General features: G+C 65.0%; 99 protein-coding genes (2 of these 99 only partly in view). 46 read left to right on the top strand and 53 right to left on the bottom strand.

Going from position 1 to position 113,149, the window contains the following annotated elements:
- From ABX298_RS21750 to ABX298_RS21770, 5 genes are all read right to left on the bottom strand, one after another.
- On the bottom strand, nt 1-150 hold the 5' end (the start) of the coding sequence (locus tag ABX298_RS21750; RefSeq protein WP_015270730.1) for an aldehyde dehydrogenase. It extends 1,332 nt beyond the left edge of the window; the window shows 150 of its 1,482 coding nt (coding positions 1-150); its start codon is at nt 148-150; its stop codon lies off the left edge, out of view.
- Nucleotides 147-980: an alpha/beta fold hydrolase gene (locus tag ABX298_RS21755; protein ID WP_025338790.1), complete on the bottom strand. Its 834-nt coding sequence runs from the start codon at nt 978-980 to the stop codon at nt 147-149. The genes ABX298_RS21750 and ABX298_RS21755 overlap by 4 nt, the downstream gene beginning before the upstream one ends.
- A 68-nt stretch (nt 981-1,048) precedes the next feature.
- Nucleotides 1,049-1,645 (bottom strand): amino acid synthesis family protein, encoded by a 597-nt coding sequence (locus ABX298_RS21760; protein WP_003258678.1) that lies wholly within the window; start codon nt 1,643-1,645, stop codon nt 1,049-1,051.
- A 334-nt stretch (nt 1,646-1,979) separates the two neighbouring features.
- The gene (locus tag ABX298_RS21765) at nt 1,980-3,020 is read right to left on the bottom strand and encodes an LLM class flavin-dependent oxidoreductase (RefSeq protein ID WP_286101731.1); all 1,041 of its coding nucleotides are present in this window, start codon (nt 3,018-3,020) and stop codon (nt 1,980-1,982) included.
- Nucleotides 3,021-3,095: 75 nt separating this feature from the next.
- The gene (locus tag ABX298_RS21770) at nt 3,096-3,581 is read right to left on the bottom strand and encodes a flavin reductase family protein (protein ID WP_003259250.1); all 486 of its coding nucleotides are present in this window, start codon (nt 3,579-3,581) and stop codon (nt 3,096-3,098) included.
- Nucleotides 3,582-3,898: 317 nt separating this feature from the next.
- Between ABX298_RS21770 and ABX298_RS21775 the strand changes: the two genes are divergently transcribed.
- Nucleotides 3,899-5,305: a cytosine permease gene (locus tag ABX298_RS21775; protein WP_025338792.1), complete on the top strand. Its 1,407-nt coding sequence runs from the start codon at nt 3,899-3,901 to the stop codon at nt 5,303-5,305.
- Nucleotides 5,306-5,394: 89 nt separating this feature from the next.
- Here the strand turns inward: ABX298_RS21775 and ABX298_RS21780 are convergent, their stop codons facing one another.
- Both ABX298_RS21780 and ABX298_RS21785 read right to left on the bottom strand, forming a co-directional pair.
- Nucleotides 5,395-6,990 (bottom strand): methyl-accepting chemotaxis protein, encoded by a 1,596-nt coding sequence (locus ABX298_RS21780; protein WP_367393625.1) that lies wholly within the window; start codon nt 6,988-6,990, stop codon nt 5,395-5,397.
- Nucleotides 6,991-7,224: 234 nt separating this feature from the next.
- Nucleotides 7,225-8,427, bottom strand: coding sequence for an NAD(P)/FAD-dependent oxidoreductase (locus ABX298_RS21785; RefSeq protein WP_367393626.1), 1,203 nt, complete (start codon nt 8,425-8,427; stop codon nt 7,225-7,227).
- Between the two features lie 258 nt (nt 8,428-8,685).
- Between ABX298_RS21785 and ABX298_RS21790 the strand changes: the two genes are divergently transcribed.
- The gene (locus tag ABX298_RS21790; protein ID WP_003259245.1) at nt 8,686-9,225 is read left to right on the top strand and encodes an Rrf2 family transcriptional regulator; all 540 of its coding nucleotides are present in this window, start codon (nt 8,686-8,688) and stop codon (nt 9,223-9,225) included.
- A gap of 118 nt (nt 9,226-9,343) precedes the next feature.
- On the opposite strand, the gene ABX298_RS21795 is transcribed toward ABX298_RS21790, so the two are convergent.
- Nucleotides 9,344-10,255, bottom strand: coding sequence for an AraC family transcriptional regulator (locus tag ABX298_RS21795; RefSeq protein ID WP_367393627.1), 912 nt, complete (start codon nt 10,253-10,255; stop codon nt 9,344-9,346).
- A 102-nt stretch (nt 10,256-10,357) separates the two neighbouring features.
- Here ABX298_RS21795 and ABX298_RS21800 point away from each other — a divergent pair, with 102 nt between their 5' ends.
- From ABX298_RS21800 to ABX298_RS21830, 7 genes are all read left to right on the top strand, one after another.
- Nucleotides 10,358-10,918 carry a carboxymuconolactone decarboxylase family protein gene (locus ABX298_RS21800; RefSeq protein ID WP_003259243.1) on the top strand — a complete coding sequence of 187 codons (561 nt, stop codon included), beginning with the start codon at nt 10,358-10,360 and terminating at the stop codon, nt 10,916-10,918.
- Nucleotides 10,919-11,017: 99 nt separating this feature from the next.
- Complete coding sequence (locus ABX298_RS21805; RefSeq protein ID WP_367393628.1) at nt 11,018-12,082, top strand: acyl-CoA dehydrogenase family protein; 1,065 nt, start codon at nt 11,018-11,020, stop codon at nt 12,080-12,082.
- Nucleotides 12,079-12,900: an ABC transporter ATP-binding protein gene (locus tag ABX298_RS21810; protein WP_025338798.1), complete on the top strand. Its 822-nt coding sequence runs from the start codon at nt 12,079-12,081 to the stop codon at nt 12,898-12,900. Before ABX298_RS21805 ends, ABX298_RS21810 begins: the two co-directional genes overlap by 4 nt.
- Complete coding sequence (locus tag ABX298_RS21815) at nt 12,887-14,092, top strand: ABC transporter substrate-binding protein (protein ID WP_085591593.1); 1,206 nt, start codon at nt 12,887-12,889, stop codon at nt 14,090-14,092. Before ABX298_RS21810 ends, ABX298_RS21815 begins: the two co-directional genes overlap by 14 nt.
- Nucleotides 14,092-14,847, top strand: a complete 756-nt coding sequence (locus ABX298_RS21820; RefSeq protein ID WP_025338800.1) for an ABC transporter permease — start codon at nt 14,092-14,094, stop codon at nt 14,845-14,847. Before ABX298_RS21815 ends, ABX298_RS21820 begins: the two co-directional genes overlap by 1 nt.
- Nucleotides 14,848-14,942: 95 nt before the next feature.
- Nucleotides 14,943-15,251 carry a transposase gene (locus ABX298_RS21825; protein WP_004376391.1) on the top strand — a complete coding sequence of 103 codons (309 nt, stop codon included), beginning with the start codon at nt 14,943-14,945 and terminating at the stop codon, nt 15,249-15,251.
- The gene (locus tag ABX298_RS21830; protein ID WP_044288731.1) at nt 15,248-16,090 is read left to right on the top strand and encodes an IS3 family transposase; all 843 of its coding nucleotides are present in this window, start codon (nt 15,248-15,250) and stop codon (nt 16,088-16,090) included. The genes ABX298_RS21825 and ABX298_RS21830 overlap by 4 nt, the downstream gene beginning before the upstream one ends.
- A gap of 255 nt (nt 16,091-16,345) precedes the next feature.
- Here ABX298_RS21830 and ABX298_RS21835 read toward each other — a convergent pair whose 3' ends face one another.
- Nucleotides 16,346-17,032, bottom strand: coding sequence for a GNAT family N-acetyltransferase (locus ABX298_RS21835; RefSeq protein WP_075044970.1), 687 nt, complete (start codon nt 17,030-17,032; stop codon nt 16,346-16,348).
- A 79-nt stretch (nt 17,033-17,111) separates the two neighbouring features.
- The gene (gene argC, locus ABX298_RS21840) at nt 17,112-18,053 is read right to left on the bottom strand and encodes an N-acetyl-gamma-glutamyl-phosphate reductase (RefSeq protein ID WP_075044971.1); all 942 of its coding nucleotides are present in this window, start codon (nt 18,051-18,053) and stop codon (nt 17,112-17,114) included.
- Between the two features lie 108 nt (nt 18,054-18,161).
- On the opposite strand from argC, the gene ABX298_RS21845 reads away from it, so the two are divergent.
- Nucleotides 18,162-19,043, top strand: a complete 882-nt coding sequence (locus tag ABX298_RS21845) for a LysR family transcriptional regulator (protein WP_075044972.1) — start codon at nt 18,162-18,164, stop codon at nt 19,041-19,043.
- 123 nt (nt 19,044-19,166) lie between these two features.
- Here the strand turns inward: ABX298_RS21845 and ABX298_RS21850 are convergent, their stop codons facing one another.
- Both ABX298_RS21850 and ABX298_RS21855 read right to left on the bottom strand, forming a co-directional pair.
- Nucleotides 19,167-19,373 (bottom strand): 4-oxalocrotonate tautomerase family protein, encoded by a 207-nt coding sequence (locus tag ABX298_RS21850; RefSeq protein ID WP_025338803.1) that lies wholly within the window; start codon nt 19,371-19,373, stop codon nt 19,167-19,169.
- Between the two features lie 16 nt (nt 19,374-19,389).
- Nucleotides 19,390-20,124: an SDR family NAD(P)-dependent oxidoreductase gene (locus ABX298_RS21855; RefSeq protein ID WP_075044973.1), complete on the bottom strand. Its 735-nt coding sequence runs from the start codon at nt 20,122-20,124 to the stop codon at nt 19,390-19,392.
- 124 nt (nt 20,125-20,248) lie between these two features.
- On the opposite strand from ABX298_RS21855, the gene ABX298_RS21860 reads away from it, so the two are divergent.
- Together ABX298_RS21860 and ABX298_RS21865 are read left to right on the top strand one after the other, a co-directional pair.
- Entirely contained in the window at nt 20,249-21,157 is a 909-nt protein-coding gene (locus tag ABX298_RS21860) for a LysR family transcriptional regulator (protein ID WP_003259239.1), read from the top strand.
- A 106-nt stretch (nt 21,158-21,263) separates the two neighbouring features.
- On the top strand, nt 21,264-21,536 hold the full coding sequence (locus ABX298_RS21865) for a hypothetical protein (RefSeq protein ID WP_025338805.1): 273 nt from the start codon (nt 21,264-21,266) through the stop codon (nt 21,534-21,536).
- Nucleotides 21,537-21,656: 120 nt separating this feature from the next.
- On the opposite strand, the gene ABX298_RS21870 is transcribed toward ABX298_RS21865, so the two are convergent.
- A complete protein-coding gene (locus ABX298_RS21870; RefSeq protein WP_075044975.1) occupies nt 21,657-22,307 on the bottom strand; it encodes a TIGR04211 family SH3 domain-containing protein in 651 nt (216 codons plus the stop codon).
- Nucleotides 22,308-22,578: 271 nt separating this feature from the next.
- On the opposite strand from ABX298_RS21870, the gene ABX298_RS21875 reads away from it, so the two are divergent.
- Together ABX298_RS21875 and ABX298_RS21880 are read left to right on the top strand one after the other, a co-directional pair.
- On the top strand, nt 22,579-23,058 hold the full coding sequence (locus ABX298_RS21875) for a VOC family protein (RefSeq protein WP_367393629.1): 480 nt from the start codon (nt 22,579-22,581) through the stop codon (nt 23,056-23,058).
- Between the two features lie 8 nt (nt 23,059-23,066).
- Nucleotides 23,067-23,279 carry a hypothetical protein gene (locus ABX298_RS21880; protein ID WP_237140986.1) on the top strand — a complete coding sequence of 71 codons (213 nt, stop codon included), beginning with the start codon at nt 23,067-23,069 and terminating at the stop codon, nt 23,277-23,279.
- Nucleotides 23,280-23,447: 168 nt separating this feature from the next.
- Here the strand turns inward: ABX298_RS21880 and ABX298_RS21885 are convergent, their stop codons facing one another.
- Nucleotides 23,448-25,196: a BCCT family transporter gene (locus ABX298_RS21885; protein WP_286101736.1), complete on the bottom strand. Its 1,749-nt coding sequence runs from the start codon at nt 25,194-25,196 to the stop codon at nt 23,448-23,450.
- A gap of 315 nt (nt 25,197-25,511) precedes the next feature.
- On the opposite strand from ABX298_RS21885, the gene ABX298_RS21890 reads away from it, so the two are divergent.
- The 4 genes from ABX298_RS21890 to ABX298_RS21905 all read left to right on the top strand — a co-directional run bounded on the left by ABX298_RS21890 (nt 25,512) and on the right by ABX298_RS21905 (nt 27,680).
- A complete protein-coding gene (locus ABX298_RS21890) occupies nt 25,512-25,829 on the top strand; it encodes a hypothetical protein (RefSeq protein WP_367393630.1) in 318 nt (105 codons plus the stop codon).
- An 8-nt stretch (nt 25,830-25,837) separates the two neighbouring features.
- Nucleotides 25,838-26,038 carry a DUF1289 domain-containing protein gene (locus ABX298_RS21895; RefSeq protein WP_012271937.1) on the top strand — a complete coding sequence of 67 codons (201 nt, stop codon included), beginning with the start codon at nt 25,838-25,840 and terminating at the stop codon, nt 26,036-26,038.
- 50 nt (nt 26,039-26,088) lie between these two features.
- Complete coding sequence (locus tag ABX298_RS21900; RefSeq protein ID WP_367393631.1) at nt 26,089-26,730, top strand: LysE family translocator; 642 nt, start codon at nt 26,089-26,091, stop codon at nt 26,728-26,730.
- 161 nt (nt 26,731-26,891) lie between these two features.
- Complete coding sequence (locus ABX298_RS21905; RefSeq protein WP_075044978.1) at nt 26,892-27,680, top strand: ABC transporter substrate-binding protein; 789 nt, start codon at nt 26,892-26,894, stop codon at nt 27,678-27,680.
- 21 nt (nt 27,681-27,701) lie between these two features.
- On the opposite strand, the gene ABX298_RS21910 is transcribed toward ABX298_RS21905, so the two are convergent.
- The 4 genes from ABX298_RS21910 to ABX298_RS21925 form a co-directional block, all read right to left on the bottom strand.
- Nucleotides 27,702-28,721, bottom strand: coding sequence for an XdhC family protein (locus ABX298_RS21910; RefSeq protein WP_075044979.1), 1,020 nt, complete (start codon nt 28,719-28,721; stop codon nt 27,702-27,704).
- Between the two features lie 151 nt (nt 28,722-28,872).
- The gene (locus ABX298_RS21915; protein WP_075044980.1) at nt 28,873-30,216 is read right to left on the bottom strand and encodes a cytochrome c; all 1,344 of its coding nucleotides are present in this window, start codon (nt 30,214-30,216) and stop codon (nt 28,873-28,875) included.
- A gap of 17 nt (nt 30,217-30,233) precedes the next feature.
- Entirely contained in the window at nt 30,234-32,483 is a 2,250-nt protein-coding gene (locus ABX298_RS21920) for a molybdopterin cofactor-binding domain-containing protein (RefSeq protein WP_367393632.1), read from the bottom strand.
- A complete protein-coding gene (locus ABX298_RS21925; protein WP_003259224.1) occupies nt 32,483-32,938 on the bottom strand; it encodes a (2Fe-2S)-binding protein in 456 nt (151 codons plus the stop codon). The genes ABX298_RS21920 and ABX298_RS21925 overlap by 1 nt, the downstream gene beginning before the upstream one ends.
- A 347-nt stretch (nt 32,939-33,285) precedes the next feature.
- Between ABX298_RS21925 and ABX298_RS21930 the strand changes: the two genes are divergently transcribed.
- Both ABX298_RS21930 and ABX298_RS21935 read left to right on the top strand, forming a co-directional pair.
- Nucleotides 33,286-35,472, top strand: a complete 2,187-nt coding sequence (locus ABX298_RS21930; RefSeq protein WP_085692798.1) for an OsmC domain/YcaO domain-containing protein — start codon at nt 33,286-33,288, stop codon at nt 35,470-35,472.
- A gap of 291 nt (nt 35,473-35,763) precedes the next feature.
- Complete coding sequence (locus tag ABX298_RS21935) at nt 35,764-36,576, top strand: class I SAM-dependent methyltransferase (RefSeq protein ID WP_286101740.1); 813 nt, start codon at nt 35,764-35,766, stop codon at nt 36,574-36,576.
- Between the two features lie 17 nt (nt 36,577-36,593).
- Here the strand turns inward: ABX298_RS21935 and ABX298_RS21940 are convergent, their stop codons facing one another.
- Both ABX298_RS21940 and ABX298_RS21945 read right to left on the bottom strand, forming a co-directional pair.
- On the bottom strand, nt 36,594-36,893 hold the full coding sequence (locus ABX298_RS21940) for a hypothetical protein (protein ID WP_085591561.1): 300 nt from the start codon (nt 36,891-36,893) through the stop codon (nt 36,594-36,596).
- A gap of 166 nt (nt 36,894-37,059) precedes the next feature.
- On the bottom strand, nt 37,060-39,192 hold the full coding sequence (locus ABX298_RS21945; RefSeq protein WP_075044985.1) for a TonB-dependent siderophore receptor: 2,133 nt from the start codon (nt 39,190-39,192) through the stop codon (nt 37,060-37,062).
- 226 nt (nt 39,193-39,418) lie between these two features.
- Here ABX298_RS21945 and ABX298_RS21950 point away from each other — a divergent pair, with 226 nt between their 5' ends.
- Complete coding sequence (locus ABX298_RS21950) at nt 39,419-40,000, top strand: hypothetical protein (protein WP_075044986.1); 582 nt, start codon at nt 39,419-39,421, stop codon at nt 39,998-40,000.
- 4 nt (nt 40,001-40,004) lie between these two features.
- Here the strand turns inward: ABX298_RS21950 and ABX298_RS21955 are convergent, their stop codons facing one another.
- Nucleotides 40,005-40,769, bottom strand: a complete 765-nt coding sequence (locus ABX298_RS21955; protein ID WP_075044987.1) for a hypothetical protein — start codon at nt 40,767-40,769, stop codon at nt 40,005-40,007.
- A 202-nt stretch (nt 40,770-40,971) separates the two neighbouring features.
- Here ABX298_RS21955 and ABX298_RS21960 point away from each other — a divergent pair, with 202 nt between their 5' ends.
- Nucleotides 40,972-41,490, top strand: a complete 519-nt coding sequence (locus ABX298_RS21960; protein WP_025338822.1) for a DMT family transporter — start codon at nt 40,972-40,974, stop codon at nt 41,488-41,490.
- Here the strand turns inward: ABX298_RS21960 and ABX298_RS21965 are convergent, their stop codons facing one another.
- Nucleotides 41,491-42,399 carry a LysR family transcriptional regulator gene (locus ABX298_RS21965; RefSeq protein WP_075044989.1) on the bottom strand — a complete coding sequence of 303 codons (909 nt, stop codon included), beginning with the start codon at nt 42,397-42,399 and terminating at the stop codon, nt 41,491-41,493.
- 452 nt (nt 42,400-42,851) lie between these two features.
- On the opposite strand from ABX298_RS21965, the gene ABX298_RS21970 reads away from it, so the two are divergent.
- Nucleotides 42,852-43,826 (top strand): quinone oxidoreductase, encoded by a 975-nt coding sequence (locus ABX298_RS21970; RefSeq protein ID WP_367393633.1) that lies wholly within the window; start codon nt 42,852-42,854, stop codon nt 43,824-43,826.
- A gap of 41 nt (nt 43,827-43,867) precedes the next feature.
- On the top strand, nt 43,868-44,788 hold the full coding sequence (locus ABX298_RS21975; protein WP_075044991.1) for a LysR family transcriptional regulator: 921 nt from the start codon (nt 43,868-43,870) through the stop codon (nt 44,786-44,788).
- 330 nt (nt 44,789-45,118) lie between these two features.
- On the opposite strand, the gene ABX298_RS21980 is transcribed toward ABX298_RS21975, so the two are convergent.
- Both ABX298_RS21980 and ABX298_RS21985 read right to left on the bottom strand, forming a co-directional pair.
- Nucleotides 45,119-45,448: a hypothetical protein gene (locus ABX298_RS21980; RefSeq protein WP_023660807.1), complete on the bottom strand. Its 330-nt coding sequence runs from the start codon at nt 45,446-45,448 to the stop codon at nt 45,119-45,121.
- 74 nt (nt 45,449-45,522) lie between these two features.
- Nucleotides 45,523-46,173, bottom strand: a complete 651-nt coding sequence (locus ABX298_RS21985; protein ID WP_367393634.1) for a DUF998 domain-containing protein — start codon at nt 46,171-46,173, stop codon at nt 45,523-45,525.
- A 193-nt stretch (nt 46,174-46,366) separates the two neighbouring features.
- On the opposite strand from ABX298_RS21985, the gene ABX298_RS21990 reads away from it, so the two are divergent.
- On the top strand, nt 46,367-47,116 hold the full coding sequence (locus tag ABX298_RS21990) for a FadR/GntR family transcriptional regulator (protein WP_084785162.1): 750 nt from the start codon (nt 46,367-46,369) through the stop codon (nt 47,114-47,116).
- Between the two features lie 174 nt (nt 47,117-47,290).
- Here the strand turns inward: ABX298_RS21990 and ABX298_RS21995 are convergent, their stop codons facing one another.
- The 11 genes from ABX298_RS21995 to ABX298_RS22045 all read right to left on the bottom strand — a co-directional run bounded on the left by ABX298_RS21995 (nt 47,291) and on the right by ABX298_RS22045 (nt 60,048).
- Nucleotides 47,291-48,871, bottom strand: coding sequence for an aldehyde dehydrogenase (NADP(+)) (locus ABX298_RS21995; RefSeq protein WP_367393635.1), 1,581 nt, complete (start codon nt 48,869-48,871; stop codon nt 47,291-47,293).
- Nucleotides 48,872-49,057: 186 nt separating this feature from the next.
- On the bottom strand, nt 49,058-50,611 hold the full coding sequence (garD, locus tag ABX298_RS22000; protein ID WP_075044994.1) for a galactarate dehydratase: 1,554 nt from the start codon (nt 50,609-50,611) through the stop codon (nt 49,058-49,060).
- Nucleotides 50,612-50,688: 77 nt separating this feature from the next.
- A complete protein-coding gene (locus ABX298_RS22005; protein ID WP_075044995.1) occupies nt 50,689-52,050 on the bottom strand; it encodes an MFS transporter in 1,362 nt (453 codons plus the stop codon).
- 104 nt (nt 52,051-52,154) lie between these two features.
- Nucleotides 52,155-53,066: a 5-dehydro-4-deoxyglucarate dehydratase gene (kdgD, locus tag ABX298_RS22010; protein WP_039615340.1), complete on the bottom strand. Its 912-nt coding sequence runs from the start codon at nt 53,064-53,066 to the stop codon at nt 52,155-52,157.
- A 446-nt stretch (nt 53,067-53,512) separates the two neighbouring features.
- Nucleotides 53,513-54,322: a gamma-glutamyl-gamma-aminobutyrate hydrolase family protein gene (locus tag ABX298_RS22015; protein ID WP_015270696.1), complete on the bottom strand. Its 810-nt coding sequence runs from the start codon at nt 54,320-54,322 to the stop codon at nt 53,513-53,515.
- Nucleotides 54,323-54,762: 440 nt separating this feature from the next.
- Nucleotides 54,763-55,545 (bottom strand): amino acid ABC transporter ATP-binding protein, encoded by a 783-nt coding sequence (locus tag ABX298_RS22020; protein WP_025338831.1) that lies wholly within the window; start codon nt 55,543-55,545, stop codon nt 54,763-54,765.
- Between the two features lie 22 nt (nt 55,546-55,567).
- Nucleotides 55,568-56,812 (bottom strand): FAD-binding oxidoreductase, encoded by a 1,245-nt coding sequence (locus ABX298_RS22025; RefSeq protein WP_025338832.1) that lies wholly within the window; start codon nt 56,810-56,812, stop codon nt 55,568-55,570.
- Nucleotides 56,813-56,828: 16 nt separating this feature from the next.
- Nucleotides 56,829-57,539, bottom strand: coding sequence for an ABC transporter permease (locus ABX298_RS22030; protein WP_025338833.1), 711 nt, complete (start codon nt 57,537-57,539; stop codon nt 56,829-56,831).
- Entirely contained in the window at nt 57,536-58,255 is a 720-nt protein-coding gene (locus tag ABX298_RS22035) for an ABC transporter permease (RefSeq protein WP_075044996.1), read from the bottom strand. The genes ABX298_RS22030 and ABX298_RS22035 overlap by 4 nt, the downstream gene beginning before the upstream one ends.
- 145 nt (nt 58,256-58,400) lie before the next feature.
- Nucleotides 58,401-59,153: a transporter substrate-binding domain-containing protein gene (locus ABX298_RS22040; RefSeq protein WP_075044997.1), complete on the bottom strand. Its 753-nt coding sequence runs from the start codon at nt 59,151-59,153 to the stop codon at nt 58,401-58,403.
- A gap of 22 nt (nt 59,154-59,175) precedes the next feature.
- The gene (locus ABX298_RS22045; RefSeq protein WP_085705216.1) at nt 59,176-60,048 is read right to left on the bottom strand and encodes a MurR/RpiR family transcriptional regulator; all 873 of its coding nucleotides are present in this window, start codon (nt 60,046-60,048) and stop codon (nt 59,176-59,178) included.
- Nucleotides 60,049-60,191: 143 nt separating this feature from the next.
- Between ABX298_RS22045 and ABX298_RS22050 the strand changes: the two genes are divergently transcribed.
- From ABX298_RS22050 to ABX298_RS22090, 9 genes are all read left to right on the top strand, one after another.
- Nucleotides 60,192-61,217: an Ldh family oxidoreductase gene (locus tag ABX298_RS22050; RefSeq protein WP_286101747.1), complete on the top strand. Its 1,026-nt coding sequence runs from the start codon at nt 60,192-60,194 to the stop codon at nt 61,215-61,217.
- 234 nt (nt 61,218-61,451) lie between these two features.
- Nucleotides 61,452-62,648: an amino acid aminotransferase gene (locus tag ABX298_RS22055; RefSeq protein ID WP_063915003.1), complete on the top strand. Its 1,197-nt coding sequence runs from the start codon at nt 61,452-61,454 to the stop codon at nt 62,646-62,648.
- 295 nt (nt 62,649-62,943) lie between these two features.
- Nucleotides 62,944-64,224 carry a serine/threonine transporter gene (locus tag ABX298_RS22060; RefSeq protein WP_025338838.1) on the top strand — a complete coding sequence of 427 codons (1,281 nt, stop codon included), beginning with the start codon at nt 62,944-62,946 and terminating at the stop codon, nt 64,222-64,224.
- 166 nt (nt 64,225-64,390) lie between these two features.
- Nucleotides 64,391-64,891, top strand: coding sequence for a thiol peroxidase (gene tpx / locus ABX298_RS22065; RefSeq protein WP_025338839.1), 501 nt, complete (start codon nt 64,391-64,393; stop codon nt 64,889-64,891).
- A gap of 342 nt (nt 64,892-65,233) precedes the next feature.
- Nucleotides 65,234-66,556, top strand: a complete 1,323-nt coding sequence (locus tag ABX298_RS22070) for an MdtA/MuxA family multidrug efflux RND transporter periplasmic adaptor subunit (RefSeq protein WP_367393636.1) — start codon at nt 65,234-65,236, stop codon at nt 66,554-66,556.
- Nucleotides 66,553-69,651 (top strand): MdtB/MuxB family multidrug efflux RND transporter permease subunit, encoded by a 3,099-nt coding sequence (locus tag ABX298_RS22075; protein WP_025338841.1) that lies wholly within the window; start codon nt 66,553-66,555, stop codon nt 69,649-69,651. The genes ABX298_RS22070 and ABX298_RS22075 overlap by 4 nt, the downstream gene beginning before the upstream one ends.
- Nucleotides 69,648-72,755: an efflux RND transporter permease subunit gene (locus ABX298_RS22080; RefSeq protein WP_085617032.1), complete on the top strand. Its 3,108-nt coding sequence runs from the start codon at nt 69,648-69,650 to the stop codon at nt 72,753-72,755. The genes ABX298_RS22075 and ABX298_RS22080 overlap by 4 nt, the downstream gene beginning before the upstream one ends.
- Nucleotides 72,752-74,239, top strand: a complete 1,488-nt coding sequence (locus ABX298_RS22085) for an efflux transporter outer membrane subunit (protein WP_367393637.1) — start codon at nt 72,752-72,754, stop codon at nt 74,237-74,239. Before ABX298_RS22080 ends, ABX298_RS22085 begins: the two co-directional genes overlap by 4 nt.
- A gap of 247 nt (nt 74,240-74,486) precedes the next feature.
- The gene (locus ABX298_RS22090; RefSeq protein WP_367393638.1) at nt 74,487-76,577 is read left to right on the top strand and encodes a putative bifunctional diguanylate cyclase/phosphodiesterase; all 2,091 of its coding nucleotides are present in this window, start codon (nt 74,487-74,489) and stop codon (nt 76,575-76,577) included.
- On the opposite strand, the gene ABX298_RS22095 is transcribed toward ABX298_RS22090, so the two are convergent.
- Nucleotides 76,574-76,834: a DUF1652 domain-containing protein gene (locus tag ABX298_RS22095; protein WP_013972974.1), complete on the bottom strand. Its 261-nt coding sequence runs from the start codon at nt 76,832-76,834 to the stop codon at nt 76,574-76,576. The two genes, ABX298_RS22090 and ABX298_RS22095, sit on opposite strands and share 4 nt — an antisense overlap.
- Before the next feature lie 274 nt (nt 76,835-77,108).
- Nucleotides 77,109-77,756: a DUF1345 domain-containing protein gene (locus ABX298_RS22100; RefSeq protein ID WP_367393639.1), complete on the bottom strand. Its 648-nt coding sequence runs from the start codon at nt 77,754-77,756 to the stop codon at nt 77,109-77,111.
- Nucleotides 77,757-78,158: 402 nt separating this feature from the next.
- Here ABX298_RS22100 and pgm point away from each other — a divergent pair, with 402 nt between their 5' ends.
- Entirely contained in the window at nt 78,159-79,796 is a 1,638-nt protein-coding gene (gene pgm / locus ABX298_RS22105; RefSeq protein ID WP_367393640.1) for a phosphoglucomutase (alpha-D-glucose-1,6-bisphosphate-dependent), read from the top strand.
- 228 nt (nt 79,797-80,024) lie between these two features.
- Here the strand turns inward: pgm and ABX298_RS22110 are convergent, their stop codons facing one another.
- Nucleotides 80,025-80,441 carry a RidA family protein gene (locus ABX298_RS22110; protein WP_025338851.1) on the bottom strand — a complete coding sequence of 139 codons (417 nt, stop codon included), beginning with the start codon at nt 80,439-80,441 and terminating at the stop codon, nt 80,025-80,027.
- Nucleotides 80,441-81,760 carry an NAD(P)/FAD-dependent oxidoreductase gene (locus tag ABX298_RS22115; protein WP_025338852.1) on the bottom strand — a complete coding sequence of 440 codons (1,320 nt, stop codon included), beginning with the start codon at nt 81,758-81,760 and terminating at the stop codon, nt 80,441-80,443. The genes ABX298_RS22110 and ABX298_RS22115 overlap by 1 nt, the downstream gene beginning before the upstream one ends.
- 304 nt (nt 81,761-82,064) lie before the next feature.
- Here ABX298_RS22115 and ABX298_RS22120 point away from each other — a divergent pair, with 304 nt between their 5' ends.
- Nucleotides 82,065-82,742 carry a DUF1028 domain-containing protein gene (locus ABX298_RS22120; protein WP_013972966.1) on the top strand — a complete coding sequence of 226 codons (678 nt, stop codon included), beginning with the start codon at nt 82,065-82,067 and terminating at the stop codon, nt 82,740-82,742.
- Nucleotides 82,735-83,895 carry an acetylornithine deacetylase gene (gene argE, locus ABX298_RS22125; RefSeq protein WP_367393641.1) on the top strand — a complete coding sequence of 387 codons (1,161 nt, stop codon included), beginning with the start codon at nt 82,735-82,737 and terminating at the stop codon, nt 83,893-83,895. The genes ABX298_RS22120 and argE overlap by 8 nt, the downstream gene beginning before the upstream one ends.
- A gap of 122 nt (nt 83,896-84,017) precedes the next feature.
- On the opposite strand, the gene ABX298_RS22130 is transcribed toward argE, so the two are convergent.
- The 3 genes from ABX298_RS22130 to ABX298_RS22140 all read right to left on the bottom strand — a co-directional run bounded on the left by ABX298_RS22130 (nt 84,018) and on the right by ABX298_RS22140 (nt 88,389).
- Complete coding sequence (locus ABX298_RS22130) at nt 84,018-85,286, bottom strand: carbohydrate porin (RefSeq protein WP_367393642.1); 1,269 nt, start codon at nt 85,284-85,286, stop codon at nt 84,018-84,020.
- Between the two features lie 128 nt (nt 85,287-85,414).
- Nucleotides 85,415-87,832 carry a glucose/quinate/shikimate family membrane-bound PQQ-dependent dehydrogenase gene (locus tag ABX298_RS22135; protein WP_367393643.1) on the bottom strand — a complete coding sequence of 806 codons (2,418 nt, stop codon included), beginning with the start codon at nt 87,830-87,832 and terminating at the stop codon, nt 85,415-85,417.
- Nucleotides 87,833-88,038: 206 nt separating this feature from the next.
- Nucleotides 88,039-88,389: a cupin gene (locus tag ABX298_RS22140; RefSeq protein ID WP_075045008.1), complete on the bottom strand. Its 351-nt coding sequence runs from the start codon at nt 88,387-88,389 to the stop codon at nt 88,039-88,041.
- Nucleotides 88,390-88,506: 117 nt separating this feature from the next.
- On the opposite strand from ABX298_RS22140, the gene ABX298_RS22145 reads away from it, so the two are divergent.
- Nucleotides 88,507-89,412 (top strand): LysR family transcriptional regulator, encoded by a 906-nt coding sequence (locus tag ABX298_RS22145; RefSeq protein ID WP_286919350.1) that lies wholly within the window; start codon nt 88,507-88,509, stop codon nt 89,410-89,412.
- A 105-nt stretch (nt 89,413-89,517) separates the two neighbouring features.
- On the top strand, nt 89,518-90,717 hold the full coding sequence (locus ABX298_RS22150) for an MFS transporter (RefSeq protein WP_367393644.1): 1,200 nt from the start codon (nt 89,518-89,520) through the stop codon (nt 90,715-90,717).
- A 162-nt stretch (nt 90,718-90,879) separates the two neighbouring features.
- On the opposite strand, the gene ABX298_RS22155 is transcribed toward ABX298_RS22150, so the two are convergent.
- Complete coding sequence (locus tag ABX298_RS22155; protein WP_075045011.1) at nt 90,880-91,491, bottom strand: LysE family translocator; 612 nt, start codon at nt 91,489-91,491, stop codon at nt 90,880-90,882.
- A gap of 106 nt (nt 91,492-91,597) precedes the next feature.
- Here ABX298_RS22155 and ABX298_RS22160 point away from each other — a divergent pair, with 106 nt between their 5' ends.
- Nucleotides 91,598-92,569, top strand: coding sequence for a GlxA family transcriptional regulator (locus tag ABX298_RS22160; RefSeq protein WP_084785164.1), 972 nt, complete (start codon nt 91,598-91,600; stop codon nt 92,567-92,569).
- Between the two features lie 146 nt (nt 92,570-92,715).
- Here the strand turns inward: ABX298_RS22160 and ABX298_RS22165 are convergent, their stop codons facing one another.
- The 6 genes from ABX298_RS22165 to ABX298_RS22190 all read right to left on the bottom strand — a co-directional run bounded on the left by ABX298_RS22165 (nt 92,716) and on the right by ABX298_RS22190 (nt 98,472).
- On the bottom strand, nt 92,716-93,567 hold the full coding sequence (locus ABX298_RS22165; RefSeq protein WP_025338862.1) for a CAP domain-containing protein: 852 nt from the start codon (nt 93,565-93,567) through the stop codon (nt 92,716-92,718).
- Between the two features lie 220 nt (nt 93,568-93,787).
- Nucleotides 93,788-94,399 (bottom strand): cell wall hydrolase, encoded by a 612-nt coding sequence (locus ABX298_RS22170; protein WP_317409155.1) that lies wholly within the window; start codon nt 94,397-94,399, stop codon nt 93,788-93,790.
- Nucleotides 94,400-94,434: 35 nt separating this feature from the next.
- Nucleotides 94,435-95,352 (bottom strand): AEC family transporter, encoded by a 918-nt coding sequence (locus tag ABX298_RS22175; protein ID WP_367393645.1) that lies wholly within the window; start codon nt 95,350-95,352, stop codon nt 94,435-94,437.
- Nucleotides 95,353-95,588: 236 nt separating this feature from the next.
- A complete protein-coding gene (locus ABX298_RS22180) occupies nt 95,589-96,452 on the bottom strand; it encodes a LysR family transcriptional regulator (RefSeq protein ID WP_367393646.1) in 864 nt (287 codons plus the stop codon).
- Between the two features lie 158 nt (nt 96,453-96,610).
- The gene (locus ABX298_RS22185) at nt 96,611-97,459 is read right to left on the bottom strand and encodes an ABC transporter permease (protein WP_367393647.1); all 849 of its coding nucleotides are present in this window, start codon (nt 97,457-97,459) and stop codon (nt 96,611-96,613) included.
- Nucleotides 97,456-98,472, bottom strand: a complete 1,017-nt coding sequence (locus tag ABX298_RS22190; RefSeq protein ID WP_367393648.1) for an ABC transporter substrate-binding protein — start codon at nt 98,470-98,472, stop codon at nt 97,456-97,458. Before ABX298_RS22190 ends, ABX298_RS22185 begins: the two co-directional genes overlap by 4 nt.
- A 164-nt stretch (nt 98,473-98,636) precedes the next feature.
- On the opposite strand from ABX298_RS22190, the gene ABX298_RS22195 reads away from it, so the two are divergent.
- On the top strand, nt 98,637-100,532 hold the full coding sequence (locus ABX298_RS22195; protein ID WP_367393649.1) for a S8 family serine peptidase: 1,896 nt from the start codon (nt 98,637-98,639) through the stop codon (nt 100,530-100,532).
- A 32-nt stretch (nt 100,533-100,564) separates the two neighbouring features.
- Here ABX298_RS22195 and ABX298_RS22200 read toward each other — a convergent pair whose 3' ends face one another.
- Nucleotides 100,565-102,709: a methyl-accepting chemotaxis protein gene (locus tag ABX298_RS22200; RefSeq protein ID WP_025338868.1), complete on the bottom strand. Its 2,145-nt coding sequence runs from the start codon at nt 102,707-102,709 to the stop codon at nt 100,565-100,567.
- 197 nt (nt 102,710-102,906) lie between these two features.
- Here ABX298_RS22200 and ABX298_RS22205 point away from each other — a divergent pair, with 197 nt between their 5' ends.
- On the top strand, nt 102,907-104,226 hold the full coding sequence (locus ABX298_RS22205; RefSeq protein WP_025338869.1) for a Na+/H+ antiporter family protein: 1,320 nt from the start codon (nt 102,907-102,909) through the stop codon (nt 104,224-104,226).
- Between the two features lie 13 nt (nt 104,227-104,239).
- Here the strand turns inward: ABX298_RS22205 and ABX298_RS22210 are convergent, their stop codons facing one another.
- The 3 genes from ABX298_RS22210 to ABX298_RS22220 all read right to left on the bottom strand — a co-directional run bounded on the left by ABX298_RS22210 (nt 104,240) and on the right by ABX298_RS22220 (nt 109,064).
- Nucleotides 104,240-105,247 (bottom strand): FecR family protein, encoded by a 1,008-nt coding sequence (locus tag ABX298_RS22210; protein WP_075045017.1) that lies wholly within the window; start codon nt 105,245-105,247, stop codon nt 104,240-104,242.
- 289 nt (nt 105,248-105,536) lie between these two features.
- On the bottom strand, nt 105,537-107,306 hold the full coding sequence (locus ABX298_RS22215) for an acyl-CoA dehydrogenase C-terminal domain-containing protein (protein ID WP_367393650.1): 1,770 nt from the start codon (nt 107,304-107,306) through the stop codon (nt 105,537-105,539).
- Between the two features lie 135 nt (nt 107,307-107,441).
- Nucleotides 107,442-109,064: an acyl-CoA synthetase gene (locus ABX298_RS22220; protein ID WP_367393651.1), complete on the bottom strand. Its 1,623-nt coding sequence runs from the start codon at nt 109,062-109,064 to the stop codon at nt 107,442-107,444.
- Nucleotides 109,065-109,259: 195 nt separating this feature from the next.
- On the opposite strand from ABX298_RS22220, the gene ABX298_RS22225 reads away from it, so the two are divergent.
- The 4 genes from ABX298_RS22225 to ABX298_RS22240 all read left to right on the top strand — a co-directional run.
- Entirely contained in the window at nt 109,260-110,666 is a 1,407-nt protein-coding gene (locus ABX298_RS22225; RefSeq protein ID WP_075045020.1) for a sensor histidine kinase, read from the top strand.
- Nucleotides 110,667-110,672: 6 nt separating this feature from the next.
- A complete protein-coding gene (locus ABX298_RS22230; RefSeq protein WP_075045021.1) occupies nt 110,673-111,308 on the top strand; it encodes a response regulator transcription factor in 636 nt (211 codons plus the stop codon).
- Between the two features lie 259 nt (nt 111,309-111,567).
- Nucleotides 111,568-112,041: a MarR family winged helix-turn-helix transcriptional regulator gene (locus ABX298_RS22235; protein WP_025338875.1), complete on the top strand. Its 474-nt coding sequence runs from the start codon at nt 111,568-111,570 to the stop codon at nt 112,039-112,041.
- Nucleotides 112,042-112,071: 30 nt separating this feature from the next.
- Nucleotides 112,072-113,149 carry the 5' portion of an HlyD family efflux transporter periplasmic adaptor subunit gene (locus tag ABX298_RS22240; protein ID WP_137163741.1) on the top strand. The gene runs 116 nt beyond the window's last position, so 1,078 of the gene's 1,194 nt are visible here — the first part of the coding sequence; the start codon lies at nt 112,072-112,074; its stop codon lies off the right edge, out of view.

Here is a 113,149-nt window from a genome sequence, read left to right on the forward strand (position 1 = left end):
CTGCACGGCCAGCTCCACATCGGCCTCGTCGGCGTCGGGCAGTTGCGCCCAGGCCTGGGCGGTGGCCGGGTTGAGGCTGTCGAAGGTCTTGCCGCTCTGGGCATCGCGCCATTGGCCGTCGATGCACATCTGGAAACGAACGAGGGTCATGCAACAATCCCCTTGGCGGATTCGGTGAGGGTGCGGGCTTGCGCGAGGAAGTCCAGCAGCATCTTGTTGACTTCACGCGGTGCTTCCACCGGCATCATATGCCGTTGCTCGGCGAGGACCACGCTGTGCGCGCCAGGAATGCTGGCGGCGAGCTGGCGGGTCATGGCCGGGGTGGAGCCCGAGTCGAGTTCGCCGGTGGCGATCAGCGTCGGCACCTGGATACTGGCCAGGTCGGCGGCGCGGTACATGTCCTGGGTGGCGAACAGCGAATAAGTGGTGTGGTAGCCCTGCGGGTCGTTGCTCGCCAGCACCTGGCGAATGGCGGCGACCTGCGCCGGGTTGGCAGCCTTGTATTCACGGCTGAACCAGCGGTCGAGCGCGGCGTCGACGTTGGCGTCGGGGCCCAGCTGCGCAGCCTGGGCGGCGCGGGCGATAACGCCGGCACTCTGCTCGGGGGTGCGGTTGAACACGCTGTTGAGCACTACCAGTGCGGCCAGGCGCTGCGGGTAGCCGAGGGCGAACGCCCGGGCGACCAGGCCGCCCATGGAGAAGCCGATCACGGTGGCTTGCGCGATCTGCAGGTGGTCGAGCAGTTCGGCGAGCTGGGCGGCATAGCCTTCCAGGCCGATGTCGGCTGCCGGCAGTGCGCTCTGGCCGTGGCCGAGCATGTCGTAGGCGATGACGCGGTAGTCGTTGGCCAGGCCAACGAACTGACCGCCCCACATTTCCTTGTTCAGGCCCACGCCGTGGATCAGTACCACGGGTTGGCCCTGGCCGACGGACAGGTAGCTGGTGCCGGCGGGTGTGCGTTCAGCGACAGGCTGAATCATGGAGGGCGCTCCTTGAAGGTCGGGCGCGGCGGGTAAGCACGCCACGCCCCGGCCCGTCTTGGTTGTTGTTATTGAGCGTTGGCTTTTTCGGCAGCCAGTTCTTCCAGGTCGATGTAGCGGTTGCCGATGCGCGGGTGCAGGCGGCCGCCGTCGGAGGCGCCCAGGACCACGACGATTTCATCGGCGCGCGGGGCATCTTCGATCTGCATTTCCAGGGTGATGTAGTGCGAGCGCAGGCCTTCGTCGTCCTTCTGCATCATCGGGATCTGGATAGAGGTGCCCGGGCCGCCGCGCTTGTTGGTGAAGCTCAGGTAGCTCTTGGCCTGTACCGCTTCGCGGTAGTGGTTGCCGAAGCGCAGGGTGTGGATCACCGCCGAGGCGTGTTCGATTTCGCCGTCGGCACCGACGACTGCGGCCTTGCCGTAGGCTTCGATCTTGTCGGCGCCGCCGATGGCTGCAGTCAGGCGCTCGACCATCAGGGCACCCAGGTCCGAGCAGTTGGCACGGATTTCCGGCTTCAGATCTTCAACGAAACCGCGACCGGCCCATGGGTTCTTGATCACGACGGCCAGGCCGACCATGGTCACCGGCTTGTCGGTGGCCTTGCCGCCTTCGATGCGGGTCTCTTCGGAGTAGGTGACGATCTTGCGGATTTCGAAACTCATGGGTGGCTCCTGGTGAGGGTTATCAGCTCTTGTTGTCTGATGGTATACCATAATATTTGTTGTGCAAGAGGTGGCTGGAAATTTCTCTTGCGAGGGGACGAAAGGCGCTGTGTATCGGGGTTTTTGTGGCGTTCTGTACCGGCCTCTTCGCGGGTGAACCCGCTCCCACAGGTACCCCACAGGGTTCATGGTCTGCGCCATACCTGTGGGAGCGGGTTCACCCGCGAAGAGGCCAGTACAGGCAACGGATCAATCCCCAAAAAAAAGCCCGCTCACGCGGGCCACAGGGCCCACGGGAGCGGGCGCGTCCCGCAATGTTTCAGGTAATGGGAAATCAGGCGAACGCCGGCACCACTTCCTTGATGAACAGCTCCAGCGATTTCTTCTTCTCGGCGTGGGGCAGGCTGTTGTCGCACCAGAAGCTGAACTCGTCGACGCCGAGTTCCTGGTAGTACTTGATACGCGCGATGATCTCTTCCGGCGTGCCGATCATGGTGTTCTTGCGGATGTTCTCCAGCTCGAACGCCGGCACTTCGGCAAACTTCGATTCCGGGCTCGGCTCGAGGAAGCCGTTGACCGGGGTGGTCTTGTTGCCGAACCAGGCATCGAAGGTGCGGTAGAAGCGCGAGATGGCCTTGGCGCCGACCTTCCAGCCTTCCGGCTCGGCCGGGCTGTGCACGTGGGTGTGGCGCAGCACCATCAGTTGCGGGCGCGGCACGCCCGGGTTGTTGTCCAGGGCAGCCTGGAACTTGTTCTTCAGGTCCAGCACTTCCTCGTCACCCTTCATCAGCGGGGTGACCATGACGTTGCAGCCATTGGCCACGGCGAAGTTGTGCGAGTCCGGGTCGCGGGCGGCGATCCACATCGGTGGGGTGGCGTTGAACGGCTTCGGCACGCTGGTGGAGGTGGGGAACTTGTAGACTTCGCCGTCATGGGCGTAGTCGCCTTCCCACAGCTTGCGCACCACCGGCACCATTTCGCGCAGGGCCTTGCCGCCGTCGGTGGCCGGCATGCCGCCTGCCATGCGGTCGAATTCGAACTGGTAGGCGCCACGCGCCAGGCCCACTTCCATGCGGCCATTGCTGATCACGTCGAGCAGGGCGCATTCGCCCGCCACGCGGATCGGGTTCCAGAACGGCGCGATGATGGTGCCGGCGCCCAGGCGGATCTTGTCGGTGCGCGCAGCCAGGTAGGCCAGCAGCGGCATCGGGCTTGGCGAAATGGTGTATTCCATGGCGTGGTGTTCGCCGATCCACACGGTGCTGAAACCGCCGTTCTCGGCCATCAGGGTCAGTTCGGTCAGGTCTTCGAACAGCTGGCGGTGGCTGACCTGTTCATCCCAACGTTCCATGTGCACGAACAACGAAAATTTCATGGGGCTTTCCTCAACGCTTGAAAGGGGCTGGCGCCTGGCAGGGTTGGCGCCAGCGGTCTCGATTCAGAATAGGCTTCAGGCAAAGGCCGGCAGGCTGGCCATCTTGCCGCGGCAGTACACCATCGGCCGTGGCGCCTCTTCAGGGACGATCAGGTTGTGCACCTTGCCGACCATGATGGCGTGGTCGCCACCTTCGTATTCGCGCCACAGTTCGCATTCGATGACCGCGGTGGCACCGGCCAGGATCGGGTTGCCCAGTTCGCTCAGGGACCACTCGATGCCACTGGCCTTGTCCTTGCCCTTCTTGGCGAAGGCATAGGCCTCGGCCTGCTGTTCACCGGACAACAGATGAATGGCGAAGCGCTTCTGCCTGATCAGCACGGGGTAGGAGTCGGAGGTGTAGTTGGGGCAGAACAGCACCAGCGGCGGGTCCATCGACAGGGAGGAGAAGGCGCTGGCGGTCAGGCCGACGACCGAGCCATCGTCGTCCAGGGTGGTGATGACGGTAACGCCGGACGGGAAGGAGCCCAGGACATGCTTGTAGACGGTTGCGTCGATCATCTGGTGTACCTCTATAGGGCTGCGGTGGTCCGCGGTTTTTATCGTTGATGTGTCTGATGGTATACCGTAATACCTATTTTGCAAGCGGAATTTTCAAGCGAGGGTATTGCGCGATGAACGGCTCAAGCCCGCGAATACCGTGGGTTTGAGCGGTGAGGCGGTTTGCCGCAGGGGTTGCGCGAGCGGATCAGTGGGCGTTTTTTCCTACGGATCAGTGTTGTCAAAAGTTTGGAATACCATAATATGGTCCGCAGCTGAGAGGCCGCCTAGATGCGGTTTCCTTACAAAGATAAAAACGACCTTTCGAGCTGAATCCTATGTCCCAACCGTCGTCGCAACACCAGTTTGTCGAGAATCACACGGTCGATTACGTTCCACCTGCCGAGCGCCACGGGAAGGCGCGCGACCTGTTCACCCTCTGGTTCAGTACCAACATCGCGCCACTGCCCATCGTCACCGGCGCCATGGTGGTCCAGGTGTTCCACCTGAACCTGTTGTGGGGCCTGGTCGCCATCGTGCTGGGCCATCTGGTCGGGGGCGTGGTCATTGCCCTTGCTTCTGCGCAGGGACCGCAGCTGGGCATTCCGCAAATGGTGCAGAGCCGTGGCCAGTTCGGCCGCTACGGCGCCTTGCTGATCGTGTTCTTCACCGCGCTGATCTATGTCGGTTTTTTCATTTCCAACATCGTCCTGGCGGGCAAGACCATCCACGGCATCACCCCGAGCGTGCCGATGCCGGGCGCGATCGTGATCGGGGCGCTGAGTGCCACCGCCATTGGCGTGATCGGTTACCGCTTCATCCACATCCTCAACCGCATCGGTACCTGGGTGATGGGTTCGGCGTTGCTGGCCGGTTTCATCATGATGTTCGCCCAGGAACTGCCGGCCGACTTCTTCAGCCGTGGCGCGTTCAACCTGTCGGGCTTCATCGCCACCGTGTCGCTGGGCACCATCTGGCAGATCAGCTTCTCGCCGTATACCTCCGACTACTCGCGCTACCTGCCGCGTGAAGTGGGCATTGCCAAGCCGTTCTGGGCCACCTACTTCGGCGCTACCCTGGGCACCATCCTGTGCTTCAGCTTTGGTGCGGTGGCGGTGCTGTGCGTGCCGGAAGGCACCGATGCGATGGACGCGGTCAAGCAGGCCACCGGCTGGCTGGGCCCGATCCTGATGGTGCTGTTCCTGCTCAACATCATCAGCCACAACGCCCTCAATCTGTATGGCGCGGTGCTGTCGATCGTGACCGCGATCCAGACCTTCATCGCCGAGTGGACGCCGAGCATCAAGGTGCGGGTGGTGCTGGCTGCGGTGATTCTGGTGGGCTGCGGCATGGTCGCGCTGAATGCCTCGGCGGACTTCATCGGCCAGTTCATCGGCCTGATCCTGGCATTGCTGCTGGTGCTGGTGCCGTGGGCGTCGATCAACCTGATCGACTTCTACCTGATCAAGAAGGGCCAGTACGACATCGCCTCGATCTTCAGTGCCGACGGCGGCATCTATGGCCGCTTCAACCACCACGCGATCATTGCCTATGCCTGCGGCATCCTGGTGCAGCTTCCGTTTGCCAATACGTCGCTGTATGTGGGGCCGTACTCCAATATCGTCGAAGGGGCTGACCTGTCGTGGCTGTTCGGCCTGCTGGTGACGGTGCCGCTGTATTACTGCCTGGCGACCCGGGGCAAGGCTGCCGAGAAGGCGGGGCGGGTTGTGAGTGTCAATGACTGATAGAGAGTAGTTGCAGGTATTGGGGCCGCGTTGCGCCCCTTCGCGGGCACGCCCGCGAAGGGCCACGATGTGGCCCCGGCTATTTCAGCTCAAACCTTGAACTGCGCCACCAGGCCATTCAGGTCCACCGCCAACCGCGACAGATCCTGCGCCGCCGCACTGGTCTGGTTTGCCCCCGCCGATGTCTGCATCGCCAGGTCGCGAATGTTCACCAGGTTGCGGTCCACCTCCCGCGCCACCTGCGCCTGTTCCTCCGAGGCGCTGGCAATCACCAGGTTGCGTTGGTTGATCGAGGCAATCGCCTCGGCAATCACCTCCAGCGTGCCGCTGGCGCGGCCCTGGCTGCTGTGCATCGCCGTCACCGCCCGCTCGGTACCGTTCTGGATCCCGGCAATCATCTGCTCGATCTCGGCGGTCGACTGCTGGGTACGGTGGGCGAGGGCGCGTACCTCATCGGCCACCACGGCAAAGCCACGGCCCGCCTCGCCGGCGCGGGCCGCTTCGATGGCGGCATTCAGCGCCAGCAAGTTGGTCTGCCCGGCAATCGCGCCAATCACGTCCAGCACGCGGCTGATCTCGTTGGCATTGTTGGCCAGCTGTTCGATCTCGGTCGAGGTACCGGTCACGTCAGCCACCAGATGCTGGATGGACGCCAGCGCCTGGTTGACCCGGTCGCGGCCATCACGGGTGGTCTGGTCGGCGCCCTTCGAGGCGTCGGCGGTGCTGACGGCATTGTTCGCCACTTCCTCGACCGCCGCAGTCATCTGGTTGACGGCGGTGGCCGCCTGGTCGATCTCCGCGCTTTGCTGGTGCAGGCCGCGGCTGGTGTCTTCGGTGACGGTGTGCAGTTCCTCCGAAGCCGAGGCCAACTGGTCGGACGAGGCGGCGATCTTGCGGATGGTGTCGCGCAGGCTGCCCTGCATGCGGCCCAGGGCGCGCAGCAGCAAGGCTGGTTCGTCGCGGCCGATTACACGGATGTCCTGGGTTAGGTCGCCGGTCGCCACGCGTTCGGCCACGCTCACCGCATCGGCCAGCGGCACGACGATACTGCGAGTGAGCATGGTGGCAATGGCGACCAGGGCCAGCATGATCACCAGCAGCGAGACAATGATCGCGGTGAACGCTTCGTCAGCCACGTCGCTGCTGAGCTGCGAGGCCTGTTCGGCACCTTTGCCGTTGTAGGCGATCAGCGCCGCCATGGCCTGCATCATGCTGTCGGCGCGCTGGGTCAGGGGGCCGTTGATCTGCTGCCTGGCGTCTTCCATGCGGCCAGCAACAATGTCCTTCAGTACGCGTGCTTGCAGCTCGAGGTATTGCTGGTGCGCGTTATTGAAGGTGTCGAACAGGGCGCGGTCATCGGCGGCGGTGATGGTACCTTCGTATGCCTTCAGGCCATCCTTCATCTCGGCATTGGTGTCGTCGAGCAACTGCAGGTTGCGGCTGCGTTCGCTGGGGTTGTCGTCCAGTGCGGTACGCAGGGTGAGGGCGCGGGCGCGGCCAAGGTTGCTGCTGATTTCGCTCAGGGCCACCACGGCGGGCATCCAGTTGACCCGGATTTCGTCCGTGGCCTTGTCCACCTGCCGGGTTTCATAAAGTGCGGCAAGGCCCATGAACAGGACCAGGATACCCAACAGGGCGAACACGCAGGCAGCGCGAATGCCGATCTTCAAATTCCTTAATTGCATGACATGCTCCTTGACGGTGGCGTGCAGGCCCTCAGGAGCTTGGGCGGGTGGCCGGGTCACCGGGTGTGGCGCCAGGCTCTGGAAGCGCTGCGGATTCAGTTGTGTGCCTCACCCTCTTGAATTCTTTTTGATTTGAATGATGCCATATGGCCATCATTTTCGAACAGTCATTTCATGTCATGACATCAAAGGACAAAACCGCCATCAGGTGGCGGTTTTGTCAGTTCGCTGCGATCAGACGATCGCGATCAGCGGGTCAGCAGCGGCCAGTGCCAAGGCGCGATCAGCCGCTGGCGGGTAGATCCACACCGAGTTGATCTGGCGCTTGAGGTTTTTGCCTTCCTGGCCGTGCAGCTTCAGTTCGCGCTCCCAACCCTCGCTGAACGTCGCGCCCCATTCGCCCAGGTCCAGGCAGGTGACGTACTTGGGCTGGCGGTACACCACCGGCTGCAAGCCGAGCAGGTCGGCCGCGGCGTTGTTGCCGGAGTGGCGGCCCATGGGGATGGCGTGCTGGCAGGTCATCAGGGCGTGGTTGCCCAGCTCGTCCACAGCGGCCCAGGCAGTATCGCCTGTGGCGTACACATGGTCCTGGCCCAGCACCTTCAGGTGGCCGTCCACTTTCAGCCGGCCGAAGTTGTCGCGCTCGCCGGCAACTTGTGCGGTCAACGGGCTGGCCTTCACGCCAACGGTCCAGATCACGGTGTTGCTGGCGATATGGTCGCCGTTGTCCAGGGTAACGCCACCGGCATCGACCGCTACCACCGAGGCCCCGGCCTTCCACTCGACCCCGGCTTGTTCGCAGGCGGCGATGATCGACGGCGTGATACCGGCGCCCAGCGCCGCACCAACTTGCGCACCGCGGTCGACCACCACCACCCGCACCGCTGCACTGGCGCCGAGGATGGCACGCAGGCGGGCAGGCATTTCCGTGGCGGTTTCAATACCTGTGAAGCCACCACCGCAGACCACCACAGTGTTGCGTGCAGGCGAAGCGGGCTGGGCGGCCAGGCCGACCAGGTGCTGTTCCAGGCGCATGGCCGATTCCATCTGGTCGACATCGAATGCATGTTCGGCCAGGCCAGGCACTGCCGGGCGTGCGACCTGGCTGCCGGCGGCAAGGATCAGGCGGTCGTAGGCGATCTGTTGCCGGTGCCCCTGGGCGTCGGTGTAGCTGACGCTGCGCCCTTCGGTATCGATGCTGTCGGCGTTGCCCGGAATGAAGTGAATGCCCACGGCTTCGAACAGCTCGCCCAGCGGGGCTTTCATGCCGTGCACGTCGGCCTCGTAGAAGCGCGGGCGGATGCGCAGTTCAGGCTGCGGAGCGAGGACGCTGATGTTGATGTCGGCACGCTGGGCCTGATCGAGCAGGCGCGCAGCGCTCAGGGCGCTCCATACACCGGCAAAGCCGGCACCGATGATGAGGATGTTCGATTTCATGAAGGTGCTCCGCAAGGTTCGAAAGGGGCTTCGAGGGCGGGTTGTGTGCCTCTCGAATAACTACGACTGTATTGATCGTAGTTTGTGCGTGCAAGTCTTTTTTTTCGCATGCCGACACTCCGCATCACCATTTCGTGGCTCGAATAGCTGTATTTACTGGGCTTAAGGGAAAAACAAGGCCGACCGGCGGCAGCTTTGCGCTTTGCGGTGCGGATGCTATCGGCGTATTATTTGCGACAAGATTGGTCGGAGATAGATATGTCGCTCTACAGTGCTGGCGTCGAATACGGTATCCATTGCCTGCTGTTCCTGGTGGACGAGCGGGGCGACTCGCGCGAGTCCAGCGTGCGCGACCTGGCGGAGTTGCAGGGTGTACCCCAGGAGTACCTGGCCAAGGTCTTTACCAAGCTGGCCCGTGCCGGGCTGGTGGCCGCCACCGAGGGCGTGCGTGGCGGCTTCCGACTGGCGCGGCCGTCGGATGAAATCACCGTGCTGGATATCGTCAATGCCATCGATGGGCCAAAGAAGATCTTCGACTGCCGCGAAGTTCGCGAGCGTTGCAGCCTGTTCGAGGGTTCGCCGCCGGGTTGGGCGACCGAGGGCACCTGCGCGATCCATGCAGTGATGCTGGGTGCGCAGAAGCGCATGGAAGAGGCCCTGGCGCAGCAGACCATCCTTGATCTGGCGCGGCGGTTCGGGCGCAAGGCGCCGGCCGAGTTCGGGCAGAAGGTCAATGCCTGGATGGGTGAGCGGCGGGAGGGCAAAGGGGCAGGGGATATTCCGGTCAGTCAGGTCTGAATCTGCTGCCAGTGCCGGCCTCTTCGCGGGTAAACCCGCTCCCACAGGTACCCCACAAGTTCCAGAGATTCTGATATCCCTGTGGGAGCGGGTTCACCCGCGAAGAGGCCAGTGCAGGCTAACGCCCCTCATGCTGGCGCCGATACGCCCCCGGCTGCACCCCAACCGCCTTGGCAAACGCCCGGGTAAACGCCGCCACCGACTGATATCCCACCTGTGCCCCGACCTGCTCCACGGTATGCCCCGCCCGCAGCAACTGGCTGGCATGGCGCATGCGCAACGCCAGCAGTACTTGCCCCGGCGACTGTCCCGCCAGTTCATTGAAACGCTTGAAAAACGCCGACCGCGACAACCCGGTGCAGGCGGCCATGCTTTCCAGCGTCCACGCTTGCCCCGGTTGCTCGATCAGCTGCTCCAGCAACCCGGCAAACGCCGGTTGCCGGGCGAGGGCGACCAGCCCGCCCAGCGATTGCCCGGCATGCACCTGCTGGCGCAGCACATACAGGAACAACAAGTGCGTCAGCCGCTCCAGCAACGCCTGTGACGGCCCGGCGGCGCGCCGGCATTCCTCCAGGATCAGCTCGAACAACGCCCGCGCCGCGTGCCCGGCCGGTTCATCGGCGCGCAGCAGTATCCAGTCGGCCAGGCCGTCGACGATCAGCGCCGACAGGCCCGGCCTGAAGTGGAAGAAACCACATACCAGCCCCACGCCATCGACCGCATCGGCGTCCATGGCCTGCATGTGCTGGCGTGGCTGGGCGCAGGCACTGGCCGGGTCCTGGTCGCTGGCCAGGCGATAGCCGAGGTCGCGCAGCAGGAACACCGCATCGCCGGCCTCCAGGCGCAGTGCCTCGGGCTGGCCGTCGATGTGCAGCCAGCAATGCCCTTGAACCACCAGGTGGAAGCTGGCCCGGCCCATGCCTTCGGTGCTGGCGTGCCAGCCGCCGCAGTAGCGGCCCACATGAAACAGGCTGGCATCGAGCTCCAGGCCCTCTAATAACCAATCGACAAGGTGGCTGGACGAAATCATCTAATGCAAAGACTCAAGAGCAAGGAAAGGCGACTGATGAATATGGAGGGTAGTTCTTATAACCAACAGACTGTAGTGACACCCATCAAAGGAGACCACTCCATGTCCTCGCGCATTACTTTACACACGCTGCAGAGCGCCCCGGAAGCGGCCCGTCCGTTCCTCGAGAACGCCCAGAAGAATTCCGGCTTCATCCCCAACCTGCTGGGCGTGCTGGCCAATGCCCCGGCGGCGCTGGAAACCTACGTGACCGTTTCGGCACTCAACGGCAAAGCCGAACTGAGCCTGGCCGAGCGTGAAGTGGTGCAGCTGATTGCCGCCACCCAGCATGGCTGTGACTTCTGCGTGGCCGGCCACACGGCCGTGGCCCTGAACAAGGCCAAGCTGCCGCAGGAGGTGGTCGATGCCCTGCGTGCCCGTGGCGAGCTGCCCGATGCCCGGTATGAAACCCTGGCCGCGTTCGCCCGCGAAGTCATCGCCACCCGTGGCAATGTCAGCGAGGCCACTTACCAGGCCTTCCGCGCAGCCGGTTTCAGCGAAGGCAACGCTCTGGAGGTGATTCTGGGCGTGAGCCTCGCAACCCTGTGCAACTTTGCTAATGTGTTCGCCCAGACGCCGCTCAATGACGAGCTCGGCAAGTACCGCTGGCAACCTTCTGCATGATCCGCGCGTGATACCGGTCGTACCGCGATCGTTGTAGGAGCGGCCTTGTGCCGCGTATGGGCCGCCAAGCGGCCCCGGCGTTTTCAAAGGAGCAAGACCATGCAAGATTGTGCATTTCGACACTGGCTGGATGCCAATGCCGAGGCCATTGACCGGGGCCAGTGCGAGCCGCAGCTGGTGCTGGCGCAAATCGCCGAATCGCAGCTGCTGCGGGTAGGTGTCGACCCGACCCTGGGCGGCACGGGCGGGCAGGTGACCGACGCGGTCGAGGCCATCGCCGCGATCGCCAGCCGCTCGCTGGCAGCGGCGTTCGTCTGCTGGGGCCAGCGCGCCTTCATCGAATACCTGTTGCACAGCCCCAACCAGCCACTGCGCGAGCGCCTGTTGCCGCGCCTGCTGACTGGCGAACTGGCCGGCGCCACCGGGCTGTCCAACGCCATGAAGTTCCTGTCCGGCATCGAAGCGCTGCAGGTGCGCGGGCGCCCGCAAGCCGATGGCTGGCAGTTGGAAGGGCGCCTGCACTGGGTGACCAACCTGCGCAAAAGCGGCTTCGTGGTGGCTGCGGCTATCGAAGACGAAGCCGGTGGTGCACCGTTCGTGCTGGCCATTCCGTCCGACGCGCAGGGCCTGGAGCGCTCCGACGACCTGCAACTGATGGGCCTGCAGTCGAGCAATACCGCGGCACTGGCCTTCCACCAGGTGCAATTGCAGCGTGGCTGGTTGTTGCACGAAAATGCCCGTGAGTTCCTGCCCCGGGTACGCCCGGCGTTCCTGGCGCTGCAGTGCGGCATGGCCATTGGCCTGGCGCGGCGGGCGCTGGCGGAAGTGCAGGCACACCTGCATGGCCGTGCCTCGTTCCTCGACGAAGCACGCCAGGTGCTCGGCGAGCGCCTGGAAAACACCGTGAGCGAGCTCAAACAGGGCCTGCTCGATGGCCGCTTCCAGCAGCAGCCGGCAGCCTTGTTCAAGCTGCGCATCACCCTGGCCGAAAGCGCTGCCGACGCCGTGCAACTGGAGTTGCAGGCCAGTGGTGGCAAGGCCTACCTCAGTGAGTACGGTGAAGGCTTTGCCCGCCGCTGGCGCGAGTCGGCCTTCGTGCCGATCGTCACGCCCAGCCTGGTGCAACTGCGCGCCGAACTGCAACGCCAGGCGGGCGCGGCATGAGCCAAGTGTTGCTCGAAGCCCGCGACATCAGCCTGGGCTACCCCCGCGAGGGTGGCTGGCAGGCGGTGCTGGCGCAGTTCGACCTGCAGCTGGCACCCGGCGAAGTGGTGACCATCCTCGGCCCCAGCGGGGTCGGCAAGTCCAGCCTGCTGCGGGTACTGGCCGGCCTGCAGCAGCCCCGCGGTGGCAGCGTGACCCTGCACGGCCAGCCGCTGCAGGGTCCGCACCCACGCCTGGCGGTGGCCTTCCAGGACCCGAGCCTGTTGCCCTGGCTGAGCCTGGAGAAGAACGTCGCCTTCGGCCTGGACTTCGCCCGCCAGCCAAAACTCGCCGCCGCCGAACGCCGCGCACGCATCGACCATGCGATTGCTGCCGTGGGCCTGGCCCATGCTCGCGGCCAGTACCCGGCGCAGTTGTCCGGCGGCATGGCCCAGCGCACCGCGCTGGCCCGCTGCCTGGCCCGCCAGCCCGAAGTGCTGTTGCTCGACGAGCCGTTCGGCGCGTTGGATGAAGTGACCCGGGCCGACATGCAGCAATTGCTGCTGCAACTGATCGCCACCCACAACACGGCGGCGGTGCTGATCACCCACGATATCGACGAAGCCCTGCTGCTGTCCGACCGGGTCCTGCTACTGGGCAACCACCCAGCGCATACCCTCGGCCAGTGGCGCATCGACCTGCCGCAACCACGGACGCAGCGGGTCGAGGAACTGGGCGCCTTGCGCATCGAAATTCTCAAAACCCTTCGGCGGGCAAGCCGCACAGTCGAACCTACCCCAACCCCGTTGCCCTCGGAGGCTGTCCATGTGCATGGATGACTGCTGTTCCTCTTCTTCGCGTCGCGATTTCCTCAAGCTCGGCGCCATGCTCACGGCCGCCGGAGCACTGCCGTTGCTGTCGAGCCTGCAGGCCCGCGCCGCCGCCGAACCGGACGCGCCAGTGCGTATCGGCTACCTGCCGATCACTGACGCCACGCCACTGCTGGTGGCGCACAACAACGGCCTGTTCGAGGCCGAAGGCATCAAGGCCGAGCGCCCAGTGCTGCTGCGCAGCTGGGCGCAGGTGATCGAGGCGTTCATCTCCGGCCAGGTCAACGTCATCCACCTGCTGTCGCCGATGACCGTATGGGCCCGCTACGGCAGCAAGGTGCCGGCCAAGGTGGTGGCCTGGAACCACGTGGGCGGTTCAGGCCTGACCGTGGCCCCGGACATCAGCGACATGAAACAGCTGGGCGGCAAGACCGTGGCCATCCCGTTCTGGTACTCGATCCACAATGTGGTGCTGCAACAGATGCTCAACGACAACGGCCTGACCCCGGTGTCGAAGCCGGCCAATGCGCCACTGGCCGGCAACGAAGTCAACCTGCTGGTATTGCCGCCGTCCGACATGCCGCCGGCGCTGGCCAGCAAACGCATCGCTGGCTATATCGTCGCCGAGCCATTCAACGCCCTGGCCGAGAACCTCAAGGTTGGCCGCGTGCAGCGCTTCACCGGCGATGTGTGGCGCAACCACGCCTGCTGCGTGGTGTTCATGCACGAGCACGACCTGAACAACCGCCCGGAGTGGTCGCAGAAGGTGGTCAACGCCATCGTCAAGGCCCAGCACTGGACCCGTGACCACCGCGCCGAGGCCGCCGCATTGTTGTCCAAGGCCGGCCCCAACAAGTACACCCCGCATGAACCAGCGGTGCTCGGCAAAGTGCTGGCCCCGGCCGCCGAGGACCGTGCCGGTTACATTGCCAGTGGCGCCATTCGCCACCAGCAGTGGGACGAAAAGCGCATCGATTTCCAGCCTTACCCGTTCCCCAGCTACACCGAAGAGCTGGTCAAGCGCCTGAAAACCACCCTGATCGAGGGCGACAGCGCGTTCCTGGCCGGCCTGGACCCGGCACAGACCGCCCGCGACCTGGTCGACGACCGCTTCGTGCGCAACGCCATCGCCAGCGTTGGCGGGCCGTCGGTGTTCGGCATCGCCGATAACTTCGAGCGTAGCGAGGAGTTCGCGGTCTGATGCGCACGCATGTCGTTCATGCCGGCCTGGGTCTGGCCGGGTTGCTGGGTTTGTTGCTGTTGTGGTGGGCCGGTGTCGCGCTGTTCGGCCAGGCCGATGGCCTGTCGGCGCGCTTTTCGCCGGCAGCGACCCTGGCCAGCCTGATCGAGTTGCTGGGGCAGGGCGAGGTGTACGGGCATATCTGGGTCAGCCTCAAGCGTATCCTGGTCGGGCTGCTGCTGGCGCTGCTGATCGGCGTGCCGCTGGGTTTGCTGGTGGGCAGCTACCGGCACCTGGAGGCCGCAACCACGCCGGCGTTCCAGTTCCTGCGCATGATCTCGCCGCTGTCGTGGATGCCGGTGGTGGTGATGCTGATGGGCGTGGGGGACCAGCCTATCTACTTCCTGCTGGCGTTTGCCGCGTTGTGGCCGATCTTGCTGAACACGGCGGCCGGGGTAAGGCAGCTGGACCCGCGCTGGTTGCAGTTGAGCCGCAGTTTGAGTGCCACGCGCCGGGAGACCTTGTGCAAGGTGATCGTGCCCGGGGTGATCGGCCATGTGCTGACCGGCGTGCGCCTGGCCATCGGCATCCTGTGGATCGTGCTGGTGCCGTGCGAAATGCTCGGGGTGAGTGCGGGGCTGGGGTACTTCATTCTCGATACCCGCGACCGGCTGGCGTATTCCGAGCTGATGGCGATGGTGCTGCTGATCGGGGTGCTGGGGTTTGTGCTGGATGCCCTGGCGCGTGGGCTGCATCGGCGTTGGGTGCATGGCTGAGGGGCCAGCGGGGCTTTTTCGCGGCTAAACTGAACTGGCCTAATGATCCCGGACACCTCTTAAGGGCGATATGATTCGCCCACTCAGGAGGTTCCATGCAAGAACGAAAGACCTATACCCGCGAGTTCAAGCAACGTGCTGCCAGCATGGTTCTTGACGACAACTGTTCGGTTCCCGACGTCTGCGCATCGATGGATGTCGGTCCAACGGCTCTGCGCCGCTGGGTGGATCAGGTTCGTAAAGAGCGCCAGAAAGGCCAGCCCGTGGCTGGCACCAAGGCGATCAGCGATGAGCAGCGCGAGCTCCAGCAACTACGCGCCAAAATCAAACGTCTGGAGACCGAGGCCGAAATCTTAAAAAAGGCTACGGCTCTCTTGATGTCGGATCCCGATCGTTTTTCTTGATCGAGGAACTGAGGGAGTCTGGGGCGTATCCGACCAGCTTGCTTTGTAGCGCGCTGAACGTATCCCGCAGCGCGTTTTATGACTGGCTTCATCGCCGTTCAACGCCGAATACCAAACGTGACACGCTCAGAGCAAAAGTCGTGCAATTGCACGCTGAAAGCCGGGGAAGCGTTGGTGCGAGGATGCTCTCTGAGCACTTGAAGGCTCAGCAGCTCAAAGTAGGACGGTATCTGGCCGGAAAACTCATGCAGGAGGCAAATCTGGCCAGCAGGCAGCGCCGCCGGCATCAGTACCGCTCCAGAGGCGTCGAAGCCTTTGTGGCCAGGAATCTGCTCGAACGTAACTTCGAGCCGACTGCAATCAATCAGGTCTGGTGCGGCGACGTTACCAGCTTGATGGTCGGGAAGCGCTGGTACCACCTGGCAGTAGTGATTGACCTGTTCGCCCGGCGGATCGTTGGTTGGGCGTTTTCTCTCATCAATGATGCTAACTTGGTTAGCAGGGCGCTGAGGATGGCAGTGGGGGTTCGAGGCAAGCATGCAGGCTTGATGTTTCATTCAGATCAAGGCTGCCAATACACTAGCCAGCGCTTCCAGTCCGAGCTGCTTGAGCATGGGATAACCCAAAGCATGAGTCGCAGGGGGCAATGCTGGGACAATGCGCCAACAGAGCGCTTCTTCGGGACGCTCAAGTCAGAGTGGGTACCCTCTCAGGGCTACAAGGAGATTGAAGAAGCCAGGAGGGACATGACCAGCTTCTTCATGCGCTACAACCGAATCAGGCTCCATAGCTACAACAACTATCTGTCGCCAATAGCTATGGAGCAGCAGGCGGCTTGATCACCGTAATCGGTGTCCGGCAAAACTTGACCAGAACAAACCCGCTCCCATAGAACTGCACATAACTCATTGAATTAGCAGGGCCCCTGTGGGAGCGGCTTTAGCCGCGAACACCGGCGCAGCCGGTGCCATGCACCGCGTTGGATTCTTCGCGGCTAAAGCCGCTCCCACAGGGTACGAGGATCGCTTGCGAATTCAGTTATCTGTGCGACAGCGCAGCCCAAAGGGCTGGGCAACCTCCCACAGGCCCTTGGGTCAATGCACGGTCTTGCGCTGCCGTACACACTCCTGGGCCTGAGCGGTCAGTTCGTCCAGCCGCTCATCCCGCATCTGTTCCGCTTCGATCATCGCATCCTCACCCTGCTGGTTGAGCAGGTAGGTATGGATCTGCATCACTTCCGCCGTCTGGTAGATCGGCGCAATATCCAGTCGCCCGATCAGCGCGCCGCTAGCCCGCCCGGTACTGCTCATCAGTACCTGCGGCCCGTTGGCGGCCACCACCTGCATGCCCATCGCCTCGAACCACGGTACCTGGCTGGCAAAGGCATTCAGCTCGACGCAGACATGGCGTGCCTGCAGGTCGCCCAGCAGGGCGCGGGCGATGCCCTGGCGACGATGGCTGGCGCGCACGGCGAGGAATGCCAGGGCGCAGGCCTGTTCATCGTCCTCGGCCGGCAGCGACAGGGCAAACCCCAGCAATTGGTCCGGTGCCTCGGCATCCAGCGCCAGGGTCAGCGTCACGGCCAGGCCGCGGGTGCCGTCCAGTGCTTGCAGGTACTGGTGCACCTCCATGCCGACGCCGTACTGGTACAGCGGGTACAGCGGGTTGTCGGCACTGATGGCGACACTGCTCAGTTCGCCGACGTGGTGGATCACCAGTTCGCGGATCTGGTTCTGGAAAGATTCAGGCGGCACGCTGTCGAGGCGGCTCAGGATGAACATCGGGGGGCGGGCTCCGGCGGGTAGATGGACGGCCCGCGCCATGCGGGCGCGGGCTGTACAGTCTAACCGGTTTTGCCGATCAGCCTTGTACCTGCAATGCACCGAGCATCAGGTCGAGGTTTTGCACCGCCGCACCGGAGGCACCTTTGCCGAGGTTGTCGAACACTGCGGTCAGCAGCACCTGGCCATGCTCAGGGTTGGCGTAAAGCGCCAGGCGCAGGTCGTTGCTGTCGTTCAACGCCTCGGGGTCGAGGTTTGGCGCTGCGCCGTGCTGGTGCAGGGGCATCAGCTGGACGTGGCGGGCACCCTGGTAGTGCTGCTGCAGGCAGGCCTGCAGCTGTTCAGCACTGACCTGGCCGGGCAGCAGGCGCAACTGCAGTGGGATGCTCAGCACGATGCCTTGGCGGTAGGCACCGTAGCCCGGCATGAACATCGGCCGCGCCGACAGCCCGGCGTGCTGCTGGATTTCCGGCACGTGCTTGTGCGCCAGTTCCAGGCCGTACAGTTGCAGGGCCGGGTTTTTGCCGGCGGCGGGCTGTTCATGCCGTTCTACTGCGGCGCGGCCACCACCGGAATAGCCGGAGATGGCGTGGATGTTCAGCGGGTGATCCGCTGGCAGCAGGCCCGCCTTGACCAGTGGGCGCAACAGGGCGATGGCGCCGGTGGGGTAGCAGCCGGGGTTGCTGACGCGCTTGCTGTGCGCGATGCGCTCGGCTTGCTGCTCGTCGAGCTCCGGCAGGCCATAGACCCAGCCTGGGCTGGTGCGGTGCGCGGAGCTCGCGTCGATCACCCGTACCTGCGGGTTGTGGATCGCCGCCACGGCATCGCGGGCGGCATCGTCGGGCAGGCACAGCAGGGCGATGTCGGCGCTGTTGATTGCCTCGCGGCGCCGTTGCGGGTCTTTGCGCTCGGCTTCGGGCAGGGTCAGCAGGCGCAGATCGCTGCGGCCTTGCAGGCGGGCATGGATCTGCAGGCCGGTGGTGCCTTGGTCACCGTCGATGAAGACAACAGGGGTGTGCATGGTCGAAGTCCGGTCGGGGAGGGATGGCCTATGCTCGCTTGTGGCTCTGGTAAAGAAAATTTGAATATGATGATCGATATGTTCATCTTTTCTGAATGAGTTTGGCCCATGCGCGAAATCAGCCTCGACCGCCTCCGCACCCTGGTGGTCATCTCCGACCTGGGCTCCTTTGCCGAAGCCGCCCGCCAGCTCAACCTGGCACCGCCCACCATCAGCCTGCACGTGGCCGAGCTGGAGGCGCGCATCGGCGCCCCGTTGCTTACCCGCACCCGCGGCCAGGTGCGGCCCACGGTCATCGGCGAAACCCTGCTGGCCCGTGCCCGTCGCCTGCTGGCCGACGCCGACCTTGCGCTGGATGAAGTGCGCCGACAGGTCGAGGGCCTGACCGGCCGGGTGCGCCTGGGCGCTTCCACCGGTGCCATCGCCCACCTGCTGCCGCAGGCGCTGGAGCACTTGCGTACGGTGCACCCGGGGATCGATGTGCAGGTACAGGTGCTGACCTCCCAGGCCTCGTTGGCGCGCTTGCGCGAGGGCACGCTGGATATCGGCCTGGTGGCCTTGCCACAGGTGGCCGGCAAAGGGCTTGCGGTTACGCCCTGGCGGCGTGACCCGATCCTGGCCTACGTGCCGGCCGACTGGCAGCCACCGGCCAAGGTCACGCCGGCCTGGCTGGCGCAGCGGGCGTTGATCCTCAACGACAGCAGCACCCAGCTTTCGCGGGTGACCGGCGAGTGGTTCGCGGCAGCGGGGTTGTACCCCGAGCCGCGAATCGAGCTGAACTACAACGATGCGATCAAGAGCCTGGTCGGGGCCGGGTATGGGGCGACGCTGCTGCCGCAGGAGGGGGAGTCGGCCGATCTGGACCGGCGCATCGCCCGCCGGCCGCTGCGGCCGGGGTTGTGGCGGCAACTGGGCATTGCCTGCCGGGAAGGGCAGGTGGAGCGGGCCACGGGGTATGTGCTGCAGGCGTTGGAGCGGTTGCGCCAGTAGGGGCTGCTGTGCAGCCCAATCGCCGGCAAGCCAGCTCCCACAGGTACAGCGATAGCCTGAAGGCAGCGCCGTACCTGTGGGAGCTGGCTTGCCGGCGATTGGGCCGCGGGGCGGCCCCAGGCTTCAACCCCGCTCTCGGGCCCGCAGCGCGGTCACTGTCTCCCCGCCAACCCCCCAGTTATCGGTTGGCACCTCCTCGATCACCACAAAGGTACTGGCCGGCGGCTTGCCCAGCACCTGCTGCAGCATGCGGGTCGTCTGTTCGATCAGCTGGCGCTTGTGCTCAGCGCTCACGCCTTCATCGGTCACGCGAATATGGACATAGGGCATGGTTCTCGCTCCTCTGTTAATGCCAGGTGCCAGCGGTGCTACCGCCATCCACCGGCAGGATCACGCCGCTGACGAAGCGTGAGTCGGCCAGGTACAACACTGCATCCACGACATCCTGTGGCGAGCCGGTGCGGCCACTGGGTGACAGCGCGCCCATGCCTTGCGTATTGCCGCCATGCAGCGGTGTATCGATGATCCCCGGCGCCACCGCATTCACCTGCACGCCGCTGGCTGCCAGTTCCAGCGCCAGGCCTTTCACCGCCTGGTTCAGGCCGCCCTTGACCAGTACCGGCAGCAGGGCCGGCACGCGGGTGTCCGGTTGCAAGGCGATGGAGGCGGTAATGGCGATGATCTGCCCATGCCCTTGCCTGGTCATGATCCGCGCGGCTTCCTGGGCCGGGTAGAAGAACCCCTTGAGGTTGGTACCGACCAAGGCGTCGACATCCGCTTCGCTGTACTCGGCAAATGGCTTGGCAATGAAGATGCCGGCGTTGTTGATCAGCAGGTCGACCCCGCCAAAGGCTTGCTCGGCGCTGGCGAACAGGCGCTGCGCCGTGCCCGGTTCGGCGATGTCGCCAGCCACGCCGATGAAGCGCGATGGGTTGCCGAGGCGGGCGGCGGCTTGCTCAAGGCGGGCCTGGCTGCGAGCGTTGCCGACCACGTTGTCGCCGCGTTCGAGGAAGGCTTCGGCCAGGGCGAAACCCAGGCCGCTCGAGGCCCCGGTAATGATGACGGTGCGTGGCGTGTTCATGTGCATGATCTCCAGTGAAGTGAGCCATGGGCTCGGTGTGAAGCCACTGTAGGTTGCAATCAGCACTTGAAAAATGAGGCGTGGGGCATTTCAATCGATACATCATGTAATCAATCGAGCCGTCATGACCCGCCATTTCGACGATCTGCAACTGGGCAGCCTGGAACTGTTCTGCCTGGCCGCCGACAGCGGCAGCTTCACTGCTGCGGCCACGGAGGCCGGCGTTACACCGGCGGCGGTCAGCCGCAGCGTGGCGCGCCTGGAAGAGCGCCTGGGCGTGCGCCTGTTCGTCCGCACCACCCGGCAGATGCGCCTGTCCGCAGCCGGCCAGGCCTATTACCAGCAATGTCGGCAGGCATTGGGGCAGCTGGTCGAGGCCGAGCGCCAGGTCACGGGCGGGCAGGTCGAGCCGAGCGGCCGCCTGCGTATCAGTGCACCCACGCCCTATGCCCATCACCGGCTGTTGCCGCTGCTGCCGCGGTTTCGCCAGCGTTACCCAAAGGTGCAGGTGGATGTGCATGTCAGCAACCGCAACGTCGACTTTGCCGAGGAGCCGTTCGACCTGGCCATTCGTGGTCGCGAGCCGGCCGATTCGCGGCTGGTGGCGCGTCGCCTGGAAGATGCCGAACTGGTGGTGGTGGCCACGCCGGGCTACCTGGCCCGTGCCGGCACGCCACGAACACCGCACGACTTGCTGCAACATGAGTGCATCCAGTTCGAACTGCCCAGCAGTGGCCGCCGCCCGCCGTGGAGCTTCCTTCAGGATGGCCAGCAGGTGGAGATCGAAACCCAGGGTGGGTTCACCTGCCTGGGCGACTTCCTCGCCACCGCCACGCTGGTGCGCCACGGCGGCGGGCTGATGCAGGCTTATCGCTTTACCGTGCAGGACGCACTGGCCAGTGGCGAACTGGTGGAAGTGCTCGCCGAGTTTGGCGGCACTTCGCGGCCGTTCATGCTGATCTACCCCCAGGCCCGGCACATGCCGCTGCGGGTGCGGGTGTTCATCGATTTCCTGTTTGCCGAGGGGGCATAGCCCCCGGGCTGAGCCGAGGCGCCGGGGCGTATGGCCGACTATGCTGTTTGCTGCGTCGAGCCAATGTCATCTCGACGACCCTTCAGGTTTTCCAGGAGAACGCTCCATGAAATCCACGAAATGCATACCTTTGCTGGTGATTGCCTCGGTCCTCAGTTTTGCCGCACACGCAGACCCGGCGAGCAACTGTGCGGCCAAGATCAAGGAGCTTGAGGATTTCGACAAGGCCAGTGGCCAGGCAATGCATGGCGGCATGGCCCATGACTTCAAAGTCCACCTGCAAAATGCCAAGGATGCTCAGAGCAAGGGTGATATGAAGCAGTGTCAGGCCTCGGCCGACCAGGCCAAGACTATCTACAACAAGGCACGTAGCAGATAAGCGCTTCCTGGCCCTTTCGCGGGTAAACCCGCTCCCACAGCATCTCCAACAGGCTCAAGGCCAACGCGGTACCTGTGGGAGCGGGTTTACCCGCGAAGAGGCCAGTGCAGGAAAGCCCAGTCAGAACCAGCGATCATTCTTCCTGCGCCCACGGGTCAGCGCCGGCAGGACCAGCCCCGCCAGCAAGCCCGCGCCGGCAATGCTGCCGCCATACACCATGTAGCGCATCATCACCTGCTTGTTCTCGTCCCCCAGGCGGGCCTGGGTATCGCGCAGCTGCGACTGGCTCTGGTCGAGCTGTTCATTCAGCGCCTTGTTGCGCGCCTCCAGTTCGTCGATCAGCTTCTTGCGTGAATCCAGGGTTTCCTGCATGCCCTGCACGCGGCTCTTCCAGCTGTCGTCGATGTTCTTCAACTGCCCGGTCAGGTCCGCGACCTGGGCATCGAGCTGCGGCAGGCGCTCGCTCTGGCCTGGCACCGACTGCAGGTCGTTGCTGAGAATCCACACCACATCGCCGTTCTGCCCGCGCACCTGGCTGTAGTTGCCCTGGCTGCCGATCAGGGTCAGCTTCTGCCCGGACTTGAGCGTACCGACAATGCGGTGGCCATCGGTGGGGCCGCTGCGCACATAGGTGCTCAGGCTGTCGCTGACCCAGCGTGCATCGCTGGCAGGCTCTTCGGCGTGCACCGGTGCGGCAAGGGCCACCAGGGTGGCGATCAGGCCGCCGCGCAGGGCAGTGAGGGCGGAAGCAGTTGGGCGGGAATCGGGCATGTTGGGTCTTCGCTGAAACAGGACAAAAGTAGGCCCGGTGACTGGGCCGATGAACCGGTCGGTGAGTTGACCGTCAGCCAAAGACCGTTTTTTTGTAGGCGGGTTCACTACCTGACGTCGGAAATGTCTGCAGGATGTTGCAGGACCGGACCAGGTGCAGCTGCCTTGCCGATGACGCAAATGTCGTGGAGTACCCCTTGTCGATCCTGTGAGTTCACCCTGCTTGCCGGGGCTAGACTCAGGGGCTCACATTCGCTCATGGAGCAAGGCCATGACTGCCAGGAACACCATCTGCCTCTGGTACGACAATGATGCCGAAGAGGCAGCGAACTTCTACGCCAGCGTTTTCCCCGACAGCAAGGTAATCGCGCTGCACAAGGCGCCGAGTGATTACCCGTCGGGCAAGGAGGGCGACGTGATCACGGTCGAATTCACCGTCATGGGCATTCCCTGCGTGGGGCTCAATGGAGGCAAGGCCTTCACGCACTGCGAGGCGTTTTCATTCCAGGTCAGCACCGAGGACCAGGCCGAGACCGACCGCTTTTGGGATGCCATTGTCGGCAATGGCGGCGAGGCCAGCGTCTGCGGCTGGTGCAGGGACAAATGGGGGATTTCGTGGCAGATCACCCCGCGCATCCTCATCGAAGCCATCGGGCACCCCGACCGGGCGGCGGCCAAGCGGGCGTTCGAGGCCATGATGCAGATGGGCAAGATCGATGTGGCCAGGATAGAGGCGGCGTTGAAGGGCTGATTACGGCAGTGAAGTACCCGAGCATTCGTTACCCGGAAGACCTCGAGTCCTATGGCTACGAAGGCGAACTGCAGCCGGGCATGGCCTTGTGCGTGGAGGCCTATGTGGGCGAAGTGGGTGGGCGTGACGGGATCAAGCTGGAAAACCAGTTGCTGGTGACCGAGGACGGGTATGAGCTGTTGACCCATTACCCGTTCGAGGAAAGCTTCCTGCGTGATTGATTGGGCACCTGAAACCTGCGCCGTACCTGTGTAGGAGCGGCTTTAGCCGCGAACACCGGCAAAGCCGGTGCCATCCACCGCGCCGCCTGCTTCGCGGGTAAACCCGCTCCCACAAGGTACGGCGCAGGCTCCGGCTCACGCGGTCCCTGTGGGAGCGGGCTTGCCCGATCAGTTGCCGGTCACTTCGGCCTCTGCCGACGCCGGCTTGGCCGAAGTCTTCTTCTCCTGCACCACGATGTAGAACTCTTCGCCATGCTTCACCGCGCCATACAGCACGGCCTTCTCGATCAGTTCGTTACCGCGCAGGTGGCGCAGCATCATCGGGTCCTTGCGCAGGTCGCGGTACAGCGCCAGGCACAGCAGCACCATCACCACCACGAACGGCAGGGCCACGACGATGGTCAGGTTCTGCAGGCCGGTCAGCGCCTCGCCGGGGTCGCGCGGGTCGCCGATTGCCAGCATGATCGCCGCAACAGTACCGGTCAGCGCACCCCAGAAGATCACCGTACGTCGCGATGGCGTGGTGGTGCCGTGTTCCGACAGCGTGCCCATCACCAGCGAGGCCGCATCGGCACCGGAGACGAAGAAGATACCCACCAGAACCATCACCAGCACCGATGTCGCCGAGGCCAGCGGGTAGCTGTCCAGCAACTGGTACAGCGCGTGGTTGCTGTTGACTGCACCATTGGCCAGCTGGAAGGCGCCCTCGCGCAGGGCGTCGATACTCGCGCCGCCAAAGATGGTGAACCACACCAGGCTGACCAGGCTCGGTACCAGCAGCACCCCGGTAACGAACTGGCGGATGGTGCGGCCGCGGCTGATGCGGGCGATGAACATGCCCACGAACGGCGTCCAGGAAATCCACCAGGCCCAGTAGAACACGGTCCAGCCGGCCAGCCAGCTGTTCATCTGTTCACCGCCGCTGGCGTTGGTGCGGGCCATCATTTCCGGCAGCATCTTGACGTAGATGCCGATCGAGGTTGGCAGCAGGTTGAGCATCAGCAGGGTCGGGCCGACCATGAACACGAACAGCGCCAGCACCAGTGCCAGCACCATGTTGGTGTTGGACAGCCACTGGATGCCCTTGCCGATGCCCGACACCGCCGAGGTGACGAAGGCGATGGTCAGCAGGGTGATGATCGAGATGTAGAACAGCTTGCCGGGGCTTTCGATCCAGCCGTTGTACTCCAGGCCACCGGCGATCTGCAGCGCGCCCAGGCCCAGCGAGGCCGCCGAGCCGAACAGCGTGGCGAAGATCGCCATCATGTCGATCAGGCGGCCGAGCGGGCCGTTGGCATGCTTGCCGATCAACGGCCGGAAGGCGGCGGAAATCAGCTGCGAGCGGCCGCGACGGAAGGTGCCATAGGCAATCACCAGGCCGACGATGGCGTACATGGCCCAGGGGTGCAGGGTCCAGTGGAACAGCGTGGTGGCCATGGCCACCTGCATCGCTTCGCTGGACTGCCCGGCGGTCGTCCCGGGCGGTGGCGACACATAGTGCGACAGCGGTTCGGCAACGCCGAAGAACATCAGGCCGATGCCCATGCCGGCGCTGAACATCATCGCCACCCACGACACCGTACGGAATTCTGGCTGTTCGCCATCACGGCCCAGCGGGACCCGGCCGTAACGGCTGGCCGCCAGCCACAGCACGAACACCACGAACAGGGTGGAGGTGAGCACGAAGAACCAGCCGAAGTTGAGAATGACCCAGGATTGCGCGCCGGAGGCGCTGCTGGCGAGGCTGGCCTGGTTGAGGAAGCCCCAGAGGACGAAAGCGATTGCCAGGAGGCTGGTGAAACCAAAGACGATCCAGTCGAGCTTGCCCTCGAAACGCCGGTCCTGGCGCGCTTCCGCGGTTTTCGAGGGGTCCGTCACGCCAAGGTCGAGCGTTTCGGTGATGTGTTCCTTTGCCATGAATGATGAGGCCCCTTTCTGGCTTACCTGCAGGAGCAGGCTTGTTGTTGTGTGGGCTACCGAGTTCGATGACTGCCTCGGCCGGGAGATTGCTGGCGGGATTATCCTGTGCACGAAACGGCGGCTCCTGTCCCGATAACGCCCCGGGGCGTCCATTACGCGACCTGCCAAATACTTTTAGTTCTGGGGGCGATGGCCCTTTCTGCTTCGCGTTCTGGTAACCTGATGGGCATTCCCCGGGCCTGCACATCCGAGCATCGTAGAAGCGCTGCTGCTTGTGGGCCTGGCCGTATCAGGAAACGGAGATTCGTCCAAATGGCCACTGACCGTGTGAGCCTGATTCATTTCGATAAATTGAGCATGAGCCCTGCCGCTGCCGATCGGTTCCAGAAAGCCCTCGACGCGCTGGAAGCGCTCAAGCTGCAGGACCGTTACGTGTATCTCATCGCTCCTTATCTGGGTGATGTCGCTGACGCCTCCGACCCCGAGCAACTGACCACTGCCCTGGAACAGGGCGTGCGCGTGGTCGACGAGCTGCTGGCTGCCAGGTCGGTCAGCAAGATCAAGGCCGAGGAAGTGCGCCAGGTGTTCCACGGCGCCGCCGAGCGTGCGCGGGCAGAAATGCCCGGCTGAGTGGCGGCATGGCCAAAGACATCGACAACCCTTGCGTCTCGCTGTGCCAGCTCAATAGCGAGCTGTGCGTGAGCTGTGGTCGCACCCGTGACGAAATCCGCAAATGGCGGGGCATGAAGCGCCCTGAGAAGATGGCCACCGTGCAGCGGGCGGCAACGCGGATGAAGGCTATCGCCAAGAAGGCGGCCAAGCGGCAGAATGCCGACTGAACCTGCGCACCCTGTGCGCGGCCTTTCCTGATTGTCTGACGAGCCTGAAAATGGATTCTCACTCGCTGTTTGCCTTTACCCTGGTCGCTGCCATCGCGATCGCCAGCCCCGGCCCTGCCACCCTGATGGCCATCAACAACAGTCTGGTCCATGGCCAGCGCAGCGCGATCTGGTCGTCGCTGGGCAATGGTTCGGGCCTGTTCTGCCTTTCTGCTGCGGCCATGCTGGGCTTGGGCGCGCTGCTGGCCAGTTCCGAAATGCTGTTCAACGCAGTGAAGATCCTGGGGGCGGGCTACCTGTTCTACCTGGGGGCGCGGCAACTGCTGAAAAAGAGCCCGATGCTGGCGCAGGGCGCCGCAGAGGGTGTGGCCAAGGTCCGGCCCACGCCGCTGAAGCTCTACAAGTCAGCCTTCCTCACGGCAGTGACCAACCCCAAGGCGACCATGTTCTTCACCGCACTGTTCCCGCAGTTCATCGACCAGGGGGCGGCGCTGCTGCCGCAGTTCCTGATCCTGACCGGGATATTCGTGGCGTTGTCGCTGGTTTCGCTGAGCCTGTATGCCGCGCTGGCGGCGCGGGCCAAGGGCGTGCTGACCCGGCCGTCGCTGTCGCGCTGGGTCAGTCGGGTGGTAGGCACGACCTTCATCGGTTTTGGCGCAGCGATCCTGGCGATGCGTCGGCAGGGGGCCTGAAGTACGGGGGCCGCTCGGCCGATAAAAGGCCAACCTGATGGCCATACATGGTCCAGACTGTCTACAGCACGCACAGATGGGTGCTGCAGTCGACCACAGGATGTGGCAGCCTTTGGCCACCGCTCCGGGTCTGCGGATGTTACATGTGCCGAGGGTTGTCGATGATCGAGCGCTGCTTTCGCCACGCCTTGTTGCTGTTGCCGTGCCTGCTGCTGCCGCTGGCGGCGGTAGCGCATGAGGAATGCCGGCGGCTGACTGCCACCGGCAACCCGGAATACCCCCCCTACCTGTGGCGCGACCCGCAGAACCCCGAGCAACTGATCGGTGCCAATGCTGACCTGCTCAAGTACCTGGGCAAGCAGCTGGGGCTGGAAATCGAGGTGGTCTACGGCGGGCCGTGGTCGCGCGCCCAGGAAGAAGTGCGCACGGGCCGGATCGATTTGATGGCTGGGTATTTCCTGACCGAGGCCCGCCGGCAACAGATGGACTTCATTGCCCCGGCATTCCTGCATACTCCAAGTGTTGTCTGGGTGCGCCAGGACAATACCTTTGCCTACCGGCAATGGGCCGACCTGAAGGGGCGCAAAGGCGGCACGCTGGTCAACAACAGCCACGGCCAGCAGTTCGACGACTACGCCAGGACCAACCTCACCCTTGAAGCGGTACCCGGTGCCAGGCAGGCATTCGAGAAGTTGATGCACAAGCGCAGCGATTATGTGGTGTACGAGCAGTATCCCGGCTTGGCGCTGGCGCGCACATTGGGGATTGCCGACACTTTGCAGGTGCTGGAGCCACCGATATCCAGCGAAGGGCTGTACCTGGCGCTGTCGCATGACTCGCCCTGCAACCAGCCGAAGCTGCGTGAGGCGCTGGCGAGGGAGATGGAAAAGATCGTTGCCGGAGCGTTGCCGGAGCAACTGCTGCAGCAAAACCTGGAGCGATGGCAATAAATAGCAGCCTGGTATGCGCTCCTACAGGGACCGGGCCAGTTGCTCGGCTTCCTTGGCCCGGGTCACGCTGACTGCGCCGGGCAGGGTTACATCGTTCTTCGCCGCTAGGATCTCGGCCATGACACTGACGGCAATCTCGGCCGGGGTCTTGCTACCGATATAAATGCCGATAGGGCCGTGCAGGCGCTGCAACGACGCTTCGCTTTCGCCAAAGTGTTCGATCAGCCGCTCGCGGCGCAGCTGGCTGTTGCGCCGTGAGCCGATGGCACCGATATAGAACGCCGGGCTGTGCAGGGCTTCGAGCAGGGCCAGGTCGTCCAGCTTGGGGTCGTGGCTGACGGCGACGATGGCGCTGCGCAGGTCTGGGGCGAAGGCGCGGACCACGTCGTCCGGCATGCCGGCCAGGTGGTTGACGCCGGCAACGTTCCAGCCGGCCGTGTACTCGGGGCGCGGGTCGCACAGTGAAACGCTGAAGCCATTGAACAGGGCCATGGTCGCCAGGTATTCGGCCAGCGCGCCGGCACCGATCAGCAGCAGGCGGTAGCCGGGGCCGAGGGTGCTGAGCATGTGCTGGCCATCGAAGCTGAACAGTTCGGGCGTGGTGGTGGCGGTGAGGCTGGCCTCGCCGCTGCGCAGGTCAAGCCCACGGCGTACCAGATTGCCGCCGTCGAGGCCGGCGAGCAGTTGTTCGAGGTGTGGCAGCGACGGGGCGAATTCCAGCACCAGTTCGAGGGTGCCGCCACAGGGCAGGCCGAAGCGGTGGGCCTCGTCGGCGCTGACGCCATAGCGCACCACCTGGGGCAGGCCGCCGGGCATGCCGGGGCCGCCGTAGGCACTGGTGTAGCGGTGAATGAGGTCGTCCTCGATGCAGCCGCCAGAGACACTGCCAACTACACGGCCGTCGCTGCGCAGGGCCATCATCGAGCCCACCGGGCGGGGGGAGGAGCCCCAGGTGCGGGCGACCGTGGCGAGCAGGGTGCGGTGGCCGGCGGCGAGCCAGTCTCGGGTGGTGCGCAGGACCAGCAGGTCGATGCTTTCCATGGGTACTCCGGTAAAGCCTGGTGTTCAAGGGTGGCTGTACCGGCCTCTTCGCGGGTGAACCCGCTCCCACAGGTACTGCACAGGTCTTCGGGGTGGTGCAAATCCTGTGGGAGCGGGTTCACCCGCGAAGAGGCCAGTACAGCCACCAAATTCATCGCATGTGCAAAATGATCGGGCTACTGCTGGCCGGGTCGGTATGCCCACGCAACTTGCCCACCGCCTGCGCATTCACCGCGCCACCATTGTTCCCCCAGGCACTGCGCACGAAACCCAGCACATCAGCAATTTCCTGGTCACTCAATTGCTCACGGAAGGCCGGCATGCGATAGGCATCGGGCAACCCGGCCGTCACCACCCGTTGCGAACCATTGAGGGTGATATTGATCGCCGAGGCGTCTTCCTTGGCCAGTGCCGAAGTAGCGCCGGCCAAAGGCGGCATCCATTCGGCCTGGCCCTTGCCGTCCAGGCCATGGCACGACGCACAGCGGGTTACATAGGTATGCGCCCCAGGGCTGTCGAGCCGCGCCGCCGTCGTTTCGGCCTGGTACTGCCACGGCTCACCGTCGCGTTGCGGGTCGCCGGGCAGCGACTTCAGGTAGCGTGCGATGGCGGCCAGGTCGTCGTCACTCATGAACTGCGTGGAGTTGTTGAAGGCCTCGGTCATCGAACCGAATACCACCGCATGCCGGTTGCGCCCGGTCTTGAGGAATTGCGCGATCTCGGCCTCGCTCCAGCGCCCCAGCCCGGTGTTGGGGTCGGCACGCAGGCTCGGTGCATACCAGCCATCGAGCAGGGCACCAGCGAGGAACGGTTTGCCACTGTCATCCAGGGCCTTTTCGTTGAAGGCCAGGCCGCGCGGCGTATGGCAGCTGCCACAGTGGCCGGGGCCCTGGACGATGTAGGCGCCGCGGTTCCACTGGGCATCCTGCCCGGCCTGGTCGGCGTATGGCGTGGTGGCGGCGAACAGGCCGTTCCACATGGCGATGGGCCATCGCCAGTTCAGCGGCCAGGGAATGTCGCTGGCAAGGTTGGCTTGCTGCACGGGTTGCACGCGGTGCATGAAGAAGGCGTACAGCGCCTTTACATCGTCATCGCTGAGCTTGGCGTAGGACGGGTAGGGCATGGCGGGGTACAGCCGCCGGCCACCGGGCGCGACGCCCTGGCGCACGGCACGGTCGAAGTCGGCCAGGCTGTAGCCACCGATGCCGGTGTCGCGGTCGGGGGTGATGTTGGTGGCGTGGATCGCCCCCAGCGGGGTGGCCATTTCCAGCCCGCCGGCGAACGGTTTGCCGTCCGGCAGGCTGTGGCAGGCCACGCAGTCGCTGAGGCGGGCCACGTACTCGCCACGGCTGACCAGCGCCGGGTCGGCAGTGGTGGCCTGCGCATCGGCAAATGGCGAGGCGGGCTCGCGGGTGACGTACCAGGCCAGCAGGCCTGCCGCGACCAGGCACGGCAGCGCCAGCCAGCCAGCGGTTCTTGCGAAACGGTGGGTCATGGGGCGTCCTTGTCTGCTCAGCTGAAGGTATGGCGGCTCAATGGCAGGCTGCGCACGCGCTGGCCGGTCAGCTGTGCGACTGCGTTGGCCACCGCCGGTGCCACTGCGGGCAACGGTGGCTCGCCGATGCCGCCCATCTTCGCCCCGCTTTCGACAATGCGTACATGCACCCTGGCCATGCGCGACGGCGGCAGGATCGGGTACAGGTCGTAGTTGCGCGCGCGCGGCTTGCCATCCACGTACACCGCTTCTTCCAGCAGCGTCTGCGACAGGCCCAGGGCGACGGCGCCGTTGACCTGGTGCTCGATGATCGCCGGGTTGACGATGCTGCCCGGGTCGATGGCCTGCCAGATGTCGTGCACCTTGACCTGGCCGCTCTCGATCGACACCTCGGCAATGACCGCTGCCTCCGAGCCGAACGGCGAGGCCATGGCCACGCCACGCGCTCGTTTGCTGCCATCCTCGGCGGTGAACGGCCCGCGTTTCCAGCCGCCGGAAAGCTCGGCGACGGCCTGCAACAGGTTGGTCAGGCGTTGGTTGTCGCGCAGCAGGTGCAGGCGCAGTTCGAACGGGTCCTTGCCGCCTTTGTCGGCCAGTTCATCGAGGAACGATTCATAGAAGAAGTCGTTCAGCGAGTTGCCCACCGAGCGCCAGTAGCCAAGCATCGCCGGGCCTTTCACGTAGATCTGCGCGATGCGCTTGTTGGCGATGGCGTAGGACTTGCCCGACAGCCCTTCGAGCGCGGTCGGGTCGAGTTTTTCGCCTTGCTTGCCGGCGATGGCTTCGGTCGGGCCTTCGGTGGCGCTCACGGCTTCGAGGGCCACCGGCAGGCCGTCGGCATCCAGCCCGGCGCGGAACTTCACCACGGCGACCGGGCGCAGCACATCGCGGAGGAATTCCTCTTCGCGGCTCCAGATGAGTTTCACTGGCCGGCCGACCGCCTTGGCCAATGCAATGGCCTGTGGGTAGGGGTTGGCCGAGTCGTACAGGAAGTGGCGGCCAAAGAAACCGCCCAGCAACGGCGAATGCAGGGTGATCTGCGCCGGGGCCAGGCCGGTGCGCTTGGCAATGTCGTCACGGAACATGTCCGGCGCCTGGTTGGGCAGCCACACTTCCAGGGTGCCGTCCGGGTTGAAGCGCGCCAGTGCCGACGGCGGTTCCAGCTGGGCGTGGTTGAGGTACTGGTTGTGGTAGGTTGCTTCGACCCGGGTCTTGGCACTGGCCAGCATGCCGGCCACATCGCCCTGGTTTTCGTCGTCGCGCGCCGGGCCCGTGACCGTGGCCAGGTGCTCGCGCCAGCCATCGCTGGAGAAGTCGGCCGGCATTGGCCGTACCGGGCTGTCGGCCGCAGGCTCCTTCCAGTCCACCTGGATGGCTTCGACCGCGCGCTTGGCGTGCCACCAGCGTTCGGCAACCACGGCCACGGCACCCGGCAGCTGATGCACCGAATGCACGCCCTTCATGGCCTTGACCTGGTCTTCGTTGCGCAGGCTGCCGACGGTCATGCCCAGGCGTGGCGCGTGCTGCACGGCAGCGTGGAGCATGCCGTCGACCTTGATGTCGATGCTGTACACAGCCTTGCCGGTGGACTTGTCGTAGGCATCCAGGCGACGTACCGGCTTGCCGATCCAGCGAAACTGGCTGGGGTCGCGCAGCTTTACGCTGGCCGGGTCCGGCACCGGCAGGTCCATGGCCCGCCCGGCCAGTTCACCGTAGGGGATGGAACGGCCAGTCGTGGTATGTACCACGTGGCCCGGCGTGGTGGAGAGTTCTTCGACCGGCACGCCCAGCTGCTCGGCGCCCGCCTGCAGCAGCATGGCCCGGGCGAGGGCGCCCAGGCGGCGCATGGTCGGGTAGCTCATGCGCACCGACATGCTGCCGCCAGTGATGCGCATGCCATTTTCCATCACTACATAGGCTTCGCCGGGCGGCGCGCTGTCGACCACGAAATTGGCCGGGTCGACGTCCAGCTCTTCACCAACGATCTGCGCCATGGCGGTGAAGGGGCCTTGGCCACCTTCCATGAACGGGCTGAGCAGGCGTACTTTGCCGTCCGGGCGGATCTCCAGAAACGCCGGCACCTGGGTACCGCGCTCCGGGGTTGCTGCGGCGGCTGCCTGTACGCGGGCCGACCCCATGGGCAGGCCGAAGCCCAGCACCAGGGCACCGACAGCCGTGCCGGCAAGAAAGCGCCGACGCGACAGGTTGACCGTTTCGCCCAGTTGCAGCTTGAGCAGTTCGGCGGGGGTATCGACTGGTGTGTTCATCAGGCCTTCTCCCCTTGGGCCAGCTCATGCACGGCGGCATGGATGGCGTTGTAGGTGCCGCAGCGGCACAGGTTGACCATGGCTGCCTCGATCTGCGCGTCACTGGGTTTGGGCGTGTGCTTGAGCAGCGCCGTGGCCGCCATTACCTGGCCGGACTGGCAGTAGCCGCACTGGGCCACCTGGTGCTCGACCCAGGCCGCGACCACCCGTTTGCCGACGGCATCGGCCTCGATCGCCTCGATGGTGGTCACCTCGCGCCCGACCACGCCGGCCACCGGGGTGACGCAGGCGCGCACCACGTTGCCGTCCACCAGCACCGAACAGGCGCCGCACTGGGCCAGGCCGCAGCCATACTTGGTGCCGGTCAGCCCCAGGTCATCGCGGATCACCCACAGCAGGGGCGTGTCGGCGTCTGCCTCGACCTGGTAGGTCTTCTGGTTGATGCGTAGTTCCATGGTTCACCTGCCCGTCAACGGTTGCTGTCGCGTGGTTTCTTCTGATCGGGGAATACGGTGCTCCCCAGTGCAGAAACGCTAGCACAGCGGGGTGACCGCTGGTCTGCTGGCGGGGGCAGGTTCAGAGGATCAGGCAAGCAATTCGGTGAAATGCGCAAGCTTGTACCGGCCCTATCGCCGGCAAGCCGGCTCCCACCTCGACCGTATCGACCGCAAGCCATGTGCAGTTCCTGTGGGAGCTGGCTTGCCGGCGATAAGGCCGGTACAGGCAAACAGGACTTCCGGCAGAAAAACCCGGATAATGCCGGCCAATTTCGTTTTGCACGCTTAAATCACGGTAATCCCGCATGGAAATCAAGGTCAATTTTCTCGACAATCTCCGTCTCGAAGCCAAGTTCGACGACTTCACGGTGATCGCCGACCAACCGATCCGCTACAAGGGTGATGGCTCGGCCCCGGGGCCGTTCGACTATTTCCTGGCGTCTTCGGCCTTGTGCGCGGCTTACTTCGTCAAGCTGTATTGCCAGACCCGCGACATTCCTACCGAAAACATTCGCCTGTCGCAGAACAACATCGTCGACCCGGAAAACCGCTACAACCAGGTCTTCAAGATCCAGGTCGAGCTGCCCGAGGACATTTCCGAGAAGGACCGCCAGGGCATCCTGCGCTCCATCGACCGCTGCACGGTGAAGAAGGTGGTGCAGACCGGCCCCGAGTTCGTGATCGAAGTGGTCGACAACCTCGATGCCGATGCCCAGGGCCTGCTGATGCCGGTCGCGGATACCAGCACCTACATCCCCGGCAAGGACCTGCCGCTGGAGCAGACCATCGCCAACATGTCGGGCATCCTCGCCGGGCTGGGGATGAAGATCGAGATCGCCTCGTGGCGCAACATCGTGCCCAACGTGTGGTCGCTGCATGTGCGCGACGCCCAGTCGCCGATGTGCTTCACCAACGGCAAGGGCGCGACCAAGGAGGCCGCGCTGGCCTCGGCGCTGGGCGAGTTCATCGAGCGGCTGAACTGCAACTTCTTCTATAACGACCAGTTCTGGGGCGAGGACCTGGCCAACGCGTCGTTCGTGCACTACCCGAACGAGCAGTGGTTCAAACCCGGCCCGCGCGATGCGCTGCCGGCCGAGATCCTTGATGAGCACTGCCTGGCAATCTACAATCCGGACGGCGAGCTGCGTGGCTCGCACCTGTACGACACCAACTCGGGCAACACCGCGCGCGGCATCTGCTCGTTGCCGTTCGTGCGCCAGTCCGACCAGCAGGTGGTGTACTTCCCGTCCAACCTGATCGAGAACCTGTTCCTCAGTAACGGCATGAGCGCCGGCAACACCCTGGCCGAGGCGCAGGTGCAGTGCCTGTCGGAAATCTTCGAGCGCGCCGTGAAGCGTGAAATCCTCGAAGGCGAGCTGTGCCTGCCGGATGTGCCGCAGGAGGTATTGGCCAAGTACCCGGCCATCGTCGCCGGCATCCAGGGCCTGGAAGAGCAGGGCTTCCCGGTGCTGGTCAAGGATGCGTCGCTGGGCGGTGAGTTCCCGGTGATGTGCGTGACCTTGATGAACCCGCGCACCGGCGGCGTGTTCGCTTCGTTCGGCGCCCACCCGAGCCTGGAAGTGGCGCTGGAGCGCAGCCTCACCGAACTGCTGCAGGGCCGCAGCTTCGAAGGCTTGAACGACCTGCCGCAACCGACCTTCGAAAGCCACGCGCTGACCGAGCCGAACAACTTCGTCGAGCACTTCATCGACTCCAGTGGCGTGGTGTCGTGGCGCTTCTTCAGTGCCAAGGCCGACTTCGAGTTCGTCGAGTGGGACTTCTCCGGCCACGGCGAGGACTCCAACGTACAGGAAGCCGCGACCCTGTTCGGCATCCTCGAGGACCTGGGCAAGGAAGTGTACATGGCGGTGTACGACAACCTTGGCGCCACCGCCTGCCGCATCCTGGTGCCGGGTTACTCGGAGATCTACCCGGTCGAGGACCTGATCTGGGACAACACCAACCGCGCCTTGTCGTTCCGCGCCGACATCCTCAACCTGCACAGCCTGGACAACCGTTCCCTCAAGCTGCTGCTCAAGCGCCTGGACAACTGCGATGTGGATGACTACACCACCATCACCACGCTGATCGGCGTGGAGTTCGACGAGAACACGGTGTGGGGCCAGCTGACGATTCTCGAGTTGAAGCTGCTGATCTGCCTGGCGGTACAGCGCTTCGAGGATGCCAAGGAACTGGTCGAGGCGTTCCTGCAGTTCAACGACAACACTGTCGAGCGCGGCCTGTTCTACCAGGCGCTGAACGTGGTGCTGGAAGTGCTGCTGGACGACGAACTGGAAATGGACGACTACGAAGCCAACTTCCGCCGCATGTTCGGTAACCCGCGCATGGACGCGGTGCTGGGTTCGGTGGACGGCAGCGTGCGCTTCCATGGCCTGACCCCGACCAGCATGAAGCTCGAAGGCCTCGATCGCCACCTGCGCCTGATCGAAAGCTACAAGAAGCTGCACGCGGCCCGGGCCAAGTTCGCCTGATAGCCGCAATGCTCCAATCGCTATCTTGTACTGCCTGTTCTGGCCTTATCGCCGGCAAGCCAGCTCCCACAGGTACAGCACATGACTGGAGGTCGATGCTGTCGAGGTGGGAGCTGGCTTGCCGGCGATTGGGCCGGTAGCCTTCATATAGCGCTTTGTTCTTGCCGCTATCCCCAATCTGTCTTGCCGCTTCGCCTGCCAGGCGCGTAGCGTTTTGCTCCCATCCCCTCGATCCATGGCGCGTTGACCGCCAGAAGGACCTCGGCCGCGCACAACAAGAAGGCGCAGACCATGAGCACCCCTTTGGATACCAATGCCCTCAAAGCCCGCCAGCAAGCCGCGTGGGCCAGTGGCGACTACGCGGTAATCGGCACCACCCTGCAACTGGTTGGCGAGCGCCTGGCCGAAGCCTGTGACCTGCGCTGGGACGAGCAGGTGCTGGATGTCGCCGCCGGCAACGGCAATGCCACCTTGGCTGCTGCCCGGCGCGGCTGCCGTGTCACCTCCACCGACTATGTGCCCGAGCTGCTAAAGCGCGGTGAAGAACGTGCGCGGGCCGAGCACCTCAATGTGGTGTTCCAGACTGCCGATGCCGAAGCGCTGCCGTTTGCCGATGGATCATTCGATGCGGTGCTGTCCACCTTCGGCGTGATGTTCGCGCCCGACCAGGCCCAGGCCGCGCGTGAGCTGGGCCGGGTGTGCCGGCCCGGTGGCCGGATCGGCCTGGCCAACTGGACCCCGCAAGGGTTCGTCGGGCAGATGTTCAAGACCCTCGGGCGGCATGTACCGCCACCAGCCGGGGCTCTGCCGCCTTCACGCTGGGGTGATGAAGAACAGTTGCGCGTGATGTTCGAGGGGGCGCTGGGCGAATTGAAGGTCAGCCGCCAGCACTTCAACTTCCGCTATCGCTCGGCGGCGCATTTCATCGAGGTGTTCCGCACCTGGTATGGGCCGGTGCACAAAGCGTTTGCCTCGCTGGGGCCGGAAGCGGCCGGGGCGCTGGAGCGGGATCTGGCGCAACTGTTGAATGAAAGCAATGTGGGCGGCGCGTCGTCGTTGGTGGTGCCGAGTGAGTACCTTGAAGTGGTGATCATTCGAGGTTGATCCCACGGGCCAAGCGCTCAGTTCTTGCACTTGGCCATCACCACCTGGCAAGTCTTCGGTGTGCCCCCTGACCGGCTTGCATAACGCACGCAGTTGTTCAGCGATTTCTGCCGGGCAATGCTCAGCGTATTGCCCCACGCGAGGCCGCCTTCGCCGGTGGTGGGCACGGCTTTGGCGAAGCAGTTGGAGCCCGTTGCGGGCGTCGCGTACCTGGCCTTGCTGGCTTTGCTGGAGCAGCCGGCGGTGAGTGCCAGGCTGAAGGCGAGCAGGGTGGTCAGCGCCCAGGACATGTAGGGGCGAATCGGTTTACTGCTCATATGCTCTCCTTACCGAGGCGCAGGACTCCCCGCCGCGAACACCGGCAAGGCCGGTGCCATACTCTGCACAGGATATTGCATTCAAGCGAAGCGGTGAACGCTTGCGTTGCACCAGATGCAGCGCAAGGCCTTGCACCATGGCAAGGCCTTGCGCCTGGGGCAACGATCAGAAGCGGTAGTTGAAGCTGGCTTCCAGCGTACGCGGTGCACCCGGGGTGATCAGGTCAACCGAACCGTGCGCGGAGGCATAGTAGTCGCGGTCGAACACGTTCTTCAGGCGCAGTGCTGCGTCCCACTGCGGCACGCTGTACAGCAGTGCGGCGTCGAAGGTGGTGTAGCCCGGCATCACCACCACGTTGTCGAGTGCGGTGTAGCGCTCGTCGACGTAGTTGGCGCCGGCGGCCACGCGCCATTCCGGGGTCAGGGTGCGCACCAGCCAGACGTTGGCGCTGTTACGCGGCGTCAGGGTAGGGGTCTGGCCTTCGTTGGCAACGCCGTTGGTCTTGCTGTTGGACTTGGTGATCTCGGCATCCAGGTAGGCATAGCCGGCGTAAATCTGCCACTTGTCCGTGAGCTGCCCGCTGACGGTGGCTTCGAAGCCGTCGGTGCGCTGCTCGCCGGCCAGCACGGTCAGGTTGGGGTTGGCCGGGTCGGCGGTCTTCATGTTGGTGCGCTCGAGGCGGAATACCGCTGCGGTCACCGACAGGCGGCTGTCGAGCAGGTCCCACTTGGCGCCGATTTCGTAGTTGGTGGTTTCTTCCGGCTCCAGGTGCTGGTTGGTCGGGCTGACCGCGAACACTTCGCCCGAAGGCTGGTAGCTGCGGCTGACCGACACATAGTAGGACTGGATGTTGTCCGGCTGGTAGACCAGGCCGGCACGTGGGCTCCAGGTCTTGTCGGTACGGTCGAGGTCTACGTTCTGCGCGCGGTCGTCGTCGTACTCCTGGCCAAAGATGTCATAACGCACGCCGACCAGGGCCTTCCAGTGCTCGTTCAACTCGATCATGTCCTGCACATACAGGCCGGTGGTCTGCTGGAAGTTGGTGCCCTTGGACGACAGGTTGGCGGCGTGCTCCGGCACCGGCACCAGGGCGTCGCGATACACCGGCACCTGGGCCACGTTGTTCTGGCTCAGCACCCGCTGGTGCTTGTCCTGGAAGCCCACTTCCACGCCATACAGCAGGTTGTGCTGCATGCCGGCAAGCTGCGCCTGTTGCTTGAGTTCGGTCTGGTTGAACATGCCGTACTCGTCGCGGGCGACGTTGCCACGGTTGAGCTTGACCAGCAGTTCGCCGTCAGGCGCGGTGACGAAGCGCGTCGGGCTGCTGTCGGCCAAGGTGTTGTTGCGGTCCAGGTCGTAGCGGTAGTACCGGCTGGTGTTGGTCAGGGTGAAGTCGTCGTTGATGCGGTAGTCCAGGCTGGCAGTCAGCGAGAACACCTCGCTGCGGGCGTAGTCCTGGTCGGCATCGCCGGAGCCGAAGCGCTTGTCGCGGTCCACATCTACCGGGCGGTTGCCCAGCGCCGGGATGCCGAAGTCGATCAGGCGCTTGTCGTACAGGTAGGTGGCGCCCAGGTTCAGTTCCAGGTCGTCGGAGAGGCGGAAGTAGGCCGACGGCGCGATGGCCTTGCGGTCGATGTAGCCATCGTCGCGGAAGGTGTCGCTGTCTTCGAAGGCGCCGGTCACGCGGTAGGCCTGGTTGCTTTGCGGGTCGGCCCAGCCGGTGTCGAACTGGGTGCGGCGCTTGCCTTCGCTGTCGAAGCTCATGCCGACTTCGCGCTTGGGCGTGAAGCTCGGCTTCTTGCTTATGCTGTTGATCAGGCCGCCCGAAGAGCCACGGCCATACAGCACGGCGGCAGGGCCCTTGATCACCTCGACCCGCTCGATGTTGGACAGGTCACGGAAGTACAGGGCGTCGTCGCGCACGCCGTCGATGTACATGTCGCCAATGGCGCTGAAGCCGCGGATGGTCACCTGGTCACGCTGGCCGTCGCCGTTGGACAGGCCGACGCCGGGCACGTTCTTCAGGACGTCTTCCATGGACTGCGCACCCTGGTCCTTGATCACGCTTTCGGGCACGACGTTGACGGTTTGCGGGATGTCGCGCAGCGGGGCGTCGATCTTCATGGCGCTGCGGCTTTCGCTGGCCTTGTAGCTTTGCTGCTCGTAGGCGCTGGTGACGGCAGTGGCGGGCAAGGCGAGGGAACCCTGCGATTCAGGTTGGACAGCCGCGTGAACAGCAGGCACAACCAGCAGGCCCAGCATGGAAATGGATGCCGGGGCAACAGACTTTTTTGCCATTACAGGTGACTCTTTGTTGTATTTGGAGGTCACGAATAGTAATGATTTGTAAATGTAAAGCAAGTGTAAAGAGTTCGCATTTGCTGTTGCAAGGGCGCTCGTGGCAAGAAAGCGACAAAACGCGTCGCAAGGGGGAGGGCCGGCAATGTGCCAGGCAAGGGCTATGCTTGTTGGCGCGTGAGCATTTCACGCCCCCATCCGGTCTTGATCACATGGAAGCAGGCCTATGAATCCAATTCGCTCTCTCGCTCGTGCTGTTGCCCTTGCCACCCTGGCGTCCGCCGCCAGCTTCACGGTGCAGGCTGCCGGTATTCCCATTGGTAGCGAGGCGCTGGAAAGCCACGTCACCACGCAGGTCACGGCCATCGACCTGGCCAGCCGCCAGGTCACGGTGAAAGGCCCTGACGCCAAGAAGGATGTGACCTTCCAGCTCACGGAAAAGGCCAAGGCGCTGCCCAACCTCAAGGTGGGTGACAGGGTCGACATCTACGTGACCCGTGCTGTGGCCTATGTGCTGAACCCCGAGGAGGGCGGTGCACCGAAGGCGACTGAAGAGTCCGGTACCATTCGCGCCACGGCGGACAACCCCAACCCGGGCGGCGAGGCGTTCCGCCAGGTCAGGGTGACCTCGCAGATCAAGAAGATCAACCTCGAGACGCATGAGGTGAGCCTGTTGCCGCCTGAGGGCAAGCTGCAGGTGGTCAAGGTCGAGAACCCTGACCTGCAGGCACGCATGAAGAACCTCAAGGTCGGCCAGACGGTCGACGCGATCTACACCGAAGTGCTGCGCGTCGAAACCTCGCGCTGACCATTCATTGGGGCAGGCTACGGGTTGCCCGCACATGGATCCGCCGTGATGCCTTGCATGACGGCGGATGTCGTTCGAACAGCTGTATCACCCAATCGGGCCGAGTCTTGCTGGCATCGTTGAGCCAATTGGCAACCGAGTCCTGGGCATACTTGTCTGCTTCGGCCAGGCGCGGCACCAACAGTGGCTCGGCCACTTCGGGCGCTTGCTTGAGTGCGGCGATGTGCTCGCACCAGACGCCACGTGGGCGCAGCACCTCGATACAGAAGCGTCGTACCAGTGGGTTGCTGTCGCCGGCATGTCGGGCAAGCAGGGCCAGGGCATCATCCAGCGCTTGAGCCAGGCGCGGGCGCAGGGCTATCCAGGCCCATTCGCGCACACCAAAATGTTCATCGCGAGCAAAATGCAGCTGGGCCAGCAATGCGGCTTCGAGATCGAGCGTGCGCGACAGGTGCGCCTGGGCGAAGGCCGCCCAGCTGCGCACCGTATCGGAGCTGTGTGCGCTGCACTGCTCCAACACCTGCTGGCGCTGGGGCGCAGGTGCTGGTTCCAGCCACTGCCCAAGGGCAAGGCCGATCCCCGTGATTTTTTTTGACAGGCCCTGCGAGCATGTTTCTTCGGCGCAGGTAGCCAGTTGTTCGATCAGCGTGTCGGGCAACTGGCCTGCCAGTGCACTGACCAAGGTCCTTTGATCCACTGCCAGGCACTCGGCCAGGTTGCGGGTGGGCAACTGCCCATGGTCGATCAGGGTTGTACGTTCATCTGTCATCGAATGTGCTCCATCACATACGGTTTGGTCTGGTCTAAGCCGTGAACCCGCCGGCTCAGGCCTCGGGCCGAGGCTGCGCAGCATCCTAGCCCAATTGGCTGGTATCCATGCGGCGAATAGCATGCGTGCACACTTTCGATTTCCATGGATAAAGGGAATTTTCCGATCATCGCCTGAACATCTGTCAAGAATGAGGACTGCCATGTTCAGCAAGACCTTGTGCCTTCTGGTGCTTCCCTTTGCCCTGGCGTTGCTTGCCGGTGCCGTGCTGCCGTTCCAGGCTGCGGGTAATGCCGCCGTCGGCCGGGCGCTGGGGCACTGGTTGTGGGGTGCGTTCACGTCATTGACGGTAAGTTCGCTGGTAGTGATCGCCGCGCTGCTGATCCTCAGGGTGCCGGCGCCGGACATGGGCAAGGCCTTGCAGGGGCCCTGGTGGCTGTGGGTTGGCGGTGTGCTCGGGGCGTTGTACGTGGCCGGTGCCGCTGCGCTCACCCCCAGGCTGGGCGCAGCGGGTTTCCTGGTGCTGGTGGTGGCGGGGCAGATCATCACGGCGGTGGTCGCAGACCACTTCGGAGTGATGGGGTTGGGGGGCAAGCCGCTCAACCTGGCCAGGTTGGCGGGTGTGGTGCTGATCCTCTGCGGCGTGCTGCTGGTGCAGGGCACCTGGGCAGCAGGCACGCCGGCCAGTGCCACTGCCGTGGTGAAACAGCCGGAAGGCTGATCAGCGCCCCGGCTGGCTGCACGCCCACACGGTTTCCCGCAGCCAGCGATGCCCGGGGTCGTCGTCCTTGCGGCTATGCCAGGCTTGCTGGTAATCGAACGAAGGAATCGCCAGTGGCGGCTCGAACTGGCGCAATGTCTTGTGCTGGTGCAGCGAGCCCACCGCGCGGCTGGCCACGGTCAGGATCAGGTCGGTGCCGGCCAGCACCTCGACCGCCGCACTCCAGTGCGGCAAGGCCAGGGCAATCCGCCGACGCAGGCCTTGCGCGGCCAGGGCGCGTTCGATTTCATCGAAGGCATCCGGGTGCATGGCCATCAGCACATGCGGGCGGGCCAGCCAGTCGGCCAGGGCCAGGCTGCCGCTGGCCGGCAGCACCTGGCGGTCGGCAACGCTGATGAAGCTGTCGGTGAACAGCGGCTGCGCGGTGATGGCCTGGGGCAGGTCCGGGAAGATGCCCAGGGCCAGGTCCAGTTCACCATCGAGCAACTGGGCCAGCATGGTTTCGCGGCTGGCCTGGCTGATGGCCAGGTCCACCCCGGGCGCGACATGGCGCAGGTGGCGCAGCAGGGGTGGCAGGATGATCCGCGAGGAATAGTCGGACAGCGAGAGCCTGAAGCGACGCTGGGCCTTGGCCGGTTCGAACTGTGGGGCGGCCAGCAGGCCGTTGAGGTTGCCCAGGGCGTCGTGCAGCGGTTTGGCCAGCGATTGGGCGCGGGCGGTCAAGGCCATGCGGCCGTTCTGGCGCACCAGCAAGGGGTCGTCGAAGTGCTTGCGCAACTGTGCCAGGGCATGGCTTACCGCCGGTTGGCTGCGGTGCAGGCGCAGGGCGGCGCGGGTCACGTGCTTTTCGCTCAGCAGGGCGTGCAGGGCGAGCAGCAGGTTGAGGTCGATCTTGCGTAGTTCATCCATGGTGCGAATGGTCTTGGTTGTGTCTGGCGGTTTTCATCAGCTTAACAAATGCCCAAGGCTGTCGAGGCCCCAGGATTTCGGCATCATGGCTGACATTGTCGGGGCCGCGTTGCGGCCCATCGCGACACAAGGCCGCTCCTACAAGGACCGTGTCAGTCGTTGGGGTTATACTCCCCACCCGTTTCACTGTTATCCGAGTATTCCGATGGGTCTTTCCGTAACCGCAACACCCGAGCCGCGTAGCCTGGGCGCCCCTATGCCGGCAACCTGATCGGCGTGCGCCTGCGTCCGCTGTTCTTTGCCGGCGAGCATCGGCCTGTAGCGCTGACCGGGTGCTGAGGCACTGAACGAATTGCTGCAAGGGGTGCAGAAATCATCTGCATCCCGCCTGATTGTTCAACTTTCCCTGCCTGATTAGCCTGACTCGAACACCCATCCAACAGGATTCGATCATGGCTACCCGCATCGTTCTCAACAGCACCGGCACTGCCGATGTCATGCAGCTTGAACACCTGCACGCACAAGCCCCAGGGCCCGGCCAGGTCTGGCTGGAACAGACGGCCATGGGTGTCAACCCGCTCGACCTGTTGCAGCGCAAGGGCGGTGCCCCACTGGACTTGCCTTCCGGGCTGGGGCTGGAAGGGGCTGGGCGGGTCGCCGCCGTCGGCGAAGGGGTACATGACGTGCAGGTGGGCGACCGGGTCGCCTATGCCATGGGCCCGGTTGGCGGTTACGCCAGCGGCCGCCTGTACCCGGCCGAGCGCCTGATCAAGCTGCCGCCGCAGCTGGATGACCAGGCCGCTGCCGCCGTGCTGTTCAAGGGCATCACGGCGCAGTACTTGCTGAAGACCACTTATGCCGTGGGCCCGGGTAGCCAAGTGTTGTTGTACGGTGCCGCCGGTGCCTTGGGCCAGCTGATGGCGCCCTGGGCGCGGCACCTTGGGGCGACGGTGATCGGCGTGGTATCACGCCCGCAGAGTGTGGCAAGGGCGCAGGCAGCGGGTTGCCACCATGTGCTGGTGTTCGACGCGGCAACCTTGGCCGGCCAGGTCCGCGAGCTGACCCAGGGCCAGGGCGTGGACGTGGCCTATGACTGTGTCGGCAAGGTGTCGCTGCAAGCCTCGCTGGACAGCCTGCGGGTGCGTGGCTTGCTGGTGTCGTTCGGCGGCACCTCCGGCGCGCCGGCGGCCATCGAGGTTGCCACGCTCAACGCCAAGGGCTCGCTGTACCTGACCCGGCCCTCGCTGGCAGCACACACCCGCACGGTCGAAGAGTATCAGCAGCGCGCCGCCGATGTGCTGGCGGCGGTCGCCGAGGGTATCATCCAGCCTCGGGTCTGGCGTGCCTACCCGCTGGCCGACGCGGCCCGGGCTCACGGGGACCTGGAGCAAGGGCAGTCGGAGGGCGCGCTGGTCCTTACTGCCTGATACCCGACTTCCACCCCTACTGCCTTGTGCCGAGCCTTACCATGGATGCCTTCGACAGCCGCCGCGCCGATGAACTTGCCACCTTGCTGGCGCTGCACGAGCAGGGCTCGTTTGCCGCTGCCGGGCGTCAGTTGGAGCGCCACCCCACGGTGCTGTCGAAGCGCCTGAGTGCACTGGAGGTGCGCCTGGGCATTCGCCTGGTGGAGCGCAGCACGCGGCAACTGCGCTTTACCGATGAAGGCGAGCGGCTGGTGGCCAAGGTGCGCGAGGCCAACCGGCTGATCGCCGAGGCCGAACAGGAAGCGGCCGAGGGGGCGGCGACGGTACGTGGGCGCCTGCGCCTGGCATTGCCGGCAGCCATGGGCCGGCGCTGGTTGAGCGGGATGCTGGCCGATTTCGTGCTGGCCTACCCGCAGGTGATGGTGGAGGCCGAGTATGCCGATCGTTTCGTCGACCTGATCGGCGAGGGTTTCGACGCCGCCATCCGCATTGGCGAGCTGGCTGACAACCGCCTGGTGGCCAGGAAGCTTTGTGATCACCTGCGCATCCTGTGTGCGTCGCCCGAGTACCTGGCCCGGCATGGCGCACCTGGGCAACCGGAGGATCTTGCTGGGCACAATTGCTTGGGTTTCAGTGGCTTGCGAAGCTTTCCTGAATGGCGACTTATGAGTGGTGGGCGACAGGTGAGTGTCAAGGTTGCCGGCAACCTGCGCAGCAACGACAACGAAGCCCTGCTGGAGGCGGCGCGACGTGGCGTTGGCATCCTGGCGGGAGGGGACTGGCTGATGGGCGAGGACCTCGCCGCCGGGCGCTTGGTGCGGGTGCTGCCGCAATGGCAGCTGGATGTGGCGGCAGGCATTTACCTGGTACGGCCGACCGCGCGCCTCAACACTGCCGCCCTGGTGGCTTTCAAGGCGTGGCTGGAAGCACGCTTCGAGGCCGGCGCACCATGGCGGCTATAGAATTGCACATAACCAATTGAATTAGCAGGGACCCTGTGGGAGCGGCTTTAGCCGCGAACACCGGCGTAGCCGGTGCCATGCACCGCGTTGGCTTCTTCGCGGCTAAAGCCGCTCCCACATCGACCGCATCGCTTTCAAGCCATGTGCAGTACCTGTGGGAGCTGGCTTGCCGGCGATGAGGCCAGTACAGGCAGCATCAGCCGGGCGGTTGTTACAAGTCGAGCACCAAGCGGGCAGTACGAGCACGCGAGACGCACAGCATGATGCTCCCACAGGGTACGCGGGCCGCTTGCGAATTCAGTTCTCTACGCGAAAAGGGCTGGGCAATCGTTATCGCCTTGCTACAGCATGCTGCACGCACTGCTCGTAATAGGTTTGCTTGATCGCTGCAGGCTTGAGCCGCGAGCGGCTGTTGTAGGTTTGTTCGGTAATGCCGAAGGCGGTCATGCGCATCCACGGTTTGGGGAATTTGCGCGCCTGCAGCTTCTTGCGCGTGGCATACAGGGTTACCCCGGAAAGCTTGGCCTGCTGCGCCTCGGCGGCTATCTGCGCGCCCCAGCCGCAAGTGTGGCGATCGTTCTGGCTCAGCGCCCGTGCCTGGGCGCCGAAAGCGAGCGTGGCCAGCAGGCAGCCGGCCATCGTTGCTAGAAGTACTCGCATGTTGCTGTCCTAAGCATCTGAAGGAAAACGAAGTTTGCCTTCACAAGCTGCTACCGGGGGCCAGCAAATTGCCGTCAGGTTGTTGCCATCCGCAACGGGCTGGCGCGGGAGGGGCGTAGGCTGGTCCAGGCCAGGCTGGCGACCCAGATTACTGATACGCCGTAGTTCAGTCGCTGGTACAGGCCGAACCACTGGCCGCTTTGCGCTGCCTTGCCCATGAGCGCGACGGTCACGATCGCCAATACCACGCAGGCCAGAGAAAACAGCCCCAGTGCCCTGGAGCCGGCAATGCGATTGCCCAACCAGGCCCACAGCGCGCTAGCAAGGGTCAGCGAAAGGAACATCAGCAAGCCGGACAGGTTGTGTAACTGCTGCGAACGGGAAGGCTGCGCCGGAACGCAACCTTGGTCGCAGGGAAACCACCCGGTACCCAGGCTGCCCACGCCATGCAACAGCACCAGCGCCGCACTCAGCAATGCCAGCTTCGAGCCACGCCAGCGCCGCGCCAGGCCCCAGGCAAACAGGGTGAACAGGATGGCAAGGGGGAAGTTGTTGACCAGCGGCGACCAGTTCTGGGTCGGCGAACCGACCGCGCCGAGCTGGCTCATGGCCTTTTGCAGGTGGTCGTAGCCGGGGTAGGCCAGGGCGGTGAACCATACACCTGCCAGCAGCCAGAGGGGGATCAACAGGCCGCTGGCGAGCAACAGGCGGTCGAGGGGTTTCATGCTGTGTTTTCCTTCCATGGATGAGCGTGAAACCGCACAGTACAGCCTCGCACCTGCGAGGGGCCAGCATTTCCAGTGTTTCGTTCAGGGCTGCCGCGCCTGCGAACGACGAGAAATACCGCACTGCGTGTATGTGATCGTACAACTGCTTGCGCTATGATGAGCGCTGTCTTTCAAGGTGAAATACAGGGCAATGACAGAGCAGCAGGTACAGGCAAAGACCCGACGCAAGCCGCGCAGTCTGGCCCAGGAACTGGTCACGGTGCTGACCGAGCGCATTCGCAGCGGCCAGCTCAAGCGCGGCGACAAGCTGCCGACCGAATCGCAGATCATGGCCGAAGAGGGTGTCAGCCGCACGGTGGTGCGTGAAGCGATCTCGCGGCTGCAGGCCGCCGGGCAGGTCGAGACCCGCCACGGCATTGGCACCTTTGTGCTGGACGCGCCAGCCACGGGTGGTTTCCGTATCGACCCGGCGACCGTGGTCACCCTGCGCGAAGTGTTGGCGGTGCTGGAGTTGCGCATTGCCCTGGAGATCGAATCGGCGGGCCTGGCGGCGCAGCGGCGCAGCGATGAAGAGCTGACCGGCATGCGTGCGGCGCTGGACGAACTCAACGAAGGGGCTGCCCACGCCACGGATGCGGTGTCGGCGGACTTCCAGTTCCACCTGCGCATTGCCCAGGCCAGCGGCAACCACTACTTCGCCGACATCATCAACCACCTGGGCACCAGCATCATCCCGCGTACCCGCTTGAACTCGGCGCGGCTGGCCCACGATGACCAGGCGCACTACATGAGCCGGCTGATGCATGAGCACGAGGCGATCTACGAAGCCATCGCCCGGCGTGATAGCGAAGGGGCGAAGATGGCCATGCGCATGCACCTGAGCAACAGCCGCGAGCGCTTGCGGCAGGCGCATGCAGAGGCCGAGGCGCAGGAGGCCTGAAGCTTCTCTGTTGCCTGACCGGGCCTCTTCGCGGGTAAACCCGCTCCCACAAGGTTATCCATTACCTGTAGGTACGGCGCGGCTCCTGTAGGAGCGGGTTTACCCGCGAAGAGGCCGGTACAGGCAAAAGAAAAGCCCCGCCATGCACGGGGCTTTCCTGTTTCAGGCAATCAGTCAGATTGCTCCCTCACTCCACTGGCCATTCACCAGCCGACGCAGCCCAAGCGGGTTGCCGTCGCGCAGTGCCTCAGGCAACAGCGCCTGCGGGTAGTTCTGGTAGCACACCGGGCGCAGGAAGCGGTCGATGGCCAGGGTGCCGACTGACGTGCCGCGCGCATCCGATGTGGCCGGGTAAGGCCCGCCGTGCACCATCGCATCACACACCTCGACACCGGTCGGGTAGCCATTGACCAGGATCCGCCCGACTTTCTCCTCCAGCAGCGGCACCAGCCAGGCGAAGGCCTGCAGGTCTTCCGGCTCGCCGATCAGGGTCGCGGTCAGCTGGCCGCGCAGGCCGAGCAGGGCGGCGCGCAACTGGTCGTTGTCCTGCACTTCCACGGCAACGGTGGTCGGGCCGAACACTTCTTCCTGCAGCAGCGGGTCAGATTCCACCAGCAGGCGGGCATCAGCCCTGAACAGTTGGGCGCGCGCCTGGCTGCCTGCCTGCGCCTGGCCGGCCAGGTGCTCGATACCGGCATGGGCGTGCAGGTGCTCCAGGCCACCGACGTAGCTGCGCAGGCCACCGGCGTTGAGCATGGTCTGGCCGGCCTGCTGGCTCAGGTGCTGGCCAAGCTCTGCCAGCAGTTGGCTGTACTGCGGCGACTGCAGGCCGATCACCAGGCCCGGGTTGGTGCAGAACTGGCCTGCGCCCAGGCACACCGAACCGGCCAGTTCTCGGGCGATGGTTTCGCCACGCTTGGCCAGGGCGCCCGGCAGGATGATGACCGGGTTGATGCTGGACATCTCGGCGAACACCGGGATCGGCTGCGGGCGCTCGGCGGCCATGCGGCACAGGGCGTCACCGCCTTTCAGCGAGCCGGTGAAGCCGACGGCCTGGATGACCGGGTGCTTGACCAGCCACTCGCCGACGCCGCCACCGAACACCATGTTGAACACGCCCTTGGGCATGCCGGTGCGCTCGGCGGCGCGCTGGATGGCGCAGCCGACCAGGTCGGCGGTGGCCATGTGGCCGCTGTGGGCCTTGAACACCACGGGGCAACCGGCGGCCAGGGCCGCGGCGGTATCGCCACCGGCGGTGGAGAAGGCCAGCGGGAAGTTGCTGGCGCCGAACACGGCGACCGGGCCGACGCCGATGCGCATCTGGCGCAGGTCCACGCGTGGCAGGGGCTGGCGCTCGGGCAGGGCCAGGTCGATGCGCGCACCGAGGAAGTCACCACGGCGCAGCACCTGGGCGAACAGGCGCATCTGGCCGCTGGTGCGGCCGCGCTCGCCCTGGATACGGGCGGGGGGCAGGGCGGTTTCACGGCAGACGATGGCGACGAAAGCGTCGTCCAGTTCGTCCAGCTCGGCGGCGATGGCGTCGAGGAACTCGGCGCGCCGCGCCGGAGCCAGCTGGCGGAATTCGGCGAAGGCGGCGGCGGCGGCCTTGGCGGCCTGGTCCACTTCGCTTTCGGTGGCTTGGGCGAAGCTGTAGGGCAGGGCCTCGCCGGTGCTGGCGTCCAGGCTCTGCAGGCGCTGCTGGCCAGCGGCGCTGCGCTGGCCGGCGATGAAGTTGTGGCCGAGGATTTCAGGCATGGGGTGCTCCTGTAGAGAGTAGTGAAGGAAGAGAACGTGCTTGAGGCGTTTGCTCGGACCCTGTGGGAGCGGGTTCACCCGCGAAGCAGGCAACTCGGTGTATGGCACCGGCTTTGCCGGTGTTCGCGGGTGAACCCGCTCCCACAGGGACCGCGTTGCAATGTTGAGTTGGGCAAGCCCTGGGCATCAGGTAATCGGTGCCGGGTTGAACAGGGTGATGTCGTTGTGCAGGCGATGCTGTTCGGCCCAGGTCTGCTTGCGGCCGCTGGCCACGTCCAGGTAGTAGTGGAACAGCTCCCAGCCCAGCTCCTCGATGGTCGAGCGGCCGCTGGCGATGCGCCCGGCGTCGATGTCGATCAGGTCGGGCCAGCGCTGGGCCAGCTCGCTGCGGGTGCATACCTTGACCACTGGCGCCATGGCCAGGCCGTACGGGGTGCCACGGCCGGTGGTGAACACATGCAGGTTCATGCCGGCAGCCAGTTGCAGGGTGCCGCAGACAAAGTCGCTGGCCGGGGTGGCGCAGAAGATCAGGCCTTTGCGGTTGACCCGCTCGCCCGGCCCGAGCACGCCCTGGATGGCGCCGCTACCGGACTTGACGATCGACCCCAGGGACTTCTCGACGATATTCGACAAGCCGCCTTTCTTGTTGCCCGGCGTGGTGTTGGCGCTGCGGTCGGCGGCGCCTTGCTGCAGGTAGCGGTCGTACCAGTCCATTTCGCGCACCAGGGCGTCTGCGACCTCCTGGTTTTCCGCCCGCGAGGTGAGCATGTAGATGGCGTCGCGCACTTCGGTCACTTCCGAGAACAGCACGGTGGCGCCAGCGCGTACCAGCAGGTCGGCGGCGTAGCCCAGCGCCGGGTTGGCGGTGATGCCCGAGAAGGCGTCGCTGCCCCCGCACTGCATACCCAGGATCAGTTCGCTGGCCGGCACGCTTTCGCGGCGGCGCTGGTCGAGTTTCTTCAGGCGGGTCTCGGCCAGTTCCATGATCTGCTCGATCATTTCCACAAAGCCCAGGCTGGCGTCCTGTAGGCGGTACAGCCACGGGTCGCTGAGGTCCACCGACGGGTCGTTGTCGTGCATCACCTGGCCGGCCTGCAGCTTTTCGCAGCCCAGGCTGATGACCAGGGCCTCGCCGCCCAGGTTGGGGTTGCGCGCCAGGTTGCGTACCGTGCGGATCGGGATGTAGGCATCGCGCGCGTTGATCGCCACGCCGCAGCCATAGCTGTGGGTGATGGCCACCACGTCATCGACATTGGGGTACTTGGGCAGCAACTCGCTGCGAATGCGCTTTACCGCATGTTCCAGCACGCCGGTCACGCACTGCACGGTGGTGGTGATGCCGAGGATGTTGCGGGTGCCGACGGTGCCGTCGGCGTTGCGGTAGCCTTCGAAGGTGAAGCCTTCGAGCGGCGGCAGCGGCTGCGGGACGGCGTCGCAGCGTGGCAGGCTGTCCAGCTCCGGCGCGGCCGGCATGGCCAGCTGGCTCTCCTGCACCCAGCTGCCCTGGCGCAGGTCTTCCAGCGCGTAGCCGATGATCTGCCCGTAGCGGCGCACCGGCTCGCCCTTGGCGATGGCCACGGTGGCTACCTTGTGGCTCTGTGGCACGCCCTCGACCAGGGTCAGGCCGTCGGCGAAGCGGGCGCCTTCGCCCAGGCCGCCATCATTGACCACCACCACGACATTGTCGTCGTCGTGCAGGCGGACGTAGCGGGGCGAGTCGGAATGTTCGATCAACTGCATGTTCGGGCCCTACTTGTCAGGTTCTCAGGCTTTTGTACATCCGCCCGCAGCGGGGTGGCCGACGCGGGCGTGTTCACTCAGTGGCGCGAGCCGGCCAGTTCGCTGCCGGTCGCTGGCTCGGCGTCAGGCTTTGGGCTTTCACGCAGCTCGATGCGCTTGATCGGGCCGACGATCACCAGGTAGCTGAACACCGCCACCAGGGCGTTGGCACCGACATACACCAGGGCCCACTTGAACGAGCCAGTGGCGCTGATGATGTAGCCGATCACGATTGGCGTGGTGATCGAGGCGATGTTGCCGAAGGTGTTGAACAGCCCGCCCGACAGCCCGGCGATCTGTTTCGGCGAGGTGTCGGCGACCACCGCCCAGCCCAGCGCGCCGATGCCTTTGCCGAAGAACGCCAGGGTCATGAAACCGACCACCATCCACTCGGCGTCGACGTAGTTGCAGAACACCATGGTGGTCGACAGCAGCAGACCGCAGACGATCGGCAGCTTGCGCGAGAAGGTCAGCGAGTTGCCGCGGCGCAGCAGCCAGTCGGAGATCACCCCGCCCAGCACACCACCGATGAAGCCGCAGACCGCCGGCAGCGAGGCGATGAAGCCGGCCTTGAGGATGGTCATGCCGCGCTCCTGCACCAGGTACACCGGGAACCAGGTGAGGAAGAAGTAGGTGATGGCGTTGATGCAGTATTGGCCCAGGTACACGCCCAGCAGCATGCGGCTGGTCAGCAGTTGCTTGATGTAGCCCCATTTCGGGCCGTCGTTGCCGCGCTTCTGGTCCATGTCCACCAGGCCGCCGTTCTGCTCGATGTGCTCGAGTTCACCCGGGCTGATGCGTGGGTGTTGGCGCGGGTTGTAGATGGTCTTCAGCCACACCATGGAGAACACGATGCCCAGTGCGCCCATGACCACGAACACGTGCTCCCAGCCGAAGCTGAACACGATCCAGCCCATGATCGGTGCGAACAGTGCGGTGGCGAAGTACTGCGCCGAGTTGAAGATGGCCGAGGCGGTGCCGCGTTCCTGGGTCGGGAACCAGGCCGCGACGATGCGCGCGTTGCCCGGGAACGACGGGGCTTCGGCAAAACCGACCAGAAAGCGCAGGGTGAACAGCGTCACCACCGCCCAGGCCACCGGCAGGCCACCGACAAAGCCCTGCAGCAGGGTGAACAGCGACCAGGTGAAGATGCTGAAGGCGTAGACGTTCTTGGAACCGAAGCGGTCGAGCAGCCAGCCACCAGGAATCTGGCCAGCCACGTATGCCCATCCGAAGGCGGAGAAGATGTAGCCGAGGGTCACGGCATCGATGCCGAGGTCTTTCTGCAGGCTGGAGCCCGCGATTGCAATGGTGGCGCGGTCAGCGTAGTTGATCGTGGTCACCAGGAACAGCATGAACAGGATCAGGTAGCGCACATGCGTCTTCTTCGTCGCTTGCATGCTGGTAGTACTCCCACTAGTTATTTTTGTGCGGGCTCACGAATTGTAACCGGAGTGGGGTTGGCCCACTCCGGGCGCGGCATCTGGCAGGCCGCGGGCGGCGCTTACTGCGGGCCCATCTTGTCCATCAGCGCGGCGAGCTTTTCGTACTCGTCGGCGGTGAGGTCGGTAAGCGGCGTACGCACCGGGCCGGCGTCGTAACCGGCGATTTTGGCGCCGGCCTTGACGATGCTCACGGCGTAGCCGGCCTTGCGGTTGCGGATGTCCAGGTACGGCAGGAAGAAGTCGTCGATCAGCTTGGCCACGGTGGCGTGGTCGTCACGGGCGATGGCGTTGTAGAAGTCCATGGCGGTCTTCGGCACGAAGTTGAACACGGCGGAGGAGTACACCGGCACGCCCAGGGCCTTGTAGGCAGCAGCATACACCTCGGCGGTCGGCAGGCCACCCAGGTAGCTGAAGCGGTCGCCCAGGCGGCGACGGATCGACACCATCAGCTCGATGTCACCCAGGCCGTCCTTGTAGCCGATCAGGTTCGGGCAGCGCTCGGCCAGTTTTTCCAGCAGGTCGGCGTTCAGGCGGCAGACGTTGCGGTTGTAGACGACTACGCCGATGTTTACCGATTTGCACACTGCTTCGACGTGGGCGGCGACACCTTCCTGGCTGGCTTCGGTCAGGTAGTGCGGCAGCAGCAGCAGGCCCTTGGCACCCAGGCGCTCGGCTTCTTGCGCGTATTCGATGGCCTGGCGGGTGGAGCCACCGACGCCGGCGAGGATGGGTACCGACTTGGCGCAGGTGTCGACGGCGGTCTTGATCACCTGGCTGTATTCGCTGGCAGCCAGGGAGAAGAACTCACCGGTGCCGCCGGCGGCGAACAGGGCGCTGGCGCCATACGGGGCCAGCCATTCCAGGCGCTTGACGTAGCCAGCCGGATTGAAGTCGCCCTGGGCGTTGAAGTCGGTGACCGGGAAAGACAGCAGGCCGTGGGAGAGGATGGATTTGAGTTCTTGTGGGGTCATTGTTGTTGGCATCCTGTGGCGCTTGGGTGAAGGGTGTTGTTTTGCGTTGGAGGTAAGTTATCGTACAACTTGTACGATGACTAGTCCTTTGGGAGATTTTTTTGTGGAGGGGCGGAAGGAGTGTTATTGCCTGTGCCGGCCTCTTCGCGGGTAAACCCGCTCCCACAGGGACCGCGCCGCGCTTGAAATTTGCGGAGATCCCTGTAGGAGCGGGTTTACCCGCGAAGAGGCCAGAACAGGCGACAACAACAGATGCACGAGACGCAGATGGCAGACCAATCGCGATCAGTCATCGTATCTCTTGAGGGGCAGGAAAAAAGATCGCGGAGACAGGCACAAGCCCGCCGCCCGTTTCCACGGGAAGTGTTCTGGGACCAGCAGAGGGTGACCGGGGAAAACGGGGGCGGCCTTGCGCCGCCCCGCGATCAAAGCAGAGGAAACTGGGGTCAGGCAGCGTGCTGGCGCTTGATCTGCGCCTTGCGTACCTGGGCCCGGCAAGCGTCGCCGAAAGCCTGGAAGATCTTGATCGAATCCGGGTTCTTCGCCGCTTGCCACTCCGGGTGCCACTGCACGGCGAACAGGAACGGCGAGATGCTCGGGGCATGGATCGCCTCGACCAGGCCGTCTTCGGCGTGGGCGATGGCCTCGATGCCGGCGCCGAGCTTGTGCAGGCCTTGGCCATGCAGCGAGTTGACGCGAATCTCGTCGGTACCCAGGGTGTCGCGCAGCCAGCTGTCCGGCTTGATCTTCACGCCGTGCACCTGGGCGTATTGCACCTCGACCGGGTCTTCCGGGTTTTCCCGGTGGTCGTTGAAGCCAGGCTCGGCGTACACCTTCTGGTAGATGTCGCCACCCAGGGCCACGTTGATTTCCTGCATGCCACGGCAGATGCCGAAGATCGGCAGGCCACGCTTGATCGCGGCCTTGACCAGCGGGATGTCGAACAGGTCGCGGTTCTGGTCCTGGCCTTTGCCGGGGGTCTCGTTTTCCTGGCCGTACAGGGCCGGGTCGATGTTGCTGCCGGCGCCGGTCAGGTACACGCCGTCGGCCATGTCCAGATAGGTCTCGAGGTCTTCGATGCCGCAGCAGGTGGGCACCAGCACCGGGACGCAATCGGAAAACTCGACCAGCGGGGTGATGTATTTGTGGGTCATGACCTGGTAGTCATGGCCTTTGCGCTCTTGGCTGCCCATGGTCATCAGGACGACGGGTTTGCGCAGGGAGGGTTGCTTGTTGCCAATGTTGCTGTTGGACATATGTCACCTTGGGACAGGTTCGGCCTGTCGTTGTTGTGCAGGTGCACGGCGCGGGGCCATGGGTGCAACCTGTAGCCCCGAGCACTGCCGGCTCGTCGGAGGCGACGATTCCGGTCGGGGCTTGTAGATAGCTTGCCAGAGCCGTTCGATATGTCAAACGACGGAGTAGGGCTTGATGGCCGGGAATGCGCCGGTTTTTGGGGGCTGAAACCGATGCGGGCCTGTGGCGGCGTGGGTTTGGCGGGGGTTAAGGTCAATAATATTTAACGATGCAGTTGGGTCTTTGCAGCGGTGCAATGAAGGTGGTTTTGTGTTTGTGCTACTGGCCCTATCGCCGGCAAGCCAGCTCCCACAAGTACTGCACCGGGCTTGAAAGCTGCAGATACCCTGTGGGAGCTGGCTTGCCGGCGATAGGGCCAGTACAGGCATAACTCCATTACTCAGTGCAGTATCTGCGCCAGGAACCCCTTGGCCCGCTCGGTACGCGGCTGGTTGAAGAACACCTGCGGCGGGCTGTCTTCGATGATTTGCCCGCCCTCGAGGAACAGCACCCGCTCGGCCACTTGGCGGGCAAAGCCCATTTCATGGGTGACGCAAAGCATGGTCATGCCAGTGCCGGCCAGCTGCACCAGCACATCCAGCACCTCGGCGACCATCTCCGGGTCAAGCGCCGAGGTGGGCTCGTCGAACAGCATGATCCGCGGCTTCATGCACAGCGCCCGGGCAATCGCCACGCGTTGCTGCTGGCCGCCGGACAGCTGGCTGGGGTACTTGTGCGCCTGGCTTTCGATGCCGACCTTGCTCAGGTACATGCGCGCCCGCTCCTCGGCGTCCTTGCGCGACAACCCGCGCACGCTGGTGGGGGCCAGCAGGCAGTTGTCGAGCACGCTCATGTGCGGGAACAGGTTGAAGTGCTGGAACACCATGCCGATGTCGCTGCGCACCTGCGCCGCTTCGCGGGTGGTGGATGCCAGGTCGATGCCATCCACCTTGATGCTGCCCTGCTGGGCCACTTCCAGGCGGTTGATGCAGCGGATCAGGGTCGACTTGCCCGAGCCGGACGGCCCGCACAGCACGATGCGTTCGCCTTCGCGCACCTGCAGGTCGATGTCGCGCAGCACGTGGAACGCGCCGTAGTGCTTGTTCAGGCCTTCGATGCGGATCAGCACCGGGCGTGGGTCGGGTTCGGGGGCAAGGGTGGCAAGGCTCAGTGGTGCGGTCATCTTGTTGTTCTCCCGCAGGGGTTCAGTCGAAACGAGTCGCGCTGTAGGGCGCGGGGTCGGTGAAGGGGCGTTCGCCGGTGACCAGTTCGGCCACCAGCCGGCCGCTGACCGGGCCCAGGGTGAGGCCGTGGTGGGCGTGGCCGAAGTTGAACCACAGCCCCGGGTGGCGCGGCGCCGGGCCGATCACCGGGCGCATGTCGGGCAGGCATGGGCGGCGGCCCAGCCAGGGGGTGTCGTCCAGGCGCTCGCCAAGGGCCGGGAACAGCTTGCGCGCCAGGGCTTCGCAGCGGCCCAGCTGGATCTGGTTGCCCGGCGCGCTGCTGGCGTCGAACTCGATGCCGGTGGTCAGGCGCACGCCGCGAGCCATTGGCGCCAGCACGTAGCCGCCCTGGGTGTCGCAGATGGAATGCTCCAGTTGCGCGCCGTCACGGGTGCTGTAGTGCATGTGGTAGCCACGCTTGATAGCCAGCGGGATCTGGTAGCCAAGGCCGCTGAACAGGTCGGCCGACTGCGGGCCGAGGCAGGCCACCACCTCGTTGGCGGTGATCGGGCCGCGGCGGCTGTCGACCCGCCATTGGCCGTCGACCTGGCGCAGGCTGCGCGCATCGCCATGCAGGAACTGCCCGCCGCGCTGCGTGAACAGGGTGGCGTAGCCGCGGGTGAGGGCGCCGGGGTTGTTCACGGTCTTGGGGTCGAGCCAGTGGATGCCGCCAACCACGCTGGCGTCCAGCTGGTGCTCGCGGGCCTGCAATTGCCCGCATTCGAGGATTTCGAACTGCAGGCCATAACGGCTCAGGCCCTTGGCGTCGGCCTTGGCCTGCTCGAACAGCGCCGGGTCACGGAACACTTCGATCCAGCCTTTGGCCTGCACCAGCCCTTCCAGGCCGGCGGCAGCGATCAGTGCGTCGTGCTCCTCGACGCAGCGCTGCACCAGCGGCAGCATGTCGGCGGCGGCCCCGGCCAGGCGACCGGGGGCCGACTGGCGCCAGTAGCGCCACAGCCAGGGGGCGGCCTTGGGCAGGTGCAGCAGGCTGTAGCGCACATCGGGCTGGCGGTTCAGGCCATAGCGCAGCAGCGCGCCCAGTTGCCGCGGGAAGGCATAGGGGATCACGCTGGAGCGCTCGATCAGCCCGGCATTGCCGTGGCTGGTGCCGCTGCCCGGTTCGTCGCGGTCGATCAGGATCACCTGGCGCCCGCGGGCCTGCAGGTGCAGGGCGGTGCTGACGCCGACGATGCCGGCGCCGAGGACAAGGGTCTGGCAATGCATGGAACGTATCCTTCGGTCAGTTCAGGTGGCGGCCCAGGCGGGCTTCCAGGTGTTTCAGCAGGCGCCGCACCAGTTCGACGATCAGCAGGTAGAGCACGGCGGCCCACAGGTAGATCTGGAAGTCGAAACTGCGCGAGAAGGCCAGTTTGGTCACGCCCATCAGGTCGTAGATGGTCACCAGCGAGGCGATCGCGCTGGCCTTGATCATCAGGATCAGTTCGTTGCCCAGCGGGCCGATGGCCACCAGCAGCGACTGCGGCAGGATCACCTTGAAGAAGGTGGTCGAGCGCTTCAGGTTCAGCGCCCGCGCCGCCTCATGCTGGCCGGGGGCGACGGCCATCAGGCTGCCGCGGAAGATTTCGGCCTGGTAGGCGGCGGTGTTCAGGGTGAACGCCAGCAGCGTGCAGAACCACGCCTCGCGGAAGAACCACCACAGGCCGACGTCCTGCCAGAAGCCCTTGAGCGAGCCCAGGCCGTAATACAGCAGGAACAGCTGGGCCAGCAGCGGCGAGCCGCGGAAGAAGTACACGTAGCCGGCGGCCATGCGCTGCAGCAGCAGGCTGCGCGACATGCGCGCCAGGGCCAGCAACAGGCCGAGCACGGCACCCAGGCTGAAGGAAATCGCCACCAGCTTGGCCGTTACCAGCAGGCCATCGAGGAAGCGCGGGCCATAGCGGTCCAGCAGGTCGGGGTCGAGGACCAGCGCCAGCAATTGTTCGAAGCTCATGCGCGTGCTCCTTGCAGGTGGCGGTTGCTGCGCCGTTCGATGAAGGCGAACACGCGCCCGGAAATGGCGGCGAACAGCAGGTAGCCCAGGCAGGCCACGCCATAGAAGAACATCGGCTCCTTGGTCACGCTGACGGCCAGGTTGGTCTGGCGCATCAGGTCGACCAGCGAGATAGTCGAGACCAGCGAGGTGTCCTTGAGCAGCGACAGCCAGTTGTTGGACAGGCCGGGCAGGGCGATGCGGGTCAGTTGCGGCAGCAGCACCTTGAAGAAACCGGTGCGCTTGCTCAGGCCCAGCGCCGAGCAGGCTTCCAGCTGGCCCTTGGGTAGGGTCTTGAAGGCTGCCAGCCAGATCTCGCTGGAGAACGCGGCGAACACCAGGCTGAAGGCGATCATCGCGGCGAGGAAGGTATTGATCAGGAACTCACCCTGGTAGCCCATGGCTGCGAGGATCTTCTGTGCGGCGATCTGGCAGCCGTAATAGATGATCAGTAGCGTCAGCAGTTCGGGCAGGCCACGGAACACGGTGGAGAAGGTGGTGGCCCAGGCGCGCGGCAAGCGCTTGCGCGAGCGTGCTGCAAGGGCGACGACCAGGCCCAGCGGCAGGCCGATGGGCAGGCAGGCCAGGGCCAGGGAAAGGGTGACCAGCGCGCCGGCCAGCAGCGCCTGGCCCCAGCCTCCACTGGCGAAGGACAGCAAGGACAATTGATCGAGCATGACGAACACCTTGTGTTGACCTTACCGGCCTCATCGCCGGCAAGCCGGCTCCCACAGGTACACCTCTGTTCTTCAGGTCAGTGAGCTACCTGTGGGAGCTGGCTTGTCGGCGATAGGGCCCGGTCAGGCAATGAGGCCTTGAAGGTCAGTTGTAGATATCGAAAGCGAAGTACTTGCTGGCGATCTTCTGGTAGGTGCCGTTGGCGACGATCTGCTGCAGCGCGGTGTTCAGGCGCTGGCGCAGGGCTTCGTCGTCCTTGCGCACGGCAATGGCGGCATCGGCCTTGGTGTCGGCCACGTCACCGAGGATCTTGCAGCAGTCCCCGCCGTTCTTGGTCATCCACTCGTGCAGCGGGAATTTGTCGGCAATCACCCCGTCCAGGCGGCCGGCGGCCAGGTCGGCGTTGGCTTCGTCCATGGTCGGGTACAGTTTCACGTCGGCACCGGCCTTGGCGTAGACGTCTTCGGCGTAGATGGCCTGGGTAGAGGACGACTGGGCGCCAACGGTGTAGCCGTCGAAGGTGGTCTGGGCGTCGCTGATCTTGCTGTCCTTGGCCACGGCGACGGTCAGCGGGGTGCGGTAGTAGTGGTCGGTGAAGGCGATTTTCTTGCGCCGTTCTTCGGTGTTGATCATCGATGCGACCACCGCGTCGTATTTGCGTGCCATCAGCGCCGGAATGATGCCTTCCCAGTCCTGGGCCACCAGCGTGCACTCGACTTTCATCTGCTCGCACAGGGCGTGGGTGATGTCGACGTCGAAGCCGTGCAACTGATTATTGGCGTCGACATAGTTGAAGGGCGGGTAGGCGCCCTCGGTGGCGAAGCGCAGGGTTTCGGCACTGGCGGCACCCGACAGCAGCAGGGCGCACGCACCCACCAAGGCCATGGTCTTGTTCATCTCGCACCTCATTGCACTCTTGCTATTGTTGTTTTCCCGTCGACCACGAGGTGTAGCCGACGAATTCGTTATGTAGAGCGGCAGTTGCTTCCAAGCGTTTTTCAACATCCGGCCCGAGCTTCTTGCAGACCTCGTTGACCATCAGGTGCACCCACGACAGCATGGTCGAGGTGGACTCCCAGAACAGGTTGAACTCGGTGGGAATGCGGAACACCTCGTCGGCGTTGGCATCGGCCCAGTCACAGAAGGGGTCGGTCACCAGGGTGACCGCAATGCCAGCCTCGCGCGCCTTCTGGCACAACAGCAGGGCATGGCGGGAATAACGGCGGGCTTCGAACACCACCAGGGCGCTGTCTTCGGCGCGGCCCAGCAATACTTCGCCAAAGTGCCCGGCACTCATATCCACCAGCTGCACGCCATCGCGCAGGTACTGCAGCAGGTGGCTCATGCACATGGCGATGCCGCGCTCGGTCTGGAAGCCGGCGATGAATACCCGCTGCTTGCTTGCCAGGCGCTGGGCGACGCTGTGCCAGGCGCTGCTCTGGCGATACTCGTGCACGCGCACCAGGGCGGCGATTTCCAGCTCCAGGCTGCCGGCGTTGTCGCTGGCGTCCTGGTTCTGGCGGTAATCTTGCAGGCGGTCGCCCACCAGCCACGGGCCATCGCCCAGGTCGTTCTGCAGGTCTTGCTTCAACGCCTTGAGATGGGCATAACCCAATGAGCGGCAGAAACGGCCGACGCTGGATTCGCTGACGCCCAGCTTGACGGCAATGCTGGCCGAGGTCTGGAACGGCAGTTCATGCAGGTTGGCGAGCATGTAGCTGGCGATCTTGCGGCCCGAAGCAGCGGCCCCTTCGAGGCTGTTTTCCAGGCGTTGCTTGATCAGTTGGCTCATGCTGCGGCTCCAGGGGTAAGGCTTGCGAAAGAAAATGGCTGTTTTCTGTCATCAAGTCAACATTTGACAGATAGCTGTCACATGCAGGAAAGTTTTTGTCGTTGCAACGCTGTAGCCATTCCAATTCCAACAAGGAGCTTCAGATGTCCGCACCTTCCACCAGCACCGTCGTGCGTGTGCCTTTTACCGAGCTGCAGGGCCTGTTGCAGAGCATCTTCCAGCGCCATGGCTGCAGCGAAAGCGTGGCCCGGGTGCTGGCCTACAACTGCGCCAGCGCCCAGCGCGATGGTGCCCATAGCCATGGGGTGTTCCGCATGCCTGGCTATGTTTCGACATTGGCCAGCGGCTGGGTCGATGGCCAGGCCACGCCGAAGGTCAGCGACGTGGCGCCCGGTTATGTTCGCGTCGATGCCGCAGGCGGCTTCGCCCAGCCGGCGCTGGCGGCGGCCCGTGAACTTCTGGTGGCGAAGGCGCGCAACGCTGGTATCGCCGTGCTGGCGATCCACAACTCGCACCACTTCGCCGCGCTGTGGCCGGATGTGGAGCCATTCGCCGACGAAGGCCTGGTAGCCCTGAGCGTGGTCAACAGCATGACCTGCGTGGTGCCGCACGGCGCCCGCAAGCCGCTGTTCGGCACCAACCCCATCGCCTTTGCCGCACCTTGCGCCGAACATGACCCGATCGTCTTCGACATGGCCACCAGCGCCATGGCCCATGGCGACGTGCAGATTGCCGCGCGCGCTGGTCAGCAACTGCCGCAGGGCATGGGGGTGGATGCCAATGGTGAGCCGACCACCGACCCCAAGGCGATTCTGGAAGGCGGCGCCTTGCTGCCATTTGGCGGGCACAAGGGCTCGGCCTTGTCGATGATGGTCGAGTTGCTGGCGGCGGCGCTGACCGGCGGGCATTTCTCCTGGGAGTTCGACTGGTCGGGGCACCCGGGGGCGAAGACGCCGTGGACCGGGCAGCTGATCATTGTCATCGACCCGAACAAGGCCGAGGGCGAGCGGTTTGCCCAGCGCAGCCGCGAACTGGTCGAGCAGATGCAGGCGGTAGGGCTGACGCGCATGCCGGGCGAGCGGCGTTACCGCGAGCGCGAGGTGGCCGAGGAGGAGGGGGTGGCGGTGACCGAGCAGGAGTTGCAAGGCCTGAAAGAGCTGCTTGGCTGACCCGGCCCTATCGCCGGCAAGCCAGCTCCCACAGGTACACCACAAACCTCAAGGCCTGTGGTGTACCTGTGGGAGCTGGCTTGCCGGCGATGAGGCCCTCACTGCCTGCACCAATCCTCAGCCATGCAATGTTGCATAGACAACCTTGCACAATAGTTGATGTTCCTGAGCCCGCACTCCGGGTATGCTCAGGGCTGCCTTTTCGAACTGTCCTGATCCAAGGAGCTGCACGCTGTGTTCAAACATGTCGATGCCTATGCCGGCGACCCGATCCTCTCGTTGATGGAAACCTTCAAGGCCGACCCGCGCGCCGACAAGGTCAACCTGAGTATCGGCCTGTACTACGATGAGGCCGGCGTGGTGCCGCAACTGGCGGCTGTGGATGCGGTGGAAAAACGCATCGCCGGCCAGGACCACGAAGCCTCGCTGTACCTGCCGATGGAAGGCCTGGCCAGCTACCGCCAGGCGATCCAGGCACTGCTGTTCGGTGCCGATCACCCAGCCGTGACCGGCGGGCGCGTGGCCACCGTGCAGACCGTGGGCGGTTCCGGCGCCCTCAAGGTCGGTGCCGACTTCCTCAAGCGCTACTTCCCCCAGTCCGAAGTCTGGGTCAGCAACCCGACCTGGGACAACCACCGCGCCATCTTCGAAGGCGCCGGCTTCAAGGTGCACACCTACCCGTACTTCGACCAGGCCACCCGTGGCGTGGACTTCGACGGCATGCTGGCCACCCTGCAGACCCTGCCGGCCAACAGCGTGGTGCTGCTGCACCCGTGCTGCCACAACCCCACCGGCGCCGACCTGGAACAGCACCAGTGGCAACAGGTGGTTGAAGTGGTCAAGGCACGCCAGCTGATCCCGTTCCTCGACATCGCCTACCAGGGCTTCGCCGAAGGCCTGGTGGAAGACGCCTACGCCATCCGTGAAATGGCCCGCGCCGGCGTGCCGTGCCTGGTCAGCAACTCGTTCTCGAAGATCTTCTCGCTGTACGGCGAGCGTGTCGGCGGCCTGTCGGTGGTCTGCGACGATGACGCCACTGCCCAGAGCGTGCTCGGCCAGCTCAAGGCTACCGTGCGCCGCAACTACTCCAGCCCGCCCAACTTCGGCGCCCAGCTGGTTGCTGGCGTGCTCAGCGATGCCGCCCTCAATGCCCAGTGGGCCGAGGAAGTCGAAGTGATGCGCAAACGTATCCTCGACATGCGCCAGGCGCTGGTCGATGCCCTGGCCGTGCTGCTGCCAGGCCAGGACTTCCAGTTCTTCCTGCGCCAGCGCGGCATGTTCAGCTACACCGGCTTCAGCGTCGAGCAGGTGCGTCGCCTGCGTGACGAGTTCGGCGTGTACCTGATCGACAGCGGCCGCGTATGCATGTCCGGCTTGCGCCCGGCCAACCTGCAACGGGTTGCCGAAGCCTTCGCCGCCGTCCAGAAGTAACACCGCACGGGGCCGCTTTGCGGCCCTTTCGCCGGCAAGCCGGCTCCCATAGAGATAGCGCAAGGCTCAAGCACTGCGCGGTCGGTGTGGGAGCCGGCTTGCCGGCGATCAGGCTGCATGCAGCCTCTGGTTGCAATCCGCTTGTAAAGACAAGTGCAACCGCTCCTCGGAAAAGGGCTTCGCAAGTGCAACCTTTCCGTGCACAATCGCGCTCCCTTTTTCGGTTGAGTTGGGCGAAACGTCTATTTCGCCATTCTCAGCCTGTTGCAGTCTTGCGAGTGGAGCTTCACCCGGAATGAATGAGCAGGCCCCAAGCGTTGAACAACGCTTTGCAGAATCGACCCCCGCCACCCTCGGCAGCTGGTCGCGTCACGACACCACCTGGATGCTGGGCCTGTTCGGCACAGCGATCGGCGCCGGAACCCTCTTCCTGCCGATCAACGCCGGCCTTGGCGGCTTCTGGCCGTTGCTGATCCTGGCCATACTGGCCTTCCCGATGACCTATTTCGCTCACCGCGGGCTGACCCGTTTCGTCCTTTCCGGGCGCAATGACGGCGATATCACCGAAGTGGTCAAGGAGCACTTCGGCATTACCGCCGGCGCCTCGATCACCGTGCTGTACTTCTTCGCGATCTTCCCGATCCTGCTTATCTATAGCGTGGCGCTGACCAACACCGTGTCCAGCTTCATGGAGCACCAGCTGCACATGCAGCCGCCACCACGGGCCATCCTGTCGTTCGTGCTGATCCTCGGTCTGCTGGCCATCGTGCGCTGCGGCGAGCAGGCCACGGTCAAGGTCATGAGCCTGCTGGTCTACCCGTTCATCGTCGCCCTGGCATTGCTGGGCCTGTACCTGGTGCCGCACTGGACCGGTGGCATTCTCGACAGCGCCACCCAGGTGCCACCGGCCTCGGCCTTCCTGCATACCCTGTGGCTGGCGATTCCGGTGATGGTGTTCTCGTTCAACCACTCGCCGATCATCTCCGCCTTTGCCGTCGACCAGAAGCGCCGCTACGGCGAGCATGCCGATGAGCGTAGCGGCCAGATCCTGCGCCGTGCCCACCTGCTGATGGTGGTGATGGTGCTGTTCTTCGTGTTCAGCTGCGTGCTCACCCTGAGCAGCGCCCAGCTGGCCGAGGCCAAGGCGCAGAACCTGTCGATCCTGTCCTACCTGGCCAACCACTTCAGCAACCCGACCATCGCGTTCGCTGCACCGCTGATTGCTTTCGTGGCCATCGCCAAGTCGTTCCTCGGCCACTACATCGGCGCCAGCGAAGGCCTGAAAGGCATCATCACCAAGGCCGGTGCTCGCCCGAGCGCTAAGGCCCTGGACCGCGTGGTCGCCGCGCTGATGCTGGTGGTGTGCTGGATCGTCGCCACCCTCAACCCAAGCATCCTCGGCATGATCGAGTCGCTCGGTGGCCCGATCCTCGCGGTGCTGCTGTTCCTGATGCCGATGTACGCCATTCGCCGCGTGCCATCCATGCGCAAGTACAGCGGTGCTGCCTCCAACGTGTTCGTGGTGGTAGTCGGCCTGGTTGCGCTGACCTCGGTGGTATACGGCCTGCTGGGCTGATACGCCATCTGCAACAGTAATGCCCGGGTCGCTTGTTGCCACCCGGGCATTTTTTTGTCCACAAGAATTGTCCGGCAACAGAACAATTTCACCTGCCCCCATAGGCACCCGGCCGCCTTCATGCTTAACTCAGTGTCCTTTTCAAACCCCGCATAAGGATTTCGTCATGGCTCAAGTGACTCTCAAAGGCAACCCGGTTCAGGTCAACGGCGAACTGCCGAAAACCGGCGCCCAGGCTCCGGCTTTCTCCCTGGTAGGTGAAGGCCTGGCTGACAAGTCGCTGAAAGACTACGCCGGCAAGCGCAAGGTGCTGAACATCTTCCCGAGCGTCGACACCCCGACCTGCGCTACCTCCGTGCGCAAGTTCAACGCCCAGGCCAACGATGTGGCCAACACCGTGGTGCTGTGCATCTCCGCCGACCTGCCGTTCGCCCAGGCACGCTTCTGCGGCGCCGAAGGCCTGGACAACGTGAAGAACCTGTCGACCCTGCGTGGCCGCGAGTTCCTCGAAAACTACGGCGTGGCCATCGCCGATGGCCCGCTGGCCGGCCTGGCTGCCCGTGCCGTGGTGGTGCTGGACGAAAACGACAAGGTGCTGCACAGCGAGCTGGTTGGCGAAATCGCTGATGAGCCGAACTACGATGCAGCGCTGGCTGTGCTGAAGTAAGGGTTGTGGGGTAGGTCGGCTGAGTCCTGTACCGGCCTCTTCGCGGGTGAACCCGCTCCCACAGGTACGGCACAGGTTTCAAAAGCTGTGATATCCCTGTGGGAGCGGGTTTACCCGCGAAGAGGCCGGCACAGGCGACCGAAACCTTTCAGCCCGCCACCGCTCCAAGCAACACCCTGTAAACGGCCCGGAACGCGTTCCGGGCCGTTTTCATTTAAAGTTCAACCCCTTGGCAACGTCAGGCAAAGGTAAACCTCTGGTAAAGGCGCTTTGCTAAAACGATGCCAGTGCTTATCGTTCATCCTCCCCAAGTCGTCATTCCGAACAAGGTTCGTTCAACCCATGCAAGCGTCCAATTCCCGTTCCCCTCGTCGCTGGCTCGTAGGCCTGCTGATCCTGCTGCTGGTGGCTGCACTGGCCTGGTGGCTGTGGCCCGCAGCGGCGCCTGCGCCTAAAGAAGCCGGTGGCGGGCGCGGTGGCAAGGGCATGGGCATGATGGGCGGTCGCCCGGGCTTCGGCGGCTCCAGCGACCCGGTGCCGGTGCGCGTCGAGCCGGTGCGGGTGGGCGACTTCCCGCTGTACTACAAGGCCCTGGGCACCGTCACCGCGACCAACACCGTCAACGTGCGCAGCCGCGTGGCTGGCGAGCTGGTCAAGATCCACTTCAAGGAAGGCCAGCAGGTCAAGGCCGGCGACCTGCTCGCCGAGATCGACCCGCGCTCGTACCGCATCGCCCTGCAACAGGCCGAAGGCACCCTGGCGCAGAACCAGGCGCAGCTGAAGAACGCCCAGGTCGACCTGGCCCGCTATAAAGGCCTGTACGCCGAAGACAGCATCGCCAAGCAAACCCTGGACACCGCCGAAGCGCAGGTGGCGCAGTTCCAGGGGCTGGTGAAGACCAACCAGGCGCAGGTCAACGACGCCCGCCTGAACCTCGATTTCACCCAGATCCGCGCGCCGATCAATGGCCGCGTGGGCCTGCGCCAGCTCGACCTGGGCAACCTGGTGGCGGCCAACGACACCACCGCGCTGGTGGTGATCACCCAGACCGAGCCGATCAGCGTTGCCTTCACCCTGCCGGAAACCGAGCTGAGCACCGTGCTGGAACGCTACCGCAGCGGCGCCAGCCTGCCGGTCGAAGCCTGGGACCGCAGTGACAGCAAGCTGCAGTCCACCGGCGTGCTGGGCAGCATCGACAACCAGATCGATACCACCACCGGCACCCTCAAGTTCAAGGGCCGCTTCGAGAACAAGGACCTGGCCCTGTTCCCCAACCAGTTCGTCAACGTGCGCCTGCTGGCCGACACCCTCAAGCAGGTGACCATGGCCCCGGCGGCGGCCATCCAGTTCGGCAACGACGGCACCTTCGCCTATGTGGTCAACGCCGAGAGCAAGGTGAATGTGCGCAAGCTCAAGGTGGGCGCCAGCGACGGCGAGAACAGCGTCATCCTCGAAGGCCTGAAGGCCGGCGACCGTCTGGTGCTGGAAGGCACCGACCGCCTGCGCGAAGGCACCAAGGTGGAAGTGGTCGAAGACAGCTCGCAGGTGCCGACCACCCCGGGCCAGCACCTGCAAGGCCAGGAAGCCAAGGGTTCGGCAAGCACTGGTGATGTGCAGCCCGGTAAAACACAGCCTGGTAGCGCAGCAGGCAAGGCGGGCGCATGAACCTCTCGCGTCTGTTCATCCTGCGGCCGGTTGCCACCACGCTGAGCATGCTGGCCATCGTCCTGGCCGGCCTGATCGCCTACAAGCTGCTGCCGGTTTCCGCCTTGCCGCAGGTGGATTACCCGACCATCCGGGTCATGACCCTGTACCCCGGTGCCAGCCCGCAGGTCATGACCAGCGCCGTTACCGCACCGCTGGAACGCCAGTTCGGGCAGATGCCGGGCCTGGAGCAGATGGCTTCGACCAGCTCCGGCGGCGCCTCGGTGCTGACCCTGCGCTTCAACCTCGACATGAACATGGACGTTGCCGAGCAACAGGTGCAGGCCGCGATCAACGCCGCCAGCAACCTGCTGCCCAGCGACCTGCCGGCGCCGCCGGTGTACAACAAGGTCAACCCGGCCGACACCCCGGTGCTGACCCTGGCCATCTCCAGCAAGACCATGCCGCTGCCCAAGCTCAACGACCTGGTCGATACCCGCGTGGCCCAGAAGCTCGCGCAGATCAGCGGTGTGGGCATGGTCAGCATCGCCGGCGGCCAGCGCCAGGCGGTGCGGATCAAGGTCAACGTCGATGCCCTGGCCGCCAACGGCCTGAACCTGGAGGACGTACGCACCCTGATCGGCGCCTCCAACGTCAACCAGCCCAAGGGCAACTTCGATGGCCCGACCCGGGTGTCGATGCTCGATGCCAACGACCAGCTGCGCTCCCCTGAGGAATACGCAAACCTGATCCTGGCCTACAACAACGGTGCACCATTGCGTCTCAAGGACGTGGCCGAAATCGTCGACGGCGCGGAGAACGAGCGCCTGGCTGCCTGGGCCAATGAAAACCACGCGGTGCTGCTGAACATCCAGCGCCAGCCGGGCGCCAACGTCATCGAAGTAGTCGACCGTATCAAGGCCCTGTTGCCTTCGATCACCGACAACCTGCCGGCCGGCCTGGATGTTTCGGTGCTCACCGACCGCACCCAGACCATCCGCGCCGCGGTCAAGGACGTGCAGCACGAACTGCTGATCGCCATCGCCCTGGTGGTAATGGTCACGTTCGTGTTCCTGCGCCGTTTCAGTGCCACCCTCATCCCGTCGATCGCCGTGCCATTGTCGCTGATCGGCACCTTCGGCGTGATGTACCTGGCCGGCTTCTCGGTCAACAACCTGACGCTGATGGCCCTGACCATCGCCACCGGTTTCGTGGTCGACGACGCCATCGTCATGCTGGAGAACATCTCCCGGCACATCGAGGAGGGCGAGACGCCCATGCAGGCTGCGCTCAAGGGCGCCCGGCAAATCGGCTTCACCCTGATCTCGCTGACCTTCTCGCTGATTGCGGTATTGATCCCGCTGCTGTTCATGGCCGATGTGGTCGGCCGCCTGTTCCGCGAGTTCGCCATTACCCTGGCGGTGGCCATCCTGATTTCCCTGGTGGTATCGCTGACCCTCACGCCGATGATGTGCGCGCGCCTGCTCAAGCGCGAGCCCAAGGAAGAGGAACAGGGTCGGTTCTACCGCGCCAGTGGCGCCTGGATCGACTGGCTGATCAGGCACTACGGCAGCGCCCTGCAGTGGGTACTCAAGCGCCAGCCGCTGACGCTGCTGGTGGCCGTGGCCAGCCTGGCGCTCACCGTGTTCCTGTACATGGTGGTGCCCAAGGGCTTCTTCCCGGTGCAGGACACCGGGGTGATCCAGGGCATTTCCGAAGCGCCGCAGTCCACCTCGTTCGCCGCCATGAGCGAACGCCAGCAAGCCCTGAGCAAGGTGATCCTGCAGGACCCGGCGGTGCAGAGCCTGTCGTCCTACATTGGCGTCGATGGCGACAACGCCACGCTCAACAGCGGCCGCCTGCTGATCAACCTCAAGCCCCATGGCGAGCGTGATGTCACGGCCAGCGAAGTGATCAACCGCCTGCAGCCGCAAGTCGACCGGCTGGTGGGCATCCGCCTGTTCATGCAGCCGGTGCAGGACCTGAGCATCGAAGACCGGGTCAGCCGTACCCAGTACCAGTTCAGCCTGTCGTCGCCGGACGCCGACCTGCTGGCGCAGTGGAGCGGCAAGCTGGTGCAGGCGCTGCAGCAGCGCCCGGAACTGGCCGACGTGGCCAGCGACCTGCAGGACAAGGGCTTGCAGGTGTACCTGGTGATCGACCGCGACATGGCCAGCCGCCTGGGCATCAGCGTGTCGCAGATCACCAACGCCCTGTACGACGCCTTCGGCCAGCGCCAGATCTCGACCATCTACACCCAGGCCAGCCAGTACCGCGTGGTGCTGCAGTCGCAGGATGCGGCGGTGATCGGCCCGCAGGCGCTGGAGTCGATCCACGTCAAGGCCACCGATGGCGGCCAGGTGCGCCTGTCGGCGCTGGCGCGCATCGAGCAGCGCCAGGCCCAGCTGGCCATTTCCCACATTGGCCAGTTCCCGGCGGTGACCTTGTCGTTCAACCTGGCCCACGGCGCTTCGCTGGGCGAGGCGGTGCAGGTGATCGAGCAGGTGCAGAAGGACATCGGCATGCCGCTGGGCGTGCAAACCCGCTTCCAGGGCGCGGCGGAGGCCTTCCAGGCATCGCTGTCGAGCACCTTGCTGTTGATTCTGGCGGCGGTGGTGACCATGTACATCGTGCTGGGCGTGCTGTACGAGAGCTACATCCACCCGGTGACCATTCTTTCGACCCTGCCGTCGGCGGCGGTCGGCGCCTTGCTGGCCTTGCTCATCAGCGGCAACGACCTGGGCATGATCGCCATCATCGGCATCATCCTGCTGATCGGCATCGTCAAGAAGAACGCGATCATGATGATCGACTTCGCCCTCGAGGCCGAGCGCCAGCAGGGCATGAGCCCGCGCGATGCCATCTATCAGGCGGCGCTGCTGCGCTTCCGGCCGATCCTGATGACCACCCTGGCCGCGCTGTTCGGCGCCGTGCCGCTGATGCTCGCCACCGGTTCCGGTGCCGAGCTGCGCCAGCCGCTGGGCCTGGTGATGGTCGGCGGGTTGCTGGTCAGCCAGGTGCTGACGCTGTTCACCACCCCGGTCATCTACCTGTACTTCGACCGCCTGGCCCGCCGCTGGCGCCCGGCCACTGACGTGAAGCAGGCCGAGGCATGAACCTGTCCGGTCCTTTCATCCGTCGCCCGGTGGCGACCATGCTGTTGAGCCTGGCGATCATGCTGCTGGGCGGGGTCAGCTTCGGCCTGCTGCCGGTGGCGCCGCTGCCGCAAATGGACTTCCCGGTGATCGTGGTGTCGGCCAACCTGTCCGGCGCCAGCCCGGAAGTGATGGCCTCCACCGTGGCCACGCCGCTGGAGCGCAAGCTGGGCAGCATTGCCGGGGTGACCACCCTGACCAGCAGCTCCAACCAGGGCTCCACACGGGTGATCATCGGCTTCGAGATGGGCCGCGACATCGACGGTGCGGCGCGCGAGGTGCAGGCGGCGATCAACGCCACCCGCAACCTGCTGCCCAGCGGTATGCGCAGCATGCCCACCTACAAGAAGATCAACCCGTCGCAGGCACCGATCATGGTGCTGTCGCTGACCTCGGACGTGCTGCAGAAGGGCCAGCTGTACGATCTGGCCGACACCATCCTGTCGCAGAGCCTGGCCCAGGTGCCTGGGGTAGGGGAGGTGCAGATCGGCGGCAGTTCGTTGCCGGCGGTGCGCATTGCCGTGGAGCCGCAATTGCTCAACCAGTACGGCCTGTCGCTCGATGAAGTGCGCACTGCGGTGTCCAACGCCAACCAGCGCCGGCCGATGGGCTTTGTCGAGGACGCCGAGCGCAACTGGCAGGTGCGTGCCAACGACCAGCTGGAAAGCGCCAAGGACTACGAGCCCGTGGTGATCCGCCAGCAGAACGGCACCATCCTGCGCCTGTCCGACGTGGCGACCATCACAGACGGTGTCGAGAACCGCTACAACAGCGGCTTCTTCAATGACCAGAGCGCGGTGCTGCTGGTGGTCAACCGCCAGACCGGCGCCAACATCATCGAAACGGTCGACCAGATCAAGGCGCAGCTGCCGGCCCTGCAGTCGCTGCTGCCGGCCAGCGTGCAACTGAACGTGGCCATGGACCGCTCGCCAGTGATCAAGGCAACCCTCAAGGAAGCCGAGCACACCCTGCTGATCGCCGTGGTGCTGGTGATCCTGGTGGTCTACCTGTTCCTCGGCAGCCTGCGGGCCTCGCTGATCCCCAGCCTGGCGGTGCCAGTGTCGCTGGTGGGCACCTTCGCGGTCATGTACCTGTGCGGGTTCTCGCTCAACAACCTGTCGCTGATGGCGCTTATTCTTGCCACCGGCCTGGTGGTGGACGACGCCATCGTGGTGCTGGAGAACATCTCCCGGCACATCGAGGACGGCCAGCCGCCGATGAAGGCGGCCTTCCTGGGTGCCAAGGAAGTGGGTTTCACCTTGCTGTCGATGAACGTGTCGCTGGTGGCGGTGTTCGTCTCCATCCTGTTCATGGGCGGCATCGTGCGCAACCTGTTCCAGGAGTTCTCCATCACCCTGGCGGCGGCGATCATCGTGTCGCTGGTGGTGTCGCTGACCCTCACGCCGATGCTGTGCGCCCGCTGGCTCAAGCCGCACCAGGCCGAGCAGAACCGCCTGCAGCGCTGGAGCGACCAGCTGCACCAGCGCATGGTCGATGCCTATGACCGCAGCCTGGGCTGGGCCTTGCGCCACAAGCGCCTGACGCTGATCAGCCTGCTGGCCACCATCGGCATCAACATCGCCCTGTACGTGGTGGTGCCCAAGACGCTGATGCCGCAGCAGGACACCGGCCAGCTGATGGGCTTCATCCGTGGCGACGACGGCCTGTCGTTCAGCGTGATGCAGCCGAAAATGGAAATCTACCGCCGCGCCTTGCTGGCCGACCCGGCGGTGCAGAGCGTTGCCGGCTTCATCGGCGGCAACAGCGGCACCAACAACGCCATGGTGCTGGTGCGCCTGAAACCGATCAACGAGCGCAAGATCGACGCGCAGAAGGTGATCGAGCGCCTGCGCAAGGAAATGCCCAAGGTACCCGGCGGGCGCCTGTTCCTGATGGCCGACCAGGACCTGCAACTGGGCGGCGGGGGCCGTGACCAGACCTCCTCGCAGTACCTGTACTCCCTGCAGAGCGGTGACCTGACGGCCCTGCGCGAATGGTTCCCGAAGGTGGTGGCGGCGCTGCGTGCACTGCCGCAACTGACGGCCATCGACGCCCGCGACGGTGCCGGCACCCAGCAGGTGACCCTGGTGGTCGACCGCGACCAGGCCAAGCGCCTGGGCATCGACATGGACATGGTCACCACGGTGCTGAACAACGCCTACAGCCAGCGCCAGATCTCCACCATCTACGACAGCCTCAACCAGTACCAGGTAGTGCTGGAGATCAACCCGAAGTACGCCTGGGACCCGAGCACCCTCGAGCAGGTACAGGTGATTACCGCCGACGGTGCCCGCGTACCGCTCTCGACCATTGCCCACTACGAGAACAGCCTGGCCAACGACCGGGTCAGCCACGAAGGCCAATTCGCCGCCGAAAGCATCGCCTTCGACGTCGCCGAAGGCTACAGCCCCGACCAGGCCATGGCGGCGCTGGAGCGTGCGGTGGCCAAGCTGGGCTTGCCCGAGGAAGTGATCGCCAAGCTTGGTGGTACCGCCGATGCCTTCGCCAAGACCCAGGAAGGCCAGCCGCTGATGATCCTTGGCGCGCTGGTGCTGGTCTACCTGGTGCTGGGCATCCTCTACGAAAGCTACATTCACCCGCTGACCATCCTCTCGACACTGCCCTCGGCCGGCGTCGGTGCCTTGCTGGCGCTGTACGTCACCGGCGGCGAGTTCAGCCTGATCTCGCTGCTGGGGCTGTTCCTGCTGATCGGCGTGGTGAAGAAGAACGCCATCCTGATGATCGACCTGGCCTTGCAGCTGGAGCGCCACCAGGGCCTGACACCGGAAGAGTCGATCCGCCGGGCCTGCCTGCTGCGCCTGCGGCCGATCCTGATGACTACCCTGGCGGCCATCCTCGGTGCCTTGCCGCTGCTGCTGAGCCGCGCCGAAGGTGCGGAAATGCGCCAGCCACTGGGCCTGACCATCATTGGCGGCCTGGTGTTCAGCCAGATCCTCACCCTTTACACGACACCGGTGGTCTACCTGTACCTGGACCGCCTGCGTCACCGTTTCAACCGTTGGCGTGGCGTGCGCACCGACGCCGCCCTGGAAACCCCGCTATGACTTTTGCCCAGACCCCACTTCACCGCGCCCTGCAGACGCTGACCCGTGGGCGTGGCTCGCGCCTGCTCGGCGCCGGGTTGTGCGTCGCCTTGCTCAGCGCCTGCACCCTGAGCCCGGACTACCACCGCCCGGAGCTGAGCAGCACGGCGCAGTTCAAGCACGCCGAAGGCTGGACCCAGGCCACGCCGTCCGATGCCATCGCCCGCGGCGCCTGGTGGGAAATCTACGGCGATGCCGGGCTCAATGCGCTGGTCGAAGAGCTCAACCGCAGCAACCAGACCGTGGCGCAATCGGAGGCCCAGTACCGCCAGGCCCAGGCGCTGGTGCGCAGCAGCCGGGCGGCACTGTTCCCCAGCCTGGACCTGAGCGTCAGCAAGAACCGCTCGGCCCAGGGCACCGGCAGCTCCAGCTCGAGCCTGTCCAACAACAGCAGCGGCATTCGCAACACCTACAACGCCCAGCTCGGCGTCAGCTGGGAAATCGACCTGTGGGGCAAACTGCGCGAAACCCTCAATGCCAACGAAGCCAGTGCCGAAGCCAGCCTGGCCGACCTGGCCTCGATCCGCCTCAGCCAGCAGTCGGAACTGGTGCAGAACTACCTGCAGTTGCGGGTGATCGACGAGCAGAAGCGCCTGTTGGAAGCCACCGTGGCAGCTTATGAGCGTTCCCTGCGGATGAACGAAAACCAGTACCGCGCCGGCGTCGCCGGCCCGGATGCGGTGGCCCAGGCGCGTACCCAGCTCAAGAGCACCCAGGCCGACCTGATCGACCTGATCTGGCAGCGCGCGCAGTTCGAGAACGCCATTGCCGTGTTGCTGGGCAAGGCCCCGGCGGACTTCGCCCTGGTCGACAGCAAGGCCATTCCGGCGCTGCCGCAAATTCCGGTGGCCTTGCCTTCGCAGTTGCTGGAGCGACGCCCGGACATCGCTGCGGCCGAGCGCAACGTGATGGCTGCCAACGCCAACATCGGCGTGTCGCGGGCGGCGTATTTCCCGGACCTGAGCCTGAGCATGAGTGGCGGTTACTCCAGCAGCAGCTTCAGCAACTGGATCGAACTGCCCAACCGCTACTGGTCGGTGGGCCCGCAGCTGGCGCTGACCTTGTTCGACGCCGGCAAGCGCAGTGCCGAGGTGGACCGCACGGTGGCGGTGTATGACCAGACCGTGGCGCAGTACCGCCAGACCGTGCTCGACGGCTTCAAGGAAGTGGAAAACCTGCTGGTGCAGTTGAAGGTGTATGGCGATGAGGCGGTGGTGCGCCAGGAGGCACTGGATGCCGCTCGCGAGTCCCTGCGCCTGACCGAGAACCAGTACCGCGCGGGGCTGATCGGCTACCTGGATGTGGTCAACGTGCAGACCACGGCGCTGAGCAACGAGCGCAGTGTGTTGAACCTGCTGCAGGGGCGCCTGGTGGCAAGCGTGCAGCTGGTTGCCGCGCTGGGTGGTGGCTGGGATGCGGAACAGGCGTTTGCCGAGCAGGATTGACTGGGCCTCTAGTACAGCGAATTGCTGTACCGGTCTCATCGCCGGCAAGCCGGCTCCCACAGGTACTGTGCAATCCCTGAGGTCGATGCGGTCAAGGTGGGAGCCGGCTTGCCGGCGATGGGCTGCGCAGCAGCCCCATGCGGGCTTTGGATCCATTCCCATTCGCAAAAACCCCGTGCGTTTCGCCTAAGCTTGAGTACAATCGTCAGCTTTTTCCGGGCCTCCCGTCCCGTCGCTGGAACTCCCAATGCTGACCGGTAGCTACTCCTCTTCGCTGGTGTTGATTTCGCTGTGCGTGGCGATCCTGGCGTCCTATACCGCCCTTGACCTGACCGGCCGCATCGCCACGGCCAAAGGCCGGGCTGCCTGCCTGTGGATGGGGGGTGGCGCGCTGGCCATGGGCATCGGCGTGTGGTCGATGCACTTCATCGGCATGCTCGCCTTCAGCCTGCCCATCGATCTGGGCTACGACCTGGCCCTGACCGCTTTCTCGCTGCTGATTGCCGTGTTGTCCTCGGGCTTTGCCTTGTGGCTGGTCAGCCAGCCGAGCCTGCCGTGGCAGCAGCTGGCGTTTGGCGCGCTGATCATGGGCGCCGGCATCGCCTGCATGCACTACACCGGCATGGCCGCGCTGCGCATGCTGCCGGGCATCGACTATGACCCGACGCTGTTCGGGGCCTCGCTGCTGATTGCCGTGGGCGCCTCGGCAGCGGCCTTGTGGATCGCCTTCCGTCTGCGCGCGCACACCCCTTATGTGCGGCAGATTCGCGGCCTGGCGGCAGTAGTGATGGGCTTTGCCATCGTCGGCATGCACTACACCGGTATGGCCGCGGCGAATTTCCCCGAAGGCAGCTTCTGCGGTGCGCTGGCCGGGGGAGGGCTGCAAGGCGACGGCCTGGTCTACCTGGTGCTGATCACCACCCTGGCGGTACTGGCGGTGGCCTTGCTCACCTCGGTGCTGGATGCCCGCCTGGAGGCACGCACCGCCGAGCTGGCCCGTTCGCTGACCCTGGCCAACCAGGAACTGACCCAGCTGGCCCTGCACGACACCCTCACCGACCTGCCCAACCGTACTTTGCTGGCCGACCGTATCGAGCAGGCCATCGCCAAGGTAGCGGAGCAGGGCGGCTGCTTTGCCCTGATGTTCATCGACCTGGACGGCTTCAAGCCCGTCAACGATGCCTTCGGCCACCACGTCGGCGACTTGCTGCTCAAGGCGGTGGCGACACGCCTGCGCGGGCACCTGCACAGCCAGGACACGCTGGCGCGCATCGGCGGTGACGAATTCGTGCTGCTGGTGCAGCTGCGCGAGCCGAACGATGCCATGGATGTGGCGGTCAAGCAGGTCAACCTGGTATCACGGCCGTTCCGCGTGGCCGAGCATGACCTGCAGCTGACGGCGAGCCTGGGCATCGTCCTGTACCCGGGCAATGGCCAGGACCAGCACGAGTTGCTGCGCAATGCCGACGCCGCCATGTACCACGCCAAGAGCGCCGGCAAGAATGGCTACAGCTTCTTCGACGTGTCGATGAACAGCAACGCCCGCCAGCAATTGCAGCTATTGCAGGACCTGCGCCAGGCCCTGGAGCAGCGTCAGTTCCGCCTGCACTACCAGCCCAAGTTCGACGCCCAGAATTGCCAGCCGATCGGTGCCGAGGCCTTGCTGCGCTGGGAGCACCCGCAGCAGGGCCTGTTGCTGCCCGACCGTTTCATCGGCCTGGCGGAAAAGACCGGCCTGATCATTCCCATTGGCGAATGGGTGCTCATCGAGGCCTGCCGGCAGATGCGCCAGTGGCTGGACCAGGGGCACCACGGCTGGCGCATGGCGGTGAACCTGTCTGCCATCCAGTTCTGCCATGCCGGGCTGGTCGAAAGCGTGGCCCGGGCCCTGCAGCAGAACAACCTGCCGGCCAACTGCCTGACCCTGGAAATTACCGAAACCACCGCCATGCACGACGCCGATGCCAGCCTGACGGTGCTGCAGCGGCTGTCCGACATGGGCGTGGACCTGTCCATCGATGACTTTGGCACCGGCTATTCCAGCCTGATGTACCTCAAGCGCCTGCCGGCCAACGAGCTGAAGATCGACCGCGGTTTCGTGCGCGACCTGGAGCAGGACAGCGACGATGCGGCGATCGTTTCGGCAATCGTGGCGCTGGGCCAGGCGCTGGGCCTGCGCATCGTCGCTGAAGGGGTGGAGACTGACAGGCAGCAGGACTTCCTGACCCGCCTGGGCTGCGATTCGCTGCAAGGCTACCTGCTGGGCCAGCCGGTGCCGGCCGAGCAGTTCATGCGCAAGTTGCAGGCCATGCGCCAGGAAAGTACCGCAGCGGGCTAGACCGCGTCGCGCAGGGTGAAGGCGGGCATGAAGGTATCCATCTCCGCCTCGACGGCCTCGATGATGCGCTCTACATCGGCGGCGGCCATGATCGCCGAGCAGGGGATGCCGGCAATCGCCAGCAGGGTTTCGCCGGTGGCGCGGTCGAACAGCCGCGCGACCATGCTGCGCGGCGCATCCATGCTGGCTTCGAAGCCCAGCGGGTGGAAATGCCAGCGCATCACCTGGCAGGCGTTGGGGAACGTCATCTTGTTCATGCCAGCCTCCTTGTCCGTACCTGGACGTGGTGAGCGGGTGGCCACATCGATGCGGCCGCCGGGAAAGTAACCATAGCACCTGTCACGGAGTATTCTCGGCTGCAAATACGACAAATGTGCTAATGCATGACAGCGGTCACATCCTTGTCATGCAGGGCATTTGGCGCAGGGCCGCAAGGCAAACGTTTTCCCGGCATGTTGACGGCAGATAACCCGCCAGGCTCTGCCACTTTGATCGACATCTCCGCACGATGTTTTCGGACGAGCGGTGCAATCAGCCGAGCAGCCCGGCAGCGATGTTGATGGTGAATCCCAGGATCGCCGTGTTGAATGCGAACCCCACTAGTGAATGTGCCAGCACTACCCGCCGTAGGCCCCGCCCAGCGACGCCCACGTCTGAGGTTTGTACCGCCACGCTGATGGTGAACGAGAAGTAGTGGAAGTCCCAGTAATCGGGGTTGCGTTCGCCATCGGCGAAGCGCAGCGGCGGTTCGTGGTTTTGTCCGGTATAGAACAGCCGCGCGTAGTGCAGGCTGAAAATGCAGCCGATCAACAGCCAGGAGCCGGCCACGGTCAGGCCGGTGTAGAGGTAGTGCACGACCAGCGCCGTGCCTTGCAGGCCACGGCTGGACACCAGTTGCAGGGTGACGGCGGCGAGGCTGGCGATGGCGGCGATGCACACGGTGAGCAGGACCAGGCCGGCGTTTTCGTCTTCGACGCGGGCGACCTTGCGTACCTTTTCCGCATTGGCGCTCAAGGTCAGGTAGAGCACCAGCAGCAGGTACAGCCATACGCCAAGATTCCAGCCGGCGAGGATGTGCTGCACGCTGTCGCCGGCAGGGATCAGCCAGGCGCCGAGCAGGCCGACCACAGTGGCGATGCTCAGGCGCGGGTGGGTGTGGGTCAGGCGGTGGAAAGCCATGGAACCTCGTTTTCGGGGGTATGGGTACCACTCTAGACGGTCATTACAGAGACGAGGGACATGCTCGGGTCCATTGTGGGAGCGGGCGAGCCCGCGAAGCAGGCACCGCGGTGGCTGGCAAGTACCCTCTGGGAGCACCTGTTTTGCTCAAATTCCAAAAAGTTGGCGCGATCCCTGTGGGAGCGGCCTTGTGTCGCGAAAGGGCTGCAAAGCAGCCCCGGCAATTTCAACTGTTGCGCATCAATCCTGGGGCCGCGTTGCGGCCCTTTCGCGACACAAGGCCGCTCCCACAGGGTATGCGGTGTACTCACTGATTCTTTGCTGCCGCCCATCGCGCAGCAAAGCAACTCTCAGTAAACTGCACGCTCCAACACCAACATCTGTTGAACTCGAGGTTTCTGCATGACGCTCAGTCCTTTGGCAGGCAAGCCGGCTCCGGCCAGCGTGCTGGTCGATATTCCCCGGCTGCTCACCGCCTACTACACCGGCCGCCCCGACGCTGCCGTGGCGGCCCAGCGGGTGGCCTTCGGCACCTCGGGGCACCGTGGCACTTCGCTTGAATTGAGCTTCAACGAGTACCACGTCCTGGCCATTACCCAGGCCATCTGCCTGTATCGCCAGGAGAAGGGCATCGATGGCCCGCTGTTCATCGGCGCCGACACCCACGCACTGTCGGCACCGGCTACCGCCAGCGCCCTGGAAGTGCTGGCTGCCAATGGCGTGCAGATAATGCTGTCCAAGGACGACGAATACACGCCGACGCCGGCTGTTTCCCATGCCATCCTCTGCCATAACCGTGGCCGCGAGCAGGGCCTGGCCGACGGCATCGTCATCACCCCATCGCACAACCCGCCGCAGAGTGGTGGCTTCAAGTACAACCCGCCCAATGGCGGCCCGGCCGACAGCGATGTGACCAAGTGGATCGAGGCCAAGGCCAACGAACTGCTGGCCGCTGACCTGGCGGGCGTCAAGCGCATGGACCATGCCCAGGCGTTGCAGGCATCCACTACCCAGCGCCACGACTACGTGAGCAACTACGTGGCCGACCTGGAAAACGTCATCGACTTCGACGTCATCCGCGCTGCCAAGCTGCGCCTGGGCGTCGACCCGCTGGGCGGGGCAGGGGTGCGCTACTGGTCGGCGATCGCCAAGCATTACCAGCTCGACCTGGAAGTGGTGAACACCGAGGTTGACCCGACCTTCCGCTTCATGACCGTCGACTGGGACGGCCAGATCCGCATGGACCCGTCCTCGCCCTATGCCATGCAGGGCCTGATCGGCCTGCGCGAACGCTTCGACGTGGCCTTCGCCTGCGACCCCGACCACGACCGCCATGGCATCGTCACCCCCGATGGCCTGCTGCAGCCGAACAACTACCTGGCCGTGGCCATCGACTACCTGTACCGCCACCGCCCGCAATGGCGCAGCGATGCCGCCGTCGGCAAGACCGTGGTCTCCAGCGGCCTGATCGACCGCGTCACCCAGCGCTTGGGCCGTGAGCTGTACGAAGTGCCGGTGGGCTTCAAGTTCTTCGCCCAGGGCCTGTTCGACGGCACGTTGGGCTTTGGTGGCGAGGAAAGCGCGGGGGCTTCGTTCCTGCGCCGCGATGGCTCGGTCTGGGCCACCGACAAGGACGGGCTGATCCCGGCCTTGCTGGCTGCCGAGATGACTGCCCGCACCGGGCGCAACCCGAGCCAGGCCTACGCTGACCTGACCGAGGCGCTGGGCAAGCCGTTCGCCACCCGTGTCGAAGCCAAGGCCGATGCCCGGCAAAAGGCTTTGCTGAGCAAGCTGGCGCCGGAGCAGGTGAAGTCGACCGAGTTGGCGGGTGAGCCGATCGTGCAGATCCTCAGCCATGCACCGGGCAACGGCCAGGCGATTGGCGGGCTGAAGGTGATGACTGCCAATGGCTGGTTCGCCGCGCGCCCTTCGGGCACCGAGGACATCTACAAGATCTACGCCGAAAGCTTCATCGACGAGGCGCACCTGCAGCGCCTGGTGCAGGAAGCGCAAGTGCTGGTGGATGCGGCGATTGCCTGACAGGTAACAAACCGCTTGGTTCTGCGGCCACCGCAGGGCCTTCCTGCTGTCGGCGACAGTGGGTTTCTAGCCCATTTCAAAAGCTGGCGCGCTCCCTGTAGGAGCGGCCTTGTGTCGCGAAAGGGCCGCAACGCGGCCCCAGGATTGATGCGCAACAGTTGAAATTGCTGGGGCTGCTTTGCAGCCCTTTCGCGACACAAGGCCGCTCCTACAGGTTGGACCGATCGGTCAGACCGAATCAGGCACCACAGCGATCACATCGATCTCCATCAGCCACTCGGCCTGGGCCAAGCCGGCCACCACCAGCCCGGTGGAAATCGGGAACACGCCCTTGAGCCACTTGCCTACCTCCTTGTACACCGGCTCGCGGAAGCGCGGGTCGGTGATGTAGGTGGTGGTCTTGACGATGTGCGACAGGTCCGAGCCGGCTTCTTCGAGCAGTTGCTTGACGTTCTTCATCGCCTGCTCGGCCTGCGCCCGTGGGTCGCCCAGGCCCACCAGGTTGCCTTCGAAGTCGGTGCCGACCTGGCCGCGCACGTAGATGGTGTTGCCGGCGCGTACCGCCTGGCACAGGTCGTTGTCCAAGGTCTGGTTGGGGTAGGTGACCTTGGTGTTGAACATGCGGATGCGAGTATGGGTAGGCATCAGTGGGCTCCGAGGGTGCTGACGTTGCTGATCTTGGGTTGTTGCTGCTCATCCGCTGCGCGTTGTTCGCGGTCGCGGTAGGCGGTATAGGTGCGTTGCGTGGCGATGTGGCCGGCGACGTGCTTGGCGTCGTGCCACACGCCCCAGATGAACGACGAGCCACGGCGCGACAGCCACGGCAGGCCAAGGAAGTACACACCCGGCTCGCGGGCCACGCCGCGTTGGTGCTGGGGCTTGCCGTTGGCGTCGAAGGTGTCTACCTGCAGCCAGCTGAAGTCGACACCGTAACCGGTGGCCCAGATGATGCTGGTAACGCCGGCCTTGGCCAGGTCCAGTTGCTGCAGCGGGTTGCGCATGCACTCCGGGTCGGCCAGGCGTTTGCGGGCTTCGGGCTCTTCCGGCAGGTCCAGGCCGTTGCGTTCGATGTAGGCATCGGCGGCATCCAGCAGGGCCAGGTAGTTTTCGTCGCCGCGGTTGATGTTCTCGACCAGGTTGTCCTGGAAGCGCGCCACGCCGTTCTCGAACGACTGGGTCAGGCCGACCAGGGTCATGCCCTGGTGGGCGAGGGCGCGGAAGTCCACGGTGTGGCCGCCACGGGCGCCACTGACGGCAATGGTCACGTGCTCGCGGCCAGGCTTGGCGATTTCCGCATCCCACTCACCCAGCACGCCCAGCCACCAGCAGAAGTCGCGGTTGCGGTAAGCGCGTGGCGGGCGATCGTGGGCGCCGACCGAGAGGTACACCTGGCGCCCGGCACGCATCAGTTCTTCGGCGATCTGCACGCCCGAGGAGCCGGCGCCGACCACCAGCACAGCGCCTTCTGGCAACTGCTCGGGGTTGTAGTAGGCAGCGGAGTGGATCTGGTGCAGGTTGCTGTCTTTCGGCGCGATGGCCGGGATCACCGGCTTCTGGAACGGGCCGGTGGCGGCGACCACGCGGTTGGCGCGAATCACGCCTTCATTGGTTTCGATGGTAAAACCGGGGCGGTCGCTGTTGCGCAGCACTTTCTTCACTTCGATGCCGGTGCGTACGGGCAGGTTGTACTTGCGTACGTACTGCTCGAAGTAGTCGGCCACCTGGTCCTTGCCGGCGAAGGCGTCGGCGTCGAGGTTGAATTCCAGCCCCGGGAAGCGGTCGTGCCAGACCGGGCCGTTGGCCACCAGCGAGTCCCAGCGGCCGGTGCGCCAGGCCTCGGCGATACGCTTGCGCTCCAGCACCAGGTGCGGCACGCCAAGCTTGCTCAGGTGTTCGCTCATGGCCACGCCGGCCTGGCCGGCGCCGACGACGAGGGTGTCGATTTCGAGGTTGTTCAGTGTCATGTCCGAGCCCTTGTTCAGGCGGTTTTTGTCAGGTCGGTTTGGAGGACCGCCGTTGCCTGGGGCCAGACTAGGGATGCCGTGGAAATGGCGAAAATAGTATTTAGCTGGGGCTTGCCGATAAAACGGCGAAGGTCTTGATTCCTGCCGCCTGCAGCGGTTCCCGCAGCAGCTTTGCCGGGGTTTTTCCGGAACGTTTCGTGGTCATAGTTTTTTCCTCTGCAAACCCTCGGAAAAAGGTCGTTTCGCCGGCCGAAAGGTTCCACCCAGAATGCCGTGTATCGCACAGCACAACAGGAACCATGACATGACTTTTTCCATCATCGGTCGTTGCCAGGAAACCGGCCAGGTCGGTATCGCCATCAGCTCTTCGAGCATCGCCGTGGGCGCCCGCTGCCCGTGGGTGCGTGCCGGTGTGGGTGCGGTCGCCACCCAGAACATCACCTTGCCGGCGCTGGGCCCGCAGATTCTCGATGCCCTGGAACAGGGCCAGTTGCCGCCTGCCGCTGCGCTGGACCGGGTGCTGAGCGCCAATGGCTGGAGCGAGTACCGCCAGCTCACGGTGATCGACAGCCATGGCCAGGTGGCGCTGTTCACTGGCAAGGAAGCCCTGGGCACACACCACGCCGTGGCCGGTGAGCAATGTGCGGCGGCAGGCAACCTATTGGCCTCGACCCAGGTGATCGAGGCGATGGTGCAGGCCTTTGAACAAGCCGGCGGGCATCTGGCCGACCGCCTGCTGGCGGCCATGCACGCGGCGATGGCCGCAGGCGGCGAGGCGGGGCCTGTGCACTCGGCGGCGTTGAAGATTGCCGGCGAGCTGACCTGGCCGCTGGTGGACCTGCGCGTGGACTGGGCCGAGGCCGACCCGATCGGCGTGCTCGATGGCCTGTGGCAGGCGTATCGGCCGCAGATGCAGGACTACGTCACCCGCGCCCTCAACCCGACTGCCGCGCCAAGCTACGGGGTGCCGGGCGATGAGTGAATTTGCCAGTCGCGCGCTGCTGGCCAGGCTGATCGGCTTTGCCACGGTCAGCCGGGATTCCAACCTCGAACTGATCAGCTTCATCCGCGACTACCTGGCCGAGCTGGGGGTGGAAAGCGAACTGTTCCATAACCCGGAAGGCACCAAGGCCAACCTGTTCGCCACCATCGGCCCCCGGGACGTTGGCGGCGTGGTTCTGTCCGGGCATACCGATGTGGTGCCGGTGGACGGCCAGGCCTGGACAGTCGAGCCGTTTGCCCTGAGTGAGCGCGACGGGCGCCTGTATGGGCGCGGCACGGCCGACATGAAGGGCTTCATCGCTTCGATGCTGGCGGCTGTACCGGCGTTTCTCGCCCAGCCGTTGCGCATGCCGGTGCACCTGGCGTTCTCCTACGACGAGGAAGTCGGCTGCCTGGGGGTGCGCTCGATGCTGGCCGCGCTGGAGCAGCGCCCGCACAAGCCACGGCTGTGCCTGATTGGCGAACCCACCGAACTCAAGCCGGTGCTGGGGCACAAGGGCAAGCTGGCGATGCGTTGCCAGGTGCATGGCGCGGCCTGCCACTCGGCGTATGCGCCGTATGGGGTGAATGCCATCGAGTATGCGGCGAAGCTGATTGGCAAACTGGGTGATATCGGTGATGCCCTGGCGTTGCCGGAGTATCACGACGAGCGCTTCGACCCTCCGTTCTCCACTGTGCAGACTGGTGTGATCAAAGGGGGCAGGGCGCTGAACATCGTGCCGGCGGAATGCGAATTCGATTTCGAAGTGCGGGCCTTGCCGGGGTTCGAGGCGCAGACAGTGGCCGACCAGTTGCAAACCTATGCCGAGGCCGAATTGCTGCCGCGCATGCGCAAGGTCAATGCCGCCAGCGCCATTCGCCTGCAGCCCTTGAGTGCGTATCCGGGGCTGGCCACGCCAGCGGATAGCGAGGCGGCTGGCCTGGTGGCGTTGCTCAGTGGTTCGGATGAGTTCGGTACGGTGGCGTTTGGTACTGAAGGTGGACTGTTCGACCAGGCGGGCATCCCGACTGTGGTGTGTGGGCCTGGGAGTATGGACCAGGGGCACAAGCCGGATGAGTTCGTCAGCGTCGAGCAGTTGCGGGGGTGTGATGCCATGTTGCTGAGGCTGGTGGATTACCTCAGGCAGGGTTGATTGCGCTGGCTTCTTCGCGGGCACGCCCGCTCCCACTGGATCTCGTCAGTCTCAAGGGCTGTGCAGTACCTGTGGGAGCGGGCGTGCCCGCGAAGGGCTGCAAAGCAGCCCCAATCAAGGTTTCAGAAGGTAGCCTTGACCTGCAGGCCAACCACCAGCGCGTTGTCGATGTCCTTCCCGGAGAACGCGCCCGGCTCGATGATGTACTGCACATCCGGGCGCAGGTTCAGCCACGGCGTGGCCTGGTAGCCATAGCTCAGCTCGACCAGTTGCTCGGCGCTGTCGATATCGGGGAACTGCTGCCCGGCATCGAACGCGGCATCTTCCAGCACGTCGCGGCTACGCGGGTTGGGCACGGCACGGCCATAGCCCAGCGCCACGGTATCCTTCGGGCGGCCTGCGAACGGCTTGTACAGCACCACGCCGGCGCCATACCACTTGGTGAACGGCGAGGCGGCCTTGCTCGACGCCGAGTACTGGCCGAAGGCATGCAGGCTACGGCCCGGCAAGCCCTGGTCGTTCCACACGGCCTGGTCGGCCAGCAGATAGTGGCCGCCGCGGCCGGACACTTCCTCGTCGCTGCCGATGCGCTTCACATCGGAGCTGTCGTAGTAGTAGCCCAGTTTGTACTCGCCAGGCAGCTCGCCCTGCAGCTTGTACACCAGCTCTACCGGTACCACGGTGCCGGTGGTGTGCTTGGGGCCCAGGTGCCAGGCGCGGCTGGAGTTGCCGTTGCTTTCCGGGTCGACGTTGAACGCCGCCACACGCAGCTGCCAGGACTGCGACAGGTCGTACTTCACCCGCACGCCCAGGTGGGCATTGGGGTAATTGGTCCAGCCACTGCCGCCAGACATGTTAAGCGGGTGGCCGCAGAAGCCGGCGTTCATGAAGTTGCACAGGATGCCACTGTCCAGGCCGCCGAGGTCGTTGCCCATGGCCATGTAGCCGAGCTTGACGTTGAGTGCCGGGGTGAACAGGGTACGCTCGTAGCTCAGCTCGGTCAGGCGGGTGTACAGGCCGCCGAAGTTTTCCTGGATCGGCAGGCGGTTGCCCACCAGGTCTTCCGAGGCGCTGTTGCCGCGGCGGTCGTTGATGGTCAGCTGGACCTTGCCGCCGTTGTCCAGGCCATACAGTTTCGACAGGTCGAACTGCACGCCCAGTTTCAGGTTTTGCGAGTAGCGCGCCGAGCGGTGCAGGCCACCGTGGGCGTTGTAGGCGGTTTCGCCGCTGTAGTCGCCGGTGAACTTGACGCCGTCTTCTTCCAGCTGGTGACGCAGGCCGCCCCAGTCACCGGTCAGGGTGCTGCGGGTCATCAGGTCGCCGTCGGCCAGGGCGGTGCTGCTGGCCAGGGCCAGCAGCAGGGTGGGGGTGATGCGAATTGCGGATGGCATTGCTGAATCTCGGGTTGTCTTCTAAGGCCTCTTCGCGGGTGAACCCGCTCCCACAGGATTTTCACTGCCCTTGCAAACTGTGCAGTTCCTGTGGGAGCGGGTTTACCCGCGAAGGGGGCGACGCGGTGTTACGGCAAGGCGTAAGAAATCACGTAGTCGCCACGGTCAGTCGACTGGCGCGCGCCGCCAGCCGTGATCACCACGTACTGCTTGCCGGTCTTCGGCGAGACGTAGGTCATCGGGCCGCCCTGGCTGCCCACTGGCAGGCGAGCCTTCCAGATTTCGTTGCCGTTGCTGCTGTCGTAGGCGCGCAGGTAGAAGTCCTGGGTGCCGGCGATGAACACCAGGCCACCCTGGGTCGACAGGGTGCCGCCCAGGGTCGGCAGGCCGATCTTGATCGGCAGGTGCATGCGGATGCCAAGCGGGCCGGTGTCCTCGACGGTACCCACCGGTACCTGCCACGCCACCTGGCGGGTCTTCATGTCGATGGCGGTCAGGGTGCCGAATGGCGGCGCCTGGCACGGGATGCCGGCCACCGACAGGAAGCGGTTCTTGTTCACCGCATACGGGGTGCCCTTGAGCGGTACTGCGCCCATGCCGGTGTTCAGCGCTTCGCCACCGGAAGCGGCGCCGCCCTTGTTCTGCGACGGGATCATCTGGATCCACAGGCCCAGGCGCATGTCGTTGACGAAGATGAAACCATGTACCGGGTCGGTGGAAATGCTGCCCCAGTTCATGCCACCCAGCGAACCCGGGAAGCTCAGCGACAGGTCGGTGCCCGGCGCGGTGTACAGGCCGTCGTAGCGCATTTTCTTGAAGTCGATGCGGCACAGCAGCTGGTCGTACGGGGTTGCGCCCCACATGTCCGATTCGGTCAGGGTCTGCGCGCCGATCTGTGGCATGCCCACTGACTTCGGCTGGGTTGGCGAGTACGGCTCGTTGGGGATGTTGCTTGGCTTGACCGGTACTTCGTCGACCTGGGTCAGCGGCTTGCCGGTGGCGCGGTCGAGCACGTAGATCTGCCCGGCCTTGGTGCCGATTACCACTGCAGGCACCGACTGGCCGTCGTCCTTGGTGAAATCGATCAGGCTCGGCTGCATCGGCAGGTCGAAGTCCCACAGGTCGTTGTGCACGGTCTGGAACACCCACTTCTGGTTGCCGGTGGTGGCGTCCAGGGCCAGTACCGAAGCGCCATAGGTGTGGTCCAGCTTGCTGCGTTCGACACCGTAGATGTCGGTGGACGACGAGCCCATCGGCAGGAACACGGTATTCATCGCCGGGTCGTAGGACATCGGGGCCCAGCTGTTGGGGGTGCTGCGCACATAGGTGCTGTCGCCCTGCGGCGCCTGGCGATCTTCCGGGTTGCCGGGGTCGAAGGCCCAGCGCATTTCACCCGTGATCACGTCGAAACCACGGATCACGCCGCCTGGCATGTCGGTCTGGACGTTGTCGGCGACGCGGCCGCCGACCACCACGGTGGTACCGGCCATCAGTGGGGCCGAGGACAGCTGGTAGTAGGAGTCCGGCACATCGCCCAGGCCGGCCTTGAGGTCGACCTGGCCGTTGTTGCCGAAGCCCTGGCAGAACTCGCCGGTGTCGGCGTCGACGGCAATCAGGCGGCCATCGATGGTGTTGGTCAGCAGGCGACGCTGGCAGTTGGCACCGGCCGGTACGCTGGCCGCAGTGATTGGCGAGCTGTTCGGCTGGGTTGGCTGGGCGATGGCGGCAGTGGCGTCGAAGTAGGCCATGCCACGGCAACGCTGCCAGACCTTGGACTGGGCGTTGATCGCGTTCTTCCACAGCTCTTTGCCGGTGTCGGCATCGAGGGCGATCAGGTTGTTGTGCGGGGTGCAGATGAACACCTTGTTGCCGACCTGCAGCGGGGTCAGCTGGTCTTCGGCACCGTTGCCGTCGCTGAACGCCACGTCACCGGTGTGGTAGGTCCAGGCTACCTTCAGCTTGTTGACGTTGTCGCGGTTGATCTGGTCCAGCGCGGCGAAGCGGCTGCCACCTTCGGTGTTGCCGTAGTGGGCCCAGTCCTTCTGCGCCTTGTCGGCCTCGACCGGGGTCATGCCCGGGCCTTTGCCGGTGGGGGCGACGCTTGGGTGGGCGACGAACATGTTGCCGGCGGCGATCACCAGCAGCACGGCCATCACCCCGGCAACGCCATAGGCACCGCGGCCGGCGCTGGTGCCATTGGCACGGGCCAGCAGTGGGTAGACCAGCGCCACCACCATGCCGATTGCGCCGAACATGAACAGGCGCGAGAACAGCGGCCAGAACACCAGGCCAGCGTCGATCAGCGCCCAGATGGCAGTGCCGACCAGGAACGCCGCGTACAGCCAGGCGCCAGCCGGTTTGCGGCGAGCGATGAGGACGCCGGCGATGGCCATGGCCAGGCCGCCGACCAGGAAGTACCAGGAACCGCCCAGGCCGGCCAGCTTGACGCCGCCCGCAGCCAGGAGGAGGCCGAGCAGGGCGATGATCACGCCCAGGCCGACCAGGATGATATTTGTGGCGCCAGAGGCGTGCGGTGTTTCTTTCATGCCAGGGATCTCAGCAGGTGGAATGCGCGCAGTGTAATCTCTTAGCTTGCTAATTAACAAGTTGGTACATAATTTTGTGGGGCGGATTGTCGCAGGGCTGAACTCTGCAAGATGTGGCTAAAAGTCTAGATCATGCTTTTAAAATTGCAGTAAACAGGGTGTTCATGTCGGCTGGGTAACCCGCGTTCGATTTTCGATTAGCGGATTCACGTCGGCCACGGAGTGCCGCTGCTGTAGAACACCGCGAGCCAGATGGTGGCGGTGCCGGGGGCGGTCCATTCCACGCGGTGGCGGTAATGCGGCGGGATATCCAGGCAATCGCCCGGCGCCAGCAGGCGGGTGTGGTTCTCGTGCTCGAAACGCAGGCCGGCGGCGCCACTGAGCAGCACGATCCATTCGCCTTCGGCCTGGTCGTACCAGAAACCGGGCGGGCTGGCCTGGCCGCTGGAGACGATACGTTCCACGCGCACGCCCGGGCGGCTGAGCAGTTGGTCGACCCATTCGGCGCTGGTGGGGTCGCAAGGGGGCAGGGCAGTCAGCAGGTTGGTCGGGATCATGGAAAACCTCGTTTGGAAGGGGGTGGTTCCACTATGGACGCAATTGCCGTGCGCCGCGCTTCTTGACCGGCCCGGCTGTTTGTAAGAACTTTCCGGGATTTGGAAGACGGGCAACAAATGGACAAACTCCTGGCGATGAAGATGTTCGTGGCCACCGTCGATGCCCAGGGCTTTTCTGCCGCCGCACGCCGGCTCGGGCTGGCGACATCGTCGGTGACCCGCCTGGTCGATGCCCTGGAAGCGGCGTTGGGCACCACCTTGCTCAATCGCTCCACCCGCCAGGTCAGCCTGACCGAGGCCGGCGCCCGTTATTACGAGCGCGCGCGGGGTATTTTCGAGGCCCTGGACGAGGCCGATGCCAGTGTCGCCGACCGGGGCGAGGAGCCTGTCGGTGTGCTGCGCCTGTGCTTGCCGGTGGAGTTCGGCAGGCGGGTCATTGCCCCGCACCTGGGGCCGTTTTTGGCGCAACATCCGGCTCTGGAGCTGGACATCGACCTCAGCGACCGCCTGGATGACCTGCTTGACGGGCGCTATGACCTGTCGATCCGCCTGGGCGACCCCTCGCCCAATGACGAGCTGGTATGCCGCCAGCTGGGTCGCTTCCAGCGTTGGCTGGTGGCCAGCCCGGGCTACCTGGCCGGGCATGACGCGCTGGAGCATCCGCGGCAGCTGCTCGAGCACGCTTGCCTGCGCTTTCGCTACGGGCAGAAAGGGCGCCCCTGGCGCCTGTCCCGTGGGCAGGACAGTCTGGAACTGGATGTGAGCGGGCCGTTGCGCAGTGCCAATGCCGACATGTTGCGCGAAACCGCACTGGCGGGCAGCGGTATCGCGCTGTTGGCCGACTGGCTGGTACGTGAGGATGTGGCGGCCGGGCGACTGCAACGGCTGTTCCCCGATTGGCAGGCCAGCCCCGGCGCGGCCAATGACAGCATCAACGCCCTGTACCTGCCCAACCATCGTGGTTCGCGGCGGGTGAATGCCTTTATCGACTTTTGCGAAAATTTGCTGCAGCGCAGCACCTAGTGTTGCGCAGTGCGCAAAGCCCTGTTGCGCCAGCGCTGGATTCTCGCCAGGAGTGCGTCTGGGTAAGGTGGCCGGCATATTCCAGCCATTGCCGAGGACACTCGCATGAATCCCTCCCTTGCCGCCGCGCAGCCTGCAGTCACCGGCCTCAGCCGGGCCCTGGTCGCCCTGCTGGCGTTCTGCTGCGGCGCGATCGTCGCCAATATCTACTATGCCCAACCCATCGTCGGCCTGATCGCCCCGGACCTGGGGCTGTCCACCGAGCATGCCAGCCTGATCGTTTCGCTCACGCAACTGGGCTATGCGTTGGGCCTGCTGTTGCTGGTACCGCTGGCCGACCTGCTGGAAAACCGCCGCTTGATGGTGGCTACCGCCGTGCTGGCCTGCGTCAGCCTGCTGCTGGCGGGCACCAGCAGCAGCGGCCAGGGCCAGCTGTTTCTCGGCTATGCACTGCTGATCGGTTTCAGTTCCGTGGCGGTGCAGATGCTCATCCCGCTGGCGGCGCACCTGGCGCCGGAGCTGCAGCGTGGGCGGGTGGTCGGCAACATCATGGGTGGCCTGCTGCTGGGTATCCTGCTGGCGCGGCCGTTGTCCAGCCTGGTGGCCGACTACTTCGGCTGGCGTGCGGTGTTCATTGGCGCTGCCGGGGTGATGCTGGCGATCATCCTGCTGCTGACCCTGACCTTGCCGCGGCGGGTGCCCGAGCACAAGGCCAGCTATGCCGGCCTGATGCTGTCGCTGCTCACGCTGCTGCGCCGTTACCCCTTGCTGCGCCAGCGCTCGCTGTACCAGGCGTTGATGTTCGCGGCGTTCAGCCTTTACTGGACGGCGGTGCCGATGGTCCTGGCAACCGAGCATGGCCTGTCGCAGAGCCAGATCGCGGTATTCGCCCTGGTGGGCGCGGTGGGCGCCGTTGCCGCACCCATGGCCGGCCGCCTGGCCGATGCCGGGCATGCCCGGGCCGGTTCGCTGTTGGCGTTGTTGCTGGCGCCGGCGGCACTGTTGCTGGGGCTGACGGTGCCAGGCTACAGCGTGATCGGCCTGGGCCTGACCGGCGTGCTGCTGGATTTTGCGGTGCAGATGAACATGGTCATCGGCCAGCGTGAAGTGTACGCGCTGGACCCGGCCAGCCGCGGGCGGCTGAACGCGGTGTACATGACCAGCATCTTCCTCGGTGGGGCGCTGGGTTCGGCGGTGGCCAGTGCGGTGTTCAGCCAGTTTGGCTGGCAGGGTGTGGCGCTGGTGGGGGCGGGGTTGCCGGGTGTGGCCTTGCTCATCTTCCTGGCCAAAGCGCGCCGGGGTTAAATGCGAGCGCGGTCACCTGTGGGAGCGGCCTTGTGTCGCGAAAGGGCCGCAAAGCGGCCCCGGCAATTCTGAAGTGATGCGTAGATCGTGGGGGCGCTTCGCACCCCTTTCGCGACGCAAGGCCGCTCCCACAAAAAGAACGGCACACGCCTGTATCAGACGCTACCGCCCAAGCGGCAACGCCACACCAATCAAGGCAAACAGGCTGCCGCAGCAGCGATTGAAGCCCTTGCCGCCCTTGGCCAGCCATGGCCGGATACGAAACGCCAGGCGTGCCAACAGGTATTCGACCAGGAACTCGACGCTGGCAAAGGTTGCCGCCATCACCACGAACTGCAGCAGCAACCCGCGCTGCGGGTCGATGAACTGCGGCAGGAAAGCGCCGTAGAACAGCAGCACCTTGGGGTTGGCCATGGCCGACAGCAGGCCCTGGCGGAACAGGCCGGCATTGCCCAGCCGCGCGCTTTGCGCGGTCAGTTCCAGGTGCAGACCCGGGCTGCGCCACAGCTGGATACCCAGCCAGATCAGATAGGCGCCACCCACCCACTTGAGCACGCTCAGCACCGAGGCCGAGGCCTGCAGCAATGCGCTGAGGCCAAACATGGCCAAGGCGATCAGGGCGCTGAAGCCAAACACCCCGCCGACGATGGTGAACAACGTCCGGCGTGCGCCATACAGGGCGCCGTGGGTCAGGGCCAGCAGGCTGTTGGGGCCCGGGGTCAGCGACAGGCCGATGCTGGCCAGCAGGTAGATGAGCCAGGTGTCCAGTGCCATGGTGGGAAATGCCTTGTTGATGGGGAGGGCGTCAGTCTATGGCGCCGACCTTGGCCGGCAAGGGTATGATCCGGACATTGAATGGTCGTTTCTGGACGCGATGCCAATGCTGCCCGATATCCGCTTGCTGATCTTGCCGTTACCGGATTTTGCCCTGCTGCCGTTCGGCGCCTTTCTCGACAAGTTGCGTTTCAGCGCCGACGACGAGGACTACAGCCAGCAGCGCTACTGCAGCTGGACCGTGGCAGGGCTGACCCTCGACCCGGTGCCGTCGAGCAGCGGCGCGGTGGTGCAGGTCGAGGCCGTCGCTGGCCAGCTCGAGCTGGCCAGTTTCGACTACCTGGTGGTGTTCGGCGGGCGCAATGCCATGGCCACTGCCGCGCTGGCGCCTCGCTACCGGGCCTTGCTCAGGCAGGCTGGCAAGGCTGGCGTCAAGCTGGTGGGGGTCGACAACGGTGCTTTCCTGTTGGCCGCCTGCGGGTTGCTGCAGGGGCACAAGGTAGTGGTGCATTGGCGCCACGAAGCCGAATTTCGTGCGGCCTTCCCGCATTTGCAGGTGCTGAGTGAGCAGCTGTATTGCATCGACGGTAGCCGCATCACCTGCGCCGGCGGCACCGCGGCCATGGACCTGGCCGTCGCCCTGTTGTCACGCGCCTGCGGGCGGGCCCGGGCGCTCAAGGGCCTGGCCGACATGCTGGTGGATGAAACCCGCGATAGCCGCCATGCCTTGCGCTCGCTGGAGCTGGGGGCGGGGCAGGGGCGGCAGGTACAGCGCGCGCAGGCGTTGATGCGTCATCACCTGGGTACGCCGTTGACCGCGGAGCAGTTGGCGGCGGAGTTGGGCATCAGCCGGCGCCAGCTGGACCGGCAGTTTCACGCCAGCCACGGCATGAGCGCCAAGGCCTGGTGGCTGGAGATGCGCCTGCAACAGGCGCGCTGGCGCTTGCTCAATTCCAGCCACAGCCTGGCGCAGATTGCCGATGAAGTGGGCCTGGGCGATGCCAGTTACCTGGGCAAGTGCGTGCGGCGACGGTTTGGTTGCACGGCCCTGGAACTGCGCTGTCACGTAGAGAACTGAATTCACAAGCGGTCCACGTACCCTGTGGGAGCGGGTTTACCCGCGAAGAAGCCACCGCGGTGCATGGCACCGGCTGCGCGGGTGTTCGCGGCTAAAGCCGCTCCCACAGGGTCCCTGCTATTTCAATGAGTCCTGTGAGAGCCGGCCTACTGCGGCGTCCCGAACAACCCTGTCCAGTAAATCCCCGCGTCACTCTTCGGGTCCACTGCATACGCAGCGCCCAGCTCGCGGAAGTCCGGGTTCATCAGCGTCGCGCAATGCCCCGGGCTATCCAGCCAGCCATCGACCACCTTGCGCGCGGTATCCCGCCCGGCGGCGATGTTTTCGCCGATCTGCTGGTACAGGTAGCCGGCCAGCTCTGCCCGGTCACCGGGGGTGCGGCCATCCTTGTCGATGTGGTCGAAGAAGTTCTGGTTGGCCATGGCCCGGGTGTGGTTGGCGGCAACCCCGGCCAGCACCGTGCTCCAGCTCAGCGCGGGGGCGGCGGCGAAGGGCTGGCCACCGCATTGGCGCGGCACCTTGCGCGCGGCGTTGATCTCCTGCAGCACCTTCTGCCCCTCGGCCTGCCAGTCGCCCAGGCGACCACTGAGCAGCGGCCGGGCCAGCACGATGCGCCAGTCGCGACCTTCCTGGCTGACGCCGATATCGACGAACTGCGGGTCGAGCACCACCTGGCAGAAGCTCTCTTCGATGGCATGCATGGCAGCGCGCGCATCACGCGGCCCCGACAGGCTGATGGCCTGCACATTGACCATCGGGTAGGCGGCGCGGGTCATGGCCTGCTGCAGGTCCCGGGTACCCTCTGGCGACAGCGCCAGGCGGGTATCGCTGTTGAGCGGCGGCAGCTCCAACGACGCTTCGCCACCGCAGGGCTGGGCCTTGCTGCGGTAGACATTGATCGAATCGATCAGTTGCGCCTCTTCGCCGGTGGCAGCCAGTGCCCCGGCCGAAACGACCAGGCCCAGCGACAAGGCGGCAACGGATGACAGGACGCGCATGTGGATCTCCCTATGACTGGCAGCGTCGTGGTTTGCGCTGCTCATCCTACACAAGCCCGGGGCTTTTGGCCCGGGATCGTGCAAAGCAATGAAAACGCCGGCATTCGTTGCTGGCGGCAAAAGACGGAGTAGACCACTGATCATCGGAAAAGTGCGAACAGTTGGTAATCATTCTTATCGAACCACAGCTGTCAGCCCGTTGGCCGGCGCCCGGCGGGTATCAGCGCGCCACCGCCTGGTTCGGTTTGTAGAACAGAAAATGCCGGGTCTGCGCCGTCCGGCGGTAGGCTTTGGCCCAGTCCGGGCGCACATTGCGGTCATGGAAGTACAAGGCACCCCCGGTGCGGTCTTTCAACTGCTGGTTGAGCGCCTTGCGCGCGATTTCCTTGGCAATGCCGTAGCGTTGCGCTTCTTCGACCTGGTCCGGGCGCCCGTCGCACCACCAGGAGAACTGGCAGGCCTTGCTTTCCACACCCTGCTTGACCACGCCGCAGATGGTATCCGGGAAGCCATCGTGGCCCAGGCGGTTGAGCACGACGTTGGCCACGGCGGCCATGTCTTCGGCGTCCGCACCCTTGGCCTCCCAGTAGATGGTGCGGGCCAGGCAGGTGATGCTGTCATCCAGCGGCGCCTGGCCGGCCGGGTCCACTGCCTGCGCTTCGCCCGGCGTGAGGGTCTCGGCCTTTTCCGGGGGTGGTGTGTCATTCACCACTTTTTCCTCGAGCACCTCGGCCTTGTCCTCGGCGACGGCAGCCTTGGCCGGGTCGGCCGCGTGCAAGGGGCCTGCGAGCAGGGCCGAAACCAGGCCGATCACCATCCACGAAAGGCGCATGATGCAAGCTCCCGAACTGTGGGCTGGTTCACAGTCTAGCCAAGCGCGAGCATCAGCACCAAAGGCAGGGTGGCGGCGGCCAACACGGTCTGCAGGGCGATGATGGTGGCCATCAGCGGTGCGTTACCGCCCATTTGCCGGGCCATCACATAGGAGGATGACGCGGTCGGCAGTGCCTGGAACAGCACCGCCACCACCGCTGCCTGGCCACCCAGGCCAAGCAGGCGGCACAAGCCCCAGGTGGTCAGCGGCATGACCAGGAACTTGAATGCCGACGCCGCCATCAGCGGGCGCACCTGCTGGCCCAGGCGGGCACCACCCAAGGCTGCACCGACGCACAGCAGGCCCAGCGGCAGGGCGGCCTGGCCCAGGGCCTTGACCGTGGGTTCGATACCCGCTGGCAGGCCCAGCCCGCTGGCGCGCAGCAGCAACCCGCCGGCGCAACCGACGATCAAGGGGTTGGCGAAGATGGCCCGCAGCACTGTGGCCGGTGAGCTATGGCGGGCGCTGAAGCGGGCGAACACCAGCACGCAAAGCAGGTTGACCAGTGGCACGATGGCGGCGTTGGCCACCGCCGCCAGGGCGATGCCGGCGCTGCCGTAGATACCCGCTGCAAGGGTGGCGCCGATGTAGTTGTTGAAGCGGATGCCGCCCTGGAACACCGAGGTGAAGTCGGCACCGTCGTGGTTGATTGCGCCCTGGTACAGCACCAGCAGCACGGCCCCGGCCAGAGTCGAGAGCATCAGCACGCCGACCATGCCCAGCACCGGCACGCCATCGAGGTTGGCGGTGGCAAGGCCATGGAGGAACAGAGACGGCAACAGTACGTAATAGCTCAGGCGCTCGGCGCCGGGCCAGAAGCTATCGGCGAGGAAGCCGCGCAGGCGCAGGAAAGTGCCTAGGGCAATCAGCAGGATGATCGGCAGCAGCGTAGTCAGCAGCAGATGGAGCATGATCGACGTTCCGTGGTCGGGTACGGGGCACAGACTACTGGTGCGGATCGATCTGTAAAAACGTTGTTTTCTTTACTGACTGTTGAGAAAAAATGCATGGTTGCTCTGGGGGCGCTGTGCGCCCCTTTCGCGACACAAGGCCGCTCCCACAGGTTTGCCACTGCCTTCAAATGCAACGCGTTCGCTGTGGGAGCGGCCTTGTGTCGCGAAAGGGCCGCGCAGCGGCCCCGGCAATCTCAAGCCTCCAGCGCAGTCTTCAGCACCGCACTCAAATGCCGCCGCTGGCTTTTCTCATGCTCCAGCAACACCACCCGCCGGGTCAGCTGCGGGTCGCCAAACGGCAGGCAGGTGGCCGGTGGCAAGCGTTGCAGGTCGTCATCGGCCATGGGGATGATTGCCACGCCCAGGCCCATCACCGCCATGCGCGCCAGCGCTTCCTGGCTGTCCAGCTCCATCTGCTCGCTCACCTGCAGATGCTGTCGGCGCAGCTCCTGCTCGATCTGCCGCCCGGCCCAGGCACGCTTGTCGAAGCGCAGGAACGGCTGGCTGGCCAGCAACTGCGGCACGCTTAGCCCGGCCAGGTCGGGGCTGGCGATGGCCCAGAAGCGGTCTTCGAACAACGGCGTGAAGTCCAGGTTTTGCGGGTAGGGGCTGACCGGCTCGGTGGTGATCGCCGCATCGAGTTCGCCGTCTTCCACCCGCCGTGCCAGTTCGGCCGACATGCCGGAGGCCACGCTGACATGCAGCTGCGGATGGTGCGCCTTGATCCACACCAGCGCCTTGGGCAGGCGCCGCGCCAGCACCGTGTGGATCGCCCCCAGGCGCAGGCGGCCGCGCAGGCTCGGGCCGCTGGCCAGGGCGTCGGCCAGTTCGTCATAGCTAGCCAGGATGGTCTCGGCGCGGGCCACCGCCAACTGGCCGGCTTCGGTCAGCGACACCTGCCTGCGGCTGCGGTCGAACAAGGTCACCTGCAGTTCGTGTTCGAGGGTCTTGATGTGCAGGCTCACCGCCGAAGGGGTGAGGCTGAGCAGGTCGGCGGCACGGGCGAAGGTGCCGTGGCGGGCGATGGTCACCAGGGTGCGCAAGGCTTTGAGGGACATGCGGGTGAGGTCCGGTTTTCAAGCTGACAGAGCTGCATTGTCAGGCCCGGCCCTATCGCCGGCAAGCCAGCTCCCACAGGTACTCCACCGGCGGTGGCCATTGCGGCACCCTGTGGGAGCTGGCTTGCCGGCGATAGGGCCGGGGCAGGCAGCACTGCTCAACGCCCACTACGCCCATAAGCCTGGCTGATCCGGTCGATCACCATGGCCAGGGCGACGATCGCCAACCCGGCCTCGACGCCTTGGCCGACATTCAGGGTCTGGATCCCCGACAGCACGTCCTCGCCCAGCCCGCGGGCGCCAATCATCGAAGCCACCACCACCATCGACAGGGCCATCATCACCGACTGGTTGAGCCCGGCCATGATGCTCGGCAGCGCCAGCGGCAGGGCGATGCGCCGCAACCGCTGCCAGCGGCTGGCCCCCAGGCCATGGGCGGCTTGCAGCAGCGAAGGGTCGATCTGGCTCAGGCCCAGTTCGGTCAGCCGCACCAGCGGTGGCAGGGCATAGATCAGCGTGGCGAACACGGCGGGCACCTTGCCCAGGCCGAACAGCATCAGCACCGGGATCAGGTAAACGAAGGCCGGCAAGGTCTGCATCACATCCAGTACCGGCAACAGCAACCGCTTCGCCAGTGGCCGGGCAGCCAGCAGGATGCCCAGCGGCACGCCCACCAGCACGCAGAGGCTGGTACTGACCAGCACCAACGCCATGGTCTGCAGCAGTTTGTCCCACAACCCGAGCATGCCGATCAGGGCCAGCAGCGCCACCAGTAGCGCGCTGCGCAGCACGCTGCGGCTGGCATGCCAGGCAAGCAGGCCGATCAGCAACAGCAGCAGCCACCACGGCAGCAGGCGCAGCAGGGTTTCCAGGCCGACCAGCAGTTGCAGCAACTGGTCCGAGACGCTGCGCAGGTGATCGCCGTAATGCAGCACCAGCCAGTCGACCAGGCGGTTGACGCTGTCGGCAAAGGAGAATTGCAGGGCTTCGGGGAAGCCGCCGCTCACAGGCTGCCCTCGACCTTGCTGGCAATGTCCGCAGGCAACCAGGCTTTCCACACCTCGCGGTTATCGCGCAGGAAGGTGAGGGCAGCGTCGCGGGGCGGCGTGCGCTTTTCGCTCATGTCGGCCAGTGCCTTGTTCAGTCGGTCGATGGGCAGGTCGACCCGCTCGAACACGCTCACCAGCTCCGGGTAGCCCTCGCGAAAGGCCTTGGATACGCCAATCGACAACTTGGCCGGCAGCGAACTGCTGCCCTTGGGCTCGGGGTTGCCGGCATCAGTCAGGGTGGCCCAGGCCTGGGCATCGAACGGCGGCTCTTGCAGGCGTATGAGTTTGTAACGCCCCATCAAAGGGGTCGGGTTCCAGTAGTAGAACAGCACCGGCTGGCCACGGCGGATGGCTGAGCCGATTTCGGCATCCATTGCAGCCCCGGAGCCACTGCGGAAGTTGCTATAGAGATCATTCAGCCCGTAGGCCTTGAGTTTCTGGCTGTTGACGGTTTCGGATGTCCAGCCGCTGGGGCTATTCAGAAAACGCCCTTTGCCGGGTGACTCGGGGTCGCGGAACACCTGCGGGTAACGCTTGAGGTCCTCGACGCTGCGCAATTCCGGCGCCACGGGTTCCAGCTTGCGTTCCGCATCGCCTTCGATCACGTAGGCCGGCACCCACCAGCCTTCTTCGGCATTCTTGACCGTGTCGCCCAGCGCGAACACCTGGCCGGCCTGTTCTGCCCTGACCCAGGCAGGGCTGCGCCCGGCCCATTCCTCGGCAATCACTTGCAGGTCGTTGCGTGCGAGCGCCACTTCCATGCTGACCGTACTGCCGGGCAGGGTGTCGGTGGGGTAGCCATACCCGCGCTCCACGATCAGCCGCAGGATTTCGGTGGTGAGGGCACCGCTTTCCCAGCCGATGGCGCCAAAGTGGATGGGCTCGCTGCGCTCTGCCGAGGCGGCGCTGTCGGTGCTGGCCAGGCCGACGGCGAGCAGCAGGCCGGCCAGCAACGTTGGAATTCTCTTCATCAGGGCCCTCGTCGGTTGCCGTGTGGTAGCTGCGGGCAAGTGTAGACGACCCCTCCCGCTCGGTGCCGACGGCGGCAGGGAACGGGCTCCTGATGCCAGCGGGGGCGGCGGTTTGCAAAGGTGCCCAGCGCCGTTTGGCAAGTACATTTTGCGAGGTATTCCTGATGACACTGGACTTGAATTTCGTCTACTACCGCAACTTCCGTTTTGATGGAAAGCTGCACGTTCGTTGCAGTGGCGCAGACCTGCACAAGGTCAGCCGAATTCGCTACGAACTGGAACGGGCTGGCCCCGATGGCCCGGTGTCGTTCAGAGGGATTTCGGCCTATTCCCGGGCCCACACCGGCAAGCTGAGCGACCACGGTTGCCCAGCCACACTGCTCGCCGAGGAGGAAGCAGGGGTCTATACCATCCGACCAAGGGTGGTACTGCAGGAGGAGCATGCGCGGGCGATGAACCTGCCTGTCGGAGGGGCCGGTGTCATCGACATGCCGCCGCTGGTACTCGACATCAAGGCCGAGGAGATCAACCGCAGCGTCCTCGACAAGGTCCCGTTGCCTTCTGCTGGCGGGCGTCGCAAGCGGGCGGTGGCGGGCGCGGAGGTGGCCGAACACGCGCTGCCCCTATTGGCACCAGGCACTTCGTACCCGACCCTGGTCATCGAGTTCAGTGCCGGGGGTTACGAGCACTTCCTTCGAGACCTGGAGCCTGCTTCCGGCTCTGCCCTGTCGCGTTACTGGCCGAACCTGAAGTCGGTGATCGCGCCCAGGCCGGTCCTGGATAAACATGATCTGGACGATAACCGGCTTCATGCGTTACGCCAGTACTATTACCTCGACCAGCCTGCCAGCATGCTCAATGACACCTATCTGGCATTGCTCAAGTCGATGGCCGCGCTGGATTACGTAATATCCATGCAGATGGCGCCTGCCCCTTCGGAACCACACCCCGCCGCATTCGTGCTGGCGGGGCTGTTGGCAACCTTGCTGACAGGTACTGCAGTGGTGGCAGGCAACAGGGCTTATGAAAATGCCCAACCCACGCCCGACTTCGAGCCACGCCAGAACTACCTCGACGAACCCGGCCCCCGCTGGAAGGGCCTGAATGTGCGCAAGGTCTGGGCCAACAAGGTGACGGGCAAGGGCGCGCGGATTCACTTCAGCGACGGTGGTTTGCATGCTGGACATGAAGACCTGCGTGGCAACACGGCCTTGAGCGTCGTGTCGCTCGAGCCAAACCATGATCCGCGTCATGGCACTGCTTCAGTGGGTATCATTCTGGCAAGGCGCAACGGGGTCGGCGCTACAGGGATCAGCCATGACAGCGAGCTGTACCTGTACAACAACCGCGCGACAGACGCCCAGGGCGGTTTCCAGACGCTCACGGAGTTGCTGCGCAATGTAGAACCCGGGGACATCGTCGGCATCAATCGCCAGACTGCAAGTATCGAGGTGTTGAGCACGATGCTGCCGTCCTTGCACGACAAGGCCTGGTGGACCGTCATGCAGCAGTTGAGCCAGCGTGGTGCAGTGGTGGTCAATGCCGCGGCCAATGGCAGCAGCAAAACCCTTGCAGAACGACAAACCCACGAAGGGCAGGGCGTAGACCTGACCAATTGGCGCTACTTCGATGACCATGGCGATTCTGGTGCCATCCTGGTGGGCGCCAGTCACTCGTATGACGGCAAGCCCCACGCCTACTCGAACCACCATTACCGTTACCGCATGCTCAATGCCTGGGGCGACAGCGTAGTCACGCTTTCCTATGGGGATTTGCAGGACCTGTCTGGTGAGGACAGGGACTACACAGACCGCTACGCTGGCACCTCCAGCGCTACGCCGATGGTGTGCGGCACACTGAGCCTGATCCAGTCCTACGCAATGGAGCAGCACCACGTCTATCTCAATGGCAACCAGATGCATCAGCTGGTCATGGCGTCCGGGTATCACGACGCCACATTACCCGGTACCGATGTGCTGCCGATGGGCGCCAGGCCCAATGTGCATGGCGCGCTGGTGCTGCTGGACCGCATCCTCGGCGGTGGCAGGTTCGCGGCCTGAGCCAGGGCCGGCAGCTGCCGGCCCTGATCCATTCACACGCGGAACTGGTCCATCAGCGCCTGTTGCTGGTTGGCCAGGCTGTTCAGCGACTGGCTTACGCGCGCCGACTCGTTGGCCTGCCCCGACAGCGATTCGGTGACATCACGGATGGTTGCCACGTTGCTGTTGATCTCCTCGGCCACTGCGCTCTGCTCCTCGGCGGCCGAGGCGATCTGCAGGTTCATGTCGGTGATCACCGTCACTGCCTGGCCGATGCGCTGCAGCGCGGTGACGGCCTGGCCAACCTGCTGCACGCCGCCCTGGGCCTGGCGGTGGCTGTTGTCCATGGCCCCGACCACTTCGCGGGTGCCGTTCTGCAAAGCCTCGATCACCTGGCGGGTTTCTTCCACCGATTCCTGGGTACGCTGGGCCAGGTTGCGCACCTCGTCCGCGACCACGGCAAAGCCACGGCCGGCTTCACCGGCACGGGCCGCCTCGATGGCGGCATTGAGCGCCAGCAGGTTGGTCTGCTCGGCGATCGAGCGGATCACTTCCAGCACCGAACCGATCTTCTCGCTGTTCTGCGCCAGGCCCTCCACCTCGGCCATGGCGTTGCTCATGTCGGCGGCCAGGGCATCGATGCTGTGGGTGGTGCGGTCGATCACCGCCAGGCCTTCGCGGGTGGCCTGATCGGCGTCGCGGGCGGCCTGCGCGGCCTGGGCGGCGCTGCGGGCGACGTCCTGGGCGGTGGCACTCATCTCGTGCGAGGCAGTGGCCACCTGGTCGACCTGGCGGTACTGCTGCTCCATGCCGGCGCTGGTCTGGGTGGCAATTGCCGAAGACTGGTCGGCAGTGCCACGGGCGGCCTGCACCGAGCGTTTGACCTCGGCGATGGTCGGCTGCAGCTTGTCGAGGAAGCGGTTGAACCAGCCGGCCAGTTCGCCCAGTTCGTCCTGCTTCTGGTAGGTCAGGCGGCGGGTCAGGTCACCTTCGCCGCTGGCGATGTCCTTGAGCATGCTTGCCACGCCGAGGATCGGCCGGGTAACGCCGCGGGCCATCAGCCACACCATCAGCAGGCCGGCAATCGCCGCCGCCAGGCCCAGGCCAAGTTCCAGCAGGGTGCCGCTGGTGTTCAGCGCGTCCAGTTCCTGTTTCAGCGCTTCGGCCGGCCCGGTCAGGGCGTTTTCCGGCACATCCAGCAGCACGCCCCAGGGCTGGGCATCCGGAATCGGCCGGAACGCGGCCAGCACTTTCAGGCGCTGCTGGTCGTGCACGATGGTCATCTTGCCATCGGCCAGCTTGCGCACCAGTTCGGCACCTTTGGCGGTATCGACCTGGTCGAAGCGCTGGGCCAGCTTGCTGGCATCGGCGCTGTAGCCGGCCAGCAGGCCGACCGGGCTGAGGATGCCGACCGTGGTGCGGCCTTCGTACAGGCTGCGGCTGGCCTCCTGGCTCAGGGCCTGCAGGCTGTTGAGGTTGATGTCGATGGACAGGGTGGCGATCACCTTGCCGTCGACTGCCAGCGGGAAGACGATGCTGGTCATCAGCACCTGCTGGCCATCGATGTCGTAGAAGTAGGGCTCCACCACGCACACCTTGCCGGATGTGCGCGGGCACACCCACCAGGTATTGGCTGGCTGGCCGCTGGGGCCGATCTCGGTGTTGGCCATGTCATGTTCGGGCAGGGCCATGGCCGTCAGCTGGCCGACACGCGGCTGCGACCAGTACAGGGCGAAGCGCCCGGTTTCGTTGCTGCCCAGTTCCGCCTTGCCGGCGAACAGGCTGTCCTTGTTGTCCAGGGCGTTGGGCTCGAACACCAGCGACAGGCCGAGCAGCTCAGGGTTGGCCTGCAGGGCGGCGCGCACCTGGCGGGTCATGTCCTCGCGCAGGTCGAAGGCATCGAGAAAGCGCTTTTCCGCCTGCTCGCGCAGGAACAGCACCTGGCGGGCGAAACCGGCGCCGTACTGGTAGGCGTCCATGAACTGGCGGCGGATGTTCAGCGCCTGCACCTCGCCCTGCGACTCGATGCGCGACTGCGCCGACTCGGTCAGCATCTGCATGCTGCTGGCCTTGACCAGGTCCGAGCTGTGGTCCATGCGGTACAGCGACAGGCCGACGAGCAGGGTGACGATGCCGGCCAGGCAGAGACCGGCGAGCAGGGTGATCTTCCACTGGATGGAAAGTTGTCGCAAAGGCATGGGGGTGGGTCCCTTGTAATAAGAGTGTGGCTGACGAATGTGTCGGCTGGCGCGGGCTTTTCTTTATTCAAACGTTCAATTTAATCCGCAGGCCGCGCGAGGCGTTGGTAATCCGCCGCAACATGGCGCTTTTGACATCTGCTGCCCACTGCTTCAGAGTGCGCGCTTTTTTTCTGTCGCAATGAGGTAAGCCAACCATGAATGCAGTGATCGCCGCGGTCGGCATCATGCTGATACTCAGCCTGTCCCGCGTGCACGTGGTCATCGCCCTGATCATCGGGGCCCTGGCCGGTGGGCTGGTGGGCGGCCTGGGTATCGAGGGTACGCTCAAGGCCTTCAACGGCGGCCTCGGCGGCGGGGCCACGGTGGCCCTGTCCTATGCACTGCTGGGCGCCTTTGCCGTGGCCATCGCCAAGTCCGGCCTGGCCCATGCCCTGGCCGACCGCGCCCTGGCCATGATCGACCGCCAGGGCCATGCCAATGGCGGCAAGGTCAAATGGTTGCTGGTCGGCCTGATGCTGGTGGTGGCGGTGTCGTCGCAGAACATCCTGCCTATCCACATCGCCTTCATCCCCTTGCTGGTGCCGCCGCTGCTGTACGTGCTGACCCGCCTGCGCATCGACCGCCGGCTGATCGCCTGCGTGATCACCTTCGGCCTGATCACCCCGTACATGTTCCTGCCGGTGGGCTTTGGCAACATCTTCCTCAACGAAATCCTGCTGGCCAACGTTGCCCGCGCGGGTGTCGACGTGAGTGGCGTGAATGTCACCCACGCCATGGCCATTCCGGCAGCCGGCATGCTGGCTGGCCTGTTGCTGGCGGTATTCATCAGTTACCGCAAGAAGCGTGACTACGACCTGGCGCGCATCGAGCAGGTGGAGCAGGTGAGCGTGCAGTACAACCCGCTGACCCTGCTGGTGGCCGGGCTGGCGATTGCCTCGGCGTTCATCGTCCAGTTGTGGCTGGACTCGATGATCATCGGCGCCATGGTCGGCTTCCTGATCTTCTCGCTGTCGGGCATCGTGCGCTGGAAGGACACCGACGACCTGTTCACCGAAGGCATGAAGATGATGGCCATGATCGGCTTCATCATGATTGCCGCCTCGGGCTTTGCCGACGTGATGAAGGCCACCGGTGAGGTGAAGAGCCTGGTGGAAACCTCGGCGCAGTGGATCGACCACAGCAAGGGCGTCGGGGCCTTGTTGATGCTGCTGGTGGGCCTGCTGGTGACCATGGGCATCGGCTCGTCGTTCTCCACCGTGCCGATCCTGGCCGCGATCTTCGTGCCGCTGTGCGTGCAGCTGGGCTTCGACCCGCTGGCCACGGTGTGCATCGTTGGTACCGCTGGTGCGCTGGGCGACGCCGGCTCGCCTGCCTCGGACTCGACCCTGGGCCCGACCTCGGGTTTGAACGTGGATGGCCAGCACCACCATATCTGGGACACCGTGGTGCCCACCTTCATCCACTACAACCTGCCACTGCTGGCGTTCGGCTGGTTGGCGGCGATGACGCTGTAAGACGGGGAGGGCGTCAGCCCTTGTCGGGCGGCGGCGAGATGCGGTTGAGCACGGTGCTGCCGTCCTTGCTGCGGGTCAGGTAGACCGGCAGCACCTTGGGCAGGTTGTTGACCAGGCGCCCCACCTCACGGGTGTTGTAGATTCCGCTGATGCGGATGCGGCCGGTGCTGGCGTCGGCCAGCAACAGCGGTGCGTCGAGGTAGCGGTTGATAATCGGCAGGGCCTGTTCCAGGCTCAGGTTGTCGAGCACCAGCTTGCCGTCGCGCCAGGCCAGGCTGTTGCCGTAGTCGTCGCTCTGTTCCAGTTGCGGCTCGAAGTCGCCCTTGTGATAGCTGGCCTGCATCCCCGGGCCCAGGCGGTAGCCACCGGCGCTGCCGTCGCTGGATACCAGTACCGAACCCTCCACCAGGGTGACCTTGACCTGCTCCTGGTACTTCCACACGTTGAACTGGGTGCCGGTGACGCGAGTCTGGCCGCGACCGGCATGCACGATGAACGGGTGGCTGCTGTCGTGCTGCACCTTGAAGAACGCCTCGCCACGCTTGAGCGTGACCTGGCGTTGGTCCTTGTAGTTGAGGTAGGTGAGCTCGGTGTTGAGGTTGAGCTGCACCGTGCTGCCGTCGCTCAGCTGCACGGTCTGCATGTGCGCGCCGGCTTCGAAGTGCTGGTAGTGGTTGGGCAGCCAGCCTTGCTCCCAGCCCACCCAGCCGGCCAGCGGCAGCACCGCCAGGGCGATTGCGGCAGCGGATGCCAGCGGCCGCCAGTTGCGCGGGCGCGCGGCCTGTTGCACGGGCGGGTTGAAGTCGATGACGGTGGCATTGCGCGGCAGCAGGTCGGCGGTTTGCCAGATTTCCAGCATCGCCTGGTATTCCTCGGCATGCCGCGGGTCGGCCGCCAGCCAGCGGGCGAACGCCTCGCGCTCGCCCGCCGTGCAATCTTCGGCGTGCAGGCGCATGCACCAGTGCGCGGCGGCGTCGGTGATGGCATCGTCTGGGCTGGGGTTGAGGCGGTCGTGGTTCATTGCGGCTCCGGGTTTTGCGCATTCTACCCTTGCTGGAGGGCTCCCGAGAACCGAGGTAATGGCGAATGACTATCAGTTGTGCCGGTTTTCGTCGGATTGGTGATGGTTTTTCAGCGTTTGAGAACCCTTCGCGCAGGTAAATTCAGGCTGAAATCGTTGGGGCTGCTGCGCAGCCCTTTCGCGACACAAGGCCGCTCCCACAGGTACAGCGCTGCCCGATGGGTTGGTGCGATACCTGTGGGAGCGGCCTTGTGTCGCGAAAGGGGCGCATAGCGCCCCCAGCGGCTCATCAGAACTGCGCCGCCTCCAAACCATAAAGGCTGCCACTACCCGCCCGGATACTGGCCTCCAGCCCCAACCCCCGCGGCAAGACCCGCTGGAAGAAGAACTCCGCACACGCAAGCTTGGCCCCATGAAACGCGGCATCCTCGTCACGCCTGGCCAATGCCACCGCCGCCATCCGCGCCCACATGTAGGCATACGCAGTCAGCCCGAACAGCTGCAGGTATTCCACCGCCACCGCGCTGACCAGGTTGGCATCCTCGCCGGCCTGCGCCCGCAACCAGGCGCTGGTGGCCTCCAGCCGCGCCAGGCTCGCTTGCAGGGCTTCACGGTGCAGCGGCGCATCCACGCTGAAGGCCCGCACCTCGGTGGCAAAGCTGGCCAGCGCCTGGCCACCGTCGGCCAGCACCTTGCGCCCGAGCAGGTCGAGGGCCTGGATGCCGTTGGTGCCTTCATAGATCTGCGCAATGCGCACGTCGCGCACCCGCTGCTCCTGGCCCCATTCGCGGATGTAGCCATGGCCGCCATACACCTGCTGGCCGAGCACGCAGCTTTCCAGGCCGTTGTCGGTGAAGAACGCCTTGGCCACCGGCGTCAGCAGCGCCACCAGGCGCTGCGCATGCTCGCGCTCGCCGGCGTCTTCGGCGTAGCGCGCCAGGTCCAGCTGCTGGCCGACGTAGGCGGCAAACGCCCGCCCACCTTCGGTGAGGGTGCGCATGGTCAGCAGCATGCGCCGCACGTCGCCGTGGTGGATGATCGGGTCGGCAGCCTTGTCCTGTGCCTGCGGGCCGCTGGCGGCGCGGCTTTGCAGGCGCTCGTTGGCGTAGCGGGCGGCGCTCTGGTAGGACGCCTCGGCACAGCCGATGCCCTGGATGCCGATGGACAGGCGCTCGTAGTTCATCATGGTGAACATCGCCGCCAGGCCCTTGTTCGGTTCGCCCACCAGGTAGCCGACGGCACCATCGAAGTTCATCACGCAGGTGGCCGATGCCTTGATGCCCATCTTGTGTTCGATCGAGCCGCAATGGGCGGCGTTGCGCGCGCCCAGGCGGCCATCGGCCTCGACCAGGTACTTGGGCACCAGGAACAGCGAGATGCCCTTGGCGCCGGTGGGTGCATCCGGCAGCTTGGCCAGCACCAGGTGGACGATGTTCTCGGTCAGGTCCTGTTCGCCGCCGGTAATGAAGATCTTGCTGCCGCTGATGCGATAGCTGCCATCGGCCTGGGGCTCGGCGCGGCTGCGGATCAGCCCCAGGTCGGTGCCGGCATGGGGTTCGGTGAGGCACATGGTACCGGCCCAGCGGCCTTCGTACAGGGGCGGCAGGTAGGTGGCCTTGAGCGTTTCGCTGGCGTGGGCATCGATCGCCAGGCAGCTGCCGGCGCTCAACGCCGAATACAGGCTGAAGCTGCAATCGGCGGCGTAGAGCATTTCTTCGAACAGCACACCGAGCATTTTCGGCATGCCCATGCCGCCATGTTCGGGGTTGCCGCCCAGGCCGACCCAACCGCCTTCGCGGTAGGTGTGCCAGGCCTCGCGGAAGCCGTCAGGGGTAGTGACTTCGCCTGCGGCAAAGCGCACGCCTTGCTCGTCACCGTTGCGGCTGAGCGGGGCAATCAGCTGGCCGGTGACTTTGGCTGCTTCCTCGAGGATGGCATCGGCGGTATCGGCGTCGATGCGCTCGGCCAGGGCAGGCAGGCGGGCCCACAGGGCCGGGGCGTTGAACACATCATGCAGGACGAAGCGCATGTCGCGCAGGGGGGCTGTGTAGGTGGTCATCGGTAGCTCTTGAAAAGTGGGAAATCTGGGCTGGCCTCTTCGCGGGTAAACCCGCTCCCACAGGGATCGCGCCAAACCTGAGCACATTGCTGTACCTGTGGGAGCGGGTTTACCCGCGAAGAGGCCACCACTGGATCAGAGGGCTTTGGCCCGGTCGCGCAGCACGTACTTCTGGATCTTGCCGGTGGAGGTCTTGGGCAGTTCGCCGAACACCACGGTCTTCGGCACCTTGAACCCGGCCAGATGCTCGCGGCACCAGCTGGTGATGTCGGCTTCGCGGGTGTCTTCGCGGCCCGGCTTGAGGGCAACGAAGGCGCACGGGGTTTCCCCCCATTTTTCATCCGGGCGCGCTACCACCGCGGCTTCCAGCACCGCCGGATGCCTGTACAGGGCGTCCTCGACCTCGATGGTGGAGATGTTCTCGCCACCGGAAATGATGATGTCCTTGAGCCGGTCCTTGATCTCGACATAGCCGTCGGCGTGCCACACGGCCAGGTCACCGGTGTGGAACCAGCCGCCACGGAAGGCTTCGACGGTGGCCTCCGGGTTCTTCAGGTAGCCCTTCATCACCGTGTTGCCACGCATGAAGATCTCGCCCAGGGTGTTGCCGTCGCGCGGCACCGGCTCGAGGGTTTGCGGGTCGGCGACCATCAGGCCGTCGAGGGTCGGGTAGCGCACGCCCTGGCGGGACTTGATCCGTGCGCGCTCTTCCAGCGACAGCTCATCCCATTCGTCATGCCAGGCACACACCGTCACCGGGCCGTAGACTTCGGTCAGGCCGTAGGTGTGGGTGACCTGTATGCCCATCTCTTCCACGGCGCCGATGACCTTGGCGGGTGGCGCGGCGCCGGCGACCATGGCCTGCACCGGGTGCTCGATGGCCGCCTTGGCCGCCTCGGGCATGTTGACCAGGGCGTTGAGCACGATCGGCGCGCCGCACAGGTGGCTGACCCGGTGCTCGCGGATCAGGGTCAGGATCTTCTGCGGGTCGACCCGGCGCAGGAACACATGGGTGCCGGCCAGCGCGGTGATGGTCCATGGGTAGCACCAGCCGTTGCAGTGGAACATCGGCAGGGTCCACAGGTACACCGGGCGATGGCCCATGCCCCAGACCATCTGGTTGCCCAGGGCGTTCAGGTAAGCGCCACGGTGGTGGTAGACCACGCCCTTGGGGTTGCCGGTGGTGCCGGAGGTGTAGTTGAGCGAGATCGCTTGCCACTCGTCATCGGGCCATTCCCAGGCAAAGTCCGGGTCGCCTTCGGCGAGGAACGCTTCATAATCCAGTTCGCTGACCGCACGGCCTTCGCCGTACTCCGGGTCATCCACATCCACCACCAATGGCGGGTGCTCGAGCAAGGCCAGGGCCGCCTCGATGACGCTGTGGAACTCGCGGTCGGTGATCAACACCTTGGCCTCGCCATGCTGCAGCATGAAGGCGATGGCCTCGGCGTCCAGGCGAACGTTCAGGGTATTGAGCACGGCGCCGGTCATGGGCACGCCAAAATGGGCTTCGAGCATGGCCGGAATGTTGGGCAACATCACCGCCACGGTGTCGCCACGGCCGATACCCCGGCCCACCAGGGCGCTGGCCAGGCGTCGGCAGCGTTGGTAGGTCTGCTGCCAGTTGCGGCGGATGGCACCGTGGATCACCGCCGGGTAGTTGCCATATACGGCAGCGGTGCGTTCGATGAAACTCAGCGGGGTGAGGGCGACATGGTTGACGGCAGCGGGCATCAGGCCCTGGGCATAGATCGACATGCGGTAATCCTGTAGGGGAGGCAGGCACAACCTGTGCGCTTGACCCCCGGTGGCTGATTGTTAGCTCTGTTCAGGGTGCAGGGAGGCGGACGGTGGGCCGCTCCCCCTTGTCGCAGTTTTACGCGAGTCGCTATGGTATTAGGAATATCGACTATAGCAATATAGTAAAACTACTATAACAACGAGCCGCCTACCGTGGACAACACTGCCTATCCCTTGCTCGCCAAGGACCCGCAACCCAGCCTGATGCTGGCCGGCGACGCCAGGCCGCTGGCACTCAACCCGGCGCTGCAGGCCTGGGTCGATGAAGGCCCGGCACTGGCCAGCTGGCTGCCGGGCAACTGCGCCGCCCTGGTGCGCGCCTGCCTGCGCCAGCGCCGGGCGATCGCCGATGTCGAGGTGCAGGTCGGTGAACGCATCGTGCTGTGGAGTTTCATCCCTGACGACCAGGGCCAGCAGGTGCTGGCGCGTGGCCGCGACGCCAGCGACGAGCGCCATGGCGCACGCGAGGCCAGCCGCGCCCGGCGCCTGTACCGGCTGATCATCGAGAACACCACCGACCTGATCTCCCGGCACAGCCCCGACGGCCGCTTCCTCGATGCCTCGCCGGCGGCATTCCGCCTGCTTGGCCTGTGGCCCGAGCAGCTGCGCGGCATGGCCGTGCATACCTTGCTGCACCCGCGCGAGCGCCGCCAGGTGCTGCGCCAGGCCGCCGCCGCGCTGGACCAGGACGGCTACCACACCATGACCTGCCGGGTGCGCCAGGCCGCAGGCGGCTACCGCTGGTTCGAGATCGCCAGCCGAGCCATCCGCGAAACCTACACCGGCACGGTGGTGGAGGTGGTCAGTGTGTCCCGCGACATCACCCTGCGCATCGAAGCTCAGGAAAGCCTGGCGCACAGTGCCCGGTTGGCCACCTTGGGCGAGCTGGCTTCGGGCATTGCACACGAGATCAACCAGCCGTTGGCCGCAGTGGTCAACTATGCCAATGCCAGCCAGCGCTACTTGCAGGGCCTGGAGCGCGACCCGCAGGCCCGCGAGCGGGTGGGGCAGGGCCTGCAACGCATCAGCGAACAGGCCACCCATGCCGCTGAAGTGATCCGCCGCCTGCGCGCCTTCCTGCGTAAAGGGCCGCGCCGCCTGCAGGCGCTGGACGTGGCCGAGGTGGCCGGCGAAGCCATGCGCCTGTGCGCCTGGGAGGCCGCGCGTGACCAGGTGGTGGTCGAGTTGCGCATGAGCGCGCAGTTGCCCTTGGTGTATGCCGACCGGGTACTGCTGGAGCAGGTGCTGTTGAACCTGCTGCGCAACGCCATCGATGCCAACCGCGAGCAGCATGGCGAGCGGCCGTCACGTATCCTGCTGGGCGCTGCGCGCGATGGCGATGGCGTGCTGGTCGAGGTGGCCGACCAGGGCCCGGGCGTGGCGCCCGAGCGCCTGGATGAAATCTTCACGCCGTTCACCACCAGCAAGGCCGACGGCCTGGGCCTTGGCCTGAGCATGAGCCGCAGCCTGATCGAGGGCTTTGGCGGCAGCCTGTGGGCGCGTGCCGGTGACAAAGGCGGTCTGGTACTGTGCTGCCGCCTGGCGGTCAGCAGGGGATAAGGGGAGATGGCGGTGCAAGCGAAAGTGTATGTGGTCGATGATGACCAGGGTATGCGCGACTCGACGGTGTGGCTGCTGCAGTCGGTGGGCTTGCAGGCCTTGCCGTTCGCCGGCGGGCAGGCGTTTCTCGACGCCTGCGTCGACGATGGGCCGGCCTGTGTGCTGCTGGATGTGCGCATGCCTGGGCTGGGCGGGTTGGCGGTGCAGCAGGCGATGCGCGAGCGTGGCCTGGGGTTGCCGGTGATCTTCGTCAGCGGCCATGCCGATGTGCCGATCGTGGTGCGGGCATTCAAGGCCGGCGCCTGCGACTTCATCGAAAAGCCCTACAACGACCAGTTGCTGCTCGACAGCGTACAGGCCGCGCTGGAGAACGCCGGGCGGGCACGCCAGGACGACCAGGCGCTGGCCCGGGTGCAGACGCGCATCGACGGCCTGACCCCGCGCGAGCGCGACGTGTTCGTGCCGCTGGCCCAAGGGTTGAGCAACCGCGAGATTGCCGAGCGGCTGGGCGTCAGCGTGAAGACGGTGGACCTGTACCGGGGGCGGGTGATGAAGCGGTTGCAGGCGGATAGCCTGGCGGAGTTGGTGGGCATGGCCATTGCCTGCGGGGCGGTGGAGGCACTGGGCCTGAAAGCGGTGTGACTGCGACTTGCGCGGTCCCTGTGGGAGCGGCCTTGTGTCGCGAAAGGGCTGCGCAGCAGCCCCAGTAATTTGCGCCACAGCCAAGATTGCTGGGGCTGCTACGCAGCCCTTTCGCGACACAAGGCCGCTCCCACAAGAGCCTCCCTCGGCAGGCGAGAGAAGGGGAAAATCATGAAATTTTCCATAGCAACCTAATCAAGGCTTTGACATTCACTGCCTAGGCAGTAATATTTTTACACAATTACCCGAGCAGCCTCCGATGGCCCATTTCTCCCCCGAAAACTTCCAGACCTGCGCCATCGGCATGCTGCTTGGCCGCGCGGCGATCCTCAAGGACCGTATTCTCGACTGGCACCTCGAATCCGAAGGCGTCACCGCCGCGCAGTTCAAGGTGCTGATCATCGTCACCCAGTACCAGGTGGACACCCCGGCCGAGCTGTGCCGCTACCTGGGCCTGGACAGCGGGTCGATGACCCGCATGCTCGACCGCCTCGAGCAGAAGGAGCTGATCGTGCGCAACCGCTGCGCCGACGACCGCCGCCAGGTGCGCCTGGCCCTTACCGCCGATGGCCAGCGCCTGGCTGACCGCCTGCCGGAAATCGGCGCGGCGGCCATGAACGAGTTGTGCGGCGCGCTGGCAGCCGAAGAGCTCGAGACCCTGGAAGGCCTGCTGGCCAAGGTCCTGCTCGCTGCCGGCGACCCGTTGACGATCCGCCGCTTCGGCGATCGTTGAACCCTGTCACGAATTTTCCAAGGTATTGTCATGGCCACTCCCGCAGACACCCCGACTCCCTCCGCCGCGCCCGAACCGTCGCGCAAGCGCAAGGCCTGGCTGCTTGGCCTGGTGTTGCTGCTGATCCTTGCCGGCGTCGGAGCCTGGGCCTGGTACAGCCTGGTCGGGCGCTGGCACGAAAGCACCGACGATGCCTACGTCAACGGCAACGTGGTAGAGATCACCCCGCTGGTCACCGGCACCGTCACCAGCATCGGTGCCGATGACGGCGACCTGGTCCACGCCGGCCAGGTATTGCTGCAATTCGACCCGGCCGACAGCCAGGTGGCCTTGCAGTCCGCCGAAGCCAGGCTGGCGCGCAGCGTGCGCCAGGTGCGCGGGTTGTACAGCAACGTCGACGCGCTCAAGGCGCAGCTGGAAACCCGCCAGGCCGAGCTGCGCAAGGCCCGCCAGGACTTCAACCGGCGCAAGGTGCTGGCCGACAGCGGTGCGATTGCCGCGGAAGAATTGTCCCATGCCCGCGATGACCTGAGCGTGGCCGAGGCCGCCGTCAACAGTGCGCGCCAACAGCTCAGCACCAGCAGCGCGCTGGTCGACGACACCGTGGTGTCCTCGCACCCCGAGGTGATGGCCGCCGCCGCCGACCTGCGCCAGGCCTACCTCGACCATGCCCGCACCACCCTGGTGGCACCGGTCACCGGCTACGTCGCCAAGCGTACCGTGCAGCTGGGCCAGCGCCTGCAACCGGGCACCGCGACCATGGCGGTGATCCCGCTGGACCAGGTGTGGATCGACGCCAACTTCAAGGAAACCCAGCTACGCGACATGCGTATCGGCCAGCCGGTGCAGATCAGCGCCGACCTGTACGGCAGCGAGGTCAGGTACAGCGGCACGGTCGACAGCCTTGGCGCCGGCACCGGCAGCGCCTTCGCCCTGTTGCCGGCGCAGAATGCCACTGGTAACTGGATCAAGATCGTCCAGCGCGTGCCGGTACGCATCCACCTCAGCCCCGACCAGCTCAAGGACCACCCGCTGCGCATCGGCCTGTCCACCGTGGTCGAGGTCGACCTGCACGACCAGAGCGGCCCGGCCTTGGCCCAGCAGCCAC

Origin of the sequence: Pseudomonas sp. X4, assembly GCF_040784925.1 — a bacterium.
Lineage (GTDB): Bacteria > Pseudomonadota > Gammaproteobacteria > Pseudomonadales > Pseudomonadaceae > Aquipseudomonas > Aquipseudomonas putida_Z.

Excerpts from the sequence above, each read along its gene's own strand:
- ABX298_RS22025 (WP_025338832.1), bottom strand. The coding sequence starts at position 56,812 with ATGCATTGCCAGACCCTTGTCCTCGGCGCCGGCATCGTCGGCGTCAGC.
- ABX298_RS21785 (WP_367393626.1), bottom strand. The coding sequence starts at position 8,427 with ATGAAATCGAACATCCTCATCATCGGTGCCGGCTTTGCCGGTGTATGG.
- ABX298_RS22060 (WP_025338838.1), top strand. The coding sequence starts at position 62,944 with ATGAATGAGCAGGCCCCAAGCGTTGAACAACGCTTTGCAGAATCGACC.
- ABX298_RS21930 (WP_085692798.1), top strand. The coding sequence starts at position 33,286 with ATGGAAATCAAGGTCAATTTTCTCGACAATCTCCGTCTCGAAGCCAAG.
- ABX298_RS21855 (WP_075044973.1), bottom strand. The coding sequence starts at position 20,124 with ATGAACACGCCACGCACCGTCATCATTACCGGGGCCTCGAGCGGCCTG.
- ABX298_RS21835 (WP_075044970.1), bottom strand. The coding sequence starts at position 17,032 with ATGTTCATCCTGAGCCGCCTCGACAGCGTGCCGCCTGAATCTTTCCAG.
- ABX298_RS21875 (WP_367393629.1), top strand. The coding sequence starts at position 22,579 with ATGACTGCCAGGAACACCATCTGCCTCTGGTACGACAATGATGCCGAA.
- ABX298_RS22090 (WP_367393638.1), top strand. The coding sequence starts at position 74,487 with ATGCTGACCGGTAGCTACTCCTCTTCGCTGGTGTTGATTTCGCTGTGC.
- ABX298_RS21905 (WP_075044978.1), top strand. The coding sequence starts at position 26,892 with ATGATCGAGCGCTGCTTTCGCCACGCCTTGTTGCTGTTGCCGTGCCTG.
- ABX298_RS21940 (WP_085591561.1), bottom strand. The coding sequence starts at position 36,893 with ATGAGCAGTAAACCGATTCGCCCCTACATGTCCTGGGCGCTGACCACC.
- ABX298_RS22220 (WP_367393651.1), bottom strand. The coding sequence starts at position 109,064 with ATGTCGATCTATGCCCAGGGCCTGATGCCCGCTGCCGTCAACCATGTC.
- argC (WP_075044971.1), bottom strand. The coding sequence starts at position 18,053 with ATGCACACCCCTGTTGTCTTCATCGACGGTGACCAAGGCACCACCGGC.
- ABX298_RS21945 (WP_075044985.1), bottom strand. The coding sequence starts at position 39,192 with ATGGCAAAAAAGTCTGTTGCCCCGGCATCCATTTCCATGCTGGGCCTG.
- ABX298_RS22100 (WP_367393639.1), bottom strand. The coding sequence starts at position 77,756 with ATGGCTTTCCACCGCCTGACCCACACCCACCCGCGCCTGAGCATCGCC.
- ABX298_RS22020 (WP_025338831.1), bottom strand. The coding sequence starts at position 55,545 with ATGACCGCACCACTGAGCCTTGCCACCCTTGCCCCCGAACCCGACCCA.
- ABX298_RS21845 (WP_075044972.1), top strand. The coding sequence starts at position 18,162 with ATGCGCGAAATCAGCCTCGACCGCCTCCGCACCCTGGTGGTCATCTCC.
- kdgD (WP_039615340.1), bottom strand. The coding sequence starts at position 53,066 with ATGACCCCACAAGAACTCAAATCCATCCTCTCCCACGGCCTGCTGTCT.
- ABX298_RS22140 (WP_075045008.1), bottom strand. The coding sequence starts at position 88,389 with ATGATCCCGACCAACCTGCTGACTGCCCTGCCCCCTTGCGACCCCACC.
- ABX298_RS21970 (WP_367393633.1), top strand. The coding sequence starts at position 42,852 with ATGGCTACCCGCATCGTTCTCAACAGCACCGGCACTGCCGATGTCATG.
- pgm (WP_367393640.1), top strand. The coding sequence starts at position 78,159 with ATGACGCTCAGTCCTTTGGCAGGCAAGCCGGCTCCGGCCAGCGTGCTG.
- ABX298_RS21985 (WP_367393634.1), bottom strand. The coding sequence starts at position 46,173 with ATGAAACCCCTCGACCGCCTGTTGCTCGCCAGCGGCCTGTTGATCCCC.
- ABX298_RS21975 (WP_075044991.1), top strand. The coding sequence starts at position 43,868 with ATGGATGCCTTCGACAGCCGCCGCGCCGATGAACTTGCCACCTTGCTG.
- garD (WP_075044994.1), bottom strand. The coding sequence starts at position 50,611 with ATGCAGTTGATCGAACATTCCGACTCGCCCCGCTACGTCCGCCTGCAC.
- ABX298_RS21805 (WP_367393628.1), top strand. The coding sequence starts at position 11,018 with ATGCAAGATTGTGCATTTCGACACTGGCTGGATGCCAATGCCGAGGCC.
- ABX298_RS21885 (WP_286101736.1), bottom strand. The coding sequence starts at position 25,196 with ATGGCAAAGGAACACATCACCGAAACGCTCGACCTTGGCGTGACGGAC.
- ABX298_RS22170 (WP_317409155.1), bottom strand. The coding sequence starts at position 94,399 with ATGCGCCTTTCGTGGATGGTGATCGGCCTGGTTTCGGCCCTGCTCGCA.
- ABX298_RS22145 (WP_286919350.1), top strand. The coding sequence starts at position 88,507 with ATGGACAAACTCCTGGCGATGAAGATGTTCGTGGCCACCGTCGATGCC.
- ABX298_RS22235 (WP_025338875.1), top strand. The coding sequence starts at position 111,568 with ATGGCCCATTTCTCCCCCGAAAACTTCCAGACCTGCGCCATCGGCATG.
- ABX298_RS22175 (WP_367393645.1), bottom strand. The coding sequence starts at position 95,352 with ATGCTCCATCTGCTGCTGACTACGCTGCTGCCGATCATCCTGCTGATT.
- ABX298_RS22070 (WP_367393636.1), top strand. The coding sequence starts at position 65,234 with ATGCAAGCGTCCAATTCCCGTTCCCCTCGTCGCTGGCTCGTAGGCCTG.
- ABX298_RS21825 (WP_004376391.1), top strand. The coding sequence starts at position 14,943 with ATGCAAGAACGAAAGACCTATACCCGCGAGTTCAAGCAACGTGCTGCC.
- ABX298_RS21760 (WP_003258678.1), bottom strand. The coding sequence starts at position 1,645 with ATGAGTTTCGAAATCCGCAAGATCGTCACCTACTCCGAAGAGACCCGC.
- ABX298_RS22230 (WP_075045021.1), top strand. The coding sequence starts at position 110,673 with ATGGCGGTGCAAGCGAAAGTGTATGTGGTCGATGATGACCAGGGTATG.
- ABX298_RS22095 (WP_013972974.1), bottom strand. The coding sequence starts at position 76,834 with ATGAACAAGATGACGTTCCCCAACGCCTGCCAGGTGATGCGCTGGCAT.
- ABX298_RS22205 (WP_025338869.1), top strand. The coding sequence starts at position 102,907 with ATGAATGCAGTGATCGCCGCGGTCGGCATCATGCTGATACTCAGCCTG.
- ABX298_RS21755 (WP_025338790.1), bottom strand. The coding sequence starts at position 980 with ATGATTCAGCCTGTCGCTGAACGCACACCCGCCGGCACCAGCTACCTG.
- ABX298_RS22215 (WP_367393650.1), bottom strand. The coding sequence starts at position 107,306 with ATGACCACCTACACAGCCCCCCTGCGCGACATGCGCTTCGTCCTGCAT.
- ABX298_RS22195 (WP_367393649.1), top strand. The coding sequence starts at position 98,637 with ATGACACTGGACTTGAATTTCGTCTACTACCGCAACTTCCGTTTTGAT.
- ABX298_RS21795 (WP_367393627.1), bottom strand. The coding sequence starts at position 10,255 with ATGATTTCGTCCAGCCACCTTGTCGATTGGTTATTAGAGGGCCTGGAG.
- tpx (WP_025338839.1), top strand. The coding sequence starts at position 64,391 with ATGGCTCAAGTGACTCTCAAAGGCAACCCGGTTCAGGTCAACGGCGAA.
- ABX298_RS21935 (WP_286101740.1), top strand. The coding sequence starts at position 35,764 with ATGAGCACCCCTTTGGATACCAATGCCCTCAAAGCCCGCCAGCAAGCC.
- ABX298_RS22015 (WP_015270696.1), bottom strand. The coding sequence starts at position 54,322 with ATGTCCAACAGCAACATTGGCAACAAGCAACCCTCCCTGCGCAAACCC.
- ABX298_RS21820 (WP_025338800.1), top strand. The coding sequence starts at position 14,092 with ATGCGCACGCATGTCGTTCATGCCGGCCTGGGTCTGGCCGGGTTGCTG.
- ABX298_RS21950 (WP_075044986.1), top strand. The coding sequence starts at position 39,419 with ATGAATCCAATTCGCTCTCTCGCTCGTGCTGTTGCCCTTGCCACCCTG.
- ABX298_RS21770 (WP_003259250.1), bottom strand. The coding sequence starts at position 3,581 with ATGATCGACGCAACCGTCTACAAGCATGTCCTGGGCTCCTTCCCGTCC.
- ABX298_RS22050 (WP_286101747.1), top strand. The coding sequence starts at position 60,192 with ATGTCCGCACCTTCCACCAGCACCGTCGTGCGTGTGCCTTTTACCGAG.
- ABX298_RS21865 (WP_025338805.1), top strand. The coding sequence starts at position 21,264 with ATGAAATCCACGAAATGCATACCTTTGCTGGTGATTGCCTCGGTCCTC.
- ABX298_RS22045 (WP_085705216.1), bottom strand. The coding sequence starts at position 60,048 with ATGAGCCAACTGATCAAGCAACGCCTGGAAAACAGCCTCGAAGGGGCC.
- ABX298_RS22130 (WP_367393642.1), bottom strand. The coding sequence starts at position 85,286 with ATGCCATCCGCAATTCGCATCACCCCCACCCTGCTGCTGGCCCTGGCC.
- ABX298_RS21965 (WP_075044989.1), bottom strand. The coding sequence starts at position 42,399 with ATGGATGAACTACGCAAGATCGACCTCAACCTGCTGCTCGCCCTGCAC.
- ABX298_RS22030 (WP_025338833.1), bottom strand. The coding sequence starts at position 57,539 with ATGAGCTTCGAACAATTGCTGGCGCTGGTCCTCGACCCCGACCTGCTG.
- ABX298_RS22155 (WP_075045011.1), bottom strand. The coding sequence starts at position 91,491 with ATGGCACTGGACACCTGGCTCATCTACCTGCTGGCCAGCATCGGCCTG.
- ABX298_RS22035 (WP_075044996.1), bottom strand. The coding sequence starts at position 58,255 with ATGCTCGATCAATTGTCCTTGCTGTCCTTCGCCAGTGGAGGCTGGGGC.
- ABX298_RS21775 (WP_025338792.1), top strand. The coding sequence starts at position 3,899 with ATGTCCCAACCGTCGTCGCAACACCAGTTTGTCGAGAATCACACGGTC.
- ABX298_RS22190 (WP_367393648.1), bottom strand. The coding sequence starts at position 98,472 with ATGAAGAGAATTCCAACGTTGCTGGCCGGCCTGCTGCTCGCCGTCGGC.
- ABX298_RS21925 (WP_003259224.1), bottom strand. The coding sequence starts at position 32,938 with ATGGAACTACGCATCAACCAGAAGACCTACCAGGTCGAGGCAGACGCC.
- ABX298_RS22165 (WP_025338862.1), bottom strand. The coding sequence starts at position 93,567 with ATGCGCGTCCTGTCATCCGTTGCCGCCTTGTCGCTGGGCCTGGTCGTT.
- ABX298_RS21815 (WP_085591593.1), top strand. The coding sequence starts at position 12,887 with ATGTGCATGGATGACTGCTGTTCCTCTTCTTCGCGTCGCGATTTCCTC.
- ABX298_RS21790 (WP_003259245.1), top strand. The coding sequence starts at position 8,686 with ATGTCGCTCTACAGTGCTGGCGTCGAATACGGTATCCATTGCCTGCTG.
- ABX298_RS22180 (WP_367393646.1), bottom strand. The coding sequence starts at position 96,452 with ATGTCCCTCAAAGCCTTGCGCACCCTGGTGACCATCGCCCGCCACGGC.
- ABX298_RS21955 (WP_075044987.1), bottom strand. The coding sequence starts at position 40,769 with ATGACAGATGAACGTACAACCCTGATCGACCATGGGCAGTTGCCCACC.
- ABX298_RS21900 (WP_367393631.1), top strand. The coding sequence starts at position 26,089 with ATGGATTCTCACTCGCTGTTTGCCTTTACCCTGGTCGCTGCCATCGCG.
- ABX298_RS21910 (WP_075044979.1), bottom strand. The coding sequence starts at position 28,721 with ATGGAAAGCATCGACCTGCTGGTCCTGCGCACCACCCGAGACTGGCTC.
- ABX298_RS21765 (WP_286101731.1), bottom strand. The coding sequence starts at position 3,020 with ATGAAATTTTCGTTGTTCGTGCACATGGAACGTTGGGATGAACAGGTC.
- ABX298_RS21920 (WP_367393632.1), bottom strand. The coding sequence starts at position 32,483 with ATGAACACACCAGTCGATACCCCCGCCGAACTGCTCAAGCTGCAACTG.
- ABX298_RS21780 (WP_367393625.1), bottom strand. The coding sequence starts at position 6,990 with ATGCAATTAAGGAATTTGAAGATCGGCATTCGCGCTGCCTGCGTGTTC.
- ABX298_RS21895 (WP_012271937.1), top strand. The coding sequence starts at position 25,838 with ATGGCCAAAGACATCGACAACCCTTGCGTCTCGCTGTGCCAGCTCAAT.
- ABX298_RS21980 (WP_023660807.1), bottom strand. The coding sequence starts at position 45,448 with ATGCGAGTACTTCTAGCAACGATGGCCGGCTGCCTGCTGGCCACGCTC.
- ABX298_RS21890 (WP_367393630.1), top strand. The coding sequence starts at position 25,512 with ATGGCCACTGACCGTGTGAGCCTGATTCATTTCGATAAATTGAGCATG.
- ABX298_RS22135 (WP_367393643.1), bottom strand. The coding sequence starts at position 87,832 with ATGAAAGAAACACCGCACGCCTCTGGCGCCACAAATATCATCCTGGTC.
- ABX298_RS21860 (WP_003259239.1), top strand. The coding sequence starts at position 20,249 with ATGACCCGCCATTTCGACGATCTGCAACTGGGCAGCCTGGAACTGTTC.
- ABX298_RS21990 (WP_084785162.1), top strand. The coding sequence starts at position 46,367 with ATGACAGAGCAGCAGGTACAGGCAAAGACCCGACGCAAGCCGCGCAGT.
- ABX298_RS22040 (WP_075044997.1), bottom strand. The coding sequence starts at position 59,153 with ATGAACAAGACCATGGCCTTGGTGGGTGCGTGCGCCCTGCTGCTGTCG.
- ABX298_RS21960 (WP_025338822.1), top strand. The coding sequence starts at position 40,972 with ATGTTCAGCAAGACCTTGTGCCTTCTGGTGCTTCCCTTTGCCCTGGCG.
- ABX298_RS22210 (WP_075045017.1), bottom strand. The coding sequence starts at position 105,247 with ATGAACCACGACCGCCTCAACCCCAGCCCAGACGATGCCATCACCGAC.
- ABX298_RS22120 (WP_013972966.1), top strand. The coding sequence starts at position 82,065 with ATGACTTTTTCCATCATCGGTCGTTGCCAGGAAACCGGCCAGGTCGGT.
- ABX298_RS21850 (WP_025338803.1), bottom strand. The coding sequence starts at position 19,373 with ATGCCCTATGTCCATATTCGCGTGACCGATGAAGGCGTGAGCGCTGAG.
- ABX298_RS22115 (WP_025338852.1), bottom strand. The coding sequence starts at position 81,760 with ATGACACTGAACAACCTCGAAATCGACACCCTCGTCGTCGGCGCCGGC.
- ABX298_RS22150 (WP_367393644.1), top strand. The coding sequence starts at position 89,518 with ATGAATCCCTCCCTTGCCGCCGCGCAGCCTGCAGTCACCGGCCTCAGC.
- ABX298_RS22080 (WP_085617032.1), top strand. The coding sequence starts at position 69,648 with ATGAACCTGTCCGGTCCTTTCATCCGTCGCCCGGTGGCGACCATGCTG.
- ABX298_RS21810 (WP_025338798.1), top strand. The coding sequence starts at position 12,079 with ATGAGCCAAGTGTTGCTCGAAGCCCGCGACATCAGCCTGGGCTACCCC.
- ABX298_RS22085 (WP_367393637.1), top strand. The coding sequence starts at position 72,752 with ATGACTTTTGCCCAGACCCCACTTCACCGCGCCCTGCAGACGCTGACC.
- ABX298_RS21870 (WP_075044975.1), bottom strand. The coding sequence starts at position 22,307 with ATGCCCGATTCCCGCCCAACTGCTTCCGCCCTCACTGCCCTGCGCGGC.
- ABX298_RS22005 (WP_075044995.1), bottom strand. The coding sequence starts at position 52,050 with ATGCAAGCGACGAAGAAGACGCATGTGCGCTACCTGATCCTGTTCATG.
- ABX298_RS21800 (WP_003259243.1), top strand. The coding sequence starts at position 10,358 with ATGTCCTCGCGCATTACTTTACACACGCTGCAGAGCGCCCCGGAAGCG.
- ABX298_RS22160 (WP_084785164.1), top strand. The coding sequence starts at position 91,598 with ATGCTGCCCGATATCCGCTTGCTGATCTTGCCGTTACCGGATTTTGCC.
- ABX298_RS22200 (WP_025338868.1), bottom strand. The coding sequence starts at position 102,709 with ATGCCTTTGCGACAACTTTCCATCCAGTGGAAGATCACCCTGCTCGCC.
- ABX298_RS22110 (WP_025338851.1), bottom strand. The coding sequence starts at position 80,441 with ATGCCTACCCATACTCGCATCCGCATGTTCAACACCAAGGTCACCTAC.
- ABX298_RS21995 (WP_367393635.1), bottom strand. The coding sequence starts at position 48,871 with ATGCCTGAAATCCTCGGCCACAACTTCATCGCCGGCCAGCGCAGCGCC.
- ABX298_RS22075 (WP_025338841.1), top strand. The coding sequence starts at position 66,553 with ATGAACCTCTCGCGTCTGTTCATCCTGCGGCCGGTTGCCACCACGCTG.
- argE (WP_367393641.1), top strand. The coding sequence starts at position 82,735 with ATGAGTGAATTTGCCAGTCGCGCGCTGCTGGCCAGGCTGATCGGCTTT.
- ABX298_RS21915 (WP_075044980.1), bottom strand. The coding sequence starts at position 30,216 with ATGACCCACCGTTTCGCAAGAACCGCTGGCTGGCTGGCGCTGCCGTGC.